We start from the raw sequence: 113,754 nt of genomic DNA on the forward strand, positions 1-113,754 counted from the left end.
TTTGTCTTCCGGCCTTTCAGCGCTTTCGCGTTTCGTGGCCTTTCGACATTCACTACGTTAGCCGAATCCCTCGGCGACTCATAATCGAGTTCCGCGAGTTCGAATTCAGGCATGCAGGCATGCCGAATAAGTCCCCGCTGGAGGGAAGTCGTAGGTAGTGGGTTGGCCGCTCTCGGCTGCTGGCTGAACGCCGTAACCGGTTCAAGCGGCTCGGGCTACATTACGGATCCCTCAGGGGCGCGTCAAGTTGAGCGGCGGCGGGGCGCATGGGCTCGATAAGGGCTCACCGTCGGATCGTCGGCGACCCAGAAACGCCAGGGGTGAACGCCTCCATCGCCGGAGACTCCGGTGCGTGGGCCGTTGCGCACCTGGTCGGAGCCGACAGGGGTGCCACTGAGCAGGGTCAAGGGCGAGCCTTCGGGGCCGCAGGCGTCCGCTCCGTCGAGGGACCGGTCCACCCCCAGTGCCGTCGCGAGGCGTGCCGGCCCTTTGGCCAGTTCCTTGTCGTATCGGGCCGAGAGTCGACGTTTGCGGGCGAGGTCCGCACCCTCGGTGACCTCGCCGGCCCGGAGCAGGACTCCACTGGGTCTGCCCTCCGGACCGCACACCAGGTTCATGCAGTGCCACATGCCGTAGGTGAAGTAGACGTACACATGACCGGGCGGGCCGAACATCACGCCGTTGCGGGCCGTGCGGCCGCGGTAGGCGTGCGAGCCGGGGTCGTTCGGACCGTCGTAGGCCTCGACCTCGGTGAGGCGCAGTTCGATCGGACCGTCCGCAGTGGCGCGTACGAGGACGCGTCCCAGCAGGTCGGGGGCGACGTCCAGTACAGGGCGGTCGAAGAAGTCCCGCGTCAGGGGCGTACGGTCAGGGGCCGCGATCATGGCGTACGAGCGTAGTCCCTCCGTCCTGACCGCCGCGTCGGAGTCCGGAGGGGTTCGGAGCAGTCCGGACGGATGCTTGTCGGCGGGGTGGTCAGAGGTCCCCTCTCTTGTAAGGGTGAGGGCGCGGAACCGGTCGAGGCCGGATCGCGTTTGTAGGGATCAAGGGATCCATACAGACAGAGGACGAAACAGGCATTGCCTGGGGAGGAAGTGACGACATGGGGTTCAAGCGGCTGCTTGCGAGCTTGGGGGCCGGTGGGGCTTCGGTCGAGACGGTGCTGACCGAGGCCAACACCGTTCCGGGCGGCGTCGTCCAGGGCGAGGTGCGGATCCAGGGTGGCTCGGTCGACCAGGCGATCGAGGGTCTGTCGGTCGGCCTTCAGGCCAAGGTCGAGGTCGAGGGCCACGACGACCAGGAGTACAAGCAGAACATCGAGTTCACGAAGCTGCGGCTCGGCGGGGCCTTCCAGCTCCAGGCCGGCGCCGTGCACACGGTTCCGTTCGGTCTGGAGATCCCGTGGGAGACGCCGATCACCATGATCGACGGGCAGAGCCTGCGCGGGATGAACATCGGTGTCACCACCGAGCTGCAGATCGCCCGCGCCATCGACCCGGGTGACCTCGACCCGGTCAACGTGCACCCGCTGCCGGCGCAGAAGGCGATTCTCGACGCCTTCATCCAGCTCGGCTTCCGCTTCAAGAACGCGGACATGGAGAAGGGCCACATCCGCAACACCCGTCAGCGGCTGCCGTTCTACCAGGAGATCGAGTTCTACCCGCCGTCGCAGTACCGCGGGCTGAACCAGGTGGAGCTGAGCTTCGTCGCGGACGACCGTGCGATGGACGTCATCCTGGAGATGGACAAGAAGCCGGGCCTCTTCAGCGAGGGCAGCGACTCCTTCCGCTCCTTCCAGGTGGGACTGCACGACTTCCAGGGCACGGACTGGGCCGGATACCTGAACCAGTGGCTGTCGGAGGTCGGCAGCAAGCGCAGCTGGTTCTAGGCTCGCGGTACGGAATCCGCCGTTCAGGAGGTACTGACGTGACCGAGCTCAAGAAGCCGCCGCTCCCGCACGACTTCCATCCACCGGTGCCGGCGTTCACGGTCGCCAGCGAGGATGTCGAGCCGGGCGCGGTACTGAAGGACGCGCAGGTCTACGCGGCCGGGAACACCTCACCTCAGCTGAGCTGGGAGGGCTTTCCGCCGGAGACCAAGAGCTTCGCCGTGACGTGCTTCGATCCGGACGCCCCGACGGGGAGCGGATTCTGGCACTGGGTGGTGTTCGACATCCCGGTCTCGGTGACGGAGCTGCCGACGGGCGCGGGCAGCGACAAGTTCGACGGTCTGCCCGACGGCGCGGTCCAGGTGCGCAACGACTACGGCTCCAGGGACTTCGGTGGCGCCGCGCCGCCGGCCGGGGATCCCGCCCACCGGTACGTCTTCACGGTGTACGCCGTGGATCAGGAGAAGCTCGGTCCCGACGCGGAAGTGTCGCCCGCCGTGGTGGGCTTCAATCTGCGGTTCCACACACTGGCGCGCGCCCAGTTGATCGGTGAGTACGCCGCCCCCGCCGCAGACTGACGTTCACCGAACGTTTGCCCGCCTCTGGTCATGGAAGTGATCAGGGGCGGGCATTTTTTATTGCGTTGTCCATCTCGGCGTGCCCGGCCAGAGTTGATCCCAGCCCGCCGCAGGTGGGCCGGTGCGCAAGAGGAGGTGGGCTGGATGCGGGACACGCTGGTACTGAACGCGAGCTTTGAGCCGCTGTCGACGGTGACGTTGAACCGAGCCGTCGTTCTGGTGCTGCAGGACAAGGCCGTCGTCGAGCAGGCCCACCCCGAACTGCGCATGCGCGGCGCGGCGTTGGACATACCCGTGCCACGGGTGATCAGGCTCTGCCGCTACGTCCGGGTGCCGTTCCGAAGACAAGCGCCGTGGTCGAGGCGGGGTGTGCTGGTACGCGACCGGCACAGGTGCGCCTACTGCGGCCGCCGGGCCACGACCGTGGACCACGTGGTCCCGCGTGCCCAGGGCGGTCAGGACTCGTGGCTGAACACCGTGGCCTCCTGCGCGGAGGACAATCACCGCAAGGCGGACCGTACTCCGGAGCAGGCGCAGATGCCGTTGCTGCGGCAGCCGTTCGAACCGACGCCCGCGGACGCCATGCTGCTGGCGCTGGGCCAGGACGACTTCGACGCGCTGCCGGAGTGGCTGGCCCAGCCGGCCGCGTAGCCCGTACGACGATGGGGCCCACCTCCTCAGGAGGTGGGCCCCATCGTCGTACGGCATCAGTCCGTGATGGACGGCTTCTCGCGGCGCTCGTTGCCGTCGCCGGAGTCTCTGGAAGAACCCCGGTTGCCCGAACCGCCGCCCAGTCCGCCGAAGTTGCCCATGGCGCCGCTGAGGCCCTTGAGGGCATCGCCGATCTCGCTGGGCACGATCCAGAGCTTGTTGGCGTTGCCCTCGGCGATCTTCGGGAGCATCTGGAGGTACTGGTAGGAGAGGAGCTTCTGGTCCGGGTCTCCGGCGTGGATGGCCTCGAAGACCGTACGGACGGCCTGGGCCTCACCCTCGGCGCGCAGGGCCGCGGCCTTCGCCTCACCCTCGGCGCGCAGGATCGCGGACTGCTTCTCGCCCTCGGCGGTGAGGATCTGCGACTGGCGGATGCCCTCCGCGGTGAGGATCGCGGCGCGCTTGTCGCGGTCGGCGCGCATCTGCTTCTCCATCGAGTCCTGGATGGAGGTGGGCGGTTCGATCGCCTTCAGCTCGACGCGGTTGACGCGGATGCCCCACTTGCCGGTGGCCTCGTCGAGGACGCCGCGCAGGGCCGCGTTGATCTCCTCGCGGGAGGTCAGGGTCCGCTCCAGGTCCATGCCGCCGATGATGTTGCGGAGCGTGGTGACGGTGAGCTGCTCGATCGCCTGGATGTAGCTGGCGACCTCGTACGTGGCGGCCCGCGCGTCGGTGACCTGGTAGTAGATGACGGTGTCGATGTTGACGACCAGGTTGTCCTGGGTGATCACCGGCTGCGGCGGGAACGGGACGACCTGTTCACGCAGGTCGATGCGGTTGCGGATCGAGTCTATGAACGGGACGACGATGTTCAGGCCGGCGTTCAGGGTCCGCGTGTAGCGGCCGAAGCGCTCGACGATGGCGGCGCTGGCCTGTGGGATGACCTGGATGGTCTTGATCAGGGCGATGAAGACCAACACCACCAGAATGATCAGGACGATGATGATCGGTTCCATCGATGCTCCCCGTACCCTTCTCCACTCGGTAATTCCGAAAGATCTCATGGGTGTTGAAGATCTTGCTGGACGAGTGTGACAGAACGTCGTCTGCCACGTGGGGCGTTCGGTTCACTTGTGTTGTCCGAGGTCACATGACGATCGCCGTGGCTCCGTCGATGTCCACGACATCCACTTCCTGGCCCACCTCGTAGGCCTGTCCGGCGTCGAGGGCGCGCGCCGACCAGATCTCTCCGCCGAGCTTGATGCGGCCCCCGCCCGAACTGTCCACGCGTTCCAGGACGATGGCCTGCTTGCCCTTCAACGCCTCGATGCCGGTCGCGAGTCGGGGGCGTTGGGCGCTGTGCCGGGCGGCGATGGGCCGTACGACTCCGATGAGTGCGACCGACACGGCCACGAAGACGAGCACTTGGAGGACGACACCGCCGCCGAGGCCCGCCGCGACCGCCGCGGCGACGGCGCCCACGGAGAACATGCCGAACTCCGGCATCGCGGTCACCACGAGCGGGATGCCGAGTCCGGCCGCCCCGACCAGCCACCACACCCATGCGTTGATGTCGTTCACGTGGTCATGGTAGGACCGCACTCCCCCGGCGGACAGAGCGCACGATCAAGTCGGGTACGCCGGATAAGGGGTGTGTGTCCGCGTGTTTGGCCGGTTCAGGCCATCGGCAGGCCCTGCGCGGTCCAGCGCTCGCCGACCTGCTCGACCACGAGCGGGAGGCCGAAGCAGAGGGAGAGGTTGCGCGAGGTGAGTTCCAGTTCCAGCGGGCCAGCGGCGAGCACCTTGCCCTGACGGATCATCAGGACATGGGTGAAGCCGGGGGCGATCTCCTCGACGTGGTGCGTGACCATGATCATGGAGGGGGCGATCGGGTCGCGGGCGAGCCGGCCGAGGCGGCGCACGAGGTCCTCGCGGCCGCCGAGGTCGAGGCCGGCCGCGGGCTCGTCGAGGAGCAGCAGCTCGGGGTCGGTCATCAGTGCGCGGGCGATCAGGGTGCGCTTGCGCTCGCCCTCGGAGAGGGTGCCGAACCTGCGGTCCAGATAGTCGCTCATGCCGAGACGGTCGAGAAAGGCGCGGGCGCGCCGCTCGTCGATGTCCTCGTAGTCCTCGTGCCACCCGGCGGTCATGCCGTAGGCGGCGGTGAGGACCGTCTGCAGGACCGTCTGGCGCTTGGGGAGCTTCTCGGCCATCGCGATACCGGCGATGCCGATGCGCGGGCGCAGCTCGAAGACGTCGACCTGGCCGAGGGCCTCACCGAGGATCGTGGCGGTGCCCGAGCTGGGGAAGAGGTAGCTGGAGGCGACGTTCAGGAGGGTCGTCTTCCCGGCGCCGTTGGGGCCGAGGATGACCCAGCGCTCCCCCTCCTTGACCGACCAGGAGACCTGGTCCACCAGAGCCCGGCCCTCGCGGACCACGGATACGTCCACCAGCTCCAGTACATCGCTCATGAGCGCGTTGTCTCCCATTGCAGTCTCGGCCGTCGCTTACGTCTGTGGACGAAGCCCCCAGGGAAAACCTACGCCACCGGTCGGCCGCACCGATCCATCGGCCGGTCCTTAGGGTGGGGGCATGCTCTCGGAACCACGCTCAGGACAGCTGACGGCATGGGGAAACGCCCTATTGGCCGGACTTGTTTCCCCGGACGACGCCGTGCTCGCCATCGTCGGGGACGACGCGGTGCACCGGGTCGAGGGGCTGCCCGGCGAGTCCGGGCCCGTCGGGCTCACGCTCGCCCTCGGCCGGCTGCGCACGCTCGGGGTGGCCGGGCTGCGGGTCGCGCTGCCCGCGCCGGGGCATCCGCTCGGGCTCAGCGGACCGCCCGCGTTCAACGCGCGCGCCCTCGACGCCGAGGAGGCCGTGGTCTGTCACGGCGCGGCGCTGGGGCTCGTGCCCGAGGTGTCCGAGGCCGGGCCGACCGGTGATGTGCATGTCGAGGTCGTCTGGCACTGCCTCGCCGTACGCGAGGCGCCGCCCGCCGATGTGCCCTCGCTCGGGGAGGCCGAGCGGGAACTGGCGGAAGCGCTCCGCGACGCGACGGACGTGCTGTCACGGCTGGATGTGGCCGGGTCGGGGCCCGTCGCCGCGGCGGCGATCGAGGCGTACCGGGCGCGGGCCGAGCGGGGGCGGGAGGTGCTGGCCCCCGGGTACCCGCCTCGCGCGGTACGCGTCCTGGAGCTGGCGCAGCGGGTCGGGATGCTGATTTCCGTGGCGTACGAGAGCGGGCACGGCGGCGCGGTGAGTGCCTCTGAGATCGCCGCTCGGGCCGAGGCTCTGCGGCCGGTGGAGCGGACGGCCCGGCGGGCGCAGGTGGCCGCGTACAACGCCTTCGTGGAGGAACGCGAGCGCGGGGTGCGCTGAGCGTCGCTCAGCGCGGAGTGCAGATGCCTTGCGTGGCCCGGGTTCCTCAGGTGCGCGGGCACCTGGGTGCCCTGCTTGCCCGGGGTCATGCGTGGCTCGCGTGCCGGGGCGCGTCGGCCTCCGTGCGTCCAGGGCTTTCGGTTGCCCGGGCGCTTGGGGCCCTTCGCCGCCCAACCGCACGTACCCGACCCCACGCACGCCCGCCGACGAGGCACCGTCGGAGACCTGCGACCTGCGACCCGATCCGAACGACAGCCCCTGGCGCGGGGCACGCGCCCGGACGCTCCGGTCACCGAGGGCGTGGACCCTCGGGTGCCCGAACGCTCGGCTGCCTTCGGTGCTCGGGCCGGTGTGACGCGGAAGGGCCCCGCGAAACGTTTCCGTTCGCGAGGCCCTTGTGGCCGGTGGGGCTCAGCCGTTGACTCCCGCGTTGCCGAACGCCGGGTTCAGGGCGCCGATGACGTTCACGCTGTTGCCGACCACGTTCACCGGGACGTCGACCGGGGCCTGGACGAGGTTGCCGGAGACGACACCCGGGGAGCCCACGGCCTTGCCGCCCGCCGACGCGCCGTCCGCCGCCGAAGCCATGCCCGCACCGGCGGCGACCAGGCCGCCCGCCACCATCGCGACAGCTGTGAACTTCTTCAGGTTCTTCACTTGCGAAACCCCTCCTCGCGAACACCGCGGCAGACCGCCGCAGCGCACTGGAGAACGGCCGGGCCTCACGGAGGATGCGCCGTCCGGGTGACATACACACGACGGTATGAATCTCATTCCGGAGCGGAACCATCCGAGTTGTCGTGGGAAGGCACCGTCCCGCCCGCGCGCCGAGGGAGTGCGCCGGGGCACGGATCCTCTGGTCGGCGGCCCCTGACGATCAGTCCGCGATCCCGTGGCGTACGGCCCAGAGCGCGGCCTGGGTGCGGTCGGCGAGGTCGAGTTTCATCAGGATGTTCGAAACGTGGGTCTTCACCGTCTTCTCGGAGAGGACGAGGGCGCGGGCGATCTCCCGGTTGGACCGGCCGTCCGCGATCAGGCCGAGCACCTCGCGCTCCCGCTCGGTGAGCGAACCACTTCTACCTTGACCCGAGTTGACCTCTTCCTGGGACAACAGGGCACCCGCGACCTCGGGTTGGAGGACGACGTGCCCCGCGTGGACCGAGCGGATGGCTCCGGCCAGCGCGTCGGGGTCCACGTCCTTGTAGACATACCCGGCGGCGCCGGCGCGCAGCGCGGGCACCACCGTGCGCTGCTCGGTGAAGCTGGTGACGATCAGCACGCGCGCGGGGTTGGCGAGTTCGCGGAGTTTGCGCAGCGCGTCGACGCCGTCCATCCCCGGCATCTTGACGTCCATCAGGACGACGTCCGGTTTCAACTCCTCGGCACGGTCGACGCCTTCGGCCCCGTCGGACGCCTCTCCGACTACCTCGATGTCGTCCTGCACTTCGAGGAAGGTGCGCAGTCCCCGGCGGACGACCTGGTGGTCGTCGACGAGCAGCACCTTGATTGCGTCAGCCACCAGGGACCTCCATCTCGATCACGGTGCCCTTTCCGGGCGCCGATTCCACGGTGAGTGTGCCGCCGACCCCGCTCGCCCGGTCCCGCATCGACACCAGGCCCAGATGGCGGCCGGCGCTGCGTATCGCGGTGGGGTCGAAGCCTCCGCCGTCGTCGGTGACGTGCAGGACTGCGCCGGGGCCGCGCCTGTCCAGGGTGACGTCGACGCGGGTGGCGCCGGAGTGCCGCAACGCGTTGTGCAGGGCCTCCTGGGAGACCCTCAGCATGGCCTCCTCCTGGGAGGCGGGCAGCGCTCGTACACCGTGGCTGGAGAAGGTCACGCGCGCGGAATGGGCGCGGTCGAGGACCTGGATCTGGGTGCGCAGGGTGGCGACCAGCCCGTCCTCGTCGAGGGCGGCGGGGCGCAACTCGACCACGGCGGCGCGCAGTTCTTCGGTGGCCTCCGCCGCGAGCGCGGCCACGTGCTGCAGTTCGCCCTTGGCGCGGGAGGGGTCGCGGTCGACGAGGGTGGCGGCGGCCTGCGCGGTGAGGCGCAGCGAGAACAGCTTCTGGCTGACGGCGTCGTGCAGCTCGTGCGCGAGCCGGGAGCGCTCCTCGGCGATCGTGAGCTCGCGGCTGCGCTCGTAGAGCCGGGCGTTGGTCAGGGCGATCGCCGCGTGCTGGGCGAGGATCGTGAGGAGTTCCTCGTCGTCCTCGGTGAAACCGCACCTGCCGTCCGGCTCGGGGCACGGCTGTCCCTCAGGACGCAACTTGTTCGCGAGGAAGAGTGCGCCGATGATCTCGTCGCCGTCGCGGATGGGCAGGCCCAGGAAGTCGGACATGTCGGGGTGGGCCGCGGGCCAGCCCTCGAAGCGGGGGTCCTTGCGCACGTCGGCCAGGCGCTCGGGGCGGGCCTCGCGCAGCATCGCGGCGAGGATGCCGTGCTGGCGCGGGAGCGGTCCGATGGCTTTCCACTGCGCGTCGCTGACCCCGTCGACGACGAACTGGGCGAAGCCTCCGTGGTCGTCGGGCACGCCCAGCGCCGCGTACTGCGCGTCGAGCAGTTCGCGCGCCGAAGCGACGATCGTCTTGAGGACGTCACGCACTTCGAGATGCCTGCTCATGGCCAGCAGCGCGGAGCTCACCGCGTACAGGCCCGACCGGGGTCCTTGACTCATGACCCCAAACTACCGGCGGGGTGTGACAGCGCGTATCGGACCCGTGATGACGCCGGCCGGGCCATTGGGCCTAGGACGAAGGGCCCCTGATCATTGCGGCCCGCGCACGAGGCGGCGGGGCGGACCCGGTTCCTACCGTGAGGACACCCGCCGGGAAGGCGGCTGCAGCGAGGGGACGGATGTCATGCCGGTAGCGATCATCACGGGGGCTTCGAAGGGGTTGGGGAGGGCGTTCGGCGCGGCTCTGGCGGAGCGCGGCTGGGATCTGGTGCTCGACGCCAGGACGGCCGGAGTGCTGGAGGAGACCGCGAAGGCGCTGTCCGCGTACGGGACGCGCGTGGAGGCCCTGCCCGGAGACGTGACGGACGCCGGTCACCGTGCCGGGCTGGTGGCGGCGGCCCGGAAGCTGGGGGGTGTCGACCTGCTCGTGAACAACGCGAGCGCGCTGGGCGCCGAGCCGCTGGTGCGCCTGGAGGAGCTGGGCCTGGACGGGCTGCGGCAAGCTCTGGAGGTCAATGTGGTCGCCGCGCTGGGCCTGATCCAGGAGGCACTGCCGCTGCTGAGGGCGGCCGGGGCCGGCACGGTCGTCGCCGTCAGCTCGGACGCCGCGGCGGAGGCGTACGAGACGTGGGGCGGCTACGGCGCCTCGAAGGCCGCTCTCGACCATCTCTCGGCGGTTCTCGCCGAGGAGGAGCCCGGCCTGCGGGTGTGGGCGGTGGACCCCGGGGACATGGGCACGGACCTCTATGCGGCGGCCGTACCGGACGACGACGGTCCGCGGCCGGCGCCCGACAGTGTGGTTCCGGCCTTTCTGCGCCTGCTCGACGAACGGCCGGCCAGTGGGCGCTACACGGCCGCGGCCCTGCTGGAGGAGCGGTGACGACGGCGATGGGGGTTCCTCCGGTCGGGCGCGGCCGGGAGTGGGGAAGCGTTCCGAAGGAGCTGTCGGCCCGGGTGCCCGCGGAGCAGCGCGGTCCCGGCCGTGACCGGGACTCCGTACGGCTGCTGGTGTCGCGCGGTACCGAGGTGTCGCATCACCGGTTCGTGGAGCTGCCCCGGCAGCTGAGGGCCGGTGACCTGCTGATCGTCAACACCTCGGCCACCCTGGCGGCGGCCGTGGACGGACGGATCGGCCACGCGCGCGTGGTGGTGCACTTCTCCACGCGTGGCGACGACGGGCGGTGGGCGGTCGAGCTGCGGGATCCCGACGGAAGGGGGACCACGCGTGCGCGTGCGGGCGGCCCCGCGGGGACAGTGGTGCGCCTGCCCGGGGACGTACGCCTCGTTCTGGAGGAGCCGCTGAGCGCGCGCGGTCAGCGGCTGTGGTGGGGGCGGGTGCCGGACGCGGACGTACGGGGACTGCTGCGGCGGCACGGGCGGCCCATTCGCTACTCCTATACGGACCGGGACCAGCCGCTGTCCGTGTACCAGACGGTGTTCGCGCTGCCGTCGGACGACGGCGCGGGGAGCGCGGAGATGCCGAGCGCTGCACGCCCCTTCACCGCGCGGCTGGTGGCGGAGCTGGTGAGCCGCGGAGTGCAGTTCGCGCCGGTCACGCTGCACACGGGGGTCGCGTCGGCGGAGGCGCACGAGCCGCCGTATCCCGAGCGGTACGAGGTGCCGGCGGTGTCGGCCCGGTTGATCAACGCGGCGCGGGCCGGCGGGGGCCGGATCATCGCGGTCGGTACGACGGCCGTGCGGGCCGTGGAGTCCGCGACCGGCGCGGACGGGCTGGTCCGGGCGGCGAAGGGCTGGACCGGCCTCGTGGTGACCCCGGAGCACGGGGTGCGGGCCGTCGACGGGCTGCTGACCGGGCTGCACGAGCCGGAGGCCTCGCATCTGCTGATGCTGGAGGCGATCGCGGGGAGGGCGGCGATCGACCGCGGGTACGAGGAGGCACTGCGTATGCGCTACCTCTGGCACGAATTCGGGGACGTGCACCTCATCCTCCCGGAGGAGGGCCCTCACTCTTAGCATTGCTCTCGCAACTGCCGGTCAGATCGGCCTGGGGCCCATGTGAGCCCGCACATAGGGTCCAGGTCACGTACGAAGGAGCATAGGAGATAAAAGGGACAAGATGACCAGGGAAGACGTGCCAGTCTGCCCCGATTTGCCCCTTCCGTGTCCACTATCCGACTTCGTAGGTCACACCTTTGCCACAGCATTTTGCGGCCGCTAAGAATTGCGTTGTCGCTCAGCGCGGCGGGTTCTCCCCCGCAGCGTTTGTTCCGGAAACACACAGTCCCCCGCCGGGACGAAGAGCGACCTCCGCGCTATTCGAAGAGGTCCATCAGTCATGCCCAAGAACATCAACACTCCTGGTCATCGTCCGACGCTGACCAAGCTCCACAAGCTCTCGATCGCCGGTGTGGCCACCCTCGGTGCCGCCGCCCTCGCGTTCTCCCTGGTGCCGGACAACTCGCACACCACCACGGACGACGCCGCCGCCCCCACGGCACAGGTCGCCTACAGCGAGCACCAGATCAAGGACGTCAAGGCCGGCGTCACCGGCCCGCTGGCCGGCGCCGACCTGAAGGCGCAGGCCATCGCGGCGAAGCAGAAGGCCGCGACCGACTCCGCGGCCGCGGCGAAGAAGAAGGCCGCCAACGCGGTGGCCGCGAAGCACAAGGCGGCCGCCCAGGCCGCGAAGAAGAAGACGGCCGCGCACGCAGCGGCGAAGAAGAAGGCCGCAGCGTCGCGCGCCGAGTCCGCCGTCGCGAGCCGCTCCACGCAGCGCATCAAGCTCGAGACGGTCGCCGCGAAGACGTACGCCAACAACCTCGACGGCTGGATCCGCGAGTCCCTCGACATCATGAAGTCGAAGGGCATCCCCGGCTCCTACGAGGGCCTGCACCGCAACATCCTTCGTGAGTCCTCGGGCAACCCGATGGCCATCAACGACTGGGACATCAACGCCATCAACGGCATCCCGTCGAAGGGTCTGCTGCAGGTCATCCCGCCGACGTTCAAGGCGTACCACGTGGCCGGTACCTCGTGGGACATCTACAACCCGGTCGCCAACATCACCGCCGCCGCCAACTACGCGGCCGACAAGTACGGTTCCATGGACAACGTGAACAGCGCGTACTGAGGACTCAGCGCGGAGTTCCCACACAGACGCCGAAGGGCGGCACCCCGATCAGGGGTGCCGCCCTCGCGTCGTTCCCGGGCCTCTACTTGCGCATGACCTCGGGCTCGTGGCGGCGCAGGAAGCGGGCCACGAAGAAGCCGCAGGCGACACCGAGGACGATCAGCGCGATCATGTCCACGGTCCAGGCCCCGGCCGTGTGGTTCCACAGCGGGTCCGTGCTCGTCGGGTCGTCCTGGTTCGGGAAGATGTTGTTCAGGTCCAGCGTGGCCCCGGACGCGGCCACCGCCCAGCGGGCCGGCATCAGGTACGAGAACTGGTTGACGCCCACGGTGCCGTTCAGGATGAACAGACAGCCGGTGAAGACGACCTGGACGATCGCGAACATGACCAGGAGCGGCATGGTCTTCTCCGCGGTCTTCACCAGCGAAGAGATGATCAGGCCGAACATCATCGACACGAAGCCGAGAGCCATGATCGGCAGCGTGAGCTCGACCTTGGGCAGGCTCTTGAGGATCAGACCCTCGGACGGGACCTCGCGGCTGCCGAAGCCGATGGCGCCGACCAGAGCGCCCTGCAGCATGGTGATCACACCGAGGACGATCACCTTGGACATCAGGTACGCCGAACGCGACAGACCCGTCGCGCGCTCCCGCTCGTAGATCACCCGTTCCTTGATCAGCTCACGGACCGAGTTGGCGGCGCCCGCGAAGCACGCGCCGACCGCGAGGATCAGGAGCACGGTCGTGGCCGTGCCGTTCGCGACATGGGCGCCCGAGGGCAGCACCTTGTCGTTGACCAGCAGCGTCTTGCCGTTGTCGATGAGCAGGCTGACCGAGCCCAGGACAGCGGGCAGGATCACCGTCAGCGCGAGGAAGCCCTTGTCCGACACGATCACCGAGGTGTAGCGGCGCATCAGCGTCATCAGCTGGGAGCCCCAGCTCTGCGGCTTCGGCGGCTTCATCGCCTGCGCGGACGGCATCTGCGTCGACTGCGGAGCCACCGCGTCGATGTCCGCCGCGTACATCTGGTAGTGCTGCGAGCCCTTCCAGCGGCCGGCCCAGTCGTAGTCGCGGTAGTTCTCGAACGAGGAGAAGACGTCGGCCCAGGTCTCGTAGCCGAAGAAGTTCAGCGCCTCCTCCGGCGGACCGAAGTAGGCGACGGACCCGCCGGGCGCCATGACCAGGAGCTTGTCGCAGATCGCCAGCTCGGCCACCGAGTGCGTGACGACGAGGACCGTACGGCCGTCGTCGGCGAGGCCGCGCAGCAGCTGCATGACATCGCGGTCCATGCCCGGGTCGAGACCGGAGGTCGGCTCGTCCAGGAAGATCAGCGACGGCTTGGTGAGCAGCTCCAGGGCCACCGAGACGCGCTTTCGCTGGCCACCGGAGAGGGAGGTGACCTTCTTCTCCTTGTGGATGTCCAGCTTCAGCTCGCGCAGCACCTCGTCTATGCGCGCCTCGCGCTCCTCGCCCGTGGTGTCGGCGGGGAAGCGCAGCTTGGCTGCGTACTTGAGGGCCTTCTTGACGGTCAGCTCCTTGTGCAGGATGTCGTCCTGCGGGACCAGACCGATGCGCTGACGCAGCTCGGCGAACTGCTTGTACAGGTTCCGGTTGTCGTAGAGGACGTCACCCTGGTTGGCGGGGCGATAGCCCGTGAGCGCCTTCAGGAGCGTCGACTTGCCGGAGCCCGACGGGCCGATGACCGCGACGAGCGACTTCTCGGGTACGCCGAAGGAGACGTCCTTGAGGATCTGCTTGCCGCCGTCGACGGTGACCGTCAGGTGGCGGGCCGAGAAGGAGACCTCACCGGTGTCGACGAACTCCTCGAGCCGGTCGCCGACCAGACGGAAGGTCGAGTGGCCGACGCCGACGATGTCGTTCGGGCCGAGCAGCGCGGAGCCGCCCTTGGTGATCGGCATACCGTTGACGTACGTGCCGTTGTGCGAGCCGAGATCGCGGATCTCGAAGCGGCCGTCCGGCGTCGCGTGGAACTCGGCGTGGTGGCGGGAGACCTGGAGGTCGGAGACCACCAGTTCGTTCTCCAGCGCACGGCCTATGCGCATCACGCGGCCGAGCGAGAACTGGTGGAAGGTCGTCGGGCTTCGGTCGCCGTAGACCGGCGGCGCCCCCGCGCCACCACCGGGTCCCTGCTGCTGCGGAATGCCCGCCGCCTGCTGCGGTTGCTGCGAGGCCGGCGCCTGCGGCGTCGGCTGCTGGGCCCAGCCGGGGCCCGCGCCCTGCGCCGCGAACGGCTGTGCCACCGGGGCCGCGGCACCGGACACGCTCAGCCGCGGTCCGTCGGTCGCGTTGCCGAGGTGCACGGCCGAACCGGGCCCGATCTCCAACTGGTGGATCCGCTGCCCCTGTACGAACGTGCCGTTGGTGCTCCCGTGGTCCTCGATGACCCAACTACGGCCGTTCCAGCTGATCGTGGCGTGACGCCAGGAGACCCTGGCATCATCGAGCACGATGTCCCCCTGCGGATCACGTCCGAGGGTGTGAGGCCTGGACGCGTCGAGCGTCCAGGTCCGTCCATTCAATTCCAGTACGAGTTCCGGCACTCCAGCCCCACTGAGTTGTCCCCCGAGCTACCCCCATCACAGGGAGTCTAGGGATGTCGAACATCGTGGGGAACTATTTCAGTACAGGCCCCCTGACCGAAAGTCGGGCCTTGTGAAGGATGGCTACGGGCGGGTTGCCCGTTTCCGTTGACGGGGTTGAAACCGGCCCGGAGAGTGGTAATCCCACGCGAGGGGGACATTCGCGGGGATCACCGCGGCGCGGATCGGGGGGTCTGGCGATGAGCATCGGGACCATGCACCACGGCGGGAACACCAGGGGCGCGCCGTGGGGGGATGTGCTGTTGTCCGCGATCGCCTCCGTGAGCTGGGCGTTGATCGGCATGGCGGGTACCGCCGCGCTCGGTCTGCACCTGCTCGGGGCGGATACGGCGGCCTCGCTCGGCCCCATGACCGCCGCGGTGGTGGCTCTCGGGGCAGGCGGCACGGTGACGCCGTCCGGCAACGTCTCCGCCTTCGGGCTGAAGGGAGCGGAGGCGCACACCGCCATCCAGCTCACGCCGCTGGGCGTCGGGCTGGTCGGCGCCCTGCTGATGTCGTGGTTCTTCCTACGGTCCTTGCGCGGGGCCGGAGTTGTCATCGCTCCGGCCGAACTCCTGGCGCGGGCGGGCTCGGTGATCGTCCTGTTCGTGGCGACACTGGGCGGGCTCGCCTGGGCCGGCCACGACGTCATCACGATCGACGGCGGCAAACTCGGGCTCGACAAGGTCACGGGCGGTGGCGGCGGGCTCGGTGACATCACGGACAAACTCCCGGGCGGACTCGGGGACCTCGGCGGTCTGCTGCCCGGCAAGATCGGCGACCTCGTGAAGGCGAAGGCGGCCGTCGGCTTCTCCGTCGACACCGCGCCGACGCTGCTCGGCGGCGCCGCCTGGGCCGCCGGAGTCCTGCTGATCGCCCTGCTGGCCTCCCGGCGCACGCCGTTGCCGCGCGGCTGGGACGCCGTGCACCGCGTGGTGAGGCCGGCCGCCTCCTCGCTCGTCGCCGTCCTGCTCGTCGCCGTCCTGGCCGGGCTCGCGGCGGCGGCCTACGCGGCGATCGGCGACGCCCACCCGAAGCGGATCGCGGGAGCGGCGCTGCTCGGCGCGCCCAACGGTGTGTGGCTCGCGATCCCCCTCGGCCTCTTCGTCCCCTGGGACGGCAAAGCCACCGGCGAACTCGCCAAACTGCTCCCCGACCCCCTCGACAGGCTGCTGACCGTCGATGCGTCCCGGCCCGTCACGCTCGGGCGGCTCGCCGAACTCGACGGACGCGTATGGCTGTTGGGGGTCGCTGTCGTTCTGATGATGCTGTACGCGGGCGTTCTGACGGCTGCGCGTACGCCATTTGTACGGGCGGGGCATGGCGCCGTTGCGGGAGCGGGGAATGCCTCGGATGTACGGGGTGACAGTCCCCTGCGGTTCGCCGGGCGCTGCGCACTTCGGCTCGGCGTCGTGACGGCGCTGACCGTGCCGCTGCTCGCATGGCTGACGGAGGTGTCGGTGGACGCTTCCCTGTCCGTGCTGGGGTTCGACGCGTTCGGGGCAGGGATCGAGTTGCACGGGCGGCTGGGGGTGGCGTTGGTGCTGGGGGCTCTCTGGGGGGCGGGGGCCGGTGCTGTGGGGGCGTTGCTCGCCTGTGCGAGTGGGGCCGCGGGGCGGAGGGCTGCGGGGTTGGCACGGGGTGACTTGGGGGGTGGGGGCTCTGGGGGTCCTGGGGAGCTCGGCAGTGCGGGTGCGGGTGTCGGCGGGAGTGCTGGGCCGTACCGGCCCCGGGGGTCGTACCGGGCGCCCAACCCCGACACCAATCCGTATCTGAAGGTGCCGGACGAGCTGCGGGAGCCGGAGGATCGGGGGCCGGCGCCGAGGGGTTCGCGGGCGCCTGGTGACGTGTACGGGGCGCCCACCGTGGTGGGGCCGATCGGGCGCCCGCCGAGGCGGAGGCAGGACGGGCCACCACCGCTGCCTCCTCCGCCGCCGCCCGTTCCACCCTCACCGGACGAGGGGCCGCCGCCTCCGCGCAGGCCCCGGCGTTGAGGAGCGGGAGTGCGTGGGGCATGAGGCGTCGCCCGTTCCGTGCATTCTCCGGTTGCGGGGTCAAGATTCAGCCCCTCCGGCGCTTGAGGAGCGGGATCCCGGGCGGAGCCCCGGATTATGGGGCCGCGGGACCCTGGGTGAGGGGAAACCGGCGGGTTCGGGGAGCTGTCGTGGGATGTTGCGGACGCCCCGCGCAGCGGGGGTGGTCCGTTCGTCACCCGTGTGCCGTTTGGGTGTCACCCAGTGTTCCGTGTCCGCTGGGCGGACCGGGCGGGCGGGAGGCACTGGGTGCCGGATACGGTGGGAGCACCATGAGCGCTTCGCAGACCTCTGATGTGCCCACCCTTCTTGTCAAGATCTTCGGCAAGGACCGGCCCGGCATCACCGCCGGACTCTTCGACACCCTCGCCGCCTACTCCGTCGACGTGGTCGACATCGAGCAGGTCGTCACCCGGGGCCGGATCGTGCTGTGCGCGCTCGTGACCGAGCCGCCCGCCGGCCTCGAAGGTGATCTGCGGGCCACCGTCCACAGCTGGGCGGAGTCGATGAAGATGCAGGCGGAGATCATCTCCGGCCTCGGTGACAACCGCCCGCGCGGATCCGGACGTTCGCTGGTCACGGTGCTCGGACACCCGCTCACCGCGGAGTCGACGGCCGCCATCGCCGCGCGCATCACGAAGACCGGCGGCAACATCGACCGTATCTTCCGACTGGCCAAGTACCCGGTGACCGCGGTCGAGTTCGCCGTGTCCGGTACGGAGACCGAGACACTGCGCACCGCGCTGGTGACCGAGGCCTCGGCACTCGGTGTGGACATCGCCGTGGTGGCCGCGGGCCTGCACCGCCGGGCCCAGCGTCTTGTCGTGATGGATGTGGACTCCACCCTCATCCAGGACGAGGTGATCGAGCTCTTCGCCGCGCACGCCGGGTGCGAGGACGAGGTCGCCGGGGTCACGGCGGCCGCGATGCGGGGCGAGCTGGACTTCGAGCAGTCCCTGCACGCGCGCGTGGCGCTCCTCGAAGGGCTGGACGCGTCGGTCGTGCAGAAGGTGCGCGAGGAGGTTCGGCTGACGCCGGGCGCGCGCACCCTGATCCGTACGCTGAAGCGACTCGGCTTCCAAGTCGGTGTCGTCTCCGGCGGGTTCACGCAGGTGACCGACGATCTCAAGGAGCGGCTCGGGCTCGACTTCGCCCAGGCCAACACGCTGGAGATCGTCGACGGGAAACTGACCGGCCGGGTCACCGGGGAGATCGTGGACCGGGCGGGCAAGGCGCGGCTGCTGCGCCGGTTCGCCGCCGAGGCCGGGGTTCCGCTGGCCCAGACCGTGGCGATCGGCGACGGCGCCAACGATCTCGACATGCTCAACGCCGCCGGCCTCGGGGTCGCGTTCAACGCCAAGCCGGTCGTGCGCCAGGCCGCGCACACCGCGGTGAACTTCCCGTTCCTCGACACGGTCCTGTATCTGCTGGGCGTCACCCGTGAAGAGGTCGAGGCCGCCGACATGCATGAGGACGACAACGCTCACTGAGTGACGTCCTACGACGGACGGGGGCCCGGCACCGTGGCGGTGCCGGGCCCCCGTCCGTCGTAGGGGTGGGCTCACTCCGTCGGAGCCCAGTAGTCGGTCAGGGCGCCCGATCCGGGCTCCAGGGACTTCCAGGGGCCGTCGAAAGAGAGCACCGCGAAGGCGGCGGTGTGGAAACCGTGGGCGTCCATACGCGTACGGGTGTCACCCTCGGCCCGGCCCGCCAGGACGTCGGCGAGGCCGTGCACGCCCGGGTTGTGACCGATCAGGATCACGTTGTGCGCGTCGTCCGGGGTTTCGTTGAGCACGGCGATCAGCTCGCCCGGCGAGGCTTCGTAGAGCCGCTCCTCATAGACCGTTTTCGGCCGGTGCGGGAGCTCCTGGACGGCATGCTTCCACGTCTCGCGGGTACGGATCGCGGTGGAGCAAAGGGCCAGGTCCAGGGGGATGCCGGTGTCTGCCAGCCTGCGTCCGGCGACGGCGGCGTCCATGCGGCCCCGGTCGGCGAGCGGCCGCTCGTGGTCGGACATCTGCGGCCAGTCGGCTTTCGCATGCCGGAAGAGGACAATCCTGCGGGGTTCTGCGACGCTCATGCGTCCCAGCTTCGCACGAAACATGCCATGGGGCGCAGGGAGTTGATGCGGTCCCCCGGCGGGGCTGACGCCCTGCCCCGTCAGGGGTGAAGCCGTGCCCCTTGGGGGGTCAAACGGTCTCCCCGGGTTGCGGGTGGCGGCCGTCTGTGGGGGATGGCGCGATCCGGGATGCCCCGATGCGGCATGGCTCATTTGCGGCGGGTGGGGCAGTCCTGCCCGGTGGCGGGTGCCGCGGCGAGGGCGGGAGCTGCGGCAACGGTTGTCGCGGGGCATTGCCTGCCGGGGTGGCATGGGTTGCCGGGGTCCGGCCGGTGAAGCGGGTGGCCGGCGGGCCGGGCCGTGGGCGTCGGAGGCACTCGTGTGCACGGCACCAAGCGGGGCCTCGGCGACTCACGGAGCGTTGCGCAGGACCGCCTGCTGGACGCGCTCGAACATGTGGGTGATCGCCGGGTCGCTGCCCGCGGCGTGCGCGTCCGCCGGGTTGAGGATCATGAGCAGCAGGGTGATGAAAGCGAGCGTCGGCAGGGCGAGGGCCCACCAGGGCAGTCGGATGTCCACGCGGCCCGTGGTCGCCGGGTGGGGCCGGGTGTGCGTATGGGCCGACATGCCGCCTCCGTGAGTCTTCGAGTGGTTCCCGGGCCGCGTCTCGCGGTCACAACTCGAAGTTACGGACTCCGCGGCCCTCGACCCATCCGGTGATCCACCCACTTGACCCTGACACTCACCCCCTAGGGGACGGGGGGTTACCCCTACCCTCGGGCCCGCAGGCGGGTCGGCGTCGGAGAGGGCACGTTCCGGAGGGGCGTGCGAGGTGCTACGGCACCGGTGCGGCGGCGGCCGGCGTGACGTCGGCGGCCGGGGGCTCTGTCGTTCAGCGTGACGCGATGGACGCGATGACGCCGATGATCACGGTGATGGCCAGCATCGCGCCGAGCACGAGCAGCAGCTTCTTCTGGCCGTTCTGGGGGTTCGGGTCGAGCACAGGCATGGCGCCAGTCTGGCACTCCCGGTCCGCTCCGCCGCCGCCGGGGCCCGTTTCCCGGAACCGGGTCATGCGGCGGCCTCGTCCTCCACCGTGCGGTTGCGGCCGGCCAGGATGCCGACGCCGATCTGCGGGACCATCAGCCCGGCCATCATCGCGAGCGGCAGGCCCCAGCCGCCGCTGTGCTGGTAGAGCACACCCACGAGCAGCGGGCCCGGGATCGAGAGCAGATAGCCGGTGCTCTGGGCGAACGCCGACAGCTTGGCGACACCGGCACCGGTCCGGGCCCGCATGCCGACCATGGTGAGGGCCAGCGGAAAGGCGCAGTTGGAGATGCCGAGCAGCAGGGCCCAGGCCCAGGCACCCGCCGCCGGGGCCAGATACAGGCCCGCGTATCCGGCGAGGCCGCAGAGGCCGAGTGCGACCACGATCGGCCCTTGGTGGGGCAGGCGGATGGCGAGGCGCGGGATGACGAAGGCCAGCGGCACGCCCATCACCATGGTGACGGCGAGAAGCAGTCCGGCGGTGCCCGCGGCGACGCCCGCGTCGCGGAAGATCTGTGCCATCCACCCCATCGTGATGTAGGCGGCGGTGGCCTGGAGGCCGAAGAAGACGGCGAGCGCCCAGGCCGTAGGGCTGCGGGTGATGCGCAGCCCGTCGGGCTCGTGCCGGGTGGCGACGGCGGGAGCGGGCCCCAGGTCACCGGTGCGGGCAGCGGCGGCAGCAGCAGGTTTACGGTCACCGGTACGGCCCGCCTCGGACGCGGCGGGCCCGAGGGCACCGGTACGGGTTGCGACGGCAGCGGCGGGCCCACGGTCACGGAAATCGGTGCCCCGCGCTCGTACCAGCAGAATCCACGGGAGGACGGCCACCGCCGCGAGGCCCGCCCACACCACGAGTCCGGACTGCCACTCGCCGCCCAGGGCGTCGGTCACGGGAACGGTCACCGCGGCGGCGGCCGAGGTGCCGAGCGCGAGGGCCATCGAGTACAGGCCCGTCATGGAGCCGACCCTGTCCGGGAACCAGCGCTTGACGATCACCGGCATCAGGACGTTGCTGACGGCGATGCCCATGGCCGCGAGCGCGCTCGCGGCCAGGAAGCCGGCCGTGCCGCCGATGTACGGGCGCACGGCCAGGCCCGTCGTGATGGCGACCATGCCCGCGCAGACGACGGTGGCGGGCCCGAAGCGGCGGGCGAGCCGCGGCGCCGTCACACCGAAGACGGCGAAGCACAGGGGCGGTACGGAGGTGAGCAGTCCGGCGACGCCGCCGCTCATGCCGAGGCCGTCGCGCACCTCTTCGAGCAGGGCGCCGAGGCTCGTGATGGCCGGGCGCAGGTTGAGTGCGGCGAGGACGATGCCGGCGACCACGAGCCGCGTCGTCCACGCGCGCGGGGCGGGCGTTTCGGGTGCCGTGCTCTCGGCGGAGCGGCGTATCGCTGGGGACGTCATCGTCGTCCGGGTCTCCTCGGTGGCCATGCCACCCATCATAGAATCATGGGATGATTGGCTGTCCAATCCCGCTGCGTTAATCTCCGGAGCCTCCGGCCCCGCGCGAACGATCACACCCGGGCCCGTACGAAGGACCGTCATGCCGCTGAGCCATCCCCGCCGTTCGGCCCTGTCCGAGCAGGTCATCGCCGAGCTGCGGAACCAGATCACCTCGGGCGAGTGGCCGGTGGGCTCGCGCATCCCCACCGAGCCGGAGCTCGTCGACCAGCTCGGCGTCGCCCGCAACACCGTGCGCGAGGCCGTCCGGGCGCTCGCCCACAACGGGCTGCTGGACATCCGGCAGGGCTCAGGAACCTATGTCGTGGCGACCAGTGAGCTGGCGGGCGTCATGCATCGGCGGTTCGCGGACGCCGACCCGCGGCACATCGCGGAACTGCGTTCCACGCTGGAGTCGAGCGCCGCCCGGCTGGCCGCCGAACGGCGCACCGAACGCGATCTCAAGCAGCTGGACGCACTCCTCGTACGCCGGGAGGAGGCCTGGGAGTCGGGCGACGCGGAGGCCTTCGTGGCCGCCGACGCGACCTTCCATCTGGCGGTGGTGGCCGCGTCCCGCAACGACGTCATGACGGCGATGTACGCGGACCTGGGCGAGGTGCTGCGCGACTGGCTGCGCGAGGACGTCGGCAAGGAGCTGACGCCGGAGACGTACATGGACCACGCCCGGCTCGTCGACGCGATCAGGACGGGCGACGCGGAGGTCGCGGCCGCCGAGGCCGCGAGCTATCCGTTCCAGTGCCGGCCCGGCAGGCCGGGTGGCCTGGCGTAGACACGGGACGACGGGGCGACGGCCGGGCGAGCCGGCCGTCACAGGCCGAGGGGTCGTCACGGGCCGGCTGCCACAGGCCGGGGGCTGCCACAGGCGGGGGGCCGTCACGGGCCCGCCGGCCGTCACAGGCCGGGGACCGTCACAGGACAGGGGCCGCAGGACTTCAGGGCCGGGACAGGCGGCCGGACCTCACGGGCCGGGGCAGGCGGACGTCACGGGCCGTGGGTGATCCAGACCGTGCGGACCTCCTTCCAGCAGCGGCCTGTCAGCCTGACCGTCATCGCGGGTCCCACGTCGACGGGGGCGCTGTCGCTGTCGATGTCCCACCAGCGGGCGCACTCGACGTGCAGACGGACGCGATCGGTGCCCACATAGGGGTTGTGGCAGTACGCGACGACATGGGAGCCGGTGACGGTGGTCCGGCACTCGGCGCCGAACGGCTGGGGTGCGGCGGGCCGCCGTGACCCCTCGTTCGCGCTCTCCACGCGCGGGTGGGACATCGCGTCGTACGGCACGGCCATCACCAGGGCGACAGCGGCGAACACCGGAGCAAAGCGGCGGGACAGGCGCACAAGGGGACCTCCTCGGCCGTAAGGCTGCGGGGCGGGCGGTGCGTTCTCCCAGAGTGCCCGTCACGGTGTCTCGCCCGCCCGGCCGACTGGGCCGAACGGGCGACGCCCCGCTCCCCGCGCAGTGCGGGAAACGGGGCGCCGATACCGCGCGTAAGCGTTTACGCGCCGATGGCGTGCAGACCGCCGTCCACGTGGATGATCTCGCCCGTGGTCTTCGGGAACCAGTCGCTCAGCAGGGCGACGACGCCCTTGCCGGCCGGCTCCGGGTCCTTGAGGTCCCACTCCAGGGGCGCGCGGGTGTCCCACACCGAAGCGAGCTCGCCGAAGCCCGGGATGGACTTGGCGGCCATGGAACCGATCGGGCCCGCCGAGATGAGGTTGCAGCGGATGTTCTGCTTGCCCAGGTCGCGCGCCATGTAGCGGCTGGTGGCCTCCAGGGCGGCCTTGGCCGGACCCATCCAGTCGTACTGCGGCCAGGCGTACTGCGCGTCGAAGGTGAGGCCGACGACGGAGCCGCCGTTCTGCATCAGCGGCAGGCAGGCCATGGTCAGCGACTTCAGGGAGAACGCCGAGACGTGCATGGCCGTGGCCACCGACTCGAACGGCGTGTTGAGGAAGTTGCCGCCGAGGGCGTCCTGCGGCGCGAAGCCGATGGAGTGCACGACGCCGTCGAGGCCGCCCAGCTCCTCGCCGACGATCTCGGCGAGACGCGCCAGGTGCTCGTCGTTGGTGACGTCGAGCTCGATGACCTTGGTGGGCTTCGGCAGCTTCCTGGCGATGCGCTCGGTCAGCGTGGGCCGCGGGAACGCGGTCAGGATGATCTCGGCGCCCTGCTCCTGGGCCAGCTTGGCGGTGTGGAAGGCGATGGAGGACTCCATCAGCACACCGGTGATCAGGACGCGCTTGCCCTCAAGAATTCCGCTCATGGTGATCAGTGACCCATTCCCAGTCCGCCGTCAACCGGGATGACGGCTCCAGTGATGTACGAGGCGTCGTCCGAGGCGAGGAACCGCACCGTCGCGGCGATCTCCTCGGGCTGCGCGTAACGGCCCAGCGGTACCTGCGACACGATGTTCGCGCGCTGCTCCTCGGTGAGCGACTGCGTCATGTCGGTGTCGACGAAGCCGGGCGCGACGACGTTGAAGGTGAGGTTGCGCGAGCCGAGCTCCCGGGCGAGCGAACGCGCGAAGCCGACCAGGGCGGCCTTCGACGCGGCGTAGTTCGCCTGTCCCGCCGAGCCGAGCAGCCCGACGACCGACGAGATCAGCACGACGCGGCCCTTCTTGGCGCGCAGCATGCCGCGGTTGGCGCGCTTGACCACGCGGAAGGTGCCGGTGAGGTTCGTGTCGATGACCGAGGTGAAATCCTCCTCGGACATCCGCATGAGCAGCTGGTCCTTGGTGACGCCGGCGTTGGCGATCAGGACCTCGACCGGGCCGTGCTCGGCCTCGATCTCCTTGTAGGCCTGCTCCACCTGCTCGGTGTCGGTGATGTCGCACTTGACCGCCAGGCACCCCAATTCCGTCAGGGCGGCCGGCGGCTCACCGGACCGGTACGTGATCGCGACCTTGTCGCCTGCGTCGGCGAATGCGCGGGCGATGGCGAGGCCGATGCCCCGGTTGCCTCCGGTGACGAGAACCGAGCGGCTCAACGGATCACCCTTTCGTTAGCGGACTGAAACCCCTGCAATACAGGCGCCTTCCCCGAAAACCTATCGGTCCGCCCGGCCTCCCAGAGAATCGGGCACCGACAGTGGGTTCGGGTCACTGCTGTCGGATCCCTACAGAAAACCGAGGCTGTACGGCCGTACAGCCGAAGCGGCACGGCCGAAAGACGCGCCCGGTCACCGCAAAGCCGTGGCCGCCGGACCCGCCCGCGCGACATGATCGGACCCGACGGGCCACGACAGCAGGGAGACCTCGGTGCCTCATTCCATCGACGAAGCCTTCACGGCGCTACCGCTGCGCGCACTCGCCGACGCCGCGCTCGCGCGGGCGCGGGCGCTGGGCGCCGACCACGCGGACTTCCGGTTCGAACGGGTGCGCAGCGCGTCCTGGCGGTTGCGCGACGCCAAGCCGGCCGGGTCGTCGGACACCACCGACCTGGGGTACGCGGTGCGGGTCGTGCACGGCGGGACCTGGGGGTTCGCGTCGGGCGTGGATCTGACGATGGACGCGGCCGCGAAGGTCGCCTCGCAGGCCGTGGCGATGGCGAAGCTGTCGGCCCAGGTGATCAAGGCGGCCGGTTCCGACGAGCGCGTGGAGCTGGCCCAGGAGCCCGTGCACGCCGAGAAGACGTGGATCTCGTCGTACGAGATCGATCCCTTCTCCGTGCCGGACGAGGAGAAGGCGGGGCTGCTCGCGGACTGGAGCGCGCGGCTGCTGGCGGCCGACGGTGTCAACCATGTCGACGCGTCGCTGCTGACCGTGCACGAGAACAAGTTCTACGCCGACACCGCCGGGACCGTGACCACGCAGCAGCGGGTGCGGCTGCACCCGCAGCTCACCGCGGTGGCCGTCGACGAGTCCAGCGGCGAGTTCGACTCGATGCGGACGATCGCGCCGCCGGTCGGACGCGGCTGGGAGTACCTGCTGGGCACCGGCTGGAACTGGGACTCCGAACTGGAGCGCATTCCCGGGCTGCTCGCGGAGAAGATGCGGGCGCCGAGCGTCGAGGCGGGGCTGTACGACCTCGTCGTCGACCCGTCCAACCTGTGGCTGACCATCCACGAGTCCATCGGCCACGCCACCGAGCTGGACCGCGCGCTCGGCTACGAGGCCGCGTACGCCGGGACCTCGTTCGCCACCTTCGACCAGCTCGGCAAGCTCAGGTACGGCTCCGATCTGATGAACGTGACCGGTGACCGCACCGCCGAGCACGGCCTCGCGACCATCGGGTACGACGACGAGGGCGTCGAGGGCCAGTCCTGGGACCTCGTGAAGGAGGGCACGCTCGTCGGCTACCAGCTGGACCGGCGGATCGCGAGGCTGACCGGCTTCGAGCGGTCCAACGGGTGCGCGTACGCCGACTCCCCCCGGCATGTGCCCGTGCAGCGGATGGCCAACGTGTCCCTCCAGCCGGACCCCGGCGGACTGTCCACCGAGGATCTGATCGGGGGCGTCGACCGCGGCATCTACGTCGTCGGCGACCGGTCCTGGTCCATCGACATGCAGCGCTACAACTTCCAGTTCACCGGTCAGCGCTTCTTCAAGATCGAGAACGGCCGGATCACGGGCCAGCTGCGTGATGTCGCGTACCAGGCGACGACCACCGACTTCTGGGGTTCGATGGCCGCGGTGGGCGGTCCGCAGACGTATGTCCTCGGTGGTGCCTTCAACTGCGGCAAGGCCCAGCCGGGCCAGGTGGCCGCGGTGTCGCACGGCTGCCCGTCCGCCCTCTTCAAGGGTGTCAACATCCTCAACACCACGCAGGAGGCCGGTCGATGAGCGCTCACCAGGGAGTCGGCCGGGGGGCCGGGGGTCGCCCCCCGGGAAAGCACAGTCTCAACACCACGCAGGAGGCCGGTCGATGAGCGCCCGTACGAGCAAGCCGCACGAGGTCGTCGAGCGCGCCCTCGAACTGTCCCGGGCCGACGGCTGTGTGGTGATCGCCGACGAGCAGTCCACCGCCAACCTCCGCTGGGCGGGCAACGCGCTCACCACGAACGGGGTCACCCGCGGGCGCACGCTCACCGTGATCGCCACGGTGGACGGCCGCGAGGGCACCTCGTCGGGTGTGGTCTCGCGCTCGGCCGTGACCGCCGACGAGCTGGAGCCCCTGGTGCGGGCGGCCGAGGCCGCGGCACGGGGTGCCGGTCCCGCCGAGGACGGCCGACCGCTGGTGACGGGTGTACCGGAGTCCCCGGACTTCACGGACGCGCCCGCCGAGACCTCCTCCACCGTCTTCGCCGACTTCGCGCCGGCGCTCGGCGAATCGTTCGCACGCGCGCGTGTCGGCGGCCGTGAGCTGTACGGCTTCGCCAATCACGAACTCGTCTCCAGCTACCTCGGTACGTCGACGGGGCTGCGGCTGCGGCACGACCAGCCGAACGGCACGCTGGAGCTCAACGCCAAGTCCCCGGACCGTACGCGTTCGGCGTGGGCGGGACGCTCGACGCGGGACTTCAAGGACGTCGACCCGGCGGCGCTGGACGCGGAACTGGCCGTACGGCTCGGCTGGGCGCAGCGGCGCGTCGACCTGCCCGCCGGGCGCTACGAGACGCTGCTGCCGCCGACCGCCGTCGCGGACCTGCTGATCTACCAGATGTGGTCGGCCGCAGCCCGGGACGCGGCCGAGGGCCGGACCGTCTTCAGCAAGCCCGGGGGCGGCACCCGGATCGGCGAGCGGCTCACCGAGCTGCCGCTGACGCTGCGCAGCGACCCGAACGAGCCGGGCCTCGAGTCCGCCCCCTTCGTCCTCACGCACTCCTCGGGCGACGACGCCTCCGTGTTCGACAACGGGTTGCCGCTCACGGCCACGGACTGGATCCACCAGGGCGAACTGCGGCATCTGTCCACCACCCGGCACAGCGCCGACCTGACAGGGCTGCCGGTGACGCCGACGATCGGGAACCTCGTCCTCGACGGCGGCGAGGACCGCTCTTTGGAGGAGATGGTCGCCGCGACCGAGCGCGGGCTGCTGCTGACCTGCCTCTGGTACATCCGCGAGGTCGACCCGGCGACGCTGCTGCTGACCGGGCTGACCCGGGACGGCGTCTACCTCGTCGAGAACGGCGAGGTCGTCGGCGAGGTGAACAACTTCCGGTTCAATGAGTCGCCGGTGGGGCTGCTGGGGCGGGCCACGGAGGCGGGGCGGACGGAAAAGACGCTGCCCCGCGAGTGGAGCGACTGGTTCACTAGGGCTGCGATGCCCGCCCTGCGGGTGCCGGACTTCAATATGAGTTCTGTCAGCCAGGGCGTATAACCTCGTACCTGATTCACGAACCACTCAAGGAGATACGAGAACCGTGACGGACATCGTCGACGAGCTGAAGTGGCGGGGACTGTTCTCCCTGTCCACCGACGAAGATGCTTTGCGCAAGGCGCTCGCGGACGGTCCCGTCACGTTCTATTGCGGCTTCGACCCGACCGCGCCCAGCCTGCACGTCGGTCACCTGGTGCAGGTGCTCACCATGCGCCGGCTCCAGCAGGCCGGGCTGCGGCCGCTGCCCCTGGTGGGCGGGGCGACGGGCCAGATCGGTGACCCGCGCCCGACGGCCGAGCGCACGCTGAACGACCCGGAGACGGTCGCGAACTGGGTGACGCGGCTGCGTTCGCAGATCGAGCCGTTCCTGTCCTTCGAGGGCGAGAACGCCGCGGTCATGGTGAACAACCTCGACTGGACGGCCGGTCTGTCGGCGATCGAGTTCCTGCGGGACATCGGCAAGCACTTCCGCGTCAACAAGATGCTGACCAAGGACTCGGTGGCCCGCCGCCTGGAGTCCGAGGAGGGCATCAGCTACACGGAGTTCAGCTACCAGCTGCTGCAGGGCATGGACTTCCTGGAGCTGTACCGACGCTACGGCTGCACGTTGCAGCAGGGCGGCAGCGACCAGTGGGGCAACCTCACTGCGGGCCTGGATCTGATCCACCGCCTGGAGCCCGGGGCCCATGTGCACGCGCTGGCGACGCCGCTGATGGTCAAGGCGGACGGCACCAAGTTCGGCAAGACCGAGGGCGGCGCCGTCTGGCTCGACCCCGAGATGACGACGCCGTACGCGTTCTACCAGTTCTGGCTGAACGTGGACGACCGGGACATCTCGACGTACATGCGCATCCTGTCCTTCAGGTCCCCCGCGGAACTCGAGGAGCTGGAGAAGCAGACCGAGGAGCGTCCGCAGGCCCGTGCCGCCCAGCGCGCGCTGGCCGAGGAGCTGACGACGCTGGTGCACGGCGCCGACCAGACGGCCGCCGTGATCGCCGCGTCCAAGGCTCTCTTCGGGCAGGGCGAGCTGGCCGGGCTCGACGAGCGGACGCTGAGCGCGGCCCTGTCCGAGGTGCCGCACATCCAGGTCGCCGAGGCGGGTCTCGTCGTGGACCTCTTCGCCGAGGTCGGTCTGGTGGCCAGCAAGTCCGCCGCGCGCCGCACGGTCAAGGAGGGCGGGGCGTACGTGAACAACGTGAAGGTCGCCGCCGAGGACGCGGTCCCGGTCAAGGAGGACCTGCTGCACGGGCGCTGGCTCGTGCTGCGCCGGGGCAAGAAGAGCCTGGCCGCGGTCGAGGTCACGGGCGGCTGAGGCCTCCCCGCGCCCACGACGCGCGCGGACACGAAGGGGCGGCTCCCTGACGGAGCCGCCCCTTCGTCGTACCGCCGTTCCCGGGAAGGCCGGGCGGTCGGCCGTGGTCTCAGGTCTTCACCTTGTCGCCCCGTACGGCCATGTAGAGCATGTCGCCGAGGAAGACGAGGACGATCGCGGCGGCCAGCTGCAACGCGTGCCGCCCCCAGTCGATGCCTCGGGTCTCGGCGATGCCGATGCCCCGGGCGATCGCGTTGCCGACGATCGCTCCGAGGATGCCGAAGATGGTGGTCAGCCAGAGCGGGCTGTGCTGCTTCCCGGGGATGATCGCCTTGGCGATCAGGCCCAGCACGAACCCGACGATGATCGCCCACAACCAGCCCATGTCCGCCTCCTCGTGCCGCTCCCCGTGAGCAGTACCGTCAGTCTGTTGCTGTCCGCCATACGGCGCATGTCGGGCGGAGCCGTACGCGCTACGGCGCACCATGTCCACCCAGTCCGGACATCCCCCGGTCTCGAAGGCGGCGCAGACGCGGCGTAACGTGGAGGGGGTCCGGGCCCGCTTCCTCGACGGGTTCGTACCGGTACGGACCGGGGAGCGTCCGACGCAGGCAGGTGGTGGAGTGTGATCAGGAAGCAGAGCAACGTCCAGGTCTTCCGGATCACCGGAGCCAGACAGAGCCTGGACGACGACGTACGCGGCCGGCAGCGCCGCTATGTCATCTCGATGTCCGTCCGTACGGTGTCCGTGATCCTGGCGGCCACCCTGTGGAACATCGAACGGCCCGTAGCTCTCGTCGCGCTGGTCCTCGGGATTCTCCTCCCGTACGTCGCCGTGGTCATCGCCAACGCCGGACGTGAGAACGCGCCCTCGCTCCCCTCGACATTCGTCACCGCGCCGTTGCGTCCGATGATCACTCCGCCCCCGCAGGACGGCTCCGAGGATGCGTCCCCCAAGGACGCCGCGACCGGTCCCGGGGCGCCGCCGGTGGCCGAGCCGCACGACGTGGGCTGAGCCCGGGCCGGGGGCGAGCCGTCCCCGAACTCGCCGCGGGGCAAAGCCGTTTCGGCCCCGGACGGACGTCGGAGGATTCTCCGAAAACGGAATATCGCCGCGCAAACAAGCTCAAGAAAAGCTCAGATCAATCATGTAGTTCCGGTGCCGGGCGGCGGGTTACCCGTGACATACTTCGTACGCGCTCCGCATCCCCCGTCGGAGCGACGGACCGACGCCGGGCAGCTCCCCCCGTGGCTGCTCGGCGTCGCCTTTATGCGCTGTCGGAGCCCCCACCCACGAACGCCGGCCCACCGCGCGGAACGCGTGACGCGAGGCCTCGGCTAGGGTCGGCAGGGTGATTCTGAACGCCCCCGGCTCCGATCCCGCCTCCCCTGTCTGCTCGGCCAAGGCCTGCCGCGCGGACGCCGTGTGGGTGCTCGCCTGGAACAACCCGAAGCTGCACACGCCCGAGCGCCGCAAGACCTGGCTCGCGTGCGAGGAGCACCGCGAGCACCTGTCGAAGTTCCTCGGTGTGCGCGGGTTCCTGAAGGACGTCGTGCCGCTCGACGAGTGGGAGGCTTCCCGGCCGGTCGAGCGCGGCGAGGGATAGCCGGCGGACCGCGTCAGCCGCCGATCGCCGACATCGGGCGGTCGGGCTGGACGAACGACGGGTCGTCCAGGCCCGCCCCCGCCTTCTTGCCCCACATCGCGACGCGCCAGATGCGGGCGATCTCCTCGTCGGGCGCGCCCGAGCGCAGTGCGGCCCGCAGATCGGTCTCCTCCGTGGCGAAGAGACAGGTGCGCACCTGGCCGTCGGCAGTGAGGCGGGTGCGGTCGCAGGCCGAGCAGAACGGGCGGGTGACCGAGGCGATCACACCGACGCGATGCGGGCCGCCGTCGACGATCCAGCGCTCGGCGGGTGCGGAACCCCGCTCGTCGACACCTTCCTCGGTGAGCTCGAAGCGGGTGCGCAGCGAGGCCAGGATGTCGCCGGCGGTGACCATGCCGTCGCGCTTCCAGCCGTGCTGGGCGTCCAGCGGCATCTGCTCGATGAAGCGGAGTTCGTAGTCCTGCTCCACGGCCCAGGCCAGCAGGTCCGGGGCTTCGTCGGCGTTCAGGCCCGGCATCAGGACCGAGTTGATCTTGACGGGGGTCAGGCCCGCTCGGTGGGCGGCTTCGAGGCCCGCGATGACGTCCTTGTGGCGGTCGCGGCGGGTGAGGGTCTTGAACACGTCGGGCCGCAGGGTGTCGAGCGAGACGTTCACCCGGTCCAGGCCCGCGGCCTTCAGGGCGTCCGCGGTGCGCTTGAGGCCGATGCCGTTGGTCGTGAGGGACATCTGAGGGCGGGGGGCGAGGGCCGCGACCCGCTCGACGATGCCGACCAGGCCGGGGCGCAGCAGGGGCTCGCCGCCGGTGAAGCGGACCTCCTCGATGCCGAGGCGGGTGACCGCGATCTCTATCAGGCGGACGATCTCGTCGTCCGTGAGCAGATCGGGCTTGGCGAGCCACTGCAGGCCCTCTTCGGGCATGCAGTACGTGCAGCGGAGGTTGCACCGGTCCGTCAGTGAGACACGCAGGTCGGTGGCGACCCGGCCGTAGGTGTCGATGAGCACGCGGGGCCCCTCCCTCGATGCCGATCTCGTTTTCCGGACACCTGTGAGCCTACGTGACGGGACGGACAAGAACAGGGCCCGATCCCACGAGACGAGGCGCGGGCCCGTCGTAGGGATCTACCAGTGGTGATCCACCGGTGGCCTACGACGGGCCCGGGCGATGCCGGTGTCCGAGCCGGTGCCTAGTGCGCTCCGGTGCCCGTCAGGGAGCGGACCTCCAGTTCGGCGTACTTGCCGGCGTCCGGCTCCTCCTTGGACAGGACGGTGCCCAGCCAGCCCAGCAGGAAGCCGACCGGGATGGAGATGAGGCCCGGGTTCTCCAGCGGGAACCAGTGGAAGTCGACGTCGGGGAACATCGAGGTGGGCTTGCCCGAGACCACCGGGGAGAAGAGCACCAGACCGACCGCGGTGACCAGACCGCCGTAGATCGACCAGAGCGCGCCCGGGGTGGTGAACCTCTTCCAGAACAGGCTGTAGAGGATCGTCGGCAGGTTGGCGGAGGCGGCGACCGCGAAGGCGAGCGCGACCAGACCGGCGACGTTGAGGTCGCGGGAGAGGGCGCCCAGCAGGATGGACACGGCTCCGATCCCGACCGTCGCGTACCGGGCCGCCGCCATCTCCTGTTTCTCCGACGCCTGCCCCTTCTTGATGACGTTCGCGTAGATGTCGTGCGCGAAGGAGGAGGACGAGGCGAGTGTCAGTCCCGCGACGACCGCGAGGATCGTGGCGAAGGCGACGGCGGAGATGGTGGCGAGCAGGATCGCGCCCCAGGTGGAGTCGACGCCGCCGAGGTGCAGGGCGAGCAGGGGTGCCGCCGTGTTGCCCGCCTTGTTGGAGGCGATGATCTCGTCCGGTTTGATCAGCGCGGCGGCGCCGAAGCCGAGGGCGAGGGTCATCAGGTAGAAGGTGCCGATGAGGCCGATCGCCCAGTTCACCGACTTCCGCGCGGTCTTGGCGGTGGGCACGGTGTAGAAGCGGATCAGGATGTGCGGCAGGCCCGCGGTGCCGAGGACCAGCGCCATGCCGAGGGAGATGAAGTCCAGTTTGGTGGTGGACGTGGCGCCGTACTTGAGGCCGGGTTCCAGGAAGGGGGAGCCCTTGCCGCTGTTCTCGGCCGCCTTGCCGAGCAGGTCGGAGATGTTGAAGTGGAACTTCAGCAGCACCAGGAAGGTGAGCAGCAGGGCGCCGACGATCAGCAGGACCGCCTTGACCATCTGCACCCAGGTGGTGCCCTTCATGCCGCCGATGGTGACGTACACGATCATCAGGACGCCGACGAGCGCGACGATGCCGATCTTGCCGCCGTCGCTGGTGATGCCGAGGAGCAGCGAGACGAGGACGCCCGCGCCCGCCATCTGGGCCAGCAGGTAGAAGATCGACACGATGATGGTGGAGGTGCCCGCGGCGGTACGGACCGGTCGCTGGCGCATGCGGTAGGCGAGGACGTCGCCCATCGTGTACCGGCCGGAGTTGCGCAGCGGTTCGGCGACCAGGAGCAGGGCCACCAGCCAGGCGACCAGGAAGCCGATGGAGTAGAGGAAGCCGTCGTATCCGAAGAGGGCGATGGCGCCGGCGATGCCGAGGAAGGACGCGGCGGACATGTAGTCGCCGGAGACGGCGAGTCCGTTCTGGAAGCCGGTGAACTGGCGGCCGCCCGCGTAGAAGTCGGCGGCGTCCTTGGTCTGACGGCCGGCCCAGACGGTGATGACGAGGGTCGCGGCGACGAACACCGCGAACAGGGTGATGATCAGCGGCCGGTGCTGGCTCGCCTCGCCCGCGGCCAGCATCGTGGTGTGCGCGGTCGTCCGTACGGAGCTCATGCGCCGCCCTCCATCCGGGACTTGATGGCGTCGGCCTTGGGGTCGAGCTGGGTGGCCGCGTGCCGCGAGTACCACCAGGCGATGAGGAACGTGGTGAGGAACTGGGCGAGACCGAGCACCAGGGCGACGTTGACGTTGCCGAACAGCTTGGTGCCCATGAAGTCGCCCGCGTAGTTCGAGAGCAGCACGTACAGCAGGTACCAGAGGATGAATCCGACGGTCAGCGGAAAGGCGAAGGAGCGGTGGGAGCTGCGGAGTTCACCGAACTCGGCGCTCTCCTGCATCTCGACGAACTCCTGGGTGGACGGGAGTGGGGCTCCGGTTTTCGCGGGTGGTGGTGCGTCGGTGGCCACGGTGTCTCCTCGCGTTGCGGGTGCGGTTACGACGGTGGACGGGGGCAGGTCGGGGCCCGCGGGCGGGGGCTGTTCGGGTACGGACATGGGACTTCGACCTCACAGCGACATGGTTCCCGTAACGAGTTGTAATGATGTGAATCCGTTACGTGATCGGAGCGGGGGCTCGATCGTCCACGGGCTCCCTGTCCAAGGTCACGGCGCCACGCGTGGACCGGTTCAACTCCCCGGACTTCTTTCGGAAGTCGTCGCCATAAGCCATTGCTGGCCCGGTCGGCGGGAGGATAGCTTCGGCCTGCACCAATCCGTCATGTACCTGCCCGAGCACCATCCGTGTTCGGGCAGCTCCGTTTTCCGGATGATGTGGAGATCCCATGGCTCATCTGCGTTCCAGACGCCGTCTCGCCCTCGCCGTGCCGGTCGTTCTGTCGCTCACCGCCTCGCTCGGCTTCCTGCCGGGCGCCGCGTCGGCCACACCTCTGACCGCGCCCGCCGCGACGAGCGCGGACGGGCCGAACCTCTCGTACGTGGTCAACACGACAACGGACCACCGCACGATCGCGTCGGTGAAGAAGGCGATCGGCGCGGCCGGCGGCAGCGTCGTCATCGCGTACGAGCAGATCGGCGTGATCGTCGTCCACTCCGCGAACCCGGACTTCGGGCGGCAGATCCGGACGGCACGCGGAGTGCAGTCGGCCGGTGCCACGCGCACCTCGGCGCTGACCGCCGCGGGGACGACGGACGAGGGCGCGGCGCAGGTGCTGTCGGCCGCCGAGGCCGCCAAGGTCGCGAAGACCGCCGGCGCGGGCGAGGAGCCCCTCGAGGCCGACCAGTGGGACCTGCGCGCGATAGGCGCCGACAAGGCGGCCGCGATCAACCCGGGCAGCAAGAAGGTCACCGTCGCCGTGATCGACGTCGGCGTCGACGACACGCACCCGGACATCGCGCCGAACTTCTCGGCCTCGCAGTCCGCGAACTGCGTGGGCGGCAAGCCGGACACGACGTACGGCGCCTGGCGCCCGGTGGACGCCGACCACTACCACGGCACGCATGTCGCGGGGGAGATCGCGGCGGCCCGCAACGGCATCGGCGTCGCGGGGGTCGCGCCGGGCGTGAAGGTCGCGGGCATCACGGTGGCCGAGCCCGACTCCACCCAGTTGTTCTACCCGGAGAGCGTCGTGTGCGCCTTCGTGTTCGCCGCCGACCACGGCGTCGAGATCACCAACAACAGCTACTACGTGGACCCGTGGCTGTACAACTGCCTCGACGACCCCGACCAGAAGGCCATCGTCGACGCCGTCAACCGGGCCCAGCTCTACGCCCAGAAGAAGGGCACGCTGAACGTCGCAGCGGCGGGCAACTCCAACGACGACCTCGACTCGAACGCGCTGACCGACGCGTCCAGCCCCGACGACTCGACCGCCACGACGCGCACGGTCGACCCGCACAAGTGCTTCGACATACCCACCCAGTTGCCCGGTGTCGTCACGGTCGCCTCGACCGGCTTCAAGGGCGCCAAGTCCTACTTCTCCAGCTACGGCGACGGCGTCATCGACGTCGCGGCGCCCGGCGGCGACCGGTACCAGATCCCGGACACGCCGTCGCAGAACGGCCGCATCCTCTCGACGCTGCCGAACAACACGTACGGCTACCTACAGGGCACCTCGATGGCGACGCCGCACGTCGCCGGCGTGGCCGCGCTGCTGAAGTCCAAGTACCCGTGGGCCACGCCGGCTCAGCTCCAGATCCTCCTCAAGGCCCAGGCGGACAACCCGGGTTGCCCGACCACCCCCTACGACGGGAACGGCGACGGCGTCGTCGACGCGACCTGTGTCGGCGGCAAGCGGGTGAACGGCTTCTACGGATTCGGGATCGTCAACGCGCTGCGGGCGGTCAAGTAGCGCCTGCCGAAAGTCCCGTGGCCCCGGTCGTCCTGTGCGGCGACCGGGGCCACGCCGTCGCAGGCCGCCTTCCATGTTGATCGCGTCCACGCTGCATAGTGCCGGTATGACGCATTCACCGATGGCCGTTGTGTGGGAGGAGCTGGGCGGCGACCCGGCACTGCTCCCCGGGGTTTCGACCGTGGTGCGCGCGGGTGCGCTGGAAGCCCGGCTGCCCGTACGCGACTTGGCGCGCGCCTGCGTGGGTGCCTGCGCGCTGGCGGCCGCCGAGCTGGGGGCCCGGCGGGCCGGACTCGCGCGGGTGCCGCGGGTGAGCGTGGACGACGGCGCCGTCGCCACGGCCTTCGTCAGCGAACGGCATCTGCGGATCGGCGGGCGCGCGCCGGTCACCTTCGCGCCGCTGTCCCGGTTCTGGCGGACCGCGGACGGCTGGGTGCGGACGCACGCGAACTATCCACATCACCGGGCGCGACTGCTGGACGCGTTGGGGCTGGGCGCGGACGCGTCCGTGGAGACGGTCGCCGCCTGCCTCGCCGAACGGTCCGCCGCGGACGTGGAGGACACCGTGTACGCGGCCGGCGGCCTCGCCGTAGCGCTGCGTACGGCCAAGGAGTGGGCGGCGCACGAGCAGGGGGCGGCCGTCGCGCGCCGGCCCCTGCTGACCCGGGAGCCCGTCGCCGAACTGGACGGGTCCGCGCCGCGCGCACGGTCGCGGCTCTCCGGTGATCCGCTGCGGCCCGCGGCCGGTGTGCGCGTCCTGGACCTCACCCGGGTCATCGCGGGCCCGGTCGCGACCCGCACCCTCGCACTGCTGGGCGCCGACGTCCTGCGCGTGGACACGCCGCGGCTGCCCGAGGACCCCGACGCGCACGCCGACACGGGCTTCGGGAAGCGTTCCACGAAGCTCGACCTGGGCGTGCGCGCGGACCGCGACACCTTCGAGGAACTGCTCGCCGAGGCCGACGTCCTGGTCACCGGGTACCGGCCCGGCTCCCTCGACCACTTCGCGCTCACGCCGGAGGCACTGGCCGTGCGCCGACCCGGCCTGGTCGTGGCGCAGTTGTCCGCGTGGGGTGGGTACGGGCCGTGGGCCGGGCGGCGGGGCTTCGACAGCCTGGTGCAGGTCGCCACCGGGATCGCGGAGATCGAGGGGTCGGCGGAGCGGCCGGGTGCGCTGCCCGCGCAGGCCCTCGACCACGGCACGGGGTATCTGCTGGCCGCCGCGGTGCTCCGGTCGCTCACCGAGCAGACCCGGCAGGGCGGGACGCGGCTCGTCCGGCTGGCGCTGGCGCAGACAGCCGCGTGGCTGGTGGACGGGTTGGCGCGCCGGGACGAGGAGCCCGCCGACGCCTCGTACGAACCGGCCGCCTGGCTCGCCGAGACCGACAGCGACCTGGGCCGGCTCGGGTATACCCGGACGCCCGTCTCCTTCGCCGGTGGTCCCGCCGACTGGGCGCGGCCGCCGGGGCCTTGGGGCACGGACCCGGCCGAGTGGGCGTGACCGACGGGTCGGCCGGAAACGCACCTACGGGCGGAATGCCGAACCACCGCTTGTTTTCCCGCACTTGCCCGGCTGGGCCTGGTCGCTCCCGTGTCGGGCCCACTGACGGCCCTGCCGGTGCCCGTCCGGTGGGGAGCCGCCCCACGGGCCGCGCCGGTCGCCCGGCCCGTGGGTACCACCCCGGCGTCAGTTGGTGACGAGGACCTTCAGCGCGGTCCGCTCGTCCATCGCCTTGTAACCCTCGGGCACGCTCTCCAGCCCGATGGTCATGTCGAAGACCGGCGACGGGTCGATGGTCCCGTCGAGGACGTCGGGCAGCAGCTCGGGGATGTACGCGCGGACCGGGGCGACGCCGCCGCGCAGGGCGATGTTCCGGTCGAACATGACGCCCAGGTCGAGGCCCGTACCGCTGCCGTGGGGCACGCCGACGAAACCGATGGCGCCGCCGTCGCGGGTGATGTTCACAGCCGTACGCATGGACTGCTCGGTGCCGACGGCCTCGACGACACAGTGCGCACCCTGGCCCCCGGTCAGCTCGCGCACGGCCTCGACGGCCGCCTCACCGCGCTCGGCGACGACATCCGTGGCACCGAAGCGGCGCGCGATGTCGGTGCGCACCTCGTGGCGGCCGAGCGCGATGATCCGCTCGGCGCCGAGCCGCTGGGCGGCGAGCACGGCGCACAGCCCGACGGCCCCGTCCCCGACGACGGCGACGGTCGAGCCCTTGCGGACACCGGCCCCGAGGGCCGCGTGGTGGCCGGTGCCGAGGACGTCGGAGAGCGTCAGCAGCGCGGACAGCAGGTGGTCGTCGGAGGCCGCCTCCTTGGGCAGCTGTACGAGGGTGCCGTCGGCGAAGGGAACGCGTACGGCCTCGCCCTGACCGCCGTCGTAGCCGACGGCACCCCAGAAGCCGCCGTGCCGGCACGAGGTGGTGAGTCCGTCGCGGCAGTAGTCGCACACGCCGTCGGACCACATGAAGGGCGCCACGACCAGGTCGCCGCGCCGCACTCCGGTCACCGCGGAGCCCGTCTCCTCGACGATGCCGAGGAACTCGTGCCCGATCCGCTGGCCCGGCTGCCGGGCCGCCTCGCCGCGGTACGCCCACAGGTCGCTGCCGCAGATGCAGGAGCGCAGCACCCGCACGATCGCGTCGGTGGGCAGCTGCACCATGGGCTCGGGCACGTCCTCCACGCGCATGTCGTACGGGGCGTGGATGGTGGTGGCGCGCATGGCGAGGGTCCCTCTCGTGCGGAGCGTGGGTGAGATGCGCTCAGGGGGTGGTTGAGCGCATCTCACCGTACGCCGCCGCGGGCGCGCGTCGCGCGGCGAGGGGGCTCAGCACGCCTTCGACCAGCAGGAACTGGGCCACGACGTACGTGAGCATGATCCAGAAGGCCGCCTTCGGCAGCTGCGGCCAGTCGGCGACGCCGGTGGCGATGAGCGTGTCCGAGAGCATGAAGAGGGCGCCGCCGAGCGCCGCGACGGGCCCGAGCCGCGTGGCCCCGTACGCCATCGCGGTCAGCAGCAGGCTGTAGCCCGCGACGGGGATGCGCAGGCCGGCCGGCAGACCCGGCCACAGGAGGACGACCAGGGCGACGAGGACGGTGGCGTACACGCCGACGAGCCGTGCGCCGCGAACGCGTGCCGTTCTGCGGAAGAGCACGAGGTAGCACACGTGCCCCGCCGCGAAGGAGGCCATGCCGAGGAGGAAGGCGGGGTCGGCGTCGGACATGAGCGCCAGGTCACCGCACCAGCCGAGGAGCAGGGCCGCCACGAGGAACCGGGGTCCGCCGCGTGCAGCCGCGTACAAGGCGAGCAGCGGCATCAGGAGCGGCTTGGCGATCCGGTGTCCGGGGTCGGATCCGGCGAGCAGCGAGAGGAGGTCCACGGCCGCCGTCAGCGCGAAGCAGACGAGCAGGACGCGCGCGGGACGCGGGATCACGCGGCGGACTCCGCGGCCTGGGTCCGCGCGGCGGGCTCCGTCACCGGGATCTGCTCGGCAGGGTCCGTCACCCGGGTGTGCGCGGTGGACTCCGTGAGCGGAGTCTGCGCGGCGGCCGGTGGCGCGGGCTGCCAGCCGGGCCTGCCGAGGAGCCGCCCGGCGCGCTCGCGCCAGTTCGCCGCCGCCCGCACGTCCCTGGCGATGGCGGTGTACTCGTGGGTGGCCACCCTCAGCGGGTTGTACGTGGTGATGTTCTTGGTGAGCCCGTAGACGGGGCGTTCGGTCTCCGCGACCCACGATCCGAAGAGCCGGTCCCAGACGATGAGGATCCCGCCGAAGTTGCGGTCCAGGTAGCCGCCCTGGGAGGCGTGGTGGACGCGGTGGTGGGAGGGCGTGTTGAAGGCGGACTCGAACCAGCGGGGCATCTTGTCGATGCGTTCGGTGTGGATCCAGAACTGGTAGACGAGGCTCACCGACGAGCAGAACGCGAGCGCGGCCGGGTGCACCCCGAGGGCGACCATCGGGAGGTAGAAGGGCCAGGACGTGAGGCCCGTCCAGGGCTGGCGCAGTGCGGTGGTGAGGTTGAACTTCCTGCTGGAGTGGTGCACGACGTGACAGGCCCACAGGACGCGGATCACGTGGTGGCCGCGGTGGGACCAGTAGTAGAAGAAGTCCTGCGCGAGCAGCATCAGCGGGATCGTCCACCACAGGACGGGCACCCGCAGCGGCGTCAGTTCGTAGACCGCCATGTAGATCGCGACGATCGGGGACTTCCACAGGAGATCGAAGAAGAGGCTGCCGAGCCCCATGCCGAGACTGGTCGCGGCGTCCTTCGTCCCATATCCCGCGGCATCGTCGTCCGGATGGATCCGGACGCTCACCATCTCGATGACGGCGAGGAGCACGAAGGCGGGTATCGACCAGAGCACGACATCGGGCAGGTTCGGCATGGGTGAACCGTAGATGCGCTGGTCGGCTGCGTACAGAGGCTGTTACCGACAAGTATTACCGCCGGTACGCGCTTGCTTCCTGGTGATCTCCGCCAAGGGCGATACCCGTGCCCGGCCGGGTACTCATACGCCCGCCGCTCCGAGCAGCGCTCCGGCCGCGTACGTCACCGCCATGGCAAGCGCTCCCCCGGCCGTGTTCCGCAGCACCGCGCGCCGTGGGTCCGCCGAGCCCAGCCGTGCGCTGCTCCAGCCGGTGAGGGCGAGCGCGGCCAGCACCGAGACCACGGTGACGCCGAGCCGCCAGGCCGCCGGCGGCAGCACGATCGCCAGCAGCGGCAGCAGCGCTCCGGCGGTGAACGCGAGGAAGCTCGCCCATGCCGCGTGCCACGGATTGGTCAGGTCGTCGGGGTCGATGCCGAGTTCCTCGGACGCGTGGGCCCGCAGGGCGTCCCGCTCGGTGAGCTGTCCGGCCGCCTCGCGGGCCACCTCCCTCGACAGGCCGCGCTGCTCCAGGAGCTCGGTCAGCTCCTCCAGTTCGGCCTCCGGCTGCTCCTTGAGCTCCCGTTTCTCCATGGCCAGGGCCGCCAGCTCCGAGTCCCGCTGGGTGGAGACGGACACGTACTCGCCCGCCGCCATGGACATCGACCCGGCGAGCAGTCCCGCGAGGCCCGCGGTGAACAGCGCCGCGCGGTCGCTGGTGGCGCCGGCCACGCCGACGACGAGGCCCGCCGTGGAGACGATGCCGTCGTTGGCGCCGAGGACGGCGGCCCGCAGCCAGTTCAGCCGCGAGCCGAGGGTGCCGCCGTGGGCCTCGTCGTGCGTCGGTTGCGTCACACGGGGAGGATCGCACCCGGGGTGCGGCCGGCGCAGCACCGACCCGGCGGTCCCCCGGGCCGCACACCGCCCGGAATCCACCGAACCGTACTCCCCCGGGCGGCGAACTCCTCGGCGCTCACCACACGCGCACCGACCCTCCTCTCGCGAACGCCGGGCTCGTCGCGTCGGCGGGCGGGGTGTCCAGCGGTTCGGCGATCTCGGCCACGGTCGGGCCGACCTTCGCGGCGATCTCGTCGAGGTACGCCAGGTCGAAGCCGTAGACGCGGGCCGCGTTGCCGCCGGCCATGGCGGCGATCTCGGCGCGGGGCAGGCCCGCGTAGGCGATGCGCAGGCCCTCGCGGGTGTAGGGGTGGGTGCCCTCGTCGTGCGGGTAGTCGCTGCCCCACATGATCTTGTCGAGGCCGATGCGGTCGCGCAGCGGCACCTCGTGGGGGCGCATGAAACTGGCGCCGACGAAGCAGTTGTCACGCCAGACCAGGGAAGGGCGTTCGCCCATCGTCGCGGCCAGTCCCGCGCCGAACTTCGACTCGGCCGTCGACGCCTTCGACGCCCTGCCCGCCGCCGCGACCAGCCGCCCGTGGTAGTAGTCCAGCATGTCGAGCACCCCGGGGATCCAGCCCGAGCCCTGCTCGGTCAGCACCAGCCTCAGACCGGGGTTCCGGCGGAACGCGCCCCCGAACACCAGGTGCCACAACGCCCGGTGCGAGAACCAGGTCGTCTCCACCATGTAGACCGCGCGGGCCGCCGGTTCGTCCCCGAGCGGCGGCGAGGCGGAGCCCGCGTGATGGTTCACCGGGACACCCAGTTCGGCGCAGGCCGCCCAGATCGGGTCGTACACCGACGAGTACAGCTCGGGCAGGCCCGAGCCGGGGGGTGTGCCCGGCAGCAGCAGGCCGCCCTTGAGGCCCGCGCGCGCCGCCCAGCGGATCTCCTCGACCGCCGCGTCGACGTCGTTCAGGAGGATCTGGAAGACTCCCGCGCGACGGCCGGGTGCCGCTGCGCAGAAGTCGGCGAGCCAGCGGTTGTGGGCCCGCAGGCCCGCCCAGCGCAGTTCGAGCTCCTGCGCCGTCGGGGCCGGTGCCATCAGGGAGCCCGACGGGAAGAACGGCGGGATGGTGTTGGGGAAGACCACCTCCGCGACGATGCCGTCCTCCTCCAGCTCCGCGACGCGGCGCCCGGAGTTCCAGTTCCGGTCGGCGGTGTCGGCGAGCAGGTCCTCGTACGGGTTGACGTAGCCGGCCGCCCAGGCGTCGAAGTCCTCGTGGTGCCGGCGCTCCAAGTACGGCTTGTAGTCGAGGAGATCGGCGCCGGCGTGGCAGTCGGCGGAGATGACGGTGTAGCGGTCCTCGGCGCTCATGGGCTCACTCCCAGCACGGGGAAGTCGTGGTCCGTCAACCAGTGGCGGCCCACTTCGCGCGAGCGCGCCCAGGACGCCTCGACCGCCGACTGGTCCTCCTGCTGGCCCAGTTCGGCCGGCGTGGGGCCGATCCGCCGGGCGAGCGGGGTCAGTTCGCCGACGTCGAAGCCGAAGACCTCGGCCGCCGCGAGGCCGAGCATGCGGCGGGTCTCCGCGACCGGGATGTCGTGGAAGGTCTTCGCCAGCCACGCCCGGGTGTCGGGCCAGGTGCCCTCGGGGTGCGGGAAATCGCTGCCCCAGAGGATGTTGTCGACGCCGATCTCGTAACGCTGGGCGAGTTCGCGGCGCTTGGTGTTGGTCGCGCAGATGAAGACCTGCCGGTCCAGGTACTCGTGCGGGGGCCGTGTCAGCTCGGCGAAGGGCGACAGCTTCTTGCCGCCGTGCGCGCCGAGATAGAGACGGTCCATGAACCACAGCAGGTTGGGCAGCCACCAGCAGCCCGACTCCGCGACGCCGAACCGGAGTCCGGGGTGCCGCTCGAAGACCCCCGACCAGAGCAGGAACCAGAGGGGACGCGCGGGCCACCAGGTGACTTCGGAGACGTAGATCCCCAGGTGGTCGCCGTACTCGTGGCGCGGTGCCGCGCCGGAGTGGGTGAGCACGGGCATCGCGCACTCGGCGGCCGCCGCCCACACGGGGTCGTAACGGCGGTCGTGGTAGGGCTCCTTGTCGACCCACATGGAGGGGATCATCAGCGCGCCGAGACCCGACGCCTTGGCGCGGTACACCTCGGCGACCACGCGTCCGGTCTCGCCGGTGACCGGCAACAGGGCGACTCCGCAGTGCCGTTCGGGGTGCTCCGAGACGAAGTCGGCGAGCCAGCGGTTGTGGGCCTGCGCGCCCGCCATGCCGAGTTCCGGGTCCTGGTCGCCGGAGAGGCCGAGGCCGACGCCGAACGGCGCGGCGGTCCGGCTGTCCACGGCGTCCGCGTCGGGGAAGACGACCTCCGCCGCCACCCCGTCGCCGTCCAGCTCCTTGAGGCGCTGCGCGGTGTCCCAACCGCCGCGCAGGCCCTCCTCGTTGTCGTGGAACCACTTGTCCGCGAACGCCTCGTTGCGGACGCCGAGGCGGGTCATCTCCTCCCGGCGCCGGTCACGGCCCGCGAGGAACTCGTCGAAGTCCCGGTGGAAACGGGAGTCCAGATAGGGCCGGTACTCCTCGGTGGGGAGTCCGGCGTGGCAGTCGGAGGAGATGATCAGATACGGGTCCTGTTCGGTCACCGCGCCCCCTCAGTCGAGGATGAAACTTTCCAGGTACGACGGATCGGCCCGCTCGAGCATCGACTGCGACCTGGCCCGGATCTGCCGGTCGCTGTGCTCGCTCTCGGGCAGCAGCCAGAAGCGGTCCTCGCGGATCCCCTCGGCGACCAGGTCGGCGACCTGTTCGACGGGGGTGAACCGCACGTCGTGGCCCGCCTCCTTCATCGCGGCCTCCCACTGTCCGAGGCTGCGGTACGGGGTCCTGCGCGGCCGCTCCTTCGCGTACCGCGCGGGCCGGTTGCGGTGCGACTCCCACAGACCCGTGCGGAGCATGTGGGGCCCGGGGAACAGTACGGAGGCGCCCACGCGCGCGTGCTCCGCCTTCAGATGCGCGTACAGCGACTCGGTCATCGTCACCACGGCCGCCTTGGTGACGGCGTACACGGAGGCGGTGGGCAGCGGGGCGATCCCGCCGTCGCCGGACGAGGTGTTGACGACGTGGCCCGGTTCGCCCGCGGCGATCATCCGGGGCACGAACGCCTGGATGCCGTGGAAGACGCCCCACACGTTGACGGCGAAGGCCCACTTCCAGTCGTTCGGGTCGTGCTCCCACATCCGGCCCTCGGCGCCGGAGCCGACACCGGCGTTGTTGCACAGGACGTGCACCGCGCCGTACGTGCCGTACACGTCCTCGGCGAGCGCGACGACCTCGGAGCGCTCCCCGACGTCCACCACGCGCGCGAGGACGTCGGCGCCGTCCTCGCGCAGCTCCGCGGCGGCCTTCTCCAGGGCGCCCTCCTCGACGTCGGCGAGGACCACCTTGAGGCCGTCCGCCGCGAACCGCCGCGCCATCGCGAGCCCGATGCCGCTCGCCGCTCCGGTGACGACGGCGACCTGTCCTGCGCGCAGTTCCATCAGACGCTCCCGTCGGGCGGCCCGTCGAGGATCTGGCTCGGATCGTCGTAGCGCTGGTGGATGTAGGGCAACAGGGCCCTGCCGCTGACGCGTTCGGCGACCCTGCCCTTCTGGTCGGTGGTCTTCTCACCGATGGTGATCCCCACCAGCCGGCGTACGGGCAGATCGGCGACCGGGTCGTACATCGACTCGCGCAGGACGACGTCCCCGGTGACGCGCTCCAGCTTGCGGACCTTCTCGTTGCGCACGCAGTGCACGAGGACGGGGTCGGCGTCGAAGCCCGAACCGTCCACCGCGGGAAGGAACTTGAAGTAGAAGTCGGTCTTCTGCGCGGGTTCGGGCAGCGGCAGGGCCCCGCTCACCGCGCCGCGCACCTCGACGAAGGCGATGCCGTGCCGGGCGAGCACACCGCGCACGACGAGCCCGTCGCGCTCGACCGTCACCTCGCCGAGCTTCTTGGGTTCCCCGAACACCTCGCGACCGCCGATCAGGGCCCGCTCGTGGGTCATCGGCATGACGAGCGGGTACCAGCCCTCGACGTCCTCGTGCGCCGCGGCGACGGCGAACGAGCCCGCGCCCAGCGGATATCCGGGCAGATCGACCTTGCTGATGTTCACCCGCACCAACGGCCGCGCGGTGGGCTTCAGCGGGGGCGGCAGGACCGCCGCGACCGCGTCCGGGTCGCTCTCCCACACAGCCACCACACCGGTGGACCAGATGTCGGGGAGTCTGGAGCTCGCGCTGCGCGAGGCGGTGATCTCCGCCTCGGTCCGTGCGCCGTACCTCACTCGTGCCATGTCCGTACCGCCCTTCGTAGGCGCTACCTGCTGGGGCGCGCAGCACGCTTGCACCGCACGGGCCAAAGGTCCATAGCCATGCACCGGCCGGACGTCCGGCTCCGGCGGCGGGCCCATCCGATCCGGGGCCGGACCGGCTTCACGAACCCCAGGAATATTCGGTGGCCCCGCGGACCGGCGCCTGCCTAGACTCCGTGACCGCGGGGGCGGCTCCGCAAGCGTGCTTCCTTCTCTCTTTCTCTGACACCCGTAGCGCGCTCACTCTCCGCCCCCGCCTCACACGTTTCCGGATCCCGGGGGATTTCCGCTTGTCCGTACTGTCGTCCGTGCTGCTCCGCCGCCTGCGTACCGTCTACGTCGACCAGGCCGGGCCACGGCCGGGAGACCCGGCGACGACCGAGGGACTCGTCGCCCTCGAAGCCGAGCTGCTCGACCGGGGATTCGCCCCGTCGGCACCGCTGCGCGCCGCGCTCGCCTGGCTCGGACCCGCGGGACTCGGGGACGCCGGCAGCACCCTGATCCGGCAGATCGACGCGGAACTGGGCGCCGACCGGACCCATATGCCGCTGTTCCGCAGCTTCCCGGCCTCCGTGCCCGACGACACCTTCCAGCTGTACGTCGACCGGGTCTTCACCCTGTTGCTGCAGTGGCCCGCCCAGCCGTGCGTACTGTGCGCCGCGGTCGGCAGCGTGCATCCCGTGTCGCCGTGCGCCCATCTGGTGTGCCGCGCCTGCTGGGACGGCGCCGACTACGCCGGCTGCCCCCTGTGCCACCGCCGGATCGACCGCGCCGACCCGTTCCTGAAGCCCGCCGCGCCCCGCCTTCGGCGCGAACTGCCCGTCGGACCGCTGAAGTTGCTGGCGCTCGGCACCGATCAGCGAGCGGATTCCGCGAAGGCGCTGCTCCAGCTGCTGGCCCGGCGGACGCCGTTGCCGCCCCAGGACCGGGACGATGTGAAGCTGCTGCTGGCGCACTCGCCCGCCACCCTGGACTGGCTGCCCGCGGAGATCCCCGTCCGCGAGACGAAGGCCCTGGTGCTCGGCAGCCTCCTGCTGGACCGGCGCACGCGCGAGGCCGTGCGCCCGCTGCTCGCCGCGCACCTCACCACGGCGACGGACGTGCTGCGGCTGCTGCACGTCTGGTCGGGCGGCGAGGCCGATCTCGTCGAACTGCGCCGCTTCCGCTCCCTGCCCCGCCCGCTGCGCCGCGAACTCCTCGCCGTACTCGACGGGTTCGAGGTGTCGTCGCTGGTCGAGGACGTACTGCGGCATCCGGTCGGCTGGAAGCGCGCCACCGAGATCCTGCACCCGTACGAGCGGCACGACCGGCACCCGAAGGCCGCCCTCGCGTTCGCCGTGCTGCGCGCCACCGACACCTCCGCCACTCCGCTGGGCGAAGCCCTGCTGCGCACCGCGGCCGCGCACCCGGAAGCGGTACGGATCGACGGCGCGCGCATCAAGGCCGACTCCTGGGGCGCACACGCCGAACAGGCCCTGCGCGAGAAGGACCTGCCCCGTGCTCTCGATCTGCTCGCACGCCGGCCTGGCGAACTGCTGCGCAGACTCGACCACTTGCTGCGCCTGCACGACCTGGAGACACTGCCGGACGGGTTCGCCGACACCATGCGGCGGGTCCTTCCCAAGGCCGGTCCCGGTCCGCTGCTCGCGGCGCTCGGACGGCTGCGCGTCCGCCATCTCCCGGGCGAGCGGCGGGTGTTCTTCCCAAGCGGCCGGGTCACCCACTCCTTCACCCTCGACGACACCCGGGCCCCGCTGGCCGAGAAGGTCACCGACGGCGTCTGCGCGCTCCTGGAGGCCGAGGCCGTACGCCGGCTGTCGTCCGCTCCGCGCTTCGACCTCGCCGTCCTCGACGCGGGCCTCGCGGGCCTGGCCGTCCCCTCCGCCGAGCGCGCGTCCGCGAAGGCACTGGTCTCCGTGCCGCGCGGCAGCAGCCAGCCGCTCCCCGAGGGGGAGGTCCTGCGTCTCTTCCTGCACTGGACGCAGCCCGCGAAGATCCGCGTGGACCTCGATCTGTCGGTCGCGCTGTACGACAAGGACTGGGCGTTCGTGGGTGTGTGCGACTACACGAACCTGGTCCACGGGGAGCGGGCCGCCGTCCACTCCGGCGACCTGACCTCGGCACCGGCGCCCGACGGCGCCACCGAGTACGTGGACCTGGACCTCGCGGCACTCGTCGACGGCCCGGTGCGCTTCGCCGTGCCCATCGTCTTCAGCTTCAACAACATCGCCTTCGAGCATCTCCTCGACGCCTTCGCCGGCTTCATGGCGCTGCCCTCGAAGGACGGACGCGACGCCTCGTACGACCCCCGCACGGTGCGTCAGCGCTACGACCTGGAGGGCGATTCGCGCATCCACGTCCCCCTGCTGGTCGACCTGGAGCGCCGCACGTTCCTGTGGACCGACCTGCATCTGCCGTCGTCCGAGGGCTACCACAGCGTGTACCGGCACAGCGCCGACCTCGGCCGCGTCGGCAAGGACCTGTTCCAGTACTTCACCACCGGCCGTACGACCCTGTGGGACCTGGCGGTGTGGCACGCGGCGGCCCGTACGGACGAGGTCGAGGTGGTCCGGCGGGCGCCGTCGGGCGACGAGCTGTGGCACTACGCGCGCCGGGAGGGCGAGACGGACCTGGCCTTCGCCGCCCGCATACGGGCACTGGAGCCCCCGGAGCGGCGGCGCCCGGCCGAGGACCCGGAGGGGCTCGCCGCCGAGACGGCCGCGAAGAGGCATGTGCTGCTCGCCCTGGTGCACGGGGGCGTCGCCCCACAGGGAGCGAGCGGTTCCGTGTACCGGCTGCTGCCCGGCCCGGTCGACGGCTGCGGCCTGGCCGCCCTGACGGCGGGGGACCTGGTGGCGGCGCTGGGCTGAGCGCGTCAACGTCGGGCCCGCCGGGCCCGCCGTGCCCGGTTGCGGGGCTCGCGCGCGGGTGGCCCGGTGGCGGGCCCGCGGGGGCGCCGGTTCCGCGAATACGGGGGCGCCGGTTCCGGGAAGGCGGGGGCGGGACTGTCAGTCACGGCCCGTATCCTCATTGACCATGCTCGAAGACCTCACGACCGCAGCGTCCCCAGCCTCCTGGCCGGCCGCGTATCCGCAGGGATACGCGGTCGTCGACGTGGAGACCACAGGACTGGCCCGCGACGACCGGATAATCTCGGCCGCCGTCTACCGGCTGGACGCGCGCGGCGAGGTCGAGGACCACTGGTACACGATGGTCAATCCGGAGCGGGACCCGGGCCCGGTGTGGATCCACGGTCTGACGAGCGAGATGCTCGAAGGAGCGCCGCTCTTCCAGGACGTCGCCGAGGAGTTCGCCGCCCGGCTCGACGGCCGGGTGCTGGTCGCGCACAACGCGGTCTTCGACTGGTCGATGATCGCGCGGGAGTACGCGCGCGCGGAGCGCGAGGCACCCGTGCGCCAGCGCCTGTGCACCATCGCGCTCTCCAAGGAACTGGGCCTGCCGCTGCCCAACCACAAGCTGGAGTCGCTGGCCGCGCACTTCGGTGTCGTACAGCAGCGGGCGCACCACGCGCTGGACGACGCGCGCGTACTGGCCGAGGCGTTCCGGCCGAGCCTGCGGGCCGCCGCGCAGGGCGGGGTGCGCCTGCCGCTCCTCGAGTGCCTGCCACTCAAGGAGTGGTCCGACAGCCCCTCGGCGCCCCGGATCGGACGGCAGTCCGGGGGCTACGCGTCCGGCGGTTACCCGTCCGGGAGCTGGCGCCCCTCCCGCAAGCGCCCCGCATGCCCTCATCCCAACCCAGGGCGGTACGAGTCGAACAAGCCGCTCAAACAGGGCATGCGGGTCGCGTTCTCCGGTGACACGTCCGTCGACCGCGAGCTGCTGGAGGACCGGGCCGTCGAGGCCGGGCTGCATGTCGCGACGAGCCTGTCCCGGCTCACCAGCCTGCTGGTGACGAACGACCCGGACTCCAGCACATCAAAAGTGGTCAAGGCCAAGCAGTTCGGGACACCGGTGATCGACGAGGCGGCGTTCGGACAACTGCTGCGAGACGTCGAACCCGCGTCGGAAGGGTGACCGACGTACGGGTGATTGACGGGCGACTCGCCCGGCGCCCGCTCGCCCGCGCCGCCCCGGCACCCCACCCTGTGGCGCATGGCGAGATGCGAAGTATGCGGAAATGACTACGGAATGACCTTCGAGGTGCACGCGCAGGGCGCGGTGCACGTCTTCGACTGCTTCTCCTGCGCGATCCACCGGATGGCCCCGATCTGCGAGCACTGTCGCGTCCAGGTCATCGGCCAGGGCGTCGAGGTCGAGGGCCACTGGTACTGCGGCGCGCACTGCGCCCGCGCTGAGGGGAAGGCGGGGATCGTCGACAAGGTCTGAATCCCGCCCGGCCCCGGACAGGGCATCGCACGGCCCTCGGCGGGACCCCTCCGTCGAGGGCCGAATCATGCCGAGTACCGTCAATGGGGTGTACCGCTTCCTGTTGTCCCGGCAGTGGGTGATCCTCACCCTCGTGGCCCTCGTGCTCATCCCGACGATGATCAAGCTGGGCTTCTGGCAGCTTCACCGGCATGAGCACAAGGTCGCCCTGAACACGGTGATCTCCGACTCGCTCGCCGCGAAGCCGGTGCCCGCGGAGACGGTCACCGCGCCGGGACAGCGGATCCGGAACGACGACCTGTTCCGCCGGGTGACCGCGAAGGGGCACTTCGACACCGCGCACGAAGAGGTCGTCCGCCGCCGCACCAACGCCGACGGCGCGGTCGGGTACCACGTCCTGACCCCGTTCGTCCTGGCCGACGGCCGCGTCCTCATGGTCAACCGGGGCTGGGTCCCGGCGGACGGCGCGCAGACCGCCTTCCCGAAGATCCCGGCCCCCGCCCGGGGCGAGATCACCGTCACCGGCCGGCTGATGGCCGACCAGACGACCGCCGACAGCGGCATCAAGAACGTCCGGGGCCTGCCCGCCCGTCAGGTCATGCTGATCAGCAGCGGGCAGGAGGCGCGGCGGCTCGGCGAGCAGGTCCTCGGCGGCTACATCGAGCAGACCGCGCCGGAGCCCAGGGGCGACTCCCCCGAGCTGATCCCGGACCCGGAGCACAGCGACATCGGCCCGCACATGGCGTACGCGATCCAGTGGTGGCTCTTCTCCGCGGGCGTCCCCGTCGGCTTCGTGATCCTGGTCCGCCGCGAACGCCGCGACCGGGCGGAGGCCGCCGCCACGCAGACCGCGCCGGAAGCGGAACCGGCGGGGGTGTAGGTCGGGGGTACAGCTCGGAGGCGGGGCGCGGGTCTTCCCCGTGCCGCCTCGCCGCGGGCGCCCACGCCACTCCGGCGGCCCGATTGACCGTCGCCCCGGTCGGGAACCCGTCCACCGTGCACCGACGCATCGAGGACTACGCGCTCATCGGGGACGAACAGACCGCCGCTCTGGTGGGCCGCGACGGCTCCGTCGACTGGCTGTGCCTGCCCCGCTTCGACTCCGCCGCCTGCTTCGCGGCCCTGCTGGGCGACGAGGACAACGGTCACTGGCGGATCGCGCCCGAAGGGGCGGACGCGTGCACCCGGCGCGCCTACCGCCCGGACACGCTGGTGCTCGACACCGAGTGGGACACCGCCGAGGGCTCGGTCCGGGTGACCGACCTGATGCCGCAGCGCGAGCACGCCCCCGATGTCGTACGCATCATCGAAGGTCTCAGCGGCAAGGTCCTGATGCGCAGTCTGCTCCGGCTGCGCTTCGACTACGGCTCGGTCGTGCCGTGGATGCGCCGCTCGGACGGTCACCGGGTGGCGGTCGCGGGGCCGGACTCGGTGTGGCTGCGCAGCGATCCGCCCGTGCACACCTGGGGCAAGGACTTCCGCACGCACTCGGAGTTCACCGTGGCGGCGGGCGAGAAGGTCGCCTTCGTCCTGACCTGGCACCCCTCGCACCGGCCCCGGCCGCCCCTGTGCGATCCCTTCGAGGCGCTGGAGACCAGCGTCCAGGACTGGCGGGCGTGGGCGGCGCGCTGCCGTTACAAGGGGCCGCACCGGGATGCCGTGGTGCGCTCCCTGATCACCCTCAAGGCCCTCACCTACGCGCCGACCGGCGGCATCGTGGCCGCCCCCACCACCTCGCTGCCCGAGGAGCTCGGCGGCGTCCGCAACTGGGACTACCGCTACTGCTGGCTGCGCGACTCCACGCTCACCCTCGGCGCCCTCCTCGCGGCCGGCTACCACGAGGAGGCCGAGGCATGGCGCGACTGGCTGCTGCGCGCGGTCGCGGGCGATCCGGCGGACCTGCAGATCATGTACGGCCTCTCGGGGGAGCGCCGGCTGTCCGAGTACGAGATTCCGTGGCTGTCCGGCTATGCCGGCTCCACGCCCGTCCGGGTCGGCAACAGCGCCGTGGAGCAGTTGCAGCTCGATGTGTACGGTGAGGTCATCGACTCGCTGTCGCTCGCCCGGCGTTCGGGTCTGCCGTCCAGGCCCCACATATGGCGGGTGCAGTGCGCCATGATGGAGTTCCTGCGAGTCGCCTGGCGGCATCCGGACGAGGGGATCTGGGAGGTGCGCGGCCCACGCCGGCACTTCGTGTACTCGAAGGTGATGGCCTGGGTGGCCGCCGACCGCGCGGTGCGCACGCTGGAGGACGACCCGACGCTCGACGGTGATCTGGAGGGCTGGCGGGCGATGCGCGAGGACGTGCACCGGGAGGTGCTCGAACGCGGCTTCGACACCGCCCGGAACACCTTCACGCAGTCCTACGGCTCACCCGAACTGGACGCCTCCCTGCTGCTCATCCCGCGGGTCGGCTTCCTGCCCCCCGACGATCCGCGGGTGGTGGGCACGATCGACGCGGTCCGCGCGGAACTCGCCCCCGACGGCTTCCTGGTGCGCCGCTACAGCGCCGCGGCGACCGGCGTCGACGGACTCCCGGGCGGTGAGGGCACCTTCATCGTCTGCTCGTTCTGGCTCGCGGACGCACTGCATCTGACGGGCCGTACGCGGGAGGCGCGCGAGCTGTTCGAACGGCTGGTCGGCCTCACCAACGACCTGGGACTGCTGTCCGAGGAGTACGACCCGGTCGCCGGCCGCCAGCTCGGCAACTTCCCGCAGGCCTTCAGCCACATCGGTCTGGTGGTGTCCGCTCTCAGCCTGTTCGGCGTCGAGAAGGCGGGGGAAGCGGAAGGGGTCACGCCACCGGGATAGGGGAGGATGGAGCCATGGATCTTGGACTGAAGGATCGTGTGTACGTCGTCACGGGAGCCACCCGGGGCCTGGGCAACGCCGCCGCGCGTGAACTCGTCGCCGACGGCGCGAAGGTGGTCGTCACCGGGCGCGACGCGAAGAGCGCGGCCGACGCCGCCTCCGCGCTCGGCGCGAACGCGGCCGGGGTCGCGGCCGACAACGGCGCCGCCGAGACCCCGGCGCGGCTGATCGCGGCCGCCCGTGACCACTTCGGCGCTTTCGACGGCATCCTGATCAGCGTCGGCGGACCGCCGCCCGGGTTCGCGGCGGACAACACCGACGAACAGTGGATGGTGGCGTTCGAGTCGGTCTTCCTCGGTGCGGTACGGCTGGCCCGCGCGGCCGCCGAGGAGCTGGGCGAGGGAGGTGTCATCGGCTTCGTGCTCTCCGGCTCGGTGTACGAACCGATCCCGGGGCTGACCATCTCCAACGGTCTGCGTCCGGGCCTCGCGGGCTTCGCCAAGTCCCTCGCGGACGAGCTGGGTCCGCGTGGGATCCGCGTCGTCGGACTGCTGCCGTCCCGCATCGACACGGACCGGGTCCGCGAACTGGACGGGCTGTCCGCCGACCCCGAGGCCACCCGCGCGGCCAACGAGTCCCGTATCCCGCTGCGCCGCTACGGCACCGCGGAGGAGTTCGGCCGCACGGCCGCGTTCCTGCTCTCCCCCGCGGCTTCGTACCTCACGGGCATCATGGTGCCCGTGGACGGCGGGATGCGAAGCGGGTTCTAGACCCGTCCACCGGGCCCGCCCCGGAGGTTGGCGCCCCCACCGGAACCGCCGCCCGCGCAGGGCCGCGGGTCCGCCGGGGCACCCGTCCGGAAGCGGGTGGCCCCAGCAGGACACCCTCCCGAAGGCGGGCGAGCCCACCGGGCCGTCCGTCCGGGTGGGCCCAGCAGGCGCCCACCCGGACGCGGACAAGCCTGCGCAGCCGTCCCGCAAGCGGGAGGAACCGCCAGGCCGGACCGGAAACGGGTAGGCCTGCCGGGGCCTGCCCGAAAGCGCTGGGCGATCCGGGCCATCCCGGAAACGGGCTGCCCGCCAGAGCCGTCCCGCAAGCACGCGCCGCTCAAGTCACGGGCTCCGCACCGTGCTTGACCCCAGGTGGGCGGACCTCAGCGCGGAACGCGCCGAAGCCACGGATACGGCAGGCCCGGCAGGGCGCCCCCGGAAACGGGCAGGCCCGCCGAGGCAGTCCCGCAAGCGGGCGCCCCTCAAGTCACGTGCTCCGCGCGGTGCTTGACCCCTCGGAGCCGGATCTTCGCGGGGAGCGCTGCGAGACCACGAAGGCGCGTGGGCCCGGACCTGGCTCTCCCATCCGGGAGCAGGAGGTACCGCCAGGTCCGTATCGGAAGCAGGTGGACCCGCCGACGCCGTCCCGGAGTCGCGCGCCGGTCAAGTCACGCGCTCCGCGCGGTGCTTGACACCGCGCAACCGGACCTCCGCGGGGAGCGCTGCGAGACCGGCCGAGTCACGTGCGTGCGCGAGCGCCTCCACGGTCAGCAGATGCAGCGCGTGACCGGGGTCCACATGCGGTTCCAGCAGGAGCCGCACGCGCGCCTCGGGCAGACTGCGCCGGCCGGTCAGGTGGACGTGCGCCTGGTCGACCCCGCCCAGCCGGGCCGATTCCGCGGCCAGCACGCCCTCCAGGGCCCGCCCGCGCAGCAGCGCGCCCGCGCCGTCTCCCGTATCGACGAGCACGTCGGCGAGCCGCCGGCGCCGCACGACGGCGACCAGCCACCACAGAGCGAGCAGCAGGAGCACCGCGAGGACGGCGATGACGGCGGGCCACCACCAGCCCTGGTCCCGCCACTTGGTCCGTTCGGCGGTGCTGAGCAGCACGTCGTGCCGCCCGTCGTGGATCCACCACGACGGCGGCCGTACACCGAGCCCGACGGCGAGCACGGAGCCGCCGAGGACGACCAGCACGAGCCCGATGAAGCCGATCAGTACGCGGTTGACGATCCGGAGCACGGACCTCACCCCTTCCGTCCGGGGCGCGCGACACGCACCGACAGCGCGGGCGAACGGGCCAGCCCCAGCCCCTTGATGCCCTCGGCGAGCGTGGTGTCGAGGTCGGCGCGCACGTCGTCGAGTTCCCGGAAGTGCGACACCGCGCGGACGTCGACCTTCCGGCGCTTCATGCGCACGCGGACCGACTGCACCCCGGCGACCTCCATGGCCCGGTCGCGCAGCGCCATCGCGGCGGCACCCCGGTGCAGTCCGGCCCGGACATCGGCGTGGGTGCGCCGCATCGGCAGCACGTCCCGCAGTCCGGGCGTGGCCGCGAGGACGATCAGCCAGAGTCCCACCGCGGCGGCGATTCCGGCACCGACGAGGACCACGGTGTCGTCGAGCGGCCGCTCGGCGAGCTGCTGGGCCAGCCACGTGCGCCAGCGCAGGGCGGACCGCCCGGCGCGCACGGCCACGACGTCGTAGAGGAAGGCGCCCGCCGCGACGAGGAGCAGGAAGGCGAGAATGCCCGCCGGGATACGGCGCGCGGACCAGAACCGGCCCTGCCGACCGTCCTCGTCGTCGACGGTGTTCAGCGGTTCGTAGGCAGCCGCGGAGGCGGACTGCCCCAGCGCGCCCGCGTCGTCCCCCTTCTCCGGCTTCTCCAGTACGGGCAGCTTCCGGGTGTTCTCGGAGCCCTGGGGCTCGCTCATTGCGTCCTCCCCTTTGCCGTGCCGGAACCGTGCGCCAAGTGCAGCCGCTCCACCTGGACGGCCACCTCCGGTACTTCCATTCCCGCCAACGCCCTTACCCGCTCGGCGACATGACGACGCACCTCGCCGCACTGGGTACCGATGTCGGTCGGGTAGCCGAGTTCGAGGCTGACCCTGACCCGGGCACTGTGCGTCGGTGTGCCGTCCGCTCCGACGTCGGCCGACTGCCGCCGCACGACGACCGTCGCGTACGGGGGCACCGCGTCGGCGGGCAGCGGGGGCAGCGCCTCGCGCGCCGCCTGCGAAGCGATCTTCGCGACGACCCGGTCGGCGATCCGGGTGGCGCCCCGCTCGGGGGCCGCGATGGTCGTAAAGGCCGGCCGTGTCTCACCGAGCCGGTCGACATGACCTGGCACGCGTCACCGCCGCCGGTCGTCACGGGCGCGGAAGAAGTCGCCGATGTCCAGGTCCCCCTCCAGGAGCCGTCCGACGACGAACCCGACGGCCCCCAGGGCGGCCACCAGGAGGAAGGCGCCGAAACCGCCGAAGTATCCGGCGAAGGCCAGCGCCATTCCGGCGATCATGCCGATCACGGCCAAGCTCATGATGCGCTCCTCAGCTGTCGGTGGCCGCGTGATCACTCGTGGTGCGGTGGCCGGGGCGTCCGAGGTGTTCCGGTGGCCCGAGGGTCACTGGAGCCGCGTCTCCGGCTCCTCGTCTTCTTCCTCGGGAAGCTTCACATCACTCACCGCAATGTTGACTTCCACGACTTCGAGGCCTGTCATGCGCTCGACGGCCGCGACGACGTTCTCGCGCACGTCCCTGGCCACGTCGGCGATCGAGACGCCGTAGTCGACGACGATCTCCAGGTCGAGCGCCGTCTGCAGCTCGCCGACCTCGGCCTTCACACCCCGGGTCACGGATTTGGACCCGCCCGGCACCCGGTCGCGTACCGCTCCGAAGGTCCGGCTCAGCCCGCTGCCCATCGTGTGGACACCGACTACGTCACGGGCGGCGAGCCCGGCGATCTTCTCCACGACTCCGTCGGCGATCGTGGTCCGTCCCCGCGTGGCGGGATCCCCGCCGCCGCGCTTGGTGGGCTTACGGGTCTGCTGGCTCTCCTTCTCGATGTCGGGGCTGTCCGTCCGGTTCCGCTCGGTCATGTCGGTCATCGCCGTACGTCCCTTTCGGTCGTCCTCCTCTGCTCACAGTAGGTCGGGTCGCGCGGTCGCGCGTCGTGGATGGGGCAGGCTGGAGCAATGACGGCGGACCGGTGGACGCAAGTGGTACGGCACCAGCTCGGGCTCGGCAGACTCCTGCCGCTGGGCCTTCCGCGCGACGGCGCGTGGATCACGGAGGAGGCCGCCGAGTCGGCACTGCGGCGCGCGGCGGACGCGGTGGACGGCGTGCGGCTCGGCGGCCTTCGGATCGCGCTCGCCGATCCGGACCGGACCGGCACTCCCGCGGTGCCGCCTCCGCCCAGCGCCCTGCCGCCCGGCCCGCTGCGTGTCACCGCGGAGTTCCTGGCCTCGGCGGATCCCACGGTCCCGGACGTCGAACCCCTCCCGGCCACCGCGGCCCGGCTGCGCCTGGCCCTGGCCACCGCTGCGACGCGAGGACTCGGTCTCGACGTCACCGAGGTGGACCTGCAGGTGACGGACCTGCTGGAGGAAGGCGAGACACCTGCCGCCTTCCCGACGGACGAGGAACGGCGGGTGCCCGCAGCCGTCCCGCCCGACGACGTACGGAGCACGCAGACCCCCGCGTCGGCCGCCGATGTACCGGTGACACAAACCGCCGTGCCGGCCGTCGGCGTACCGGTGGCACAGACCGCCGTACCTGCCGACGGCGTACCGGACACGCCCGCAGCCGTACCTGCCGACGGTGTACGGGAGACGCGGGCCTCCGCCGGGTCGGCCGACGACCCGCGGAAGGCGTCCATCGCCGCGCCGGCCGACGACGTGCGGAGGGCCCCGATGCCGAAGGACCCCGAGCAGGCGCGGATCGCGGCGGCCGTCCTGGCCGTCCCGGGCGTCACCCGTCTGACGGACGCGCTGGGCCGACCGGTCCACGTCGAGACCGCGCCCGCCACGGAACCGGCCCTGCCGCGCCGCCATATCCGTGTCGAGATCGCCGTCTCCCGGGAAGAGCGGGCGGTGGACGTGGCACGGGCGGTCAGGACAGCGATCGCGGAGGCCGTACGGGACACCCCGTCCGTGGCGGTGCTGGTGACCGCCGTGAGCCGGGAAGCCCGTCCATAGGGAACCAGGACATCCGTTCTCAGGGAGCCAGGACATCCGTCCTCAGGAAGCCAGAGCGTCCGTCCTCAGGAGACCAGGACGTCCGTCCTTGGAGGGTGTCCCGCCTCAGGGAGCTTCAGGGGTCGCAGGAGGTGTCTAGTCCCCCGCGCCCGCGAGGTCGCGGAGCCGACGCGCCTGGGAGGCTCGCTCGGCGGTGCGCTGCTCCTCGTACGACCGCTCCTGTGCCCCGCGCAGCAGGGCCTTCGTCTCGATCACGGCATCCCGCGGCGCGGCCAGCAGTGCCGCGGTCAGGTCGCGGACCGCGTCGTCGAGCTGCTCGCCGGGCACGGCGAGGTTGGCGAGCCCGGTGCGCTCGGCCTCCTCGGCCAGGACGAAGCGGCCCGTGGCGCAGATCTCGAGCGCACGGGCGTATCCCACGAGGCTGACCAGCGGGTGCGTCCCCGTGAGGTCGGGCACCAGACCGAGGCTGGTCTCGCGCATGGCGAACTGCACGTCGTCGGCGACGACGCGCAGGTCACAGGCGAGCGCGAGCTGGAACCCCGCACCGATGGCATGCCCCTGCACAGCGGCGACGGAGACGATGTCGCTGCGCCGCCACCAGGTGAACGCCTCCTGGTACTCGGCGATGGTCGCGTCGAGCTCGGCGTCGGAGCCGCGCGCGAGGTCGATGAACGACGGTTCCCCGTCGAAGCCCTCGGGCGTGAACGCCTGACGGTCGAGCCCCGCGGAGAAGGACTGGCCCTCGGCACGCAGGACGACCACCCGGACGGAGCCCGGCAGTGACCGGCCGGCCTGCGTCAAAGCCCGCCAGAGAGCAGGACTCTGGGCGTTGCGCTTGGCCGGATTGGTCAGCGTCACCGTGGCGATCGCGCCGTCGACGGTGAGCCGTACGCCGTCCTTGTCGAATACCGGGTCGAGATCCTTGTCGAGCGAAGCCATGGGGTGCCTCCGATGGGTGCGGTCGGATCGGCTGCGCACCCCGCGAAGACACGAGGAACGCACCTAAGTGACTGCACAGTAACCACCCGGTCGGTCACCCGACCGACCGGGTGGTCACCACCGAAGCCGATGGGGACGCCCGGCCTCAGGCCGAGGCGGCCTTCTTGCCCCGCGTCGCTCCGCCACGCCCTCGGAGCGTGACACCCGACTCACTGAGCATCCGGTGCACGAAGCCATACGAGCGGCCGGTCTCTTCGGCCAGCGCTCGGATGCTCGCACCGGAGTCGTACTTCTTCTTCAGGTCTGCCGCGAGCTTGTCGCGCGCGGCGCCGGTAACCCGGCTGCCCTTCTTCAGAGTCTCGGCCACCCGGTCCTCCTCATGGGAAGTGCGCTCTGGACTCTCATGATCACCCCTTCCGGGCGTCATGGCCACCCATTCGGCAAGGTCCGTAAGACAAGGTTTTGACGACAGGAGCCCGTCCCCACGAGTGGAATCTTTGATTCCGGCCGGTGTCGTCCGTACACCCGAACGGGTTCCTCCGCGAAGTGCCTGGTCAGCGACGCAGAACGGCCGAGTCCTTGGGAACAAAGGACTCGGCCGTGAAATCGATGTACGACACACCTCGGTACGAGGAGATCTCACACAGATGATGGATCACGGATCGGCCGAATGATCCATACGCAGTGGATCAGTCATTCGATCAAGCGGTGCGAACCCCCTCCCGGAGGCCGCGCACGGGATCAGGCGAGGGCCACCAGGTCGGCGTAGTCGGCGCCCCACAGGTCCTCGACGCCGTCCGGCAGCAGGATGATCCGCTCCGGCTGGAGCGCCTGGACGGCTCCCTCGTCGTGGGTGACGAGGACGACGGCGCCCTTGTAGGTGCGCAGCGCGCCGAGGATCTCCTCGCGGCTGGCCGGGTCGAGGTTGTTCGTCGGCTCGTCGAGCAGCAGGACGTTCGCGGACGAGACGACGAGGGTCGCGAGCGCGAGCCGGGTCTTCTCTCCGCCGGAGAGCACGCCGGCCGGCTTGTCGACGTCGTCGCCGGAGAACAGGAACGAGCCGAGCGTCTTGCGGACCTCGACCAGGTCCAGGTCGGGGGCGGCGGAGCGCATGTTCTCCAGGACCGTGCGCTCGGGGTCGAGGGTCTCGTGCTCCTGCGCGTAGTAGCCGAGCTTGAGGCCGTGGCCCTCGATGACCTCTCCGGTGTCGGGCTTCTCGGCGCCGCCGAGCAGGCGCAGGAGGGTCGTCTTGCCGGCGCCGTTCAGGCCGAGGATGACGACCCGGGAGCCCTTGTCGATGGCCAGGTCGACGTCGGTGAAGATCTCCAGGGAGCCGTACGACTTCGACAGGCCCTCGGCCATGAGCGGGGTCCTGCCGCAGGGCGCGGGCTCCGGGAAACGCAGCTTGGCGACCTTGTCGGAGACACGGACGGCGTCCAGGCCGGCGAGCAGCCGGTCGGCGCGCTTGGCCATGTTCTGGGCGGCGACCGTCTTGGTGGCTTTGGCGCGCATCTTGTCGGCCTGCGCGTTCAGTGCCGCGGCCTTCTTCTCGGCGTTCTGGCGCTCGCGCTTGCGGCGCTTCTCGTCGGCCTCGCGCTGCTGCTGGTAGAGCTTCCAGCCCATGTTGTAGACGTCGATCTGGGCGCGGTTGGCGTCCAGATAGAACACCTTGTTGACGACCGTCTCGACGAGGTCGACATCGTGGGAGATCACGATGAAGCCGCCGCGGTAGCTCTTCAGGTAGTCGCGCAGCCAGACGATGGAGTCGGCGTCGAGGTGGTTCGTCGGCTCGTCGAGCAGCAGGGTGTCGGCGTCCGAGAAGAGGATGCGGGCCAGCTCGATACGGCGGCGCTGACCGCCGGAGAGCGTGTGCAGGGGCTGGCCGAGCACCCGGTCGGGCAGGTTGAGCGCGGCGGCGATGGTGGCGGCCTCGGCCTCGGCGGAGTAACCGCCCTTGGTGAGGAACTCCGTCTCCTGGCGCTCGTACTGCCGCATGGCCTTCTCGCGGGTGGCGCCCGAGCCGTTGGCGATGCGCTGTTCGTTCTCGCGCATCTTGCGGATCAGGACGTCCAGGCCACGGGCCGACAGGACGCGGTCGCGGGCGAGCACGTCGAGGTCGCCGGTGCGCGGGTCCTGCGGCAGGTAGCCGACCTCGCCGGAGCGGGCGACGGCGCCCGCGGCGGGCTGGCCTTCGCCCGCGAGGACCTTGGTGAGGGTCGTCTTGCCCGCGCCGTTGCGGCCGACCAGGCCGATGCGGTCGCCCTTCGTGATGCGGAAGGTGGCGGACTCGATGAGGATGCGGGCGCCGGCGCGCAGCTCGATACCGGAGGCGGAAATCACGGACAGACTCCAGGGCAGGATTGTTGGCGGGGTGGGCGGCTGAGGACGTTCCCGCCGTCTAGTGCGCGAGGAGAATGGCCATGGGCCAAGTCTAACGGGGCGGTGCAAGCACTTTTCCGGTGTGCGGGCGTCGCGCACTGTGACACTCGCCCCGCCGCCCGGCACCGTCTCGGTACCTCTTCGGCGCCTGCTCGGCGGCTGCTCAGTGCCCGCCCGGTGTCTCTACGGTGCCCGAAGGGGGTTCGGCGCGGAGCTGTCCGGCGGTGGCCGTCACGGCGATGATCTCGCCGGTCCCGCTGTGATGCTTCTCGCCGGTCCGGTCTGCGGAGGCGGCCCGGTCCGGGCGTCGCCCGTTCGGACCTCGGGCCGGGGCCGGGGGTCCGGGAGCGTATGAGGATGGCGCCACCGAGTGACGTACGGCAGGAAGCGGTGTGCCCATGCAGTTCGACGACGACGCCGATCTGGACACCTCCGAGGTGCAGGATGTGCGCGGCAGTCGAATCCCCGGCGGCGGGGCCAGCATCGGCGGCGGACTCGCCGGCCTGATCGCCCTGGTCATCGGACTGCTCTTCGGAGTGGGTCCCGACCAGCTCGGGCTCTCCTCGGGCGGCGACCAGCCCGGAACGACCGCCTCCTCCCTCGCGCAGGTGCAGCAGACCTGCCGGACGGGCCGGGACGCGAACGCCCGGGAGGACTGCCGGATCGTGGCGGTGGTCAACAGCGTCCAGGCCTACTGGAACCGGGAGTTCGCGCGCAGGGGCGGCACCTACACCCGCGCCCCGACGGTGTTCTTCAACGGCCGGGTCAACACCGCGTGCGGCACCGCGACGTCGTCCGTCGGGCCCTTCTACTGTCCCCTCGACCGCAAGGTCTATCTGGACCTCGGCTTCTTCGACGATCTTCGTACGAAGTTCGGCTCCAGCGGCGGACCGTTCGCGCAGGCGTACGTGGTGGCGCACGAGTACGGGCATCACGTGCAGAACCTGATGGGCCCGCCGGCCCGGTCGCAGGACGGCGTGACCGGCGCGAACAGCAACTCGGTGAAGGTGGAGCTCCAGGCCGACTGCTACGCGGGGGTGTGGGCGCGGCACGCGACCACCACGCCCTCCTCGTCGACGGGCAAGCCGCTGCTGACCTCGCTGACGGACGCCGACATCCGCGACGGACTGGACGCGGCGGCGGCCGTCGGCGACGACCGGATCCAGTCGAGGTACCAGGGCCGGGTGACCCCGGAGACCTGGACGCACGGTTCCGCCCAGCAGCGGCAGCAGTGGTTCTACCAGGGCTTCACCAGCGGCGACATGGCGCCGTGCAACACGTTCCGGTGAGCGGGAGCCATGCCGGGTACCGGACCGGGTACCGCGGTGACGGCCCGGTCCCACGGCGGTGGCCCGGTCCTGCGGCATCGGCCTGGCTACGTGGCGGTGGCCTGGCTCCGGGCCGCGTGGCGTTGTCAGTGGCCGGTGCCAGACTGAGCGGCGGATCGGAATCCGGCAGTGTGTGACGAGACGGAGTGATCGGTATGGCTGGCATGAACGGCGGGCGCCCGAGCATCTACCCCTCGATGCTGTACGCCGACGCGAAGGCGGCGATCAGGCAGCTCACGGAGGCCTTCGGCTTCACCGAGCTGTCCGTCTACGAGGGTGAGGACGGCTTGGTGACGCACGCCGAGCTGGTGCAGGGCAACGGCGCGGTGATGCTCGGTTCCAAGGGCCGCGGCGGCCGCTTCGACGAGGCGATGAAGAACGCGGGCCCGTGCGGGGTGTACATCGTCGTGGACGACGTCGACGCACACCACCAGCGAGCCGTGGACCACGGCGCGGAGATCCTCATGGCCCCGACCGACCAGGACTACGGCTCGCGGGACTACATGGCCCGCGACATCGAGGGCAACATCTGGAGCTTCGGTACCTACGCCCCCGAGATAGGCGTGTAGAACCCCGCCGGGCGGCGGCCCGCGCCTGCTCCAGGCCGGCTCCCCTGTCAGCTCCTCCGGTCAGCTTCCCCCGGTGTGCACCTGGAAGGCGGCCCGGCGTACGGCCTTGGCGAGGGCCGGGTCCGGGTGCGCGGCGGCGAGCGCGACCAGCACCTGCACCGTGCGCGGATGCCCGACCGCGCGCACCTCGTCGAGCAGCGCGGGCACGGTGGGCTGCACCGCGGACTCCAGATGGCGGACGAGAAGCGGGGCCTCTCCGTGGTCCGCCACGGCGGCCGCGGTGTCGACCCACAGCCAGGTGGACTCGGCGCGGGTGAGGACCTCGTGGGCGTCCTCGGGGTCGTAGCCGTCGTGCTCGGCGAGCCACAGCAGGGCGTAGGGGCGCAGCGGGGTCTCCTCGACGACGGCGCGTACGTCGGGCTCGGCGGGAGCGCCGACCACGCGCAGTGCCTCGAAGGCGAGGCCGCGGCTGAGGGCGTCCTCGCCGCGCGCGGCGTCGATGAGTTCGGTGACGGCCCCGCCGACCGGGCGGGCGGCGAGCCAGGCGCGGTACTCGGCGCGGGCGGCGTTGGGGCGGAGCTGGGCGCAGCCACGGAGCATGTCCTCGGCGGACTGCTCGATGTTCCCGGCGGGGCTCTGCGCGGCGACGCAGATCTGCTCCAGCTTGACCCAGACCGCCCAGCTGCCGAGCGGGGTGAGTGTGGCCTGTCCTTCGCCGTAGGTCAGCGCGCCGACGGAGGCGAGGGCGTGCAGGGCCCACTCGAGGAGGGGGGCGAGGGGGGCGTCCAGGACCTCGGCGGGCTCCAGGACCTCGGCGGGCTCGGGGGCCGCCTCGGGCTCGGGGCCGTAGGGGATTTCGCAGCGCTCGGTGCGCAGTTCCGTGACGCGCTGCCCGAGGAGGTCGAGGAGTTGGTCCACGGGGACGGGCCCGGCCGAGAGCTGAAGGAAGGAGAGCACCTGGGGCATCGCGGAGACGACCTCGGCGACGGCCGCGGGCTCGCGGTCCGCCGGCTCGGGGTATGCGAGGGACCATGCGTCGAAGAGGGCGACCCAGCCGCGCAGGACGGCGCTGTCGTCGCGGCTCCAGGCGCGCAGCCGCCATCCCGGGCGGGCGGTGTCGCCGTGGACCTCGATGAGGCCGGACAGGCGGGCGGTGTCCCAGTCCGCGCGGACCTGAACCGGGGTCAGTCCGAGATCCGCGGCGGCCCGTTCGGCGGTGACGTCGGAGAGCGCGCCCTTGCCGCCGGGGTTCACGCCGTCGCGCCCCGGGCGCAGGGCGGCGTCGGCCCAGCGCGCCACGCGCGCCGCGTCGGACAGGCCGGTGCGCGCCATACGGGCGAGTTCCGCGGGCGGCGGTGTGCCTTCCGGCGGTCGCGGTGCGGGGCGGCGCGTGCGGCGCTGGGTCACCGCTCGGGGAGCGGCCGCGAGGGACCGCGGGCTGACGAGTCGGAGCCTGGAGTCGCGCGGGTTACGGGACGTCACGGGTGCAGTCTTGCGGTTGACGGTCCGAAAACCCAAACGGAATGCCCTCGCAGGCCACGGGGGCGGCGGGAGCGGGGCCTTCTCGGGGCGTCCGACACGCGGGAAAGAGTGCCGCGCCGAGTTGTTCGGGACCGAACCGGAAGTGCGCCTTCGCGTCGTCCGAGGCGCCTCGCGCGGAGCCTCGGCCCACCCTGCGGCCCACCCGCGCCAGGGGCGCGCGCGGGCTTCACTCCGGGGGCGTGTGCCGGCTTCGCTCCGGGCGCGTGGCGGCTTCGCTCGGGGCGCGTGGCGGCTTGGCTGCGGGCGCGCGCCGGGGACGGGCGCTGTTTGAGGCGGGGCTTCGTACCGATCCGGATCGGCGCGGTGCCGTGGCGGATCGGCGCGGTGCCGTGGCTTGCGTCAGGGATGGCTCGGATCGGGGATGGCTTACATCAGGGGGGTGAGGAAGCGGCGCAGGGCTTCTTCGTAGGTTGCCGGGTCGGCGTTCCACATGGCGCCGTGCGGGGCGTTCGGGACGGTGTACAGGGTGACCAGGTCGGGGCGGCTCGCGGCGAGGCGGCGGGAGGGGCCCCAGGGGGCGATGGTGTCGTCCGGACCGTGCACCAGCAGGGTCGGCACCTTGAGCTGGCCGGGATGCGCGGCGTGCGCGATGCGGTCTCCGCGTACGCCGGTGCGGCCCTGGGCGGCGCGCACCGCGAGCGGCAGCAGGAAGCTCGGGGTGTGGCGGGCGCCGGCGAGGGCGCGCAGCGTGGTCTCCCAGTCGAGGACCGGCGAGTCCAGGACGAGCCCGGAGATCCGCTCGCGCAGCGCGGAGTGGGCGGCGGCGCGCAGCGCCATGGTGGCGCCGGTGGACCAGCCGTAGAGGACGACCCGCTCGGCGCCGTACCGCACGGCGTAGCGGATGGCCGCGTCGAGGTCGCGCCACTCCGTCTCGCCGAGGTGGTTCAGGCCGTCCGGGGGGCGTGGTGCCCCGAGGTCGCCCCGGTAGGCGAGGTCGAGCACGGGGAAGTGCCGGCCGTTCAGGAACCCCATCAGGTTCATGGGGTGTTCCCGGGTGGCGCCCAGGCCGTGCACGGTGATGATCCAGGTGTCGCGGACGGCGGGCACGAACCAGGCGGGCAGGGCACCGAGTTCGCCGGGCACGTCGATGTCGGCGTGTTCGAGTCCGAGGGCGGACCCGGGGTCCCCGACGTACAGGTTCGGGGTGAGCCACACCTTGTCGCCGGGTTCCAGGGAGCCGTGCGTGACGCGTTCGAGTCGGCGTACGACGGTGTCTGCGGTGTGGGGGACGGAGTTCTGGAGCGGGCCGACGACCGCATGGGAGCCGTCGCCCGCGAGGCCGTAGGTTCCCGGGCGCCGGGAGGCGAGGGCACGGGTGAGGGTGATTCCGCCCGCCGTCGTGGCGTGCACGGTGAGCCGGGGCTCGGTGGGCAGGGGCTTGCCGGGCCTCGCCTTCAGCGCGGCGTCGCTGGCGAACCGGCCTGCCGCCACGGAGGCCACGCCCGCGGCAATGGCTACGGAAACGGCCGCTGCCGTGGCTCTTAGGATGCGCACTCGACCAGTTTCCCGGGGGATCCCGGCATCGGCCAGCGGGAGGGCCTCCAGGGGTGACGGCCGGCGCTCACCGGCCCCCGCCCACCGGGCCGGTCCGGCGACCGGGGCACGACGGACCTCGGTCGGCGGACTCGGGCTCCGGGCTCCGGGCTCCGGGCTCCGGGCTCCGGGCTCCGGGCTCCGGGCTCCGGGCTCCGGGCTCCGGGCAAGCCTTACGCCCACCTCCTCGGCCCTGCCCCTCCACCTAGCCCCTTCCGCCCTACCTCCTCCGCCCAGCCCCTTCCGCCCTACCTCCTCCGACCAGCCTCTCCGCCCAGCCCCTTCCGCCCAGCCTCTTTCCGGCCCTACCGCTTCTGGCCGTATCCCCGCAGCCGCTCCCCCGCCTCCTCGAGCTGGTCAGGCGAGAGCAGGGCGGGCGCGAGGCCCGGGACGGAGGAGGACAGGAGCCAGACGCGGCACATCCATTCCAGCTGGGCCGTGCGGTCGTACGCCTGGGCCGGCGAGGCTCCGTAGGCGATGGTGCCGTGGTTCTGGAGGAGGCAGGCGGCGCGGCCGGCCAGGGCCCGGAGCATGTTCTCGGCCAACTCCGGCGTGCCATAGGTCGCGTAGGGGGCGACGCGCACCGGGCCGCCGAGGTCCGCGGCCATGTAGTGGATGAGCGGGAGCTCGGGGACGAGGACCGAGACGGCCGTCGCGTGCGGGGCGTGGGTGTGGACGACGGCCCGCGCCCCGGTCTCGCGGTACACCGCGAGGTGCATCGGCAGTTCGCTGGTGGGCCGCAGCGAACCGATCACCTGACGGCCGTCGGGGCCGACGCCGACGATGTCGTCGTGCGTCAGCCGGTCGTAGGGCACGCCCGTGGGCGTGACCAGGACCGTGTCGCCGACGCGGACCGAGACGTTGCCCGACGTACCGACGACCAGCCCGTCGGCGACCGTCCGGCGGGCCGTCGCGACGAGCTCGTCCCAGGCCCCCCGAAGGGCGTCCCGCGCGGCCGACTCGTCCCCCTCGTCGCGCTCTTCCGCCATTTGTGGGTCCTCCCGCCCGTCCCGTGCGTCCCGGTGTCGCTCAGTCATGACGCGATCCTGCCAGGCCCGGCCGCCGACGCACCTTGGGCGGGCGCGCCTCAGGGCGGAAGTCACACCTCAGTAAGGGTGCGTACGGGCTGACCGTGGGGGCGCCTCCCTCTCCGCGCTCCCGGCCTGGGCCGCGGGCAACACCAAAGGGCACGACGTCTCCTTCTCACCAGAGGAACGCGGACCGGCGGAGCGCGGAAGCGAAGGGCGCGCGGTTCGTCCACCACGTGAAGGCAACCGAGTCCACCACCCACCGCAAGCCCTGCCCCGCCCGGCAGTACGACGGCGCACGCGACGCGGCGTCCTCCACGACGCCCGCCACTTCGCGGCGCCGGACCGCTCGTCCCGGCACCGCGCAGGCCGCGCATCTCGTACACAACGGCGGGCACGGCGCGCGGACGGCTGGACACTGCCGCCCGCGCCGGACGTCGAGTACGACCCGTACGGCAAGCACCAGCGCCACGGCCTCGGCAAGGCCGGAATGGCGAACCGGATCGCGGCCTTCAGCGACGGGATCCGCCGGAAGACCGGCTGTCGATCCGTGATCTGCGTCACAATTCACCGATGGAACACCGGCACCGACTCCAGCCGGACATTTGCCGCGGATCACACGCCGTGGCTGGCCCGCTACGGTCCGGCGGGCACCGGAGCGCTGCCCGCCGGACGGTCGCGCGGACCTTCCGGCAGCACGACAACAGCGGCAGCCTGCCGGGTGACCAGAATCTCTTCGACTGATCCCCGGCTCGGCCCAAGCGGCCCACCCCGGGACGGCGACCCAAGCGGAGCACGGAATTCCACATCCGTTCGAACCCGCAGCCTCGCCCCTCCGACACAAGCGGAGGGGGGATTCGCCATTCGGGACACCATGACGCCCGCCCCAGTTCACCTTCCGTTCATCCAGGTTGCCTACGGTCCACCTGCCACTGACGTCCAACAGAAGCCTGGGTAAATGGAACACATCACGCTCCTCCTCGGAATCGTGATCGTCACCGCTCTCGTGTTCGATTTCACGAACGGTTTCCACGACACCGCCAACGCGATGGCCACCACCATCTCGACCGGCGCACTCAAGCCCAAGGTCGCGGTGGCCATGTCCGCCGCGCTCAACCTTGTCGGCGCCTTTCTCTCTGTGGAGGTCGCCAACACGATCTCCAAAGGCCTCGTCGATGAATCCGGCATCAAGCCGGAGGTGATCTTCGCCGCGCTCGTCGGCGCGATCCTCTGGAACCTCGTGACGTGGCTCGTCGGACTCCCGTCCAGTTCCTCGCACGCCCTCATGGGCGGCCTGGTCGGCGCCACCATCGCCTCCGCCGGTACCGGCGCTGTGCACGGGGACGTCCTGGTCGGCAAGGTGCTCCTGCCCGCCGTCGCGGCTCCGATCGTCGCCGGCCTCGCCGCGATGTTCGCGACCCGGCTGTCGTACAAGCTCAGTGGTAACGCCGACACCAAGGCCACCAAGAAGGGTTACCGCGCCGGCCAGATAGCCTCCGCGGGCCTTGTCTCGCTGGCCCACGGCACCAACGACGCGCAGAAGACGATGGGCATCATCACCCTGGCCCTGGTCGCCGGTGGCGCCGTCGCTCCCGACTCCGACCCGCCGGTCTGGGTCATCCTCTCCGCCGGTCTCGCCATCGCGCTCGGCACCTACCTGGGCGGCTGGCGCATCATCCGCACGATGGGCAAGGGCCTGACCGACCTCCAGCCGCAGCAGGGCTTCGCCGCCCAGACCAGCGCGGCCACGGTCATCCTGGCCTCCTCGCACATCGGCTTCTCCCTCTCCACCACGCACTCGGTCTCCGGCTCCGTGATGGGCGCGGGCCTCGGCCGCAAGGGCGGTGTGGTCCGCTGGTCCACCGCCAAGCGGATGGTCGTCGCCTGGGTCCTCACGCTGCCCGCCGCCGCCCTGGTCGGCGCGCTCGCCGAGTGGGTGACCGGTTTCGGTGCCTGGGGCACCGCCCTCGTCGCCGTCTTCCTGGTCGGTTCCAGCTTCGCGATCTGGCGCCGCTCGCGCCGCGAGGTCATCGACCACACCAACGTGAACGACGCCGAAGAGCCCGCCGGAGTGGTGACCACGGCCATCGCCGCCGTCACGCCGCCCCCGGCCGGCACCGTGGCCGAGGACCTCAAGGCCACCATCCCGGCTCCCGCCGAGCCCACGGCGAGCCCGTCGGCGCCGTCCCCCGTGGCCTGAGAACCGAAGGAAGAAACAGCATGAACATCGACTGGTCAGCCCTCGGGTCCGTCTTCGGGGTCAGCCTCGGAGTGACCGTGGCTCTCGTCGCCCTCTTCACCCTCGGCGTCGCCGGCCTCTCCAAGAAGGAGACGGCCCAGGGCGGTTCCGCGGTCGCGGCGGCCACCGGCGCGTATGTCTGCTTCGCGGCCTGCACCGTGGCGGTGGCGTACGGCATCTCCCTGATCATCACCAAGTAGCCCGGCACAAGCGGCCCGAAAGAGGGTTGCGCCGAGCAGAACCGCGCGTGGGGTGCGGGACGGATCACCGTCCCGCACCCCACGCGTATGTGGGCCTGCGCACACTGCCCCTCCGCAGGTCAACAGCCAGTTGACGGCCGTTCTCACCCCGTGGTGGACTGCCGGAGCCAAGTACGGCGGCATGAGAGGAAGCCGGTGCGAATCCGGCGCGGTCCCGCCACTGTCATCGGGGAAGAAACTCCCCGGGAGCCAGGAACTCTCACCGCCGGTCTCGTCGAACCAGGGCGTGGACACCCTGAGTGAGGACATATCGCCATGCGCGGCTGCCCGTTTCCCGTTCCGCTGAGTACAAGGGTTCCACTCCACCCGACCGCGGGCTGACCCCGTGCGTGCCGATCGCGTCTTCGCGTACGGCGCCGCCGCCGGCCTCCTCGGCGACCTGCTGCTCGGCGATCCCCGCCGGGGGCATCCGGTCGCCGCGTTCGGGCGGGCCGCCGCGACCGTGGAGCGGACACTGTGGCGGGACCACCGCGGGTGGGGTGCCCTGCACACGGCTCTCTGCGTGGGCGGCGCCACCGGACTCGCCGCGCTCGCGAGCCGTACCGTACGCACCTCGCCTGCCGCCTCCGTCGCCCTGACCGCCGCCGCCACCTGGGCCGTCGTCGGAGGCACCTCCCTCGGCCGTGAGGCGCGGGCGATCGGCGGCGCACTCGCGGCCGGTGACATCGACACGGCCCGGGAGCGGCTGCCGCACCTGTGCGGCCGCGATCCGCAGGCGCTGGACGCCGACGGGATCGCGCGGGCCGTCGTCGAGTCCGTCGCCGAGAACACCTCCGACGCCGTCGTCGGCGCTCTGGTCTGGGGCGCCGTCGCCGGTGTGCCCGGACTCGTCGCCTTCCGCGCCGTGAACACGCTCGACGCCATGGTCGGGCACAGGTCCCGCCGGTACCGGCGCTACGGCTGGGCCTCCGCCCGGCTCGACGACGTCGCCGGCTGGCCCGGAGCCCGGCTGACCGCCGTCCTCGCGGCCGCGGCCGGATCCGACCCGCGGGGCGCCGTGCGCGCCTGGCGCGCGGACGCCCGCAAGCATCCGAGCCCCAACGCCGGGCCCGTGGAAGCCTCGTTCGCGGGCGCGCTCGGCGTGCGGCTCGGCGGCACCCTCTCGTACGGGGGACGGGTCGAGCACCGGCCCGTGCTCAACGACGCGGGGCGCGCCGTCCACATCCACGACATCGAGCGGGCCGTACGGCTCTCCCGGCGCGTCGGCCGGCTCGCGCTCGGCGTGAGCGCCGCCGGACGGGTGCTGCTCACGGTTCTGCTGACCAGGAAGGGGCGCACCGCATGAGCGGCGGGCTGCTGATCGCCGGAACCACCTCCGACGCGGGCAAGAGCGTCGTGACCGCCGGGATCTGCCGGTGGCTGGTGCGCCGGGGCGTCAAGGTCGCGCCCTTCAAGGCGCAGAACATGTCCCTGAACTCGTTCGTGACGCGCGAGGGCGCCGAGATCGGGCGGGCGCAGGCCATGCAGGCGCAGGCCGCCCGCGTGGAGCCGACCGCGCTGATGAATCCCGTGCTGCTCAAGCCGGGCAGCGACCGCAGCAGTCAGGTCGTCCTGATGGGCAGGCCGGTGGGCGAGATGAGCGCGCGCGGGTTCTTCGGGACGTCCGGGCCCGCGGCAGAGCCGCTTCCGGGCGCCGGGGCGCCCGGGGAACGGCTGCACGGGGGGCGTCAGGAAGCACTCCTCGGGACCGTTCTCGACTGTCTCGCCCAGTTGCGGGGCACGTATGACGCGGTGATCTGTGAGGGGGCCGGCAGTCCGGCCGAGATCAATCTGCGGCGCACCGACATCGTGAACATGGGGGTGGCTCGCAACGCCGGGCTTCCCGTACTCATCGTGGGTGACATCGACCGCGGCGGTGTCTTCGCCTCGTTCTTCGGGACGGTCGCCCTGCTGTCGCCCGAGGACCAGGCGCTCGTCGCCGGGTTCCTCGTCAACAAGTTCCGCGGTGACGTCACCCTGCTGGAGCCCGGCCTCGACATGCTGCACGGCCTCACCGGGCGGCGCTCCTACGGCGTCCTGCCCTTCCAGCACGGTCTGGGCATCGACGAGGAGGACGGACTGCGTGTCTCGCTGCGCGGGGCCGTCCGCGAGTCGGCCGTCTCCTCGCCCGTCGGCGAGGACGTCCTGCGGGTCGCCGTCTGCGCGATCCCGCTGATGTCCAACTTCACCGACGTGGACGCGCTGGCCGCCGAACCGGGCGTCGTCGTGCGGTTCGTGGACCGGGCCGAGGAACTGGCCGACGCGGATCTCGTCATCGTGCCCGGGACCCGGGGCACGGTGAAGGCGCTCCAGTGGCTGCGCGAGCGCGGACTCGCGGACGCGATCGCCCGCCGGGCGGCCGAGGGGCGGCCCGTCCTCGGCATCTGCGGCGGCTACCAGCTCCTCGGGGAGCACATCGAGGACGAGGTCGAGTCGCGCGCCGGTCATGTCGACGGGCTCGGACTCCTGCCCGTACGTGTGCGGTTCGCGCGGGAGAAGACGCTGACGCGGCCGGTCGGCGAGGCGCTCGGCGAACACGTCGAGGGTTACGAGATCCACCACGGCGTCGCCGAAGTCGCCGGTGGCGAGGCGTTCATGTCCGACAACCACGGACAGGACCTGGACGGGTGCCGCGTCGGCTCCGTCTGGGGCACGCACTGGCACGGCTCGCTCGAGTCGGACGGTTTCCGGCGGGCCTTCCTGCGCGAGGTGGCCGCCGCCGCGGGCCGCCGCTTCGTGCCGGCGGCCGACACGTCGTTCGCGGCGCTGCGCGAGGAGCAGCTGGACCGGCTCGGCGACCTGATCGAGGAACACGCGGACACGGACGCGCTGTGGCGACTCATCGAGTCCGGCGCGCCGCAAGGACTGCCCTTCATTCCACCGGGAGCACCCGCATGAGCACAGTGTTGTTGTTGTCGACCGCCGACACGGATCTGCTGGCCGCCCGCGCCAGTGGCGCCGGCTACCGGATCGGCAATCCGACCCGGGTGGACGTCGCGGGCGAACTCGCCACGCTCCTCGAGGGCGCGGACGTGGCCGTCGTACGGCTGCTGGGCGGCAAGCGGGCCTGGGAGGACGGGCTGGCCTTTCTGAAGGCGTCCGGTGTCCCGACCGTGCTGCTCGGCGGCGAGTCCGTCCCCGACGCCGAGCTGATGGCCGAGTCGTCGGTGCCCGCGGGGGTGGTGGCGGAGGCGCTGCGCTATCTCGTCGAGGGCGGCCCCGCCAACCTGGCCGAGCTGGCCCGGTTCCTCTCGGACACCGTGCTGCTCACGGGCGAGGGCTTCGAGGAGCCGCACAGGACGGCGGAGTTCGGCGTCCACGGCGAGCGTGCCTTCGTCGAGGGCCGCCCGACCGTCGGTGTGCTGTTCTACCGGGCCCACGAACTGTCCGGGAACACCGCGTTCGTGGACACGCTGTGCGACGCGATCGAGGCACGCGGCGCCAACGCCCTTGCCGTGTACTGCGGTTCGCTGCGCGGAGCCGACCCGGGCCTGTACGAGATCCTCGGCCGGGCCGACACCCTCGTCGCCACCGTCCTCGCGGCGGGCGGCACCCACGCCTCCGAGGCGTCCGCGGGCGGCGACGAGGAGGCCTGGGACATCGGGGCGCTCGCCGACCTCGACATCCCGGTGCTCCAGGGGCTCTGCCTGACCTCGTCGAAGAGCGCCTGGGACGCGTCGGACGCGGCCCTGTCGCCCATGGACGCGGCGATGCAGGTCGCGATCCCGGAGTTCGACGGCCGTCTCATCACCGTGCCGTTCTCCTTCAAGGAACAGGGTCCCGACGACGTCCCGGTGTACGTCGCCGACCCCGAGCGGGCCGCGCGGGTCGCCGGAATCGCCCTGCGGCACGCCCTGTTGAAGCACAAGCCGAACGCGGAGAAAAAGCTCGGGATCGTCTTCACCGCCTACCCGACCAAGCATTCGCGGGTCGGCAACGCGGTCGGTCTCGACACCCCCGCCTCCGCGGTACGGGTACTCGACGCGCTCCGGGACGCGGGCTACGCCCTCGCCGAATACCCCGACAACGGCGACGAGTTGATCCACCGGCTCATCGCCGCCGGGGGTCACGACGTCGAGTGGCTGACCGAGGACCAGCTCGCCGCCGCTCCGGCGCGTGTGCCGCTCGCGGACTACCGGGCCTGGTTCGAGACGCTCGACCCCACGCTGCGCGAAGGCATGCTGGAGGCCTGGGGCGAGCCGCCGGGCTCCCTCTACGTGGACGGCGACGACATCGTGCTGGCGTGCCTGGAGTTCGGGAACGTCGTGGTGATGATCCAGCCGCCGCGCGGGTTCGGCGAGAACCCGATCGCCATCTACCACGATCCGGACATGCCGCCGTCGCACCACTACATGGCCGCCTACCGCTGGCTGGAGGCAGAGCCTTCTCAAGGCGGCTTCGGCGCCGACGCGGTCGTGCACATGGGCAAGCACGGCACGATGGAGTGGCTGCCGGGCAAGGGCCTCGGGCTCAGCGGCGGCTGCGCGCCCGACGCCGTCCTCGGCGAACTCCCCCTGGTCTACCCGTTCATCGTCAACGACCCCGGCGAGGGCACGCAGGCCAAGCGCCGCGGGCACGCCACCGTCGTCGACCACCTCGTGCCGCCGATGGCGCGCGCCGACACCTACGGCGACCTCGCGAAACTGGAACAGCTCCTCGACGAGTACGCCCTGGTCTCCGACCTGGACCCGACGAAGGCCCCGGCGGTCCGCGCGCAGATCTGGACACTGGTGAAGGCGGCCGAGCTCCACCACGACCTGCACATCGACGAGCAGCCGGACGACGGCGACTTCGACGAGTTCGTGATGCACATCGACGGCTATCTGTGCGAGATCAAGGACGTGCAGATCCGCGACGGACTGCACATCCTGGGCGGCGGTCCGGAGGCCGAGCCGCGGGTGAACCTCGTGCTCGCCGTGCTGCGCGCCTCGCAGGTGTGGGGCGGCGCGGCGAACGCGCTGCCCGGTCTGCGCGCCTGCCTCGCCGAGTACTTCGGCCTGGTGGAGAAGGAGTTGCTGGCCGAGCCGGGCGCTCCGGTGAAGGTGCCCGTCGAGCTGACGGACCTGGTCGAGGGCCCGGCCCGTACGGCGGCCGACGCGATCGACCTGCTGGAGCAGCTGTGCCGTCGGTCGGCGCTGGGCATGGAGGAGCGCGGCTGGGACGCGGTCGCCGTCCCAGCACTCGTGCGCGAGGTCCTCGGCGTCGAACTCCCCGACGCCGTCGCGGTGCTGGAGTTCGCCTGCCGCGAGGTCGTGCCGCGGCTCGCCCGGACGACGGACGAGATCGGGCACATCCTCAAGGCGCTGAACGGCGGTTACGTCCCGGCGGGCCCGTCGGGTTCGCCGACGCGCGGGCTCGTCAACGTCCTGCCGACCGGCCGCAACTTCTACTCGGTCGACCCCAAGGCCATTCCGTCCAGGCTCAGTTGGGAGGTCGGCCAGTCCCTCGCGGACTCCCTCGTCCAGCGGTATCTGCAGGACACGGGCGCGTACCCGACGTCCGTCGGTCTGACGGTCTGGGGCACGTCCGCGATGCGCACCCAGGGCGACGACATCGCGGAGATCCTCGCGCTGCTCGGCTGCCGCCCGGTGTGGGACGACGCGTCGCGACGCGTCACCGGCTTCGAGATCGTCCCGCTCGACGAGCTCGGCCGCCCGCGCATCGACGTCACGGTCCGTATCTCGGGCTTCTTCCGGGACGCGTTCCCGCACGTCGTGGGTCTGCTCGACGACGCGGTGCGCGCGGTCGCCGAGCTGGACGAGCCCGCCGACCGGAACTACGTGCGCAAGCACGCCGACGAGGACACCGCGCAGCACGGCGACCGGCGGCGCGCGACGGCCCGTATCTTCGGCTCCAAGCCGGGCGCGTACGGCGCCGGTCTGCTGCCCCTGATCGACGCCCGCAACTGGCGCTCGGACGCCGACCTCGCCGAGGTGTACGCGGTGTGGGGCGGCTATGCCTACGGGCGCGGGCTCGACGGCCGGGCAGCGCGCGGCGACATGGAGACGGCGTTCAAGCGCATCGCGATCGCGGCGAAGAACGTCGACACCCGCGAGCACGACCTCGTCGACGCCGACGACTACTTCCAGTACCACGGCGGCATGGTCGCCATGGTGCGGCATCTGACGGGGGCGAATCCCGAGGCGTACGTGGGGGATTCGGCCGTTCCCGACCAGGTGAAGACGCGCACGCTGGGCGAGGAGACGCACCGGGTCTTCCGCGCCCGGGTGGTCAACCCGCGCTGGATGGCCGCGATGCGCCGGCACGGTTACAAGGGCGCCTTCGAGATGGCGGCGACCGTCGACTACCTCTTCGGGTACGACGCCACGGCCGGGGTCGTGGACGACTGGATGTACGAGAAGTTGGCCTCCGAGTACGTGTTCTCGCCGGAGAACCAGGAGTTCATGCGCAAGTCCAACCCCTGGGCCCTGCGCGGCATCACGGAACGGCTGCTGGAGGCGGCGGACCGCGGGCTGTGGGCGGAGCCGGACCAGGAGACCCTGGACCGGCTCCGGGCGACCTACCTCGAACTCGAGGGAGATCTGGAGGGCGACGAATGAGTGCCCTTGGAACCCCCGCAGTGGCGGGGAGCAGTCGACCAGCTCGTGTTCTCGTGTGTCGACGTTCGGACCACCCCCGCATCGGCGGGGACCGGACTTCCACCATGACGGCTGGACGGCTGTGGCGGCCGGAACTGTGACACGAAGCACCCGAAGGAGTGATCACCGCGTGACCAGCACCTTTCCGTTCACGGCCGTCGTCGGCCAGGACGACCTGCGGCTCGCGCTGCTGCTGAACGCCGTCTCGCCCGCCGTGGGTGGTGTACTGGTCCGCGGCGAGAAGGGCACCGCCAAGTCGACGGCGGTGCGCGCCCTTTCGGCGCTGCTGCCCGAGGTCGCCGTCGTTCCCGGGTGCCGTTTCTCGTGCGACCCTGCCGCTGCCGACCCGGCGTGCCCGGACGGGCCGCACGAGGCGGCGGCAGGCGCGCAACGCCCGGCCCGTATGGTCGAGTTGCCCGTCGGCGCGTCCGAGGACCGACTGGTGGGTGCCCTCGACATCGAGCGGGCGCTCGCGGAGGGTGTGAAGGCCTTCGAGCCGGGCCTCCTGGCCGACGCCCACCGCGGGATCCTCTACGTCGACGAAGTGAACCTGCTGCACGACCACTTGGTCGACCTGCTGCTGGACGCGGCGGCGATGGGTGCCTCGTACGTGGAACGCGAGGGTGTCTCCGTACGGCATGCGGCGCGGTTCCTGCTCGTCGGGACGATGAACCCCGAAGAGGGCGAGCTGCGGCCGCAGTTGCTCGACCGGTTCGGGCTGACCGTCGAGGTCGCGGCCTCGCGGGAGCCCGACCAGCGGGTCGAGGTCGTGCGGCGCAGGCTCGCCCACGACGACGATCCGGCCGCCTTCGCGGCGCGCTGGGCCGACGAGGAGGCCGCCGTGCGGGCCCGGATCGTGGCGGCCCGCGCGCTGCTGCCCTCCGTGCGGCTCGGCGACGGGGCACTGCGGCAGATCGCGGCGACCTGCGCGGCCTTCGAGGTGGACGGTATGCGCGCCGACATCGTGATGGCGCGGACCGCGACGGCGCTTGCCGCGTGGGCGGGGCGGACCGAGGTGCTCGCCGAGGACGTACGGCAGGCGGCGCTGCTCGCGCTGCCGCACCGGCGCCGGCGCAACCCGTTCGACGCGCCCGGGATCGACGAGGACAAGCTCGACGAGACGCTGGAGGAGTTCGGGGGCTCGGACGGCGGACCCGAGGGCTCGGACGACGACCCGGACCCGGATCCGGACGGGCCCGGGGGCGGGGGGCAGCCGCCGCAGGACGGGCCGGACGACGGCTCCCCGGCCGGTGACGTGCCCGCGCAGGGCGAGCCGTCGGACGGCGGGCAGGCGCCGGCCGGACAGGGCGGCGAGCAGTCGCCCGTACGGGCCGCCGAACCCTTCCGTACCAAGGTGCTGAGTGTTCCGGGACTCGGCGAGGGCGCGGCCGGGCGGCGTTCGCGCGCGCGGACCGAGCACGGCCGCACGACCGGGTCGAGGCGTCCGCGGGGGACGCTCACCAAGCTGCATCTGGCGGCGACCGTGCAGGCCGCCGCGCCGCATCAGCTGGCGCGCGGGCGGTCGGGGCGCGGTCTCGTCGTACGGCGGGACGATCTGCGGCAGGCGACACGCGAGGGCCGTGAGGGCAACCTCGTGCTGTTCGTCGTGGACGCCTCCGGGTCGATGGCGGCGCGACAGCGGATGAGCGCCGTCAAGGGCGCGGTGCTGTCGCTGCTGCTCGACGCGTACCAGCGGCGGGACAAGGTGGGTCTGGTGACCTTCCGCGGGTCGGCCGCCGAGGTCGCGCTGCCGCCCACCTCCTCGGTGGACGCGGCCGCGGCCCGGCTGGAGTCGCTGCCGACGGGCGGCCGGACGCCGCTCGCGGCCGGGCTGCTGCGGGCCCACGAGGTGCTGCGGGTGGAGCGGCTGCGGGACGCCGCCCGGCGGCCGCTGGTCGTCGTCGTGACCGACGGGCGGGCCACGGGCGGGGCCGAGCCGGTCGCCACGGCCGGACGCGCGGCGCGGCTGTTCGCGGCCGGCGGGGTCGCCTCGGTGGTCGTCGACTGCGAGTCGGGGCCGGTACGGCTCGGGCTCGCGGGGCAGCTCGCGGGGGAACTGGGCGGTACGCCGGTGACCCTGGACGAGCTGCGGGCCGATTCCATCGCCGGGCTCGTCCGGGACGTGCAGGGTGTGCAGGGAACTTCGAGGAGGGCCGCGTAGTGCCGCAGGGACAGCCGAGTGTCGTACCGGAGGACGGTCTGACGACCCGTCAGCGTCGTAACCGGCCGCTGGTCGTCGTGCACACGGGGATCGGCAAGGGCAAGTCCACCGCCGCGTTCGGGCTCGCGCTGCGCGCCTGGAACCAGGGGTGGCCGATCGGGGTGTTCCAGTTCGTCAAGTCGGCGAAGTGGAAGGTCGGCGAGGAGAACGCGCTGCGGGTCCTCGGCGCCTCCGGCGAGGGCGGGACCGTCGACTGGCACAAGATGGGCGAGGGCTGGTCCTGGGTCCAGCGCGACGCGCAGATGGACAACGAGGAGAAGGCCCGCGAGGGCTGGGAGCAGGTCAAGCGCGACCTCGCCGCCGAGACGTACAAGCTGTATGTGCTCGACGAGTTCGCCTACCCGATGCACTGGGGATGGATCGACACCGACGAGGTCGTGGCGGTGCTGCGGGACCGTCCGGGCACCCAGCACGTCGTGATCACCGGGCGCAACGCCCCTGAGAAGCTGGTCGACCTCGCCGATCTCGTGACCGACATGTCCAAGGTCAAACACCCGATGGACGCGGGCCAGAAGGGGCAGAGGGGCATCGAGTGGTGACGTCCTCCGTTCCCCGGCTGGTCATCGCCGCGCCCTCCTCGGGCAGCGGCAAGACCACCGTCGCCACGGGGCTGATGGCGGCCTTCGCCTCACGGGGGCTCGCCGTGTCCCCGCACAAGGTGGGGCCCGACTACATCGACCCCGGGTATCACGCGCTCGCCACCGGGCGTGTGGGACGCAATCTCGACTCCTACCTGTGCGGCCGCGAGTTGATCGGCCCGTTGTTCGCGCACGGGGCGCGCGGGTGCGATCTCGCGGTCGTCGAAGGCGTGATGGGGCTGTACGACGGGGCCGCGGGCGAGGGGGAACTCGCGTCCACGGCGCAGGTGGCGAAGCTGCTGCGGGCGCCGGTGGTGCTGGTCGTCGACGCGTCCTCGCAGTCGCGGTCGGTGGCCGCGCTGGTGCACGGGTTCGCCTCCTGGGACCCCGAGGTGCGGGTCGCGGGAGTGATCCTCAACAAGGTGGGCTCCGAGCGGCACGAGGCCATGCTCCGCGAGGCGCTGGACGCGTCCGGGGTACCGGTGCTCGGCGTGCTGCGGCGGGCTCCGCAGATCGATACGCCGTCGCGCCATCTGGGACTCGTGCCGGTCGCCGAACGGCGCTCGGAAGCGGTCGAGGCGGTCGAGGCGATGGCCGCGCAGGTGCGCGCGGGGTGCGATCTGGACGCGTTGTTCGCGTTGGCCCGCGGGGCGGGCGAGTTGTCGGGTCCCGCGTGGGACGCGGCCGAGGCGGTGCGTTCCCCGGCCGGAGCCGAGGGGGTTCACGCCTCGGTCGCGGCCGAGGCGCTTCCTCCCTCGCCCCTGCCGCCCCTCTCCCCCTCCACCTCCGTGGCCGCCTCCCCGGGGCCCGGCCCGGCCCGTCCGCGAGGGGATGACGGGCCGGCGGTCCGGACTCCGGCCGGGGTGCGGAGAGTTGCCGTGGCCGGTGGCCCGGCGTTCACCTTCTCCTACGCCGAACACGCCGAGCTGCTCACCGCCGCCGGAGCCGAGGTCGTCACCTTCGATCCGCTCCGGGACGAGCAACTGCCCGACGGGACCGGCGGGTTGGTCATCGGCGGCGGGTTCCCCGAGGTGTACGCGCCCGAGCTGTCCGCCAACGAGCCGCTGCGCAAGGCCGTGGCGGAGCTGGCGTTCGGCGGGGCGCCGGTCGCGGCCGAGTGTGCCGGACTGCTGTATCTGGCGCGGGAGCTCGACGGGCGGCCCATGTGCGGGGTGATCGACGCCGTGGCCCGGATGGACGAGCGGCTCACCCTCGGATACCGGGACGCCGTGGCCCTCGGCGACAGTGTGCTGGCCGCGGCCGGTACCCGGATGCGCGGACACGAGTTCCACCGGACCGTCGTGGAGCCCGGCTCCGGGCCCGCTCCCGCCTGGGGGGTGCGCGCCCCCGAGCGGCGCGTCGAAGGTTTCGTGCAACAAGGCGTGCACGCGAGTTATCTGCACACGCACTGGGCGTCCGAGCCCGGTGTGGCCCGTCGGTTCGTCGAGAGGTGCCTGACGTCATGAGCAGCAAGCTGATCGGAGTCGGGGTCGGCCCCGGCGACCCCGAGCTGGTGACCGTCAAGGGCGTCAACGCTCTGCGCACGGCGGAGGTCGTCGTCGTCCCCGTGATGGCTGCGCCGGACGGGAAGGACGGCGGCGAGCGGGGGCGGGCCGAGGCGACCGTCCTGCACTACGTGCCCGAGGAGAAGGTCGTCCGGGTCGTGTTCGCGCTCAACGAGCGGAGCGACCGGGAGCGGCGCGAGGCCGCCTGGGACGCCGCCGGTGCGCGGGTCGCGGGCCTTCTCGGCCGGCACGGCACGGTCGCCTTCGCGACCATCGGCGACCCCAACGTGTACTCGACGTTCACGTATCTCGCCCACACCATCGCGGAGCTGGTCCCCGGCACGGTCGTGGAGACCGTGCCCGGCATCACCGCCATGCAGGACCTCGCCGCACGGTCGGGGGCCGTTCTCACCGAGGGGACCGAGCCGCTCACGCTCGTCCCGGTGACGGCGGGGTCCGCCGTGCTCAAGGACGCGCTGAACGGGCCCGGCACGGTGGTCGCGTACAAGTTCGGGCGGCAGGCCGCGGAGGTCGCCGAGGCGCTGCGGGACAGCGGGCGGATCGACGACGCCGTCTGGGGGTCGGCGCTCGGTCTGGAGGACGAGTCGATCCGGCCGGCGGGCGAGCTCGACGGTGAGCCGCTCCCCTACCTCTCGACGCTCATCGCGCCCGCGACCCGCGACGGGAAACGCGGCGGAAAACTGTGACCCCCACCCACCCGGCGGACACGCCCCGCACGAGGGACCGCACGCATGCGGCGCGCAGGGCACGCACCGTCGCCGGCACGGGCTCGACACGCCCGGCAGGCCCGGCACACCCGGCACCCAGGGCCGTCCGCTCGGACTCGGCCCGCTGTACGCCCGCGGCAGACCGCACGGGCTCAGCTCGCGAGGCCCACCACCAGCCAGATGAAGGCGACGCCCGCGACCGTGCACAGCAGGGTCGAGCGGGCGGGGTGCTCGTGGTGTGCCTCCGGGAGGATCTCGGCGGCGGCGAGGTAGAGGAGTACGCCGCCGAAGAGGCCGAGGTAGCCGCCGAGCAGCCGCTCCGGGATGGTGAAGAAGAGGGTGGAGGCGGCTCCGACCATGGGGGCCGCCGCGTCGGCGTACAGCATGAGCAGGGCCTTGCGGCGGGCGTTCCCGTACAGGCTCGTGATCGTGTACGTGTTGAAGCCGTCCGCGAAGTCATGGGCGACCACCGCGAGGGAGACCGCGAGGCCCATGCCGCCGCCGACCTGGAACGCGGCGCCGATCGCGACGCCGTCCATCGCGCTGTGCCCGACCATCGCGGCGGCCGCCGTGAGGCCCACCTCGGGCGCGCGTCCGTCGTTCTCCTCGCCGCCGTGCGCGGCCTGGCGGTGGGCGAGCAGGCGCTCGACCAGATGGGCCAGCAGAAAGCCGGCCACGAAGAGGAGCAGCGCGGCCGGTACGCCGAACACCTCGGTGCCCGCCGCGGCCAGCGCCTCCGGCAGCAGGTCGAGGCCGACCACGCCGAGCATCAGGCCGCCGGCCAGGCCGAGGACCAGATGGCGGCGGTCGGTCACGCGCTGCGCCGTCCAGCCGCCGGCCAGCGTCATCAGGAACGCGCCGAGCGCGACGAGGACCGCCATAGGCCCTTGCTATCCGATCAACCCCCGGTCGCGCACCTGGGGCGACGGCCCCGCGCCCACCGAACCTTTCGCAGCACCCCTGATTTCTCGTAGGAGAGGACCGATTCCCATGGCCGATGCCCCCACCGGCAAAGTGACCTTCGTCGGTGCCGGCCCCGGCGCCGCCGACCTGCTGACGTTCCGCGCCGCGCGCGCCATCACCGAGGCCGACGTCGTGATCTGGGCGGCGAGCCTGGTGCAGGCCGAGGTCCTCGACCACGCGCGCGAGGGCGCCGAGATCCTAGACTCCGCGACGATGTCGCTGGAGGACGTCGTCGCCGTGTACGAGCGGGCCCGTGCCGAGGGCCTGCGGGTGGCACGGATCCACTCCGGCGACCCGGCCCTCTGGGGCGGTACGCAGGAGCAGGTCGACCGGTGCGCCGAGCTCGGCATCGAGACCGAGATCGTGCCGGGTGTCTCGTCCTTCTCCGCGGTGGCCGCGATCGCGCAGCGCGAGCTGACGATTCCCGAGGTCGCGCAGTCGGTGATCCTCACCCGGCTCGGCGGCGGCAAGACGCCGATGCCGCCCGGTGAGGACGTACGGGAGTTCGCGAGGCACGGCACGACGATGGCGCTGTTCCTGTCGGCGGCGCGCAGCGGTCAGCTGGTGCGGGAGCTGCTGGAGGGCGGCTATCCGACGACCACGCCGGTCGTGGTCGCCTACCAGGCGACCTGGCCGGAGGAGTTGATCGTGAAGTGCACGATCAGCACGCTGGAGGAGACCGTCAAGGAGCACAAGCTCTGGAAGCACACCCTCTTCCTGGTCGGCCCGGCGCTCGACGCGAGCGGCACCCGCTCGCACCTCTACCACCCCGGTCACTTCCACGGCTTCCGCAAGGCCGACCCGCAGGCGCGCGCCGAGCTGCGTGCAGCGCGCCGGGGCAGTGCTGCGCAGGGACCCGCGTCGTGAACGTGGAGGTCGTCGGCGCGGGAGGAGAGTCCGCCGGCGCGATCGCAGAATCCGTCGTCCCCGCGGACCGCTCCACGGTGATCACGGTCATCGGTACGGGCACGGGTGCGCCGCTGTCCCCGGACGCCGGGGGTGTGCTCTCCCGGGCCGGAATGGTCGTGGGTGCCCGGCGGCATCTGGTGGCGGCCCGGCTGCCGGAGCGGGCGGAACAGGTGGTGCTCGGGCCGCTGGCCCCGGCCCTCGACCGTATCGGGCGGTACGCGGACGACGGGGCACGCGGGGGCCCGGTCGTGGTGCTCGCCTCGGGCGACCCCGGGTTCTTCGGGATCGTGCGCGCGCTGGCCGAGCGGTTCGGGGCAGGGCGGCTGGACGTCCGCCCCGGTGTGTCGTCGGTGGCGACCGCGTTCGCCCGGCTCGGGCTGCCCTGGGACGACGCGGTGGTGGTCAGCGCGCACGGGCGTGATCTTCTTACGGCCGTCCAGATCTGCCGGTCGCAGCCCAAGGTCGCCGTGCTGACGGGTCCGGGGTCCGGGCCCGCCGAGCTGGGCGCCGCCCTCGCCCACCACGGCGCGGAGCGCGTCCTCGTCGTGGCGAGCGCGCTCGGCGACCCGCAGCGCGAGCGCGTCGAGCGGGTCACTCCCGCCGAGGCCGCCGCCCGCGACTGGGGTACGGCGGTCAGCGTCGTCCTGTGCCTGGACGAGTCGCGGTCCCTGGCTCCCCTGCGCACCGTCGCGGGGCCTGTCGCCGGGCCCGACCGATGGGCCCTGGACGAGAGCGAGTTCGCCCACCGCGACTCGATGATCAGCAAGTTCGAGGTACGGGCGCTGGCACTGGCCCGGATCGGACCGCGGCTCGGCGAGCTGGTCTGGGACGTCGGCGCGGGCTCCGGTTCCGTCGCCGTGGAGTGCGCGCGGTTCGGCGCCGCGGTGACCGCGGTCGAGAAGACCCGGGACGGCTGCGACCGCATCCGCGCCAACGCGGCGGCGCACGGCGTGGACGTGCGGGTCGTGCACGGGGCCGCGCCCACGGTCCTGTCCGACCTGGACGATCCGGACGCGGTCTTCATCGGCGGCGGCGGACGTGGACTGCCCGCCATCGTCACGGTGTGCGCGCGCCGGGCCCGGCGGGCCGTCGTGATCGCGATGGCCTCGCTCGACCGGGTGCCGGCCGCCCGGGACGCGCTCACCGCCGCCGGATTCGCCTGCGACGGCGTCCTGTTGCAGTCGTCGCGGCTCGCCCCGCTGCCGGGCGATGTCTCCCGGCTCGCGGCGACCAATCCCGTCTTTGTGCTGTGGGGCGTCCGGCCTCCGGCCCGTACCGAAGGAGTCCCCCAGTGATCGGCCTGATTTCCGCCACGGCGGCGGGAGCGGCGGCCCGTGACCGGCTCGCCGCCGCGTGGTCCACGCGTACCCGGGTGTACGACGGACCCGTGGCGGACGCCGTGCGGCGGGCCTTCGCGGAGTGCGACCAGGTGGTGTGCTTCCTCGCCACGGGCGCGGTCGTACGGCTCGTCGCGCCACTGCTCGTCGACAAGGGGTCGGACCCCGGGGTGGTGTGCGTCGACGAGGCGGGACGGTTCGCCGTGTCGCTGGTCGGCGGCCACGCGGGCGGGGCGAACGAACTCGCCCGCGAGGTCGGTGAGTTGCTCGGCGCCGAGCCGGTGGTGACGACGGCGACCGACGCGGTGGGGGTGCCCGGTCTCGACACCCTCGGTTTCCCGGTGGAAGGGGACGTCGCCGGGGTCTCACGGGCCATGCTGGACGGCGAACCGGTGGTGCTGGAGGCGGAATCGAGCTGGCCGTTGCCCGCGCTGCCGCCGAACGTGGGGAGCCCCGCATCGCCGGGGGCCGCCGTCGTTCGCATCTCCGACCGTGCCCACGAAGCCGCCGAGCGCGAGGTCGTCCTGCGCCCGCCGTCCCTCGTGGTCGGTGTCGGCGCCTCCCGGGGCGCGCCCGTGGAGGAGGTCCTCGGGCTCGTCGAGGACGCCCTGCGGGAGGCCGGTCTCTCCGTCGGGTCGGTGGCCGAACTCGCCACCGTCGACGCCAAGTCGGAGGAGCCCGGCATCATCGGGGCCGCCGCGCGGCTCGGGGTGCCGGTCCGCACGTACAGCGCCGGGGAGCTGGCGGCGGTGGCGGTCCCGAACCCCTCCGACGCGCCGCTCGCCGCCGTGGGAACGCCGTCCGTGGCGGAGGCCGCCGCGCTGGTGGGCGGAGGCGAACTCCTCGTACCCAAGCGGAAGTCGGTGCGGACGGACGGGCAGCCCGCGATGGCGACCTGCGCCGTCGTGCGCCGGCCGGCCCGCGGGCGGCTCGCGGTCGTGGGCCTCGGCCCCGGAGCCCGCGACCTGCTGACCCCGCGCGCGACGGCGGAGCTGCGGCGGGCCGCGGTGCTCGTCGGGCTCGACCAGTACGTCGACCAGATCCGCGATCTGCTGCGGCCCGGCACGCTGATCCTGGAGTCGGGGCTCGGCGCCGAGGAGGAGCGGGCGCGCACGGCGGTGGCCGAGGCGCGCCGCGGGCAGGCCGTCGCGCTGATCGGCAGCGGCGACGCGGGCGTGTACGCCATGGCGTCCCCCGCGCTGGCCGAGGCGTCCGACGACATCGACGTCGTCGGGGTGCCGGGGGTGACCGCGGCACTCGCGGCCGGGGCGATCCTCGGCGCACCGCTCGGCCACGACCATGTGTCGATCAGCCTGTCCGACCTGCACACCCCGTGGGAGGTCATCGAGCGCCGGGTGCGCGCGGCGGCCGAGGCCGACATCGTCGTGACCTTCTACAACCCGCGCAGCCGGGGCCGGGACTGGCAGCTCCCCAAGGCGCTCGCGATCCTCGCGGAGCACCGGGAGCCGACGACGCCGGTGGGTGTGGTGCGCAACGCCTCCCGCCCGGACGAGTCGAGCCGGGTCACGACGCTGGGGTCCCTGGATCCGGCGATCGTCGACATGATGACGGTGGTGACCGTGGGCAACACGGCGACCCGTGAGATCGCCGGGCGCATGGTGACGCCGCGCGGCTACCGCTGGCAGGAGGAGGCCAAATGAGCCAGGTGAGCCAGGTGTTCCCCGGGAGCCGGGTCGTGCACCCCATCGAGCAGGAGTCCTTCCGGCGGCTGCGCGCCCGTCTGGACACCTCGCACTTCCCGCCGCTGACGCGCGCGGTGGTGGAGCGGGTGATCCACTCCGCCGCCGACCTGGAGTACGCGAGCGATCTCGTCACCGACGAGGACGTCCTGCTGCGGGCGCACGCGGCGCTGCACGCCGGGGCGCCGGTCGTGGCGGACGTCGAGATGGTCGCCGCCGGCATCACTCGCCGGGCCACCGTCTGCCGCCTCAAGGACGCCGCGTCGGGCCCCGGTCTGACGCGCTCGGCGCACGCGGTCCGGCTCGCCTACGAGCAGGTCGGACCCGGCGCGCTGTGGGTGATCGGCTGCGCGCCCACCGCGCTGGAGGAGTTGCTGCGACTGGACGCCGAACCGGCGCTCGTCATCGGTCTGCCCGTCGGGTTCGTCGGCGCGGCCGAGTCCAAGGCCGCACTCCGCGAGAGCGGCCTGCCCGCTGTCAGCAACGTGTCCGAGAAGGGCGGTTCGGCGGTCGCCTCCGCCGCGCTCAACGCCCTGCTGTACCACCCTGTTCCGCAGGCCGACCAGGCCGCGAAAACCGCTCGGGCCGAAACGGCCCCGCTGACCGCCGAGGCCGTCTCGGCCGCCAAGGAGACATCGTGACCACCCCGCCCCCCGCGCTGCTCATCGCCGGACACGGCACCCGGGACGAGGCCGGAGCCGAGGCCTTCCGCTCCTTCGTAAGGGAGTTGGGGCGCCGCCATCCCGAACTGCCCGTCGCCGGGGGGTTCATCGAGCTGTCGCCGCCACCGCTGGGCGACGCGGTCGGCGAACTCGTCGAGCAGGGGGTACGGCGTTTCGCCGCCGTACCGCTGATGCTGGTGTCCGCAGGGCACGCCAAGGGAGACATCCCGGCGGCGCTGACCCGCGAGAAGGAGCGGCACCCCGGGATCTCCTACACGTACGGGCGTCCGCTGGGCCCGCATCCGTCACTGCTCGCCGTGCTGGAGCGGCGCCTCGACGAGGCCCTCGGCGGCGGCGTCCGGACCCCCGAGGAGCGGGCCGGGGTGACGGTGCTGCTCGTGGGCCGCGGGTCCACGGACCCGGACGCCAACGCCGAGGTGCACAAGGCGGCGCGGCTGCTGTGGGAGGGCCGCGGCTACGCGGGCGTCGAGACGGCGTTCGTCTCCCTTGCGGCGCCGGACGTGCCGTCCGGTCTCGACCGCTGTGTGAAGCTGGGCGCGCGCCGCATCGTGGTCCTGCCCTACTTCCTGTTCACCGGCATCCTGCCGGACCGGGTGCGGCGTCAGACGGAGGACTGGGCCGCCGCGCACGCGGGGGTCGAGGTGGGCTCCGCCGAGGTCATCGGCCCCGAGCCCGAACTGCTCGACCTGGTCATGGAGCGCTACCGCGAGGCCGTGAAGGGCGACCTGAGGATGAACTGCGACTCCTGCGTCTACCGGATCGCGCTGCCCGGCTTCGAGGACAAGGTGGGGCTCCCCCAGCAGCCGCACTTCCACCCGGACGACGACGGCCACCACAATGGCCAGGGTCACCACGACGGACACGGTCACCACCATCACGGGGGGCACACGCATACCCATGCGCACTGAAGAGGCCGCCGAGGGCGGGCACGATCTGCGGCACCACGGGGACGCCGAGGTGCGCGACGACGGTTCGAAGCTCACCGATCTCGCCGTGAACGTCCGCGCGGACACCCCGCCCGCGTGGCTGCTCGACCGGATCGCGGCGTCGCTGCCGGGACTCGCGGCCTACCCGGACGGGCGGGCCGCGCGGGCCGCGGTGGCGGCGCGGCACGGGCTGCCGGTGGAGCGGGTGCTGCTCACGGCGGGCGCGGCCGAGGCCTTCGTGCTGCTCGCGCGCGCTCTGAAGGTACGTCGGCCGGTCGTCGTGCATCCGCAGTTCACCGAGCCGGAGGCCGCGCTGCGCGATGCCGGCCACACGGTGGGCCGCGTCCTGCTGCGCGAGGAGGACGGCTTCCGGCTCGACGCGGCAGCCGTCCCCGAGGACGCCGACCTGGTCGTGATCGGCAATCCGACCAATCCGACCTCGGTCCTGCACCCGGCGCAGGACGTGGCCGAACTGGCCCGCCCCGGACGGGTGCTGGTGGTCGACGAGGCGTTCATGGACGCGGTGCCGGGTGAGCGCGAGACTCTGGCCGGGCGGACGGACGTGCCCGGACTCGTCGTTCTGCGCAGTCTCACCAAGACATGGGGGCTGGCCGGACTGCGGATCGGCTATGTGCTCGCCGATCCCGGGACGATCGCCGAACTGGAGCGCGCCCAGCCGCTCTGGCCGGTCTCCACTCCCGCACTCGCGGCGGCCGAGGCCTGTATGTCCTCGCAGGCGCTCGCGGAGGCGGCGCACGCGGCGCGGCGGATCGCCACGGACCGGGCCCATCTGGTGGCGGGACTGCGGGAGTTCGGCTGCTCCGACGGACTGCGGGTGGTGGAGCCGGCGGAGGGGCCCTTCGTCCTGGTCCGGCTGCCACGGGCCACCGGGGTGCGCCGGGTCCTTCGCGATCTCGGGTTCGCGGTGCGGCGCGGGGACACGTTTCCCGGGCTCGGGGACGAGTGGCTGCGGATCGCGGTGCGGGACCGGGCGACGGTCAACCGGTTCCTGCAGGCACTGGACCGGTCGATGACCGCGAGCGGGAGCGGCGGGGCAGGCAGCAAGGTCGTTCCGCCCCGGGAGCCCCCACCGTCCGCGTAACCCGGCAGCCACCACCCTCCCCGTAGCCCCGGTGTCCCCGACCGGCGGGTGTGCCGGAGCCACAGCCCGGGACCTCCGGTTCGGCCTGAACGGCCTGGCCCTCGAACGCCGGACGGGCTGACCGCTCAGCGCCTCCGGCGTTCGAGGAGCGGGTCCGGGCGGAACTCCGGGCGACGGGACCCGGACGACAGGACTCTGACGACAGGACCCTGACGGCAGGGCCCCGGCGGGCCGTCAGCCTCGGCGCCGCCGGGAGAGGACGACCGTTCCACCGCCCGCGGCGAGCAGGGCCACCGCGCCACCGGCCAGATACGGCGTCATCGAACTGCCCCCGGTCTCCGCGAGCCCTTCCGCCACGGGAGCGCCCTGCGGTGTCACCTCGGCCACCGGTTCGGAGGCTTCGGAGGGGCCGGCCGGTGCGGCCTCCTGGGCGACGGGCGCCGCCGGCGACTCGCAGGTGGCCTTCGCCAGTGTCAGCGTGCCCTCCACCTCGGCCACGTTCAGCTTCAACGGGTTGATGGACAGCTTGAGTTCGAGCGCGGACGCGGCGGCCGTGCGGGAGGTGGTCTCGGTCTTGGAGAGGTCGAGCCGCACCTCACCGACCCCGGGGACCTTCACATGCGTCGGGCCGCCCGTCGACAGGGTCACCTTCTTGCCGAGGACGGTGACGGACCCGAGCAGGTTCGCGGTGGCGACGGGCTTCTTCCCCGCCTCGCAGGTCGCCTTCGAGGTGACGTCCTCGACCTCGATGAGCGACAGCAGCGGCAGCCCGGGGACATGGACGGCGGCGTGTGCGAGGCGGGTGGAGCCCTCGGCCTTCCCGGCGGAGACGGTGGCCTCGGCGGTGGCGACGTCCGCGCGCAGCACGCTGAACGGGCGCCCGTGGTCGACGCCGTCCAACTGGGCGGTGAGCGCGGTCTTCTCGGCACTGCGGGGTGCCTGCACCTCGTTCAGGGAGACCGCGAGCGGGACGTTCACGGTCTTGTTGAGGAGGGACACGTCGAGTCCGGTGCGGAGCACGACGGCGCTCGCGCGACCGTGGTCGGTGCTCGCGTGGGCGGAGCCCGCTCCGGCCAGCGCGGCGGGACCCGCGGCGAGGACGGTGGCGGCCGCGGTGACGGCGAAACGGCGTGCGGGCATGCGGTGGTTGATGCTGTTCAAGGGTGGGACCCCCATAGGAGAAAGCCTGGGACCCGGAAAGAATTACCCACTGAGAGTGAACAGTCAGCCACCTGACGCGAGTTCACTCCATCGTGGGGTTTCCGTGCACACCTTCGATTCCCGAGGCACGGCCGTTCTCCACCGTCACTCGCTCAACACCCCTGGGCGAAGGCGCTGGTTGACGCGCCGGTTGTTGACGGTTGACACGCCGGAGCACGCCCGGCAGTGCACAACGAGCATGCCGCCCCCACCGTCACGTTCCGTCAACCACGTCCACCTCACCCACGTCAGCCGACGATCCGCCCGTTGAGGACCACCCGTCGCGGAGCCGCCAGGACCCGTACGTCCGCGCGCGGGTCCCCCTCGTAGACCACGAGGTCCGCGGGCGCTCCCTCGTCGAGGCCGGGCCGCCCGAGCCAGCGCCGGGCACCCCAGGTGGTGGCGGAGAGCGCCTCGACGGGCGGGATGCCGGCGGTGACGAGCTCGGCGACCTCGGCCGCGACGAGGCCGTGCGCGAGGGAGCCGCCCGCGTCGGTGCCTACGTAGACCGGGATTCCGGCGTCGTACGCGGCGCGCACGGTGTCGTAGCGGCGCTCGTGGAGGCGCCGCATGTGCGCCGACCACTGGGGGAATTTGGCCTCGCCGCCGGCCGCGAGCCGCGGGAAGGTGGCGATGTTCACGAGGGTGGGGACGATGGCGACGCCGCGCTCGGCGAAGAGCGGGACGGTGTCCTCGGTGAGACCGGTGGCGTGCTCGATGCAGTCGATGCCCGCCTCGACCAGGTCGCGGAGCGAGTCCTCGGCGAAGCAGTGCGCGGTGACCCGGGCGCCGAGCCGGTGCGCCTCGGCGATCGCGGCCCGGGCGGCCTCGCGCGGCCAGCAGGCACTCAGGTCGCCGGTGCCGCGGTCGAGCCAGTCCCCCACGAGCTTCACCCAGCCGTCGCCGCGCCGGGCCTCCCGGGCGACGTACGCGACGAGGTCCTCGGGCTCGATCTCGTGGGCGTAGTTGCGGATGTAGCGGCGGGTGCGGGCGATGTGCCGGCCCGCGCGGATGATCTTCGGGAGGTCGTCGCGGTCGTCGATCCAGCGGGTGTCGGAGGGCGAGCCGGCGTCCCGGACGAGCAGGGTGCCGGCGTCGCGGTCGGTCAGCGCCTGCTTCTCGGAGACCTCCGCCGGGACCGGGCCGTGGGCGTCGAGCCCGACATGGCAGTGCGCGTCGACCAGGCCGGGCAGGGCCCAGCCCTCGACGGTGCGCAGGTCACGGGCGCCGCCGGGGCGCTCGTAGGAGATCCGGCCGCCGACGATCCACAGCTCGTCGCGGACGTCGTCGGGTCCGACCAGGACCCGCCCCTTCACGTGCAGTACCGGGTGATCGCTCATGAGAGGCACCTTAGTAAGGCGGCTCACGTTGCTCGCCCGCCCGGTCCCGCTCCTCCCCCGGCCGGTCCTATTCCTGATCCGGCCGTTCCTATTCCTGATCCGGCCGTTCCGGTGTCCTGTCCTCGACGTCCGCCATCGCCGGGTCGAGCAGCCTGGACAGGAAGTGCCGTGTCCGCTCGTGGGCCGGGTTGCCGATGACCTGCGCCGGGGCGCCGTCCTCGACGATCACGCCGCCGTCCATGAACACGACCCGGTCGGCGACCTCGCGCGCGAAGCTCATCTCGTGGGTGACGACCATCATCGTCATGCCCTCGTCGGCGAGCATCCGCATGACGGCGAGCACCTCGCCGACGAGTTCGGGGTCGAGCGCCGAGGTCGGCTCGTCGAAGAGCATCACGTCGGGTCCCATGGCGAGCGCGCGGGCGATCGCGACGCGCTGCTGCTGGCCCCCGGAGAGCGAGGCCGGGTAGGCGTCGGCCTTCTCCGCGAGGCCCACCCGGTCGAGGTTCTCGGCGGCGATCCGGGCCGCCTCCGCCTTGTCCCGGCCGAGCACCCGGCGCTGCGGCAGCGTGAGGTTCCCGGTCACCGACAGATGGGGGAAGAGGTTGAACTGCTGGAAGACCATGCCGATACGGCGGCGTACGGCGTCGATGTCGACGTCCGCGTGCGTGACCTCCGTACCGCCGACGAACACCTGGCCCTTGCTGGGCTCCTCCAGGAGGTTCACACAGCGGAGCAGGGTCGACTTGCCGGAGCCGGACGGGCCGATGACACACACGACCTCGCCCTGCCCGACCTCCAGGTCGATACCGCGCAGTACCTCGTTGTCGCCGAAGGACTTGTGGAGGTCCTTCACCTGGATCTCCGGTGTGCTCACTTGGTGGCCTCCCCCGTCTTCGTTTCGAGACGTCGTACGAGATAACCGAGCGGCACCGTCACCAGCAGATAACACAGGCCCGCAACGAGGATCGGCGTGGAGTTGGCGGTCGTGCTGGCCAGGTCCCGGCCGTACTTGGACAGCTCACGCTCCTCCAGGGTGACGCCGAGGAACAGCACCAGCGAGGAGTCCTTGAAGAGGGTCACGAGTTCGTTGGTGAGCGGCGGGAGAATGATCCGGAACGCCTGCGGGACGATGATCGAGACCATGGCCCGCGCGTGCGAGAAGCCCAGCGAACGGGCCGCCTCCATCTGCCCCTTGGGCACGGCCTGGATGCCCGCGCGGAAGGTCTCGGCCATGTACGCGGCCCCCACCAGCCCGAGCGCGATGGCGACCTTTCCGTAAGTTCCGCCCGGGATCGCCGTACCGGGGAACGCGAGCGGTACCGCGACGCCCACGAAGATGAAGATCGTCAAGGCAGGCAGACCGCGGAAGACTTCGATGTAGATTCCGGCCGCCCAGCGGTAGGGGCCCACCGACGACAGACGCATCAGAGCGACGACGATGCCCAGCGCGAGTCCGACGACGAAACCGAACGTCGTGTAGAGGACGGTGTTCTTCAGCGCCAGCGTGATGACTTCCGGGAACATCTGCTTGACCAGGTCCCACTGGAAGAACTGGTTCTGCAGACGGCCCCAGTCCGCCGTGACCGCGAAGGCGATCACGACGGCGACGAAGACCGCGTACTGCACGCCGCGCGAGATCGAGCGCTTCTGGCGCCGGCTCAGGCCGGACCTGCGGGGCTGGAGGGGCGTGTCGGCATCGCTCATGAGGCGGACGGGGAGGCCGCGGACGCGTCGTACGGGCCGATCCACTTCTCGTAGAGCTTCTTGTACGTGCCGTCGGCCTTCGCGTCCGCGATGGCCTTGTTGATGGCGGCGACGAGCTTGGTGTTGCCCTTCTTCACCGTGAAGCCGTACTGCTCACCGGTGTTGAGGTTGTCGGCCACCTTGAAGGCGTCGGCGTTGGCCTTGTCCTTCAGCCACCCCTGGACGACCGGGTAGTCGATGACGACGGCCTTGACCTGGCCGGTGCGCAGGCCGTTGAGGACGGCGTCGGAGGACTCGAAGGAGACGGGGTCGAGTCCCTTGCTCTTCGCGTACTCCTCACCGGTGGTCTGCGCCTGGGCACCGACCTTCTGGCCCTTGAGGTCCGCGAAGGAGCTGATGCCGCTCTTCTTGTCGACCAGGACGGCCTGGGTGGCGTCGAAGTACGGGTCGGAGAAGTCGACGTTCTTCTTGCGCTCCTCGGTGATCGTCATACCGGCGGCGGCGAGGTCGCACTGCTCGGAGTTGAGGAACGCGCCCGTCTTGAAGTTCTCGAATGGCGTGTCGACGATGGCCTGCTTCACACCCAGGTCCTTGGCGACCAGGTCGATCAGCGACACGTCGAAGCCCTGCACCTTGCCGTCGATCTCCGACTGGAAGGGCGGGTACGGAAGGTGGGTGCAGGTCGTGAGCTGACCGCTCTTGACCAGCGGGACCCCGCTCGCGGTGGTGGTCTTGCCGCCTCCGCTGTCCGAGGAGCAGCCGGCCACGAGCAGCAGCCCGGCCGTGGCGGTGGTGGCGGCCAGAATGCGGGGCCGGCGTCCGAGGACCGAGTACACGGGGACCTCCTGTGGGGGGAACAGAGGGTTCTGATTATAAGGAAATGTTTGAGTTGCTCAAATCAATCCGATGGCCACTGGGCCGTCTGGCCTCAGAATTCGCCGCTCCGGGTGTGCCGGGGCCGCCGGTTACGCTCTGATCGTCGACCCCACCGTGAGCGAAGAGAGCACCGCCGTGACCCACCCCTTTCTTGACCTGGCGCCGCTGAGCGCCGCCCGCTTCGCGTCGATCGAGGACCGTGTCGCCCGGCTGCTCTCCACCGAGCAGGACGTCGTGATCATGCAGGGCGAGGCGCTGCTGCCCCTGGAGGGGGCCATCCGCGGTACGGCCGGTCCCGGCACCACCGCCCTGAACGTCATCACCGGCCCCTACGGCCAGACCTTCGGCAACTGGCTGCGGGACTGCGGGGCGACCGTGATCGACCTGGCGGTGCCGTTCCACACCGCGGTCACCGCCGAGCAGGTCCGCGAGGCCTTCGCCGAGCACCCGTCGATCGACTTCGTGTCGCTCGTGCACGCCGAGGCCGCCACCGGGAACACCAACCCGGTGGCGGAGATCGGCGAGGTCGTACGCGAGAGGGGCGCGCTCTTCTACCTGGACGCCGTCGCGTCGATCGGCGCCGAGCCGGTGCTGCCGGACGCCTGGGGCGTCGACCTGTGCGTGATCGGGGCGCAGAAGGCGATGGGCGGTCCCGCCGGGGTGTCGGCGGTGTCGGTGAGCGAGCGGGCGTGGGCGCGGATGGCCGCGAACCCCGGCGCGCCGCGCCGTTCCTACCTCTCCCTGCTGGACTGGAAGGAGCGATGGGTCGACGCGGGCCGTACGGCGCTGCTGCACGCGCCGGCGCAGCTGGAGATGCTGGCGCTGGAGGCGTGTGTCGAGCGGATCGAGGGCGAGGGCCTGGACGCGGTGACGGCCCGTCACGCCTCGGCCGCCGCGGCCACCCGGGCGGGAGCCGTGGCCCTCGGCGGGGGCCTCGCGCCGTATGTGGACGCCGCCCGTGACGCCGCGCCCGTCGCCACCACGCTGCGGGTGCCCGAGGACGTGGACGCGTCCGCCGTGGTCGCCAAGGCACTGGCCGCGGATCCCGCGCTGCCGCTCGCCGCGGGCGGCGGCGCTCTCGCGCAGTCGATGATCCGTGTGAACCACTACGGCCCCGACGCCACCCGGGGTGTCGTCCACGCCGCCCTCGCGGGCCTGGGCGCGGCGCTGGCCGAGTCCGGCTTCCCGGTGGATCTTGAAGGGGCGCGCCGGGCCGTGGCACTGGCCTGGGGCTGATCCCGAGGAGTCCGGCGGAGGCACCCGCGCCTCCGCCGGGACGCAGGACCCCGGCCCGTCGGGGAGCCCCGAGGGGCCGGGGCACGGAACCCTGACGCGTAAGACGCGGAACCCTGACGCACAAATGCGACGGGGATTACACATCCCCTTCATGCGCTTATCCTGTCCTTAATCCTGAGCGGAATTATCCGGCGTAGCTTCCCGCATTCTTCTGCCCGCTCCCCGCGTACCTAAACGCGAAGATTTCGCGAACGCCCGCGAAGCGATTCGGGCAGGTCACCTGCACATTTCATCGCTGTGACGCACTCCACAAGCTGTCCGCTTTCTGTGGTATTTTCCGGTCGAACCAGTACATAGAGTCGCATGCAACGCCACCCTTTCACGGGCGCGTGATAACACACGGGTGCGCCTTACGTAACCTCGCCCGACGATGCAATTTGAACTTTCCGTCGGTAAATTCAATCCGCATGACCGCCGCACACGCAGACCTGCCAGCGGAATTCCTGGAAATGCCGGAGGACCTTCGGATCGACCGTCCGAAGGTGGCCGACGGGGCCGCCCTCTGGCGTATCGCCAAGGACTCCCGAACCCTCGACCTGAACTCCTCGTACAGCTATCTGCTGTGGTGCCGTGACTTCGCCGGTACCTCGGCGGTGGCCCGTGACGCCGAAGGGAGGCCCGTCGGTTTCGTCACCGCGTACGTGCGCCCCGAGCGTCCCCGCACCCTCCTTGTGTGGCAGGTGGCCGTCGACGCGGCACACCGTGGCCGCGGACTGGCCGCGCGACTGCTCGACGGGCTGACCGCGCGGGTGGCGGCCGAGCGCGGGCTGTCCGTCGTCGAGACGACCATCACGCCGGGCAACACCGCCTCCGAGCGCCTGTTCACGTCGTACGCACGGCGTCATGGCGCGGCCGTCGAGCGCGAGGTGCTGTTCGAGACGGGGCAGTTCCCCGACGGACCGCACGACCCCGAAGTGCTGTACCGCATCGGCCCGTTCTCCCTCTGATCTTCCTCCCCGCACGATCCCCTCCCCCACGTCCTTCCTCCCCCCACATTCAGAGGAGCCATTCGCCGTGACCATCACCCAGCCCGACCTCAGCATCTTCGAGACCCTGGAGTCGGAGGTGCGCAGCTACTGCCGCAACTGGCCCACGGTCTTCGACCGGGCCCGGGGCAGCCGGATGTACGACGAGGACGGCCACGACTACCTCGACTTCTTCGCCGGCGCCGGGTCCCTGAACTACGGGCACAACAACCCCGTGCTCAAACGGGCCCTGATCGACTACCTGGAGCGCGACGGCGTCACCCACGGACTCGACATGTCGACGACCGCCAAGCGCGGCTTCCTGGAGACCTTCCAGAACCTGGTGCTGCGTCCGCGCGATCTGCCGTACAAGGTGATGTTTCCCGGGCCGACCGGCACCAACGCCGTCGAGTCCGCGCTGAAGCTCGCGCGGAAGGTGAAGGGACGCGAGGCGATCGTGTCGTTCACCAACGCCTTCCACGGGATGTCGCTCGGCTCGCTCGCCGTGACCGGCAACGCCTTCAAGCGGGCCGGCGCCGGCATCCCGCTGGTGCACGGCACCCCGATGCCGTTCGACAACTACTTCGACGGCCAGGTCCCGGACTTCCTGTGGTTCGAACGGCTCCTGGAGGACCAGGGATCGGGGCTCAACCAGCCCGCCGCGGTGATCGTCGAGACCGTGCAGGGCGAGGGCGGCATCAACGTCGCACGCCCCGAGTGGCTGCGCGCCCTGGCCGACCTGTGCAAGCGCCGCGACATGCTGCTGATCGTCGACGACATCCAGATGGGCTGCGGACGGACCGGCGCGTTCTTCTCCTTCGAGGAGGCGGGGATCGTGCCCGACATCGTGACCGTGTCCAAGTCCATCAGCGGCTACGGGCTGCCGATGTCGCTGTGCCTGTTCAAGCCCGAGCTGGACATCTGGGAGCCCGGCGAGCACAACGGCACCTTCCGCGGCAACAACCCGGCGTTCGTCACGGCCGCCGCCGCCCTGGAGGCCTACTGGGCCGACGGGTCCGCCATGGAGAAGCAGACCCGCGCCCGCGGCGAGCAGATCGAGCAGGCGCTGATCTCCGTCACCGAGGAGAACCTCGCCGACATCAAGGAGTACCGGGGCCGCGGGCTCGTCTGGGGCCTCGAGTTCAAGGACAAGGCCCGCGCCGGACGCGTCGCGCAGCGCGCCTTCGAACTCGGGCTGCTCATCGAGACGTCCGGCCCGGAGAGCGAGGTCGTGAAACTGCTGCCCGCGCTCACCATCACCCCCGACGAGCTCGACGAGGGCCTGCGCACCCTCGCCCGCGCCGTCCGCGAGACCGTCTGACCAGACCGCCGCACACCACGAGAAGCACGAGAGAGAGGCATCGCACCACCGTGATAGTCCGTTCGTTCAAGGATGTCGAAGGCACCGACCGGCACGTGAAGGCGGCGACCGGCACCTGGGAGAGCAAGCGCATCGTCCTCGCCGAGGAGAAGGTCGGCTTCTCCCTGCACGAGACGATCCTGTACGCGGGTACGGAGACGCGGATGTGGTACGCGAACCACATCGAGGCCGTGCTCTGCGTGGAGGGCGAGGCCGAACTCACCAACGAGGAGACCGGCGAGAAGCACTGGATCGCGCCCGGGACCATGTATCTGCTGAACGGCCACGAGCGCCACACCATGCGTCCCAGGACCGACTTCCGGTGCGTCTGCGTCTTCAACCCGCCCGTCACCGGACGGGAGGACCACGACGAGAACGGCGTCTATCCCCTGCTCACCGAACCCGAGGAGGCGTGACACACCGATGACCACACTCACCGATCTGTACCCCAGCCGTGCCGCCACCGAAGTGGCGCTGCCCCGCCAGGACCCCGTCGTCTGGGGCGCGCCGGGCGATCCCGGCCCGATCACTTCGCCCGAACTCCAGACGTACGAGCGCGACGGCTTCCTCCCCGTCGAGGAACTGATCACCGAGGACGAGGTCGCCGTCTACCGGCAGGAGCTGGAACGGCTCGTCACCGACCCGGCGATCCGAGCCGACGACCGCTCGGTCATCGAGCCCCGGACGCAGGAGATCCGGTCCGTCTTCGAGGTGCACCGGATCAGCGAGATCTTCGCCCGGCTCGTGCGCGACGAGCGCGTCGTCGGCCGGGCCCGGCAGATCCTCGGCTCCGACGTGTACGTCCACCAGTCGCGGATCAACGTCAAGCCGGGCTTCGGGGCGAGCGGCTTCTACTGGCACTCGGACTTCGAGACCTGGCACGCCGAGGACGGTCTGCCGAACATGCGGACGGTGTCCGTCTCGATCGCGCTGACCGAGAACTACGACACCAACGGCGGTCTCATGATCATGCCGGGGTCGCACAAGACGTACCTCGGGTGTGCGGGGGCCACGCCGAAGGACAACTACAAGAAGTCGCTGCAGATGCAGGACGCCGGTACGCCGTCCGACGAGGCGCTCACCCGCTTCGCCACCCGGCACGGCATCAAGCTGTTCACGGGCCGGGCCGGTTCGGCGACCTGGTTCGACTGCAACTGCATGCACGGCTCGGGGGACAACATCACCCCGTTCCCGCGCAGCAATGTCTTCATCGTGTTCAACAGTGTGGAGAACGCGGCGGTGGAACCCTTCGCGGCCCCGGTGCGCAGGCCGGAGTTCATCGGGGCACGGGACTTCACACCGGTGCGCTGAGCTGCCCCCGGGGTGTCTGCGGCGGCGAGGTGCCTACAGCCACGCCAGTGACGCGGCCCGTTCCAGTACGGCGCCGATCGCGGCGGCGTCACCCGTGGCACCCCGGGGCACCTCGCCGGGGGCGTACCGGCCGCCGACCAGCAGGCAGAAGTCGACCGGTTCCAGGACGAGTTCGGCCCGTACCGGCTCGTCCTCGGAGCCGAGCACCCACTGGGCGCCGGGTCCCCCGCCGGCCACCGCGAACAGCACCGGAGGCGCCGTGGGGCCGAGGGCCGTTCCGAGGACGCGCACCGCGAGCCGGACGAGTCGGCGAAGATGGGGGTCCGGCGGCGGTGGCACGGTCATCCCGAGGGCCCGTCCGATGTCGTCGGTGTGGATCCACGTCTCGAAGGCCCGGACGACGTAGTGGTCCGCGACGGGCAGCCGGGCACCCATCAACGTGATGGCGTGCGCGGCCCGTTCGGGATCGGTCGCCTCCGGTGCGGCCAGCAGCGCGCCGGCCCGGGCGCTCCACGTGGCCACGGTCTCCTCGGGCGGGCGCCGGTGCTCGTACGCGATCACCTCGGCGGTCCGGGCGGCCCAGGCGTCCCGCCAGGGCGTCTCCTCGGCTCCGGCAGGCTCCGGCAGCCGCGCCGCGAGGCCGAGGCACCGCGCCAGCGGCTCGTCCGCCGCGATCAGATGGGCGACGGTGGCGTGCACGTCCCAGTCGTGCACGACCGGCGTGCCCCAGGGGCCCCGGCCCTCCACCTCCCGCAGCAGCGACCTCAGTCCGGCGACCGCGGCGGCGTAGGGGGCGGCGTGCCGGGCCACCCGGGGAGCGGGCGGGCGGGAGCGAAGGGCCAGGGCGAGGACGCCGTCGGCGGTGCCGTCCGCCGGGACCGGGCGCCGCGGGCCGTCCAGCAGCCGTACCGTCTCGCGCAGCCGCTCCGCCTCCGCGGCGCAGGGCTCGCACTCGGCCAGATGGAGCGGGACCGTCTTCTCGTCGGCGGGGGCCAGGGCGCCGACGGCCCAGGCCGCCAGCAGGTCCCGCATCCGTTCATGGTGAGTGCTCATCGTGCCCCGCCCTTCCGGGTCGGCTCCGGCATGGCGGCCGCACCTCGCGCCGCCGTGTCCAGCCTACGCACACACCTTCCGGCCGGGACCGCCCGCGCCGCCATCACGCGCCCCGCTCCCACGCCGGATCGGGCGGGTCGGCGAGGGACTCGGCGAGTCTGCGCAGGGCCGCCCGCAGCCGGGTCTTCGCGGTGCCCTCCGGAATGCCCAGTTCGACGGCGGCCTGCCGGTAGGTGCGGCCCGCGAAGTAGGCGAGGTGGACCACCTCGCGCTGGGGCTGCGGGAGTTCGGCGAGCGCGGTGTGCAGCAGCAGCGAGCGTTCGCGGTCGACGACCGTCTCGTCGGGTCCCGGGGCGGCGTCCGGGATGGCGTGCAGCGCGGCGTCGTCGGCATGGGTGTCCTTGCGTTGGCGGGCCTCACCGCGCACCCAGTCCACCGCCCGCCGGTGCGCGAGCATGGACAGCCAGGTGCGCAGCGTGCCACGGCGGGCGTCGAAGGCGTACGGCCTGCTCCACAGCTGCGCGAAGACCTCCTGCGCCACGTCCTCGGCGGCCGCCGGGCTGCGGGTGACCCGTACGGCGACCCGTCGCACCAGCCCGCCGTACGCGGCGTACACCTCGCCCAGCGCGGACTCGTCGCCGTACACCAGCCGCCGGTGCAACTCGGCGTCACTGAGCGTCGGTTCCACCCGCACCACCACCTCGTGGTGCCCTTCCTAGCGCCCCGCCGCGGCCGGCGCCAGAGGGCCGGACCGGCCCTGCGGACGCTCAGCCGGGCAGCACGTCGAGCAGCCGGTCGACGTCGTCCGGGGTGTTGTACAGATGGAACGCCGCCCTCAGATTGCCCGCGCGGTCGGCGACTTGGACCCCGGCGCGGCTCAACTCGCCCTGGAGCCGCCCGAGTCCGGGCACTGAGACGATCGCGGAGCCGGGGGCGGGGACCGGTTCGTGGCCCCGTTCCCGCAGGCCGGTGCGGAAGCGGTCGGCGAGTGCGAGGTCATGGGCGTGCACCCGCTCCACGCCCAGTGTCTCGACGAGCTCCAGCGAGTGCCGGGCTCCGGCGTACGCGAAGAGGCTCGGGCTCTCGTCGAACCGCCGTGCGGAGTGGGCGAGTTCCTCGACCGGGCCGTAGCAGCTGTCCCAGGGCGCCTCGCCCGCGACCCAGCCGGCGAAGACCGGGGTGAGTCCGCCGAGGTCCTCCGGGACGACCAGGAAAGCCACGCCGCGCGGGCAGACGAGCCACTTGAAGGCGACGGAGGAGACGTAGTCGTAGGCGTCCGCGCGCAGGGGCAGCCAGCCGGCGGCCTGGGACGCGTCGATGTACGTACGGGCTCCGTGTTCCCGCGCGGCCTCCCCGATCGCCTCCAGCTCGGCGGTCCGGCCGTCCGCGGACTGCGCGGCGCTCACCGCGACGAGCGCGGTGCCGGAGCGCACCGATTCGGCGATCCGCTCCAGCGGAACGGCGCGGACCTTGAGGTCGCCGCGGACGTGGAAGGGGGTCACGACGGAGCTGAAGTCCGCCTCGGCGGTGAGGACTTCGGCGCCCGGCGGCAGCGAGGCCGCGATCAGTCCGCTGTACACGGCGACCGAGGCCCCGGCGGCCACCCGGCGCTCGGGCACCCCGACGAGACGGGCGAAGGACGCGCGGGCCGCCTCGACGTCCGCGAACATGTCGGTGGGCTGCCCCGCGGCCACGGACTCCACGGCGACCCGCATCGCGGTCACGGTGCGGGCCGGCAGCAGGCCTGCGGTCGCCGTGTTCAGATAGGTGCTCTTCGGCGCGAACTCGGTACGGATGAGAGTCTCGAAGGTCTCCATGGAGCCACTGTGGGCCCGGAAGGCACCCAAGTCCATTGCCGACTTTTACGCTGTTTCCCCAAGCAGCGCTTATGCATCGGCTCCGACCTGCGTTTTTCGACGCCGGGACCCCGGCCCGCGCTTCTCAGTGCTGGGGAACGGCGCAGCCGTCCGGACCACAGGCCTGCGCGTCGGCGCCTTCCTGGATCAAGGTGAGCTGCGGACGCTCACCCCATGCCTGGTCCAGCGCCTGGGCGAAGACCTCGGCGGGCTGTGCGCCGGAGACTCCGTAGGTGCGGTCGAGGACGAAGAAGGGCACACCGTTCGCGCCCAGCTCGGCGGCCTCGCGCTCGTCGGCGCGGACGTCGTCGGCGTAGGCGGCCGGGTCGGCAAGCACCCGGCGGACTTCGTCGGCGTCGAGCCCGGCGGCGACGGCCAGCTCCACGAGCCGCTCGTCGTCGCCGAAGACGGTCCGCTCCTCGGCGAAGTTGGCCTTGTAGAACAGGCCGATCAGCTCGTCCTGCCGGCCCCGCGCCTTGGCGAGGTGCAGCAGGCGGTGCATGTCGAAGGTGTTGCCGTGGTCGCGGTCCCGGGTGCGGTACGCGAGACCCTCGGCGGCGGCCTGCGTGCCGAGGTTCTCCTCGCCCGCCTGCGCCTGCGCCTCGCTCATGCCGTACTTCTTGGTGAGCATCGTGAGCACCGGCTGGATGTCGCCCTTCGCGCGGCCCGGGTCGAGCTCGAAGGAGCGGTGCACGACCTCGACCTGGTCCCGGTGCGGAAAGGCCTCCAGCGCCTTCTCGAAGCGGGCTTTCCCGACATAGCACCACGGACAGGCGATATCGCTCCAGATTTCGACGCGCATGCTTCGGCTCTCTTCAGGTCGTGCGGATAGGGGACACCCTCCAGGGACGTCGTTGTATGAACGTTCAAACGACTCGGGTCATTCCCGGGCGTCCATCCGGGGCTGCTACGGGCGCGACCCCGGCACGGAGCCCGTCGCGGTCCCGGTCACCGCGTACCGCAGACAGAGGTGGTGGTCGTCCTCCGCGGGCGGGTTCTCCGGGTCGGGGACCCAGCCGAGGCGGGCATAGAAGGCCTGGGCGCGCAGGTTGTCGGCATGCACGTCGAGCGTCGCCGTGCGCTTCCCGTCCGCCTGCCACTCCTCCACGCAGGCCGCGTGCAGCTCCGTTCCGATACCGGCCCGCCAGCGGTCGGGATCGACATGGAACTGGTAGAGCTTGACCGTGTCGGCGGGTGCGCCCTCGGTCGTACGGAACGAGGCGATGCCCGCGATCCGGCCGTCCTGCACGACGCACAGCACATGGCCGTCGGGCCGTTCGATGGCGCTCCGCCAGGCGGCGAGCCAGTCGGTGCCGTCCTGCGGCATTCCGTCCGGGTAGTACGTCGCCCGGGCCCGGGCGTGCAGGTCGGCGACGGCGGCCGCCTCGGCGGGCAGCGCGGTCCTGATCACCCGGCGCACATGGTTCACACGGTCCTCGATCATGCCGATGAGGACGTGATCGCGGACGGTCCGGTTCCGCACCGGTCGAACCGGGTGCGGCACCGGGCCCTCGCGCTCGCTAGCTGCCGTCGCGAAGGTCGCGCGGCCAGGCCGGCCGGAACTCGATGCCGTCGTACGTCACCACACAGCCCTCTCCCATCGGCGACTGGGTCATGAAGCCCACCAGGGCCGCCCCCGTCTCCTTCTCGCCGGCCAGGGTGAAGAGGCGGACGAAGGTCCAGCGCTCGCCGTCGCGGGAGGCGTGGAAGGCGAAGGCGCGGTCCGTGCGGCTCACCCTCAGCCAGACGGAACTGCCCTCCACGGTGAAGGAGTTGGCATCGTCGGAGTGTCCTCGGGTGACCACCGTGCAGACGGTGGGTACGTCCGGGGAGTACTCCAGGCACAGCTTCGCCCAGGCCCGCTCCCCGACATGGACGTAGAGCACGCCCGCGTCGAAGGCCGCCCCGAAGCCGACCGTCACGCGGGCGATCAGCTGGAAGTCCCCCTCGGGCGAGCCGAGCAGACGCGGCGCGTCCGAGGCCGGGTCGAGTCCTTCACCGGTGGGCGGTACGAAGCGGTCCTGCCGGGGCCCGGCCCAGCCGGTGAGCACGCCGTCCTCGTACGACCAGTGCCCGCCGGGGCCGTAGGTGCGGAGAGAGAAGGGGAGTTCGGGGAGTGTGACGTCCATGGACCGAGTCTCTCAGGTTCACACCGGGCCCTCCGGGGAGCGGGGTGCCGCGTGATCAGCCACGCGGCACCCGCGACCCGCGAAGGACCGGCAGGGACCGGCTACGACCGGGAAAGGGCCACGAAAGGGACAGGTCCGCTACGGGTTCAGCGCTCCAGCCGTCCGTCGTACCGGCGGGGCAGCCCCAGCGGATTGTCGTCCCGCAGCTCGGGCGGCAACAGCGCCTCGGGCACGCCCTGATAGGCCACCGGCCGCATCCAGCGCTCGATGGCGCTGCCGCCGACCGAGGTGGACGTCGAGGTCGTCGCCGGGTACGGGCCCCCGTGATGCTGGGCCGGGGCCACGGCGACGCCGGTCGGCCAGCCGTTCACGAGCACGCGGCCCGCGAGGGAGGTCAGCTCGGCGAGGATCTCCGCGCCGCGCCCTTCGCCCGCCGCCTCCTCGGCGGAGAGCTGCACCGTGGCCGTGAGGTTGCCCGGCAGCCGGGAGAGCACCGCGCCGGCCTCGGACTCGTCCTCGTAGCGCGCCACGACCGTGAGCGGTCCGAAGCACTCCTCCAGGAGCAGATCGTGTTCGCCCTCGGCCGCGAGCCTGCTCGCGGGTACGGTCAGGAAGCCGGGGCTCACCGTGTGCTCGCCGCCCGCGCCCGGTGTCACCGGGGCCTGGACGTCCGGGAGCCCGGCGCGCTCGGCGACCCCGGCGATGAAGTTGTCGCGCATGCGGTGGTCGAGCAGGACCCCGGAAGCGGTGTCGCTCACCGCGTCCGTCAGGGACTTCAGCAGACGGTCGCCCGCCGCGCCGGCCGGGGCGAGCACCAGGCCCGGCTTCACGCAGAACTGGCCGACGCCCATGGTCATCGAGCCGGCGAGTCCCGCGCCGATCTCCTCGGCGCGCTCGGCGGCCGCGGCCTCGGTGACGACGACGGGGTTGAGGGAGCCCAGCTCGCCGTGGAACGGGATCGGCACCGGACGCGACGAGGCCGCGTCGAACAGCGCGCGCCCGCCGCGGATCGAGCCGGTGAACCCGGCCGCCGCGATCAGCGGGTGCCGGACCAGCTCGACACCGGCCTCGAAGCCGTGGACGAGACCGATGACGCCCTCGGGGACGGCGTGCCGTGCGGCCGCCCGGCGCAGGACGGCCGCGACCAGCTCGGAGAGCGCCGGGTGGTCGGGGTGGGCCTTGACGACGACCGGGCAGCCCGCGGCCAGCGCGCTCGCGGTGTCGCCGCCGGCGACCGAGAAGGCGAAGGGGAAGTTCGAGGCCGAGTACACGGCGACGACACCCAGCGGCACCTTGTAGCGGCGCAGGTCCGGGACCGGCGGGGTCGCCGTGCCGTCGGGGTGGTTGATGACGACGTCGAGGAAGGCGCCCTCGTCGACGATTCCGGCAAAAGCACGCAACTGGTAGCAGGTGCGGGCGAGTTCGCCGGTGAGCCGGACCGGGCCGAGCGCGGTCTCCGCGTCGGCGGCCTCGACGAGCTGGTCCTTGGCGCCTTCGAGCAGGTCGGCGGCGGTGCGCAGGAACGCGGCGCGTACGGTGCGGTCGACGAGAGCGGGGCGGGCGGCGTGCGCGGCGCGGACGGTCTCGTCCACCTCCTGGGCCGTGGCCTCGACCGCAACCTGCTCCCGCTGCTTCCCGGTACGGGGGTCGACACTCCAGACTGGTGCTGCTGCCACCGCGGGTCCCTTCAGATGTAATGCCACAGTTCTTGTGTCGCTCACCAGGGGTGTTCGATATGCTGAACGCTGTCTCTGATGGTGAACTCCTGTTGGAGACTATTTCCCGTCCAACGAAGGGGTCAAGGGCGATGTCGGCAGGCGAGACAGGCGGCGGGGCGCAGGTCAAGTCCGCGGTGCGGACCGTGGAATTGCTGGAGTACTTCGCCGGCAAGCCCGGAATGCACTCCCTGGCCGCGGTCCAGGAGGCCGTCGGTTATCCCAAGTCCAGCCTGTACATGCTGCTGCGAACGCTCGTGGAGCTCGGCTGGGTCGAGACGGACGCGACGGGCACGCGGTACGGCATCGGCGTACGGGCCCTGCTGGTCGGCACCTCGTACATCGACGGCGACGAAGTGGTCGCCGCGGCCCGTCCCACCCTCGACCGCCTCTCCGACGACACCACCGAGACGATCCACCTCGCGCGCCTGGACGGCACGAACGTCGTCTATCTGGCCACCCGGCAGTCGCAGCACTATCTGCGCCCCTTCACCCGGGTCGGCCGCCGGCTCCCCGCCCACTCCACCTCGCTCGGCAAGGCGCTGCTGGCCACGCACACCGACGAGCAGGTCCGCAAGCTGCTGCCGGAGACGCTGCCCGCGCTGACCGAGCACACGATCACCGACCGGGAGAAGCTCATCGAGGAGCTGCGCCAGGTGCGGGAGCAGGGCTTCGCGGTGGACCGTGAGGAGAACACGCTGGGACTGCGCTGCTTCGGCGTGGCGATCCCGTACCGCACGCCCTCCCGTGACGCGATCAGCTGCTCGGTGCCGGTCGCCCGGCTCACCCCCGCGCACGAGCAGATGGTCAAGGACGCCCTGTTCGACGCCCGCGACCGTCTCACGCTGGCCACCCGCAGGCTCTGACGGGCGCTTGGCCGGCCCGGTGGCTCCATGAGGGATTCATGAGAAAACCGGTCGGACGGGAACGATTCGCCCTCGATCGCTCGTCCTTCTGTGCGGGATGAACAAGACGATCAGGCGTGCCGCCGTCTTCACTCTGCTGCTCGTGCTCTCTCTGCTGGTCAGGGCGACGTGGGTGCAGTTCTACGACGGCAGGGCACTAGCGGACGACAAGAACAACCGACGGAACGTGATCTCGCTGTACGCGAATCCGCTCGGGAACATCATCGTGGCCGGTGACGCGATCACCGGCTCCGCGCAGACGACAGGGGGCGACCTCAAGTACAAGCGGACGTACAAGGACGGCAGCCTGTACGCGGCGGTCACCGGCTACAGCTCGCAGGTGTACGGGGCGACCCAGCTGGAGGGCATCTACCGGAAGCTGCTGGACGGCACGGACATCCAGCTGAAGAACCCGCTGGACACCCTGGCCAACAAGCGCGCCGACCCCGGTGATGTGATCACGACGATCGACCCGGACGTGCAGAAGGCCGCGTACGAAGCGCTCGGCAGCAACAAGGGCGCGGCCGTCGCGATCGACCCGAAGACCGGCAAGATCCTCGCGGTCGTCTCGACGCCGTCGTACAACCCGACATCGATCAGTGCGGGCAACACCAGTGTCTGGCAGAAGCTGACCAAGGACGCCGACAAGCCGCTGGTCAACCGCGCGCTGCGGCAGCCGCTGCCGCCGGGCTCGACGTTCAAGCTGGTCGTGGCCGCCGCCGCGCTGGAGAACGGCCTGTATGCGGACGTGGACGCGAAGACGGACAGCCCGAACCCGTACACCCTGCCGGGCACGACGACCGTCCTGAAGAACGAGAGCGCGTCCGCACCGTGCGAGAACGCCTCGATCCGGGTCGCGCTCCAGTACTCCTGCAACAACGTCTTCGGGAAGATGGCCGTCGACCTGGGCCAGGACAAGGTCAGGGCGATGGCGGAGAAGTTCGGCTTCAACGACACGAAGCAGGACGTGCCGGTGCGGGCGTACACCAGCGTCTACCCCACGGGCATGGACAGGTCGTCCACCGCGCTGACCGGCATCGGGCAGTTCGACGTCACCGCGACCCCACTCCAGATGGCCATGGTGTCTGCCGCTATTGCCAACGACGGCAAGCTGGTCTCGCCACACATGGTGTCGCAGACCAGTGACGCCGACGGCGATGTGCTGAGGAACTACGACGACAGCGCCGGAACCAAGGAGATCGTCAGCTCCGGCACGGCCCGGCAGCTCCGGTCCGCGATGCAGACGGTCGTCGAGGAAGGCACGGGCACGAACGCCCTCATCCCCGGCGCGACCGTGGGCGGCAAGACCGGCACGGCCCAGCACGGCGAGAAGAACAGCAAGACGCCGTACGCCTGGTTCACGTCGTACGCGAAGTCCGACTCGAGCGGCAAGGAGGTCGCCGTCGCGGTGATGGTCGAGCAGTCGGACGCGGCGCGCTCGGAGGTCAGCGGCAACGGACTGGCGGCGCCGGTCGCCAAGGCGATGATGCGGGCCGCACTGAAGAACTGAGGTGCCGGGCTCGTACGGCGGCCGGCCCCGCACCTGATCGGGTGCGGGGCCGGCCGCCGTACAGGCTCCGTCGCGACGGGCCGGTCACTCCGCATACGGGCTCCGTCGCGACGGGCCGGTCACTTCACATACAGGTTCCGTCGCTCCGGGATACCGGCCGGCCGTGGTCACCCGCGGCCGGCCGGTATCCCGCGACGGACGGTTACTTCACCCCGAGCAGTTGTTCCACCGGGTCGATCGCGAAGTACACCAGGAACAGCGCCGAGACGGCCCACAGCAGCCAGTTGACCTCCTTCGCCTTCCCCAGCACCGTCTTGATGACGACGTAGGCCAGGAATCCGGCGCCGATGCCGTCGGTGATGGAGTACGTGAACGGCATGGCGACGATGGTCAGGAACGCCGGGATCGCGATCTCGTACTTGTCCCAGTCGATGTGCTTGACGTGGGTCATCATCAGGAACCCGACCGCGATCAGCGCGGGCGCCGCGGCCTGGAGCGGAACGATGGTCAGCAGCGGGGTGAGGAAGAGCGCGAGGCCGAAGAGACCGCCGGTGATCAGGTTGGCGAAGCCGGTGCGCGCTCCCTCACCGACGCCGGCCGCGGACTCGATGTAGGCGGTGTTGGAGGAGGCGGAGCCCAGACCGCCCGCGACGGCGGCGGCGCCGTCGATGAACAGGACCCGGCCGATGCCCGGGACCTGTCCCTGCTCGTCGAGCAGCCCGGCCTCGGCGCTGATCCCGACGATGGTGCCCATGGCGTCGAAGAAGTCCGACAGGACCAGGGTGAAGATCAGCAGGACCGCGGTGAGCACACCGGCCTCGGCGAAGCCGCCGAACAGGCTGAAGTGGCCGATGAGCCCGAAGTCCGGGCTGGCGACGATCTTGTCCGGGACCTTGGGGGTGGTCAGGCCCCAGCTCTTGATGTCGGCGACGGCGTTGATGACGATCGCGACGACGGTCATCGTCACGATACTGATGAGGATCGCGCCCTTCACCTTGCGGGCGAGCAGCGCGATGGTCAGCAGGACGCCGAGACAGAAGACGAGGACGGGCCAGCCGGTGAGCCGGCCCACGGCACCGAGCTGCACGGGCACGGTGGTGTTCGCGACGTCCGGGATACGGCTGACGAACCCGGCGTCCACGAAGCCGATGAAGGCGATGAACAGGCCGATGCCGACGCCGATCGCCTGCTTGAGCTGCTGAGGGATCGCGTTCATGATCGCTTCCCGGAGGCCGGTGAGCACCAGGACGCAGATCAGGACGCCTTCGAGGACGACCAGACCCATGGCGTCGTCCCAGCTCATCAGCGGCGCCAGCTGGAAGGCCACCACGGCGTTGAGGCCGAGGCCCGCGGCGATGGCGAGCGGGAGGTTGCCGCCGACACCCATGATGACGGTCATCACACACGCCACCAGCGCGGTCGCGGTGACCAGTTGGCCGGTGTCGAGCGTGTGACCGAACTTGTCCTTGGCGCTGCCGAGGATGATGGGGTTCAGGACGAGGATGTACGCCATGGTGAAGAAGGTGGCGAATCCGCCGCGTATCTCCCGGCCGACGGTGGAGCCTCTGGCGGATATCTTGAAGAACCCGTCGACCCCACCTGCCGCCGGTGTTGCGGCACTTGGCCGGTTGTCGACCTTTTGAGCTTCGGACATGGCGATTCTCCTCGTTGCCTGCGTACTGGTGTGCGGATGCTGGCTGGATTGTTCCCCCGATCAACTGCTTTCAGGTTTTCCCCGTGTTACGGAATCGAGTTCGGCCTGTCATACGTCGTTCGAAGGTCTGTACGGCCGGCTGGTACGCTCACGCATCCCGCCCCGCCAGAACTCCCTTCCCCCACAGGTGAATCACAGGGGTGAGTCACCGGGTCGAATCACCGGGGCCGTATACGCCGCACCCGCATCCGTGCCACAGCCGTAGCGAGGAGAGGTACCCGTGGGCATTGTCGTCGGCGACGCCGCCTCCATGGAGTTCCACGCTTTCTTCGAGCGGCACTACGCCGAACTGGCGCGTCTGGCACACCTGTTGACGGGCGAGCCGGACGCCGCCGACGATCTGGCCGCGGACGCCCTGCTCGCGCTGTGGCACCGCTGGGACCGGGTGCGTGCGGCGGACCATCCGGTGGCGTACGCGCGCGGGGTGGTCGCCAATCTCGCCCGCACCCGGATCCGCGCGGCGGTGCGCGAGCGTCGGCGGATCACGCTCTTCTGGTCGCAGCGCGAGGACCGGACCGAGAACCCCGACGTACCGGGCACGGTCGATGTCCAGGAGGCGCTGCGCCGGCTGCCGTTCCGCAAGCGTGCCTGTGTCGTGCTGCGGCACGCCTTCGACCTGTCGGAGAAGGACACCGCGCTCGCTCTCGGGATCTCCGTGGGTACCGTGAAAAGCCAGACGTCCAAGGGCATGGCGGAGCTGAAACGGCTGCTCGGCACCGACGAGGCGTCGGTTCGGATGCACGCGGGAGTGCTGCCCACGGGCGGGGTCCGAGGACGAGACCGATGAGGGAGGCGCGGGACGTGCACGACGAGCTGCGCGCCCGGCTGCGCGAGGCGGCCGGGGCGCACGAGCCCGACCGCGCGCGCATCCTGGCCCGGGTGGAGCGCGACATGGCGGGCGCCGGCGAGCGGCGGCCCTCACGGCGCGCGGCGCGCCCGCCCCTGCTCGGCTGGGCCCGCGTCCTGGGCGCCACGGCCGCGGTCGCGAGCGTCCTCGCGGTGGGCGGCTACGCGGTCGCCTCGGCGGTGAGGGACGACACCCCGCCGCAGCAGACGGTCACTGTCTCCCCGACCCCCGACCCGTCACCCGACCCGTCACCGGACCCGACCGGCCGGGCCCCGGTCACCCCCGGACCCGGCCGTGGTTCCGGAACGCCGAAAGAGTCCGGCGGGCCGGGTCCGTCGCCCTCGGACACCCCTGCGCCGACCGCGGCCCCAGCGACCCGGGCACCCGCCGGGGGCACCGCGGACGGCCCGTTGCGGTCGGACGGCTCGGTCGACCCGCACAGCAACGACTTCTGGGCGCAGAGCGGTGTCACCCTGCAGACCGACGAGCAACTCACCACGCTCATCGTCGAGTTGAAGGTCGGACAGACCGGCGGGGTGAGCGACGCGGGCGCCTGGCGTTCGCTGCCCGAGAGCGACTTCACGACGACGGTCGCCGAGCGGAACGGCTTCCTCGTCTACACCTGGACGCTCAAGCCGGGTCGCACGGTCCGGCCGGGCCGGTGGGTCTTCGCGGGCCAGTACGACCACGATCGCGGCGGCCGGGACGCGAAGGACGACCGCTACACGGTGAGGGCGACCGCGAAGGGCGGCGAACAGTCCACTGTGGCGGGGGACTTCGCCGCCGAGGACACGGGCGGCGGCGCTTCGTAGCGCCCGGCCGGCGTGGGCCGCGCAGGGCGATCGCGTGCCGGACAACAACGCGTGGTGCGCCTCGGCCGCACGGCTTGCACGGCTGCCCTTCGACGGCAAGCCGACGGAGTTCTTCCGTGGCGGCACGCGCTCGGGACGAGCGGCCAGGAGGAGGACCAGGGGCCGGTCTTCGAACTCGCGGACCGCGCGGCCCTGAAGAACCCTTCGCTCCTTCGTTCGCCCCTCGGAGACAACCCCGCCTTCGTTTTTGACGTCATCGACGGTGTGGACCTGTCGGCCTGAGCCCCCCTCGGCCGGCAGCGGAACGCCCCCGCCGGTGACGACCGGCGGGGGCGTTCGCCCGTGGGGAGATATCAGCTCACGAAGTACGTGGGGTTCGGGAGCTTGTAGGTCTTGTCGGCGTAGCCGCCGTCGAGGTCCGAGTACTGGTCACCGAAGTTGGCGACGATGTCGTACCCGAGGGACTCGATGTGCTTGCGGGTGCCGGACTTGTACTGCACGGTGGTGCAGTTCCAGGCAGCGGCCGTGGCGCAACCGCTCAGGTACGCGGGCGGGTTGGCCGCGTCCTTGAGGAACATGTGCTCGGAGTCGAGGTTGACGTCGACGCCGACCTTCTTCAGGTTCTCGACCGCGGAGACACGCTGCGACTCCTTCAGGCCCGAGTTGTAGAACACCTCGACGCCCTTGGCCGCGGCGTACTCGACGAGTTCGGGGCTGCCGAAGACCGCCGGACGGTCCGCCTGGGCGACGTAGGCGGCCCAGGAGGCCGAGTTGTAGGTGTAGTTGGTCTTCTTCTCGTAGTCGAGGGAGAGCAGCAGCGTGTCGTCGATGTCGAAGACGACCGCGGCCTTCTCGTGCCGGTGGTGGGCCTTGCGGGCCGCCTGGTCGATGTGCCGCTTCGCGGCTGCGTCGAGGCGTGCCAGGTCCTTGGCGTACGGGCTGTCGGGGGACGCCTGGTACACCCCGTTGCTGTCGGCCGTGGTGCCGTAGTAGGTGTCGATGTCCTTGACGAGGACCCCGATGTTGTAGGGCTCGTGCGTCGAGTTCGCCGTCGACTGACCGGCGGTGGCGACGCCGGTGCCGTACAGGGCGGCACCGGCGACGACACAGGTTGCGGCGACGGCCGCTATGCGCAGTGACTTATGCATGACAGGGTTTCTACGCGCGTCACGTCGCTGAACGCGAGGCCTTTTGCCGGATCGATACATACTTTTCGGCCGACTTGGGCCTCGCGTCGCACGAATCGGGCCTCACGAACTGCCCGGCGGGAGTCAGTTCATGGTCGCGCCGATGGTCGTGCTGCCCGTCGTGAGGAAGGTGGTCGCGGGCAGTGTCCCGCTGGAGGAGCGGGAGTTGTACGTGGTGCTCGCGTCCGTGGAGAGGAACGACGGGGTGGAGACGCCGGAGTCCCAGTTGTTGCCGGCCGATGTCACCGAGGAGCCCTTGGACACCGCAGAGGTACCGTTGCCCACGGCGAGGTTCTTGCCGAGCTTGGCGGCGCTGGTGGCGAAGTAGTAGCCGTACTTGCCGTTCGCGTAGGCGGTGGTGCGGTTGATGACGATGGCGCCGGTGTTGGAGTTCTCGGTGAAGCCGCTGCCCGCGTCGTCCCAGGCCGCGGAGTTGTTGACGACGTGCGCGACGACCTCGCCGTCGCCGCCCAGCTTGTAGCCGTTCCCGTCGCCCGCGAAGGCCGAGTCGCTCCAGCGGTTCTTGCCGTTGCCGAAGGACCAGGTGTGTTCGACGGTGACGGGCGAGGAGAACGACCAGAAGTCGATGCCGTCGTCCGAGTTGTTGTACAGGCGGGCCCCGGTGATCAGGTTGCCGGTGCCCGAGCCGAACTTCACGGCGACGCCGTCCGCGTTCTCACCGTGGTTGGCGGCGTCGTAGTTGCCGTACGAGTCGATGTTCTTCACCGTGTTGTTGACGGTGCCGTCGCCGGTCAGCGTGAAGCCGGAGTCGCCGCCGTTGATGGTCTTGATGTTGTTCCAGACGGTGCCGGTGCAGGACTGGCAGACGACCGCGCTGTCCGGGGAGTTCTGGAACGTGATGTTGGAGACGTTCCAGTAGTCGGCGGTCAGTTTGAAGATCCAGTCACCCGACGGGAGCGAGGACCCGTCGATCTTCACGGTCTCCGAGCCGTACGCCGTGAGCGTGACCGGCGAGGAGGACGTGCCGTTGGCCGTGGACTGGAGGGTGGCCGTCGGGGAGTAGGTGCCGCCGCGCACCTGGATGACGGTTCCGGCGGTGGCACTGGAGATGGCGCTGGTCAGTTGGGCGGTGGTGGAGACGACGACGGTGGCGGCCTGCGCCTGGGTGGGGAGAACGGCGAGGCCTGCGCCGAGCGCCAGGGTGGCACTTAAGGCGAGAGCGGTACGACGAGACATGGAGTGCGGTCCTTTCGTCGTGCTGTCGGATGGAACGGGGGAATCACGGGCACCAGTCGCCGAGATAGGCGGCACGGGTGTGCTGCTCGGCCTCCGCGTCCGTGAGCTGGGGCCGGTTCTCCGGGACGGTGATCACCGCGCCGGGTCCGGTGTTGCGGTACTCGCGAAAGCGCATGGACTGCCAGGGATAGGCCGCGCGCATGTCGGTGTAGGGCGCCACCGCGTCGATGCCGGGCCCGAGTTCGCAGCCGCGGACCACGAGCGAGGGCCACGCCGTGGTCTCGTACGACGGGACCCACGGCCGG

Annotated in this window: 106 protein-coding genes and 1 riboswitch (1 of these 107 only partly in view); of the genes, 51 read left to right on the top strand and 55 right to left on the bottom strand. The window is 71.5% G+C overall.

The genetic code is table 11. The annotated features are described in order from the left end of the window. Positions 1-242 precede the first annotated feature (242 nt). A complete protein-coding gene (locus tag N4G66_RS07655) occupies positions 243-884 on the bottom strand; it encodes a DNA-3-methyladenine glycosylase (protein WP_261703215.1) in 642 nt (213 codons plus the stop codon). Between the two features lie 218 nt (positions 885-1,102). Here N4G66_RS07655 and N4G66_RS07660 point away from each other — a divergent pair, with 218 nt between their 5' ends. From N4G66_RS07660 to N4G66_RS07670, 3 genes are all read left to right on the top strand, one after another. Further along, positions 1,103-1,888, top strand: coding sequence for a sporulation protein (locus N4G66_RS07660; protein WP_261703216.1), 786 nt, complete (start codon positions 1,103-1,105; stop codon positions 1,886-1,888). 38 nt (positions 1,889-1,926) lie between these two features. Then, positions 1,927-2,466 carry a YbhB/YbcL family Raf kinase inhibitor-like protein gene (locus N4G66_RS07665; protein ID WP_261703217.1) on the top strand — a complete coding sequence of 180 codons (540 nt, stop codon included), beginning with the start codon at positions 1,927-1,929 and terminating at the stop codon, positions 2,464-2,466. Positions 2,467-2,610: 144 nt separating this feature from the next. Next, positions 2,611-3,117: an HNH endonuclease gene (locus N4G66_RS07670; RefSeq protein WP_261703218.1), complete on the top strand. Its 507-nt coding sequence runs from the start codon at positions 2,611-2,613 to the stop codon at positions 3,115-3,117. 56 nt (positions 3,118-3,173) lie between these two features. Here N4G66_RS07670 and N4G66_RS07675 read toward each other — a convergent pair whose 3' ends face one another. The 3 genes from N4G66_RS07675 to N4G66_RS07685 all read right to left on the bottom strand — a co-directional run bounded on the left by N4G66_RS07675 (position 3,174) and on the right by N4G66_RS07685 (position 5,585). Next, positions 3,174-4,133: an SPFH domain-containing protein gene (locus tag N4G66_RS07675; RefSeq protein ID WP_261703219.1), complete on the bottom strand. Its 960-nt coding sequence runs from the start codon at positions 4,131-4,133 to the stop codon at positions 3,174-3,176. A 130-nt stretch (positions 4,134-4,263) separates the two neighbouring features. After that, positions 4,264-4,698 (bottom strand): NfeD family protein, encoded by a 435-nt coding sequence (locus tag N4G66_RS07680; RefSeq protein ID WP_261703220.1) that lies wholly within the window; start codon positions 4,696-4,698, stop codon positions 4,264-4,266. A gap of 95 nt (positions 4,699-4,793) precedes the next feature. Then, the gene (locus N4G66_RS07685) at positions 4,794-5,585 is read right to left on the bottom strand and encodes an ABC transporter ATP-binding protein (protein WP_261703221.1); all 792 of its coding nucleotides are present in this window, start codon (positions 5,583-5,585) and stop codon (positions 4,794-4,796) included. Positions 5,586-5,706: 121 nt separating this feature from the next. Between N4G66_RS07685 and N4G66_RS07690 the strand changes: the two genes are divergently transcribed. Further along, positions 5,707-6,495: a hypothetical protein gene (locus N4G66_RS07690; protein ID WP_261703222.1), complete on the top strand. Its 789-nt coding sequence runs from the start codon at positions 5,707-5,709 to the stop codon at positions 6,493-6,495. Positions 6,496-6,906: 411 nt separating this feature from the next. Here N4G66_RS07690 and N4G66_RS07695 read toward each other — a convergent pair whose 3' ends face one another. From N4G66_RS07695 to N4G66_RS07705, 3 genes are all read right to left on the bottom strand, one after another. Continuing rightward, positions 6,907-7,152 carry a chaplin gene (locus N4G66_RS07695; RefSeq protein ID WP_315903620.1) on the bottom strand — a complete coding sequence of 82 codons (246 nt, stop codon included), beginning with the start codon at positions 7,150-7,152 and terminating at the stop codon, positions 6,907-6,909. 220 nt (positions 7,153-7,372) lie between these two features. Further along, positions 7,373-8,014: a response regulator gene (locus tag N4G66_RS07700; RefSeq protein ID WP_261703223.1), complete on the bottom strand. Its 642-nt coding sequence runs from the start codon at positions 8,012-8,014 to the stop codon at positions 7,373-7,375. Further along, complete coding sequence (locus tag N4G66_RS07705) at positions 8,007-9,170, bottom strand: GAF domain-containing sensor histidine kinase (protein WP_261703224.1); 1,164 nt, start codon at positions 9,168-9,170, stop codon at positions 8,007-8,009. Before N4G66_RS07705 ends, N4G66_RS07700 begins: the two co-directional genes overlap by 8 nt. Positions 9,171-9,354: 184 nt before the next feature. On the opposite strand from N4G66_RS07705, the gene N4G66_RS07710 reads away from it, so the two are divergent. The 3 genes from N4G66_RS07710 (at position 9,355) to N4G66_RS07720 (ending at position 12,261) form a co-directional block, all read left to right on the top strand. Further along, positions 9,355-10,050 carry an SDR family NAD(P)-dependent oxidoreductase gene (locus tag N4G66_RS07710; RefSeq protein WP_261703225.1) on the top strand — a complete coding sequence of 232 codons (696 nt, stop codon included), beginning with the start codon at positions 9,355-9,357 and terminating at the stop codon, positions 10,048-10,050. Positions 10,051-10,058: 8 nt separating this feature from the next. Then, complete coding sequence (locus N4G66_RS07715) at positions 10,059-11,144, top strand: S-adenosylmethionine:tRNA ribosyltransferase-isomerase (RefSeq protein ID WP_261703226.1); 1,086 nt, start codon at positions 10,059-10,061, stop codon at positions 11,142-11,144. Between the two features lie 322 nt (positions 11,145-11,466). Beyond that, entirely contained in the window at positions 11,467-12,261 is a 795-nt protein-coding gene (locus N4G66_RS07720) for a transglycosylase SLT domain-containing protein (RefSeq protein WP_261703227.1), read from the top strand. An 82-nt stretch (positions 12,262-12,343) separates the two neighbouring features. On the opposite strand, the gene N4G66_RS07725 is transcribed toward N4G66_RS07720, so the two are convergent. Next, on the bottom strand, positions 12,344-14,821 hold the full coding sequence (locus tag N4G66_RS07725; protein WP_261703228.1) for an ABC transporter ATP-binding protein/permease: 2,478 nt from the start codon (positions 14,819-14,821) through the stop codon (positions 12,344-12,346). A 239-nt stretch (positions 14,822-15,060) separates the two neighbouring features. Here N4G66_RS07725 and N4G66_RS07730 point away from each other — a divergent pair, with 239 nt between their 5' ends. After that, positions 15,061-16,854 carry a streptophobe family protein gene (locus N4G66_RS07730; RefSeq protein WP_261703229.1) on the top strand — a complete coding sequence of 598 codons (1,794 nt, stop codon included), beginning with the start codon at positions 15,061-15,063 and terminating at the stop codon, positions 16,852-16,854. 311 nt (positions 16,855-17,165) lie between these two features. Next, positions 17,166-18,383 (top strand): phosphoserine phosphatase SerB, encoded by a 1,218-nt coding sequence (gene serB / locus N4G66_RS07735; RefSeq protein WP_261703230.1) that lies wholly within the window; start codon positions 17,166-17,168, stop codon positions 18,381-18,383. Positions 18,384-18,454: 71 nt separating this feature from the next. On the opposite strand, the gene N4G66_RS07740 is transcribed toward serB, so the two are convergent. The 4 genes from N4G66_RS07740 to N4G66_RS07755 form a co-directional block, all read right to left on the bottom strand. Next, positions 18,455-18,973, bottom strand: a complete 519-nt coding sequence (locus tag N4G66_RS07740) for a SixA phosphatase family protein (protein ID WP_261703231.1) — start codon at positions 18,971-18,973, stop codon at positions 18,455-18,457. 390 nt (positions 18,974-19,363) lie between these two features. Then, positions 19,364-19,579, bottom strand: coding sequence for a hypothetical protein (locus N4G66_RS07745; protein WP_261703232.1), 216 nt, complete (start codon positions 19,577-19,579; stop codon positions 19,364-19,366). Between the two features lie 265 nt (positions 19,580-19,844). After that, complete coding sequence (locus N4G66_RS07750) at positions 19,845-19,961, bottom strand: SGM_5486 family transporter-associated protein (RefSeq protein WP_261703233.1); 117 nt, start codon at positions 19,959-19,961, stop codon at positions 19,845-19,847. A 62-nt stretch (positions 19,962-20,023) separates the two neighbouring features. Next, positions 20,024-21,445 (bottom strand): CynX/NimT family MFS transporter, encoded by a 1,422-nt coding sequence (locus N4G66_RS07755; protein WP_391858772.1) that lies wholly within the window; start codon positions 21,443-21,445, stop codon positions 20,024-20,026. Between the two features lie 100 nt (positions 21,446-21,545). Here N4G66_RS07755 and N4G66_RS07760 point away from each other — a divergent pair, with 100 nt between their 5' ends. Beyond that, entirely contained in the window at positions 21,546-22,232 is a 687-nt protein-coding gene (locus N4G66_RS07760; RefSeq protein WP_261703235.1) for a FadR/GntR family transcriptional regulator, read from the top strand. Positions 22,233-22,444: 212 nt separating this feature from the next. Here the strand turns inward: N4G66_RS07760 and N4G66_RS07765 are convergent, their stop codons facing one another. The 3 genes from N4G66_RS07765 to fabG all read right to left on the bottom strand — a co-directional run bounded on the left by N4G66_RS07765 (position 22,445) and on the right by fabG (position 24,455). Next, positions 22,445-22,804 (bottom strand): hypothetical protein, encoded by a 360-nt coding sequence (locus N4G66_RS07765; RefSeq protein WP_261703236.1) that lies wholly within the window; start codon positions 22,802-22,804, stop codon positions 22,445-22,447. 158 nt (positions 22,805-22,962) lie between these two features. Further along, positions 22,963-23,730 carry an enoyl-ACP reductase FabI gene (fabI, locus tag N4G66_RS07770; RefSeq protein ID WP_261703237.1) on the bottom strand — a complete coding sequence of 256 codons (768 nt, stop codon included), beginning with the start codon at positions 23,728-23,730 and terminating at the stop codon, positions 22,963-22,965. A gap of 5 nt (positions 23,731-23,735) precedes the next feature. After that, positions 23,736-24,455, bottom strand: coding sequence for a 3-oxoacyl-[acyl-carrier-protein] reductase (gene fabG / locus N4G66_RS07775; RefSeq protein WP_261703238.1), 720 nt, complete (start codon positions 24,453-24,455; stop codon positions 23,736-23,738). Positions 24,456-24,726: 271 nt separating this feature from the next. Here fabG and N4G66_RS07780 point away from each other — a divergent pair, with 271 nt between their 5' ends. From N4G66_RS07780 to tyrS, 3 genes are all read left to right on the top strand, one after another. Beyond that, positions 24,727-26,250 (top strand): TldD/PmbA family protein, encoded by a 1,524-nt coding sequence (locus N4G66_RS07780; RefSeq protein ID WP_261703239.1) that lies wholly within the window; start codon positions 24,727-24,729, stop codon positions 26,248-26,250. Positions 26,251-26,332: 82 nt separating this feature from the next. Then, positions 26,333-27,727, top strand: coding sequence for a metallopeptidase TldD-related protein (locus N4G66_RS07785; RefSeq protein WP_261703240.1), 1,395 nt, complete (start codon positions 26,333-26,335; stop codon positions 27,725-27,727). 43 nt (positions 27,728-27,770) lie between these two features. After that, entirely contained in the window at positions 27,771-29,039 is a 1,269-nt protein-coding gene (gene tyrS / locus N4G66_RS07790; protein WP_261703241.1) for a tyrosine--tRNA ligase, read from the top strand. Between the two features lie 109 nt (positions 29,040-29,148). On the opposite strand, the gene N4G66_RS07795 is transcribed toward tyrS, so the two are convergent. Next, positions 29,149-29,424 (bottom strand): GlsB/YeaQ/YmgE family stress response membrane protein, encoded by a 276-nt coding sequence (locus N4G66_RS07795; protein ID WP_261703242.1) that lies wholly within the window; start codon positions 29,422-29,424, stop codon positions 29,149-29,151. A 243-nt stretch (positions 29,425-29,667) separates the two neighbouring features. Between N4G66_RS07795 and N4G66_RS07800 the strand changes: the two genes are divergently transcribed. Both N4G66_RS07800 and N4G66_RS07805 read left to right on the top strand, forming a co-directional pair. After that, positions 29,668-30,054, top strand: a complete 387-nt coding sequence (locus N4G66_RS07800) for a DUF3099 domain-containing protein (protein ID WP_261703448.1) — start codon at positions 29,668-29,670, stop codon at positions 30,052-30,054. A 337-nt stretch (positions 30,055-30,391) separates the two neighbouring features. Continuing rightward, positions 30,392-30,646 (top strand): hypothetical protein, encoded by a 255-nt coding sequence (locus tag N4G66_RS07805; protein WP_261703243.1) that lies wholly within the window; start codon positions 30,392-30,394, stop codon positions 30,644-30,646. 13 nt (positions 30,647-30,659) lie between these two features. Here N4G66_RS07805 and moaA read toward each other — a convergent pair whose 3' ends face one another. The 3 genes from moaA to N4G66_RS07820 form a co-directional block, all read right to left on the bottom strand. Then, positions 30,660-31,649 carry a GTP 3',8-cyclase MoaA gene (moaA, locus tag N4G66_RS07810; RefSeq protein ID WP_261703244.1) on the bottom strand — a complete coding sequence of 330 codons (990 nt, stop codon included), beginning with the start codon at positions 31,647-31,649 and terminating at the stop codon, positions 30,660-30,662. Between the two features lie 182 nt (positions 31,650-31,831). Further along, positions 31,832-33,469, bottom strand: coding sequence for a solute symporter family protein (locus tag N4G66_RS07815; RefSeq protein ID WP_261703245.1), 1,638 nt, complete (start codon positions 33,467-33,469; stop codon positions 31,832-31,834). After that, a complete protein-coding gene (locus N4G66_RS07820; protein ID WP_261703246.1) occupies positions 33,466-33,822 on the bottom strand; it encodes a DUF485 domain-containing protein in 357 nt (118 codons plus the stop codon). Before N4G66_RS07820 ends, N4G66_RS07815 begins: the two co-directional genes overlap by 4 nt. Before the next feature lie 374 nt (positions 33,823-34,196). Here N4G66_RS07820 and N4G66_RS07825 point away from each other — a divergent pair, with 374 nt between their 5' ends. After that, the gene (locus N4G66_RS07825; protein ID WP_261703247.1) at positions 34,197-35,723 is read left to right on the top strand and encodes a S8 family serine peptidase; all 1,527 of its coding nucleotides are present in this window, start codon (positions 34,197-34,199) and stop codon (positions 35,721-35,723) included. A gap of 106 nt (positions 35,724-35,829) precedes the next feature. Further along, positions 35,830-37,224: a CoA transferase gene (locus N4G66_RS07830; protein WP_261703248.1), complete on the top strand. Its 1,395-nt coding sequence runs from the start codon at positions 35,830-35,832 to the stop codon at positions 37,222-37,224. Between the two features lie 186 nt (positions 37,225-37,410). Here N4G66_RS07830 and N4G66_RS07835 read toward each other — a convergent pair whose 3' ends face one another. The 8 genes from N4G66_RS07835 to N4G66_RS07870 all read right to left on the bottom strand — a co-directional run bounded on the left by N4G66_RS07835 (position 37,411) and on the right by N4G66_RS07870 (position 45,281). Beyond that, the gene (locus N4G66_RS07835; RefSeq protein ID WP_261703249.1) at positions 37,411-38,454 is read right to left on the bottom strand and encodes a zinc-dependent alcohol dehydrogenase family protein; all 1,044 of its coding nucleotides are present in this window, start codon (positions 38,452-38,454) and stop codon (positions 37,411-37,413) included. A 40-nt stretch (positions 38,455-38,494) separates the two neighbouring features. Then, positions 38,495-39,166, bottom strand: a complete 672-nt coding sequence (locus tag N4G66_RS07840; RefSeq protein WP_261703250.1) for a lysoplasmalogenase — start codon at positions 39,164-39,166, stop codon at positions 38,495-38,497. Next, positions 39,163-40,116: a sterol desaturase family protein gene (locus tag N4G66_RS07845; RefSeq protein WP_261703251.1), complete on the bottom strand. Its 954-nt coding sequence runs from the start codon at positions 40,114-40,116 to the stop codon at positions 39,163-39,165. Before N4G66_RS07845 ends, N4G66_RS07840 begins: the two co-directional genes overlap by 4 nt. Positions 40,117-40,239: 123 nt before the next feature. After that, positions 40,240-40,950, bottom strand: coding sequence for a VIT1/CCC1 transporter family protein (locus N4G66_RS07850; RefSeq protein ID WP_261703252.1), 711 nt, complete (start codon positions 40,948-40,950; stop codon positions 40,240-40,242). 118 nt (positions 40,951-41,068) lie between these two features. After that, on the bottom strand, positions 41,069-42,310 hold the full coding sequence (locus N4G66_RS07855) for an amidohydrolase family protein (protein ID WP_261703253.1): 1,242 nt from the start codon (positions 42,308-42,310) through the stop codon (positions 41,069-41,071). Further along, positions 42,307-43,590, bottom strand: coding sequence for an amidohydrolase family protein (locus N4G66_RS07860; protein ID WP_261703254.1), 1,284 nt, complete (start codon positions 43,588-43,590; stop codon positions 42,307-42,309). Before N4G66_RS07860 ends, N4G66_RS07855 begins: the two co-directional genes overlap by 4 nt. Positions 43,591-43,599: 9 nt before the next feature. Beyond that, positions 43,600-44,484, bottom strand: coding sequence for an SDR family NAD(P)-dependent oxidoreductase (locus tag N4G66_RS07865; RefSeq protein ID WP_261703255.1), 885 nt, complete (start codon positions 44,482-44,484; stop codon positions 43,600-43,602). Then, positions 44,484-45,281, bottom strand: a complete 798-nt coding sequence (locus N4G66_RS07870; RefSeq protein ID WP_261703256.1) for an acetoacetate decarboxylase family protein — start codon at positions 45,279-45,281, stop codon at positions 44,484-44,486. Before N4G66_RS07870 ends, N4G66_RS07865 begins: the two co-directional genes overlap by 1 nt. 308 nt (positions 45,282-45,589) lie before the next feature. On the opposite strand from N4G66_RS07870, the gene N4G66_RS07875 reads away from it, so the two are divergent. The 6 genes from N4G66_RS07875 (at position 45,590) to N4G66_RS07900 (ending at position 53,227) form a co-directional block, all read left to right on the top strand. Next, entirely contained in the window at positions 45,590-48,169 is a 2,580-nt protein-coding gene (locus N4G66_RS07875) for an MXAN_6230/SCO0854 family RING domain-containing protein (RefSeq protein ID WP_261703257.1), read from the top strand. 166 nt (positions 48,170-48,335) lie between these two features. Continuing rightward, the gene (locus N4G66_RS07880; RefSeq protein ID WP_261703258.1) at positions 48,336-49,334 is read left to right on the top strand and encodes a DEDDh family exonuclease; all 999 of its coding nucleotides are present in this window, start codon (positions 48,336-48,338) and stop codon (positions 49,332-49,334) included. 78 nt (positions 49,335-49,412) lie between these two features. Beyond that, positions 49,413-49,646, top strand: coding sequence for a hypothetical protein (locus tag N4G66_RS07885; RefSeq protein ID WP_078943477.1), 234 nt, complete (start codon positions 49,413-49,415; stop codon positions 49,644-49,646). Between the two features lie 88 nt (positions 49,647-49,734). After that, on the top strand, positions 49,735-50,526 hold the full coding sequence (locus N4G66_RS07890) for an SURF1 family cytochrome oxidase biogenesis protein (protein ID WP_261703449.1): 792 nt from the start codon (positions 49,735-49,737) through the stop codon (positions 50,524-50,526). Between the two features lie 116 nt (positions 50,527-50,642). Further along, positions 50,643-52,457: a glycoside hydrolase family 15 protein gene (locus N4G66_RS07895; protein WP_261703259.1), complete on the top strand. Its 1,815-nt coding sequence runs from the start codon at positions 50,643-50,645 to the stop codon at positions 52,455-52,457. A 14-nt stretch (positions 52,458-52,471) separates the two neighbouring features. Next, complete coding sequence (locus N4G66_RS07900) at positions 52,472-53,227, top strand: SDR family oxidoreductase (protein WP_261703260.1); 756 nt, start codon at positions 52,472-52,474, stop codon at positions 53,225-53,227. 663 nt (positions 53,228-53,890) lie between these two features. Here N4G66_RS07900 and amaP read toward each other — a convergent pair. From amaP to N4G66_RS07925, 5 genes are all read right to left on the bottom strand, one after another. Further along, complete coding sequence (gene amaP, locus N4G66_RS07905) at positions 53,891-54,478, bottom strand: alkaline shock response membrane anchor protein AmaP (protein WP_391858773.1); 588 nt, start codon at positions 54,476-54,478, stop codon at positions 53,891-53,893. Next, entirely contained in the window at positions 54,475-55,161 is a 687-nt protein-coding gene (locus tag N4G66_RS07910) for an alkaline shock response membrane anchor protein AmaP (RefSeq protein ID WP_261703262.1), read from the bottom strand. Before N4G66_RS07910 ends, amaP begins: the two co-directional genes overlap by 4 nt. Next, the gene (locus tag N4G66_RS07915) at positions 55,158-55,577 is read right to left on the bottom strand and encodes an Asp23/Gls24 family envelope stress response protein (RefSeq protein WP_391858774.1); all 420 of its coding nucleotides are present in this window, start codon (positions 55,575-55,577) and stop codon (positions 55,158-55,160) included. Before N4G66_RS07915 ends, N4G66_RS07910 begins: the two co-directional genes overlap by 4 nt. A 3-nt stretch (positions 55,578-55,580) precedes the next feature. Beyond that, positions 55,581-55,766, bottom strand: a complete 186-nt coding sequence (locus N4G66_RS07920) for a hypothetical protein (RefSeq protein WP_261703263.1) — start codon at positions 55,764-55,766, stop codon at positions 55,581-55,583. 84 nt (positions 55,767-55,850) lie between these two features. Then, positions 55,851-56,333: an Asp23/Gls24 family envelope stress response protein gene (locus N4G66_RS07925; protein ID WP_261703264.1), complete on the bottom strand. Its 483-nt coding sequence runs from the start codon at positions 56,331-56,333 to the stop codon at positions 55,851-55,853. Positions 56,334-56,420: 87 nt separating this feature from the next. Here N4G66_RS07925 and N4G66_RS07930 point away from each other — a divergent pair, with 87 nt between their 5' ends. Further along, positions 56,421-57,422 (top strand): hypothetical protein, encoded by a 1,002-nt coding sequence (locus tag N4G66_RS07930; RefSeq protein ID WP_261703265.1) that lies wholly within the window; start codon positions 56,421-56,423, stop codon positions 57,420-57,422. Positions 57,423-57,557: 135 nt separating this feature from the next. On the opposite strand, the gene N4G66_RS07935 is transcribed toward N4G66_RS07930, so the two are convergent. From N4G66_RS07935 to N4G66_RS07945, 3 genes are all read right to left on the bottom strand, one after another. Next, a complete protein-coding gene (locus tag N4G66_RS07935; protein WP_261703266.1) occupies positions 57,558-58,361 on the bottom strand; it encodes an enoyl-CoA hydratase/isomerase family protein in 804 nt (267 codons plus the stop codon). A 145-nt stretch (positions 58,362-58,506) separates the two neighbouring features. Beyond that, positions 58,507-58,728 (bottom strand): helix-turn-helix domain-containing protein, encoded by a 222-nt coding sequence (locus tag N4G66_RS07940; protein ID WP_006123601.1) that lies wholly within the window; start codon positions 58,726-58,728, stop codon positions 58,507-58,509. A gap of 374 nt (positions 58,729-59,102) precedes the next feature. Then, a complete protein-coding gene (locus N4G66_RS07945) occupies positions 59,103-60,701 on the bottom strand; it encodes an ABC-F family ATP-binding cassette domain-containing protein (protein WP_261703267.1) in 1,599 nt (532 codons plus the stop codon). Positions 60,702-61,138: 437 nt separating this feature from the next. On the opposite strand from N4G66_RS07945, the gene ypfJ reads away from it, so the two are divergent. Both ypfJ and N4G66_RS07955 read left to right on the top strand, forming a co-directional pair. Continuing rightward, the gene (ypfJ, locus tag N4G66_RS07950; RefSeq protein WP_261703268.1) at positions 61,139-62,029 is read left to right on the top strand and encodes a KPN_02809 family neutral zinc metallopeptidase; all 891 of its coding nucleotides are present in this window, start codon (positions 61,139-61,141) and stop codon (positions 62,027-62,029) included. Between the two features lie 194 nt (positions 62,030-62,223). Continuing rightward, entirely contained in the window at positions 62,224-62,637 is a 414-nt protein-coding gene (locus tag N4G66_RS07955) for a VOC family protein (protein WP_261703269.1), read from the top strand. A 60-nt stretch (positions 62,638-62,697) separates the two neighbouring features. On the opposite strand, the gene N4G66_RS07960 is transcribed toward N4G66_RS07955, so the two are convergent. From N4G66_RS07960 to N4G66_RS07970, 3 genes are all read right to left on the bottom strand, one after another. Continuing rightward, a complete protein-coding gene (locus N4G66_RS07960) occupies positions 62,698-64,119 on the bottom strand; it encodes a hypothetical protein (RefSeq protein ID WP_261703270.1) in 1,422 nt (473 codons plus the stop codon). Positions 64,120-64,545: 426 nt separating this feature from the next. Then, positions 64,546-65,673 (bottom strand): alpha/beta hydrolase family protein, encoded by a 1,128-nt coding sequence (locus N4G66_RS07965; protein ID WP_261703271.1) that lies wholly within the window; start codon positions 65,671-65,673, stop codon positions 64,546-64,548. Positions 65,674-66,017: 344 nt separating this feature from the next. Further along, a complete protein-coding gene (locus N4G66_RS07970) occupies positions 66,018-66,701 on the bottom strand; it encodes a class II aldolase/adducin family protein (RefSeq protein WP_261703272.1) in 684 nt (227 codons plus the stop codon). 310 nt (positions 66,702-67,011) lie between these two features. On the opposite strand from N4G66_RS07970, the gene N4G66_RS07975 reads away from it, so the two are divergent. The 10 genes from N4G66_RS07975 (at position 67,012) to cobI (ending at position 80,828) form a co-directional block, all read left to right on the top strand. Beyond that, on the top strand, positions 67,012-67,698 hold the full coding sequence (locus tag N4G66_RS07975; protein ID WP_261703451.1) for a GH25 family lysozyme: 687 nt from the start codon (positions 67,012-67,014) through the stop codon (positions 67,696-67,698). Then, positions 67,699-68,940, top strand: coding sequence for an inorganic phosphate transporter (locus N4G66_RS07980; RefSeq protein ID WP_261703273.1), 1,242 nt, complete (start codon positions 67,699-67,701; stop codon positions 68,938-68,940). Positions 68,941-68,960: 20 nt separating this feature from the next. Continuing rightward, positions 68,961-69,179, top strand: a complete 219-nt coding sequence (locus N4G66_RS07985) for a hypothetical protein (protein WP_261703274.1) — start codon at positions 68,961-68,963, stop codon at positions 69,177-69,179. A 137-nt stretch (positions 69,180-69,316) separates the two neighbouring features. Further along, positions 69,317-69,457: riboswitch (cobalamin riboswitch) on the top strand. A gap of 107 nt (positions 69,458-69,564) precedes the next feature. Continuing rightward, positions 69,565-70,524 carry a cobalamin biosynthesis protein gene (locus tag N4G66_RS07990; protein WP_261703275.1) on the top strand — a complete coding sequence of 320 codons (960 nt, stop codon included), beginning with the start codon at positions 69,565-69,567 and terminating at the stop codon, positions 70,522-70,524. Beyond that, positions 70,521-72,116 (top strand): cobyric acid synthase, encoded by a 1,596-nt coding sequence (locus N4G66_RS07995; protein ID WP_261703276.1) that lies wholly within the window; start codon positions 70,521-70,523, stop codon positions 72,114-72,116. Before N4G66_RS07990 ends, N4G66_RS07995 begins: the two co-directional genes overlap by 4 nt. After that, positions 72,113-75,778 (top strand): cobaltochelatase subunit CobN, encoded by a 3,666-nt coding sequence (cobN, locus tag N4G66_RS08000; RefSeq protein ID WP_261703277.1) that lies wholly within the window; start codon positions 72,113-72,115, stop codon positions 75,776-75,778. The genes N4G66_RS07995 and cobN overlap by 4 nt, the downstream gene beginning before the upstream one ends. Positions 75,779-75,947: 169 nt before the next feature. Beyond that, positions 75,948-77,978: a putative cobaltochelatase gene (locus N4G66_RS08005; protein ID WP_261703278.1), complete on the top strand. Its 2,031-nt coding sequence runs from the start codon at positions 75,948-75,950 to the stop codon at positions 77,976-77,978. Beyond that, positions 77,978-78,577, top strand: a complete 600-nt coding sequence (cobO, locus tag N4G66_RS08010) for a cob(I)yrinic acid a,c-diamide adenosyltransferase (RefSeq protein ID WP_261703279.1) — start codon at positions 77,978-77,980, stop codon at positions 78,575-78,577. Before N4G66_RS08005 ends, cobO begins: the two co-directional genes overlap by 1 nt. After that, on the top strand, positions 78,574-80,082 hold the full coding sequence (locus N4G66_RS08015; RefSeq protein WP_261703280.1) for a cobyrinate a,c-diamide synthase: 1,509 nt from the start codon (positions 78,574-78,576) through the stop codon (positions 80,080-80,082). Before cobO ends, N4G66_RS08015 begins: the two co-directional genes overlap by 4 nt. Then, on the top strand, positions 80,079-80,828 hold the full coding sequence (gene cobI, locus N4G66_RS08020) for a precorrin-2 C(20)-methyltransferase (protein WP_261703281.1): 750 nt from the start codon (positions 80,079-80,081) through the stop codon (positions 80,826-80,828). The genes N4G66_RS08015 and cobI overlap by 4 nt, the downstream gene beginning before the upstream one ends. Positions 80,829-81,001: 173 nt before the next feature. On the opposite strand, the gene N4G66_RS08025 is transcribed toward cobI, so the two are convergent. Beyond that, entirely contained in the window at positions 81,002-81,730 is a 729-nt protein-coding gene (locus tag N4G66_RS08025) for a ZIP family metal transporter (protein WP_261703282.1), read from the bottom strand. Positions 81,731-81,839: 109 nt separating this feature from the next. Here N4G66_RS08025 and cobM point away from each other — a divergent pair, with 109 nt between their 5' ends. The 6 genes from cobM (at position 81,840) to cobC (ending at position 88,469) form a co-directional block, all read left to right on the top strand. Then, complete coding sequence (gene cobM / locus N4G66_RS08030; protein ID WP_261703283.1) at positions 81,840-82,679, top strand: precorrin-4 C(11)-methyltransferase; 840 nt, start codon at positions 81,840-81,842, stop codon at positions 82,677-82,679. Positions 82,680-82,756: 77 nt separating this feature from the next. Next, a complete protein-coding gene (gene cbiE, locus N4G66_RS08035) occupies positions 82,757-84,016 on the top strand; it encodes a precorrin-6y C5,15-methyltransferase (decarboxylating) subunit CbiE (RefSeq protein ID WP_261703452.1) in 1,260 nt (419 codons plus the stop codon). Then, positions 84,013-85,719, top strand: a complete 1,707-nt coding sequence (gene cobJ, locus N4G66_RS08040; protein WP_261703284.1) for a precorrin-3B C(17)-methyltransferase — start codon at positions 84,013-84,015, stop codon at positions 85,717-85,719. Before cbiE ends, cobJ begins: the two co-directional genes overlap by 4 nt. Further along, a complete protein-coding gene (locus N4G66_RS08045) occupies positions 85,716-86,399 on the top strand; it encodes a precorrin-8X methylmutase (protein ID WP_261703285.1) in 684 nt (227 codons plus the stop codon). Before cobJ ends, N4G66_RS08045 begins: the two co-directional genes overlap by 4 nt. Next, positions 86,396-87,349 carry a sirohydrochlorin chelatase gene (locus N4G66_RS08050; protein ID WP_261703286.1) on the top strand — a complete coding sequence of 318 codons (954 nt, stop codon included), beginning with the start codon at positions 86,396-86,398 and terminating at the stop codon, positions 87,347-87,349. Before N4G66_RS08045 ends, N4G66_RS08050 begins: the two co-directional genes overlap by 4 nt. Next, entirely contained in the window at positions 87,339-88,469 is a 1,131-nt protein-coding gene (gene cobC / locus N4G66_RS08055) for an Rv2231c family pyridoxal phosphate-dependent protein CobC (protein WP_261703287.1), read from the top strand. Before N4G66_RS08050 ends, cobC begins: the two co-directional genes overlap by 11 nt. Before the next feature lie 234 nt (positions 88,470-88,703). Here the strand turns inward: cobC and N4G66_RS08060 are convergent, their stop codons facing one another. The 5 genes from N4G66_RS08060 to N4G66_RS08080 form a co-directional block, all read right to left on the bottom strand. Next, entirely contained in the window at positions 88,704-89,609 is a 906-nt protein-coding gene (locus tag N4G66_RS08060; RefSeq protein ID WP_261703288.1) for an SCO1860 family LAETG-anchored protein, read from the bottom strand. A gap of 308 nt (positions 89,610-89,917) precedes the next feature. Continuing rightward, the gene (locus tag N4G66_RS08065; RefSeq protein ID WP_261703289.1) at positions 89,918-91,009 is read right to left on the bottom strand and encodes an amidohydrolase family protein; all 1,092 of its coding nucleotides are present in this window, start codon (positions 91,007-91,009) and stop codon (positions 89,918-89,920) included. Between the two features lie 88 nt (positions 91,010-91,097). After that, complete coding sequence (locus N4G66_RS08070) at positions 91,098-91,886, bottom strand: amino acid ABC transporter ATP-binding protein (RefSeq protein WP_261703290.1); 789 nt, start codon at positions 91,884-91,886, stop codon at positions 91,098-91,100. After that, complete coding sequence (locus N4G66_RS08075) at positions 91,883-92,716, bottom strand: amino acid ABC transporter permease (protein WP_261703291.1); 834 nt, start codon at positions 92,714-92,716, stop codon at positions 91,883-91,885. Before N4G66_RS08075 ends, N4G66_RS08070 begins: the two co-directional genes overlap by 4 nt. Then, complete coding sequence (locus N4G66_RS08080) at positions 92,713-93,552, bottom strand: basic amino acid ABC transporter substrate-binding protein (protein WP_261703292.1); 840 nt, start codon at positions 93,550-93,552, stop codon at positions 92,713-92,715. The genes N4G66_RS08075 and N4G66_RS08080 overlap by 4 nt, the downstream gene beginning before the upstream one ends. Before the next feature lie 175 nt (positions 93,553-93,727). Between N4G66_RS08080 and N4G66_RS08085 the strand changes: the two genes are divergently transcribed. The 5 genes from N4G66_RS08085 to thpD all read left to right on the top strand — a co-directional run bounded on the left by N4G66_RS08085 (position 93,728) and on the right by thpD (position 98,524). Beyond that, complete coding sequence (locus N4G66_RS08085; RefSeq protein WP_261703453.1) at positions 93,728-94,828, top strand: pyridoxal-phosphate-dependent aminotransferase family protein; 1,101 nt, start codon at positions 93,728-93,730, stop codon at positions 94,826-94,828. 467 nt (positions 94,829-95,295) lie between these two features. After that, entirely contained in the window at positions 95,296-95,835 is a 540-nt protein-coding gene (gene ectA / locus N4G66_RS08090; RefSeq protein WP_261703293.1) for a diaminobutyrate acetyltransferase, read from the top strand. A gap of 67 nt (positions 95,836-95,902) precedes the next feature. Further along, entirely contained in the window at positions 95,903-97,174 is a 1,272-nt protein-coding gene (gene ectB, locus N4G66_RS08095) for a diaminobutyrate--2-oxoglutarate transaminase (RefSeq protein WP_261703294.1), read from the top strand. 50 nt (positions 97,175-97,224) lie between these two features. Continuing rightward, positions 97,225-97,629: an ectoine synthase gene (locus N4G66_RS08100; RefSeq protein WP_261703295.1), complete on the top strand. Its 405-nt coding sequence runs from the start codon at positions 97,225-97,227 to the stop codon at positions 97,627-97,629. Positions 97,630-97,636: 7 nt separating this feature from the next. Continuing rightward, the gene (gene thpD, locus N4G66_RS08105) at positions 97,637-98,524 is read left to right on the top strand and encodes an ectoine hydroxylase (protein WP_261703296.1); all 888 of its coding nucleotides are present in this window, start codon (positions 97,637-97,639) and stop codon (positions 98,522-98,524) included. Between the two features lie 33 nt (positions 98,525-98,557). On the opposite strand, the gene N4G66_RS08110 is transcribed toward thpD, so the two are convergent. From N4G66_RS08110 to N4G66_RS08140, 7 genes are all read right to left on the bottom strand, one after another. After that, positions 98,558-99,577, bottom strand: coding sequence for a maleylpyruvate isomerase family mycothiol-dependent enzyme (locus N4G66_RS08110; RefSeq protein ID WP_261703297.1), 1,020 nt, complete (start codon positions 99,575-99,577; stop codon positions 98,558-98,560). A gap of 103 nt (positions 99,578-99,680) precedes the next feature. Further along, positions 99,681-100,277, bottom strand: coding sequence for an RNA polymerase sigma factor (locus N4G66_RS08115; protein ID WP_261703298.1), 597 nt, complete (start codon positions 100,275-100,277; stop codon positions 99,681-99,683). Positions 100,278-100,344: 67 nt separating this feature from the next. Beyond that, a complete protein-coding gene (locus N4G66_RS08120; RefSeq protein WP_261703299.1) occupies positions 100,345-101,394 on the bottom strand; it encodes an aminotransferase class V-fold PLP-dependent enzyme in 1,050 nt (349 codons plus the stop codon). 124 nt (positions 101,395-101,518) lie between these two features. Beyond that, positions 101,519-102,235: a DsbA family oxidoreductase gene (locus N4G66_RS08125; protein WP_261703300.1), complete on the bottom strand. Its 717-nt coding sequence runs from the start codon at positions 102,233-102,235 to the stop codon at positions 101,519-101,521. Positions 102,236-102,340: 105 nt separating this feature from the next. Further along, a complete protein-coding gene (locus tag N4G66_RS08130; protein ID WP_261703454.1) occupies positions 102,341-102,877 on the bottom strand; it encodes a GNAT family N-acetyltransferase in 537 nt (178 codons plus the stop codon). 76 nt (positions 102,878-102,953) lie between these two features. Next, positions 102,954-103,562, bottom strand: a complete 609-nt coding sequence (locus N4G66_RS08135) for a DUF1349 domain-containing protein (RefSeq protein WP_261703301.1) — start codon at positions 103,560-103,562, stop codon at positions 102,954-102,956. Between the two features lie 146 nt (positions 103,563-103,708). Next, positions 103,709-105,238, bottom strand: a complete 1,530-nt coding sequence (locus N4G66_RS08140) for an aldehyde dehydrogenase (NADP(+)) (protein WP_261703302.1) — start codon at positions 105,236-105,238, stop codon at positions 103,709-103,711. A gap of 131 nt (positions 105,239-105,369) precedes the next feature. Here N4G66_RS08140 and N4G66_RS08145 point away from each other — a divergent pair, with 131 nt between their 5' ends. Together N4G66_RS08145 and N4G66_RS08150 are read left to right on the top strand one after the other, a co-directional pair. Continuing rightward, the gene (locus N4G66_RS08145; RefSeq protein WP_261703303.1) at positions 105,370-106,143 is read left to right on the top strand and encodes an IclR family transcriptional regulator; all 774 of its coding nucleotides are present in this window, start codon (positions 105,370-105,372) and stop codon (positions 106,141-106,143) included. A 97-nt stretch (positions 106,144-106,240) separates the two neighbouring features. Further along, entirely contained in the window at positions 106,241-107,692 is a 1,452-nt protein-coding gene (locus N4G66_RS08150) for a peptidoglycan D,D-transpeptidase FtsI family protein (protein WP_261703304.1), read from the top strand. A gap of 202 nt (positions 107,693-107,894) precedes the next feature. Here N4G66_RS08150 and N4G66_RS08155 read toward each other — a convergent pair whose 3' ends face one another. Beyond that, on the bottom strand, positions 107,895-109,346 hold the full coding sequence (locus tag N4G66_RS08155) for an NCS2 family permease (protein ID WP_261703305.1): 1,452 nt from the start codon (positions 109,344-109,346) through the stop codon (positions 107,895-107,897). 280 nt (positions 109,347-109,626) lie between these two features. Between N4G66_RS08155 and N4G66_RS08160 the strand changes: the two genes are divergently transcribed. Together N4G66_RS08160 and N4G66_RS08165 are read left to right on the top strand one after the other, a co-directional pair. Beyond that, positions 109,627-110,193, top strand: a complete 567-nt coding sequence (locus tag N4G66_RS08160) for a SigE family RNA polymerase sigma factor (protein ID WP_261703306.1) — start codon at positions 109,627-109,629, stop codon at positions 110,191-110,193. After that, a complete protein-coding gene (locus N4G66_RS08165; RefSeq protein ID WP_261703307.1) occupies positions 110,190-111,065 on the top strand; it encodes a hypothetical protein in 876 nt (291 codons plus the stop codon). The genes N4G66_RS08160 and N4G66_RS08165 overlap by 4 nt, the downstream gene beginning before the upstream one ends. A gap of 353 nt (positions 111,066-111,418) precedes the next feature. On the opposite strand, the gene N4G66_RS08170 is transcribed toward N4G66_RS08165, so the two are convergent. From N4G66_RS08170 to N4G66_RS08180, 3 genes are all read right to left on the bottom strand, one after another. After that, the gene (locus N4G66_RS08170; RefSeq protein ID WP_261703308.1) at positions 111,419-112,213 is read right to left on the bottom strand and encodes an HAD family acid phosphatase; all 795 of its coding nucleotides are present in this window, start codon (positions 112,211-112,213) and stop codon (positions 111,419-111,421) included. 123 nt (positions 112,214-112,336) lie between these two features. Continuing rightward, complete coding sequence (locus N4G66_RS08175; RefSeq protein ID WP_261703309.1) at positions 112,337-113,449, bottom strand: right-handed parallel beta-helix repeat-containing protein; 1,113 nt, start codon at positions 113,447-113,449, stop codon at positions 112,337-112,339. Between the two features lie 43 nt (positions 113,450-113,492). Beyond that, positions 113,493-113,754: the 3' end of a pectinesterase family protein gene (locus N4G66_RS08180; protein ID WP_261703310.1), read on the bottom strand. 767 nt of this gene lie beyond the right edge of the window; the window shows 262 of its 1,029 coding nt (coding positions 768-1,029); its start codon lies beyond the right edge, outside the window; its stop codon occupies positions 113,493-113,495.

The sequence above is a fragment of the Streptomyces rhizosphaerihabitans genome (assembly GCF_025399795.1).
Lineage (GTDB): Bacteria > Actinomycetota > Actinomycetes > Streptomycetales > Streptomycetaceae > Streptomyces > Streptomyces rhizosphaerihabitans.

What these genes read in the sequence shown, in the direction of transcription:
- N4G66_RS07655 (WP_261703215.1), bottom strand. Translation starts at nt 884, where the DNA reads ATGATCGCGGCCCCTGACCGTACGCCCCTGACGCGGGACTTCTTCGAC.
- N4G66_RS07660 (WP_261703216.1), top strand. Translation starts at nt 1,103, where the DNA reads ATGGGGTTCAAGCGGCTGCTTGCGAGCTTGGGGGCCGGTGGGGCTTCG.
- N4G66_RS07670 (WP_261703218.1), top strand. Translation starts at nt 2,611, where the DNA reads ATGCGGGACACGCTGGTACTGAACGCGAGCTTTGAGCCGCTGTCGACG.
- N4G66_RS07675 (WP_261703219.1), bottom strand. Translation starts at nt 4,133, where the DNA reads ATGGAACCGATCATCATCGTCCTGATCATTCTGGTGGTGTTGGTCTTC.
- N4G66_RS07685 (WP_261703221.1), bottom strand. Translation starts at nt 5,585, where the DNA reads ATGAGCGATGTACTGGAGCTGGTGGACGTATCCGTGGTCCGCGAGGGC.
- N4G66_RS07690 (WP_261703222.1), top strand. Translation starts at nt 5,707, where the DNA reads ATGCTCTCGGAACCACGCTCAGGACAGCTGACGGCATGGGGAAACGCC.
- N4G66_RS07705 (WP_261703224.1), bottom strand. Translation starts at nt 9,170, where the DNA reads ATGAGTCAAGGACCCCGGTCGGGCCTGTACGCGGTGAGCTCCGCGCTG.
- N4G66_RS07710 (WP_261703225.1), top strand. Translation starts at nt 9,355, where the DNA reads ATGCCGGTAGCGATCATCACGGGGGCTTCGAAGGGGTTGGGGAGGGCG.
- N4G66_RS07715 (WP_261703226.1), top strand. Translation starts at nt 10,059, where the DNA reads ATGGGGGTTCCTCCGGTCGGGCGCGGCCGGGAGTGGGGAAGCGTTCCG.
- N4G66_RS07720 (WP_261703227.1), top strand. Translation starts at nt 11,467, where the DNA reads ATGCCCAAGAACATCAACACTCCTGGTCATCGTCCGACGCTGACCAAG.
- N4G66_RS07730 (WP_261703229.1), top strand. Translation starts at nt 15,061, where the DNA reads ATGAGCATCGGGACCATGCACCACGGCGGGAACACCAGGGGCGCGCCG.
- serB (WP_261703230.1), top strand. Translation starts at nt 17,166, where the DNA reads ATGAGCGCTTCGCAGACCTCTGATGTGCCCACCCTTCTTGTCAAGATC.
- N4G66_RS07740 (WP_261703231.1), bottom strand. Translation starts at nt 18,973, where the DNA reads ATGAGCGTCGCAGAACCCCGCAGGATTGTCCTCTTCCGGCATGCGAAA.
- N4G66_RS07745 (WP_261703232.1), bottom strand. Translation starts at nt 19,579, where the DNA reads ATGTCGGCCCATACGCACACCCGGCCCCACCCGGCGACCACGGGCCGC.
- N4G66_RS07750 (WP_261703233.1), bottom strand. Translation starts at nt 19,961, where the DNA reads ATGCCTGTGCTCGACCCGAACCCCCAGAACGGCCAGAAGAAGCTGCTG.
- N4G66_RS07755 (WP_391858772.1), bottom strand. Translation starts at nt 21,445, where the DNA reads ATGATGGGTGGCATGGCCACCGAGGAGACCCGGACGACGATGACGTCC.
- N4G66_RS07760 (WP_261703235.1), top strand. Translation starts at nt 21,546, where the DNA reads ATGCCGCTGAGCCATCCCCGCCGTTCGGCCCTGTCCGAGCAGGTCATC.
- fabI (WP_261703237.1), bottom strand. Translation starts at nt 23,730, where the DNA reads ATGAGCGGAATTCTTGAGGGCAAGCGCGTCCTGATCACCGGTGTGCTG.
- N4G66_RS07785 (WP_261703240.1), top strand. Translation starts at nt 26,333, where the DNA reads ATGAGCGCCCGTACGAGCAAGCCGCACGAGGTCGTCGAGCGCGCCCTC.
- N4G66_RS07795 (WP_261703242.1), bottom strand. Translation starts at nt 29,424, where the DNA reads ATGGGCTGGTTGTGGGCGATCATCGTCGGGTTCGTGCTGGGCCTGATC.
- N4G66_RS07815 (WP_261703245.1), bottom strand. Translation starts at nt 33,469, where the DNA reads ATGAGCTCCGTACGGACGACCGCGCACACCACGATGCTGGCCGCGGGC.
- N4G66_RS07825 (WP_261703247.1), top strand. Translation starts at nt 34,197, where the DNA reads ATGGCTCATCTGCGTTCCAGACGCCGTCTCGCCCTCGCCGTGCCGGTC.
- N4G66_RS07830 (WP_261703248.1), top strand. Translation starts at nt 35,830, where the DNA reads ATGACGCATTCACCGATGGCCGTTGTGTGGGAGGAGCTGGGCGGCGAC.
- N4G66_RS07835 (WP_261703249.1), bottom strand. Translation starts at nt 38,454, where the DNA reads ATGCGCGCCACCACCATCCACGCCCCGTACGACATGCGCGTGGAGGAC.
- N4G66_RS07845 (WP_261703251.1), bottom strand. Translation starts at nt 40,116, where the DNA reads ATGCCGAACCTGCCCGATGTCGTGCTCTGGTCGATACCCGCCTTCGTG.
- N4G66_RS07855 (WP_261703253.1), bottom strand. Translation starts at nt 42,310, where the DNA reads ATGAGCGCCGAGGACCGCTACACCGTCATCTCCGCCGACTGCCACGCC.
- N4G66_RS07865 (WP_261703255.1), bottom strand. Translation starts at nt 44,484, where the DNA reads ATGGAACTGCGCGCAGGACAGGTCGCCGTCGTCACCGGAGCGGCGAGC.
- N4G66_RS07870 (WP_261703256.1), bottom strand. Translation starts at nt 45,281, where the DNA reads ATGGCACGAGTGAGGTACGGCGCACGGACCGAGGCGGAGATCACCGCC.
- N4G66_RS07880 (WP_261703258.1), top strand. Translation starts at nt 48,336, where the DNA reads ATGCTCGAAGACCTCACGACCGCAGCGTCCCCAGCCTCCTGGCCGGCC.
- N4G66_RS07885 (WP_078943477.1), top strand. Translation starts at nt 49,413, where the DNA reads ATGGCGAGATGCGAAGTATGCGGAAATGACTACGGAATGACCTTCGAG.
- N4G66_RS07900 (WP_261703260.1), top strand. Translation starts at nt 52,472, where the DNA reads ATGGATCTTGGACTGAAGGATCGTGTGTACGTCGTCACGGGAGCCACC.
- N4G66_RS07910 (WP_261703262.1), bottom strand. Translation starts at nt 55,161, where the DNA reads ATGAGCGAGCCCCAGGGCTCCGAGAACACCCGGAAGCTGCCCGTACTG.
- N4G66_RS07920 (WP_261703263.1), bottom strand. Translation starts at nt 55,766, where the DNA reads ATGAGCTTGGCCGTGATCGGCATGATCGCCGGAATGGCGCTGGCCTTC.
- N4G66_RS07925 (WP_261703264.1), bottom strand. Translation starts at nt 56,333, where the DNA reads ATGACCGACATGACCGAGCGGAACCGGACGGACAGCCCCGACATCGAG.
- N4G66_RS07930 (WP_261703265.1), top strand. Translation starts at nt 56,421, where the DNA reads ATGACGGCGGACCGGTGGACGCAAGTGGTACGGCACCAGCTCGGGCTC.
- N4G66_RS07935 (WP_261703266.1), bottom strand. Translation starts at nt 58,361, where the DNA reads ATGGCTTCGCTCGACAAGGATCTCGACCCGGTATTCGACAAGGACGGC.
- ypfJ (WP_261703268.1), top strand. Translation starts at nt 61,139, where the DNA reads ATGCAGTTCGACGACGACGCCGATCTGGACACCTCCGAGGTGCAGGAT.
- N4G66_RS07955 (WP_261703269.1), top strand. Translation starts at nt 62,224, where the DNA reads ATGGCTGGCATGAACGGCGGGCGCCCGAGCATCTACCCCTCGATGCTG.
- N4G66_RS07970 (WP_261703272.1), bottom strand. Translation starts at nt 66,701, where the DNA reads ATGGCGGAAGAGCGCGACGAGGGGGACGAGTCGGCCGCGCGGGACGCC.
- N4G66_RS07980 (WP_261703273.1), top strand. Translation starts at nt 67,699, where the DNA reads ATGGAACACATCACGCTCCTCCTCGGAATCGTGATCGTCACCGCTCTC.
- N4G66_RS07985 (WP_261703274.1), top strand. Translation starts at nt 68,961, where the DNA reads ATGAACATCGACTGGTCAGCCCTCGGGTCCGTCTTCGGGGTCAGCCTC.
- N4G66_RS07995 (WP_261703276.1), top strand. Translation starts at nt 70,521, where the DNA reads ATGAGCGGCGGGCTGCTGATCGCCGGAACCACCTCCGACGCGGGCAAG.
- cobN (WP_261703277.1), top strand. Translation starts at nt 72,113, where the DNA reads ATGAGCACAGTGTTGTTGTTGTCGACCGCCGACACGGATCTGCTGGCC.
- cobI (WP_261703281.1), top strand. Translation starts at nt 80,079, where the DNA reads ATGAGCAGCAAGCTGATCGGAGTCGGGGTCGGCCCCGGCGACCCCGAG.
- N4G66_RS08025 (WP_261703282.1), bottom strand. Translation starts at nt 81,730, where the DNA reads ATGGCGGTCCTCGTCGCGCTCGGCGCGTTCCTGATGACGCTGGCCGGC.
- cobM (WP_261703283.1), top strand. Translation starts at nt 81,840, where the DNA reads ATGGCCGATGCCCCCACCGGCAAAGTGACCTTCGTCGGTGCCGGCCCC.
- N4G66_RS08045 (WP_261703285.1), top strand. Translation starts at nt 85,716, where the DNA reads ATGAGCCAGGTGAGCCAGGTGTTCCCCGGGAGCCGGGTCGTGCACCCC.
- cobC (WP_261703287.1), top strand. Translation starts at nt 87,339, where the DNA reads ATGCGCACTGAAGAGGCCGCCGAGGGCGGGCACGATCTGCGGCACCAC.
- N4G66_RS08060 (WP_261703288.1), bottom strand. Translation starts at nt 89,609, where the DNA reads ATGCCCGCACGCCGTTTCGCCGTCACCGCGGCCGCCACCGTCCTCGCC.
- N4G66_RS08065 (WP_261703289.1), bottom strand. Translation starts at nt 91,009, where the DNA reads ATGAGCGATCACCCGGTACTGCACGTGAAGGGGCGGGTCCTGGTCGGA.
- N4G66_RS08075 (WP_261703291.1), bottom strand. Translation starts at nt 92,716, where the DNA reads ATGAGCGATGCCGACACGCCCCTCCAGCCCCGCAGGTCCGGCCTGAGC.
- ectA (WP_261703293.1), top strand. Translation starts at nt 95,296, where the DNA reads ATGACCGCCGCACACGCAGACCTGCCAGCGGAATTCCTGGAAATGCCG.
- thpD (WP_261703296.1), top strand. Translation starts at nt 97,637, where the DNA reads ATGACCACACTCACCGATCTGTACCCCAGCCGTGCCGCCACCGAAGTG.
- N4G66_RS08110 (WP_261703297.1), bottom strand. Translation starts at nt 99,577, where the DNA reads ATGAGCACTCACCATGAACGGATGCGGGACCTGCTGGCGGCCTGGGCC.
- N4G66_RS08120 (WP_261703299.1), bottom strand. Translation starts at nt 101,394, where the DNA reads ATGGAGACCTTCGAGACTCTCATCCGTACCGAGTTCGCGCCGAAGAGC.
- N4G66_RS08125 (WP_261703300.1), bottom strand. Translation starts at nt 102,235, where the DNA reads ATGCGCGTCGAAATCTGGAGCGATATCGCCTGTCCGTGGTGCTATGTC.
- N4G66_RS08130 (WP_261703454.1), bottom strand. Translation starts at nt 102,877, where the DNA reads ATGATCGAGGACCGTGTGAACCATGTGCGCCGGGTGATCAGGACCGCG.
- N4G66_RS08135 (WP_261703301.1), bottom strand. Translation starts at nt 103,562, where the DNA reads ATGGACGTCACACTCCCCGAACTCCCCTTCTCTCTCCGCACCTACGGC.
- N4G66_RS08145 (WP_261703303.1), top strand. Translation starts at nt 105,370, where the DNA reads ATGTCGGCAGGCGAGACAGGCGGCGGGGCGCAGGTCAAGTCCGCGGTG.
- N4G66_RS08150 (WP_261703304.1), top strand. Translation starts at nt 106,241, where the DNA reads ATGAACAAGACGATCAGGCGTGCCGCCGTCTTCACTCTGCTGCTCGTG.
- N4G66_RS08155 (WP_261703305.1), bottom strand. Translation starts at nt 109,346, where the DNA reads ATGTCCGAAGCTCAAAAGGTCGACAACCGGCCAAGTGCCGCAACACCG.
- N4G66_RS08165 (WP_261703307.1), top strand. Translation starts at nt 110,190, where the DNA reads ATGAGGGAGGCGCGGGACGTGCACGACGAGCTGCGCGCCCGGCTGCGC.
- N4G66_RS08170 (WP_261703308.1), bottom strand. Translation starts at nt 112,213, where the DNA reads ATGCATAAGTCACTGCGCATAGCGGCCGTCGCCGCAACCTGTGTCGTC.
- N4G66_RS08175 (WP_261703309.1), bottom strand. Translation starts at nt 113,449, where the DNA reads ATGTCTCGTCGTACCGCTCTCGCCTTAAGTGCCACCCTGGCGCTCGGC.